The sequence below is a fragment of the Paraniabella aurantiaca genome, assembly GCF_050309965.1.
In the GTDB taxonomy this organism is placed as follows: domain Bacteria; phylum Bacteroidota; class Bacteroidia; order Chitinophagales; family Chitinophagaceae; genus Niabella.
This window is the reverse complement of record NZ_JBLOSY010000003.1, coordinates 461,370-576,712: the sequence shown is the minus strand read 5'-3', so window position 1 is coordinate 576,712 and position 115,343 is coordinate 461,370. Positions and strand designations below refer to the sequence as shown.

Sequence of the window (115,343 nt, the reverse complement as noted above, 5' to 3'; positions counted from 1 at the left end):
CATAAAACAGAAGCTGATAAAGAATTTGAAATTGAAGGCGTTTCGTGCATCATCAACAAGTCACACGAATTATACCTGGCAGGTATGGAAATTGACTGGAGCGATGGTTTGGATAACAGGGGGTTTACATTCTCTAACCCTAATGCAAGCAGCACCTGTGGCTGTGGAACCAGTTTTGCTGTATAACTTTAGTTTAGATGCCTGATATACATTATTCTTTTTGCCCGGTTTGCCAATCCGATAACTTGCAGCATGTCTTCCATGTTAAAGACTATACCGTTAGCGGTAAGGAATTTGAAATTCTTCATTGTAATGCCTGCACCGCCAGGTTTACACAGGATGTGCCCGGTTTAGACGATATAGGTCGTTATTATAAATCCGAGGATTATATTTCACACACCAATACCAGTAAAGGTCTGATCAATCAGCTGTATCAGCGGGTACGTGTGCGTACCATGAAGCAAAAAGCTGCTATCATTAAAAGGCATACAGGGCTGAAGAGTGGAAAATTGCTCGATATTGGCTGTGGTACCGGCACGTTTTTGCATACCATGCAGCAACAGGGATGGGAGGTTGCAGGATTAGAGCCTGAAGCCGATGCACGGGCCATTGGTAAAGAACAGTATGGCATCGATGCTCGCCCTTCTCACGAGCTCTTTTCATTGTCGCCACAAAGTTTTAATGCTATTACTTTATGGCATGTATTGGAACATGTACATACGCTGCATGAATATATGGCACAGATAAAGACGCTTTTGGCGCCCGGGGGTATTTTATTTGTAGCAGTGCCTAACTACACCAGTAAAGATGCGAAAGCATACGGAGCTTACTGGGCCGGCTATGACGTGCCCAGGCACTTATACCATTTTTCGCCCAGGTCCATGGAAACCCTGGCGGATCAACATGGACTGGAGATTGATGAAATGCTCCCCATGTGGTTCGATAGCTTTTATGTAGATATGCTCAGCAGTAAATATAAAAGCGGTAAGGTTAATTACGTGAGTGCAGGTTTACACGGATTAGCTTCTAATATCAATGCAATGGGTAATACCAAAGAGTGTTGCTCGGTAATTTATGTAATAAAAAACAAGGCAACGATTTAAACCGTTGCCTTACAATATTATTGGCCCAGTTGTACTTCGTACAATTCCGGCCATTTTTTTCCGGTGATGTATATCTTTTTGCTGTCTGCATCATAAGCAATTCCATTGGGAACATCTGCAAGTGGATCGATCGTTTTGATCCGGTCCCAGATCTGCGAAACATCAATGCTGCCTGCTATTTGCCCGCTGGCGGGATCTATTTTATAGATATAGGGCTGTTGCCATACGTTTGCATATACAAATCCATCGATATATTCCAGTTCGTTTAAATTATAAGCCAACTCTCCGTTATGTGTTACAGATTGCGTATGCAGGAGCTGGAAAGTAGAAGGATCGTAGAAATAGAGGTTACTGCTGCCATCACTCACAATCAGTTCTTTCCCGTTTGTTGTAATACCCCAGCCTTCAGTGTTAAAGTTAAATTCTTTTATTTTTTTGAAGCCGGGGAGAGTGTAAACGAATACCTTCTTTTCTCTCCAGGTTAATTGGTATACCGTATCATTAAGAATGGTAATGCCTTCGCCAAAATATTTTGGCTCCAGGTCGATCGAATGCTGCGCCTTACCGGTTTTTACATTAATCTTCATTAATTTAGAAAACTTACTTCCTACTACATCATATTCAGCTCCGCCCGTTCCTTCATACAACTGTCCCTTATAAACTGCTAAACCCTGCGTAAAAGAAGACGTGTCATGTGGGTATGTGTTTACTATGGATAAACTGATATTGGGAATGGAAGGGGCAGTAGTAACTGTTTCGGTTGCGGTGTTCTTATGGGTGTCATCTCCGCAACTAATTATTGTAGCTGATAATGATCCCGCTATAAATAAAGAGAAAAGTTTGTTCATTGTTTTTAAATAATTGGATACAAAAGTAGGGTAAGAAGATTTCAAAAAAATCATAAAACCGTTGGTATGCTTTGATGAAAAAAAATAGAATAATATTCGTTTATTTGTATTTTATGAGAATATTATTCGTTTTATGATATTAATTTGAGAATAATATTTAAATTTGGACTATGGTGCAAACGGAGACAGTTTTAAACGATGTAGATAAAGCAATTTTGAAATTGATGCAGGACGATGCGCGCATTACAAATGTGGCGATATCAAAAAAGCTGAAAATGGCGCCGTCTGCGGTGTTGGAACGTGTGCGGAAACTGGAAGAGCGGGGTATTATAAAAGGATACACCACCAATATTGATCCTTCTGCATTAAACAAAGAGTTGCTGGCATTCATCTTTATTAAATCTGCCGATGGTTTGGGTTGTGATACTTCGGCAAAAGCATTTGCAGCTATCCCGGAAGTGCAGGAAGTGCATAATATAGCGGGCGATGATTGTTATCTCGTTAAAGTACGTGTGGCCAATACACAGGCATTAATGGACTTGCGACGAAAGAAGTTTAGTAAGATTGCCAATATCCTCTCCATGCGCACCACCATTGTAATGGAAACTGTAAAAGAAACGCAAACTATCTCAATTACCTGATCATGACACTTAAAAAACAGCCCTCTGTAGCATTGGTAATACTGGCATTTGCCGCCGTATACCTGATTTGGGGTTCTACTTATTTTTTTATCGAAATGGCGGTGAAGCATATTCCGCCAATGGTTTTAGGAGCCGTACGTTTTATTATTGCCGGCATTATTATGATGATATGGGTGACAATTAAAGGCGAACGTATCTGGCAACGGGCAGCTATTATTCCGGCGGCAATCAGCGGCCTGCTCATGCTATTCCTCGGTAATGGAGCTGTGATATGGGCAGAACAATTTTTACCCAGTTCATTTGTTGCCATTTTTCTGGCTTCGGCCCCGCTTTGGTTTTTACTGCTTGATAAAGTGAACTGGAAGCAAAATTTCAATAATAAGTATACGATCATGGGGGTAGCCATAGGGTTGCTGGGAGTGATTGCCTTGTTTTATGAAAAAATAGTTGCTACCGGATACGGCAATAGCCTGCTGCCCTTGATTATATTATGCGTGGCCAATATCAGCTGGGCGCTGGGTTCCTTATTTTCCAAGTACAAGGTAAAAGGCACTTCGGCCTCTGTTAATTCTACCTGGCAAATGTTGGCAGCTGGCGTGGCTTTTTCTATTGCAGGCACCTTCAATAATGAATTTGTGTCAGTAGACTGGGCTGCAATACCTCCTAAAGCCTGGGCTTCCTTAGCCTATCTCGTTGTTTTTGGCTCTATAATAGGTTATAGCGCTTATGTTTTTTTGTTGAGCGTGAGAAGTGCTACGCAGGTAAGTACCTACGCTTATGTTAATCCGTTGGTAGCGGTTTTGCTGGGTGTATTGATCAATCATGATAAACTCACCCCCATGCAATTAGGGGGATTAGCCATTATTTTATGTAGTGTATTTTTTATTAACCTGGCCAAAAAAAATCAGTTAAAAGTAAAAGCCCGCTTGGAAGCGCAGACCTGATTTTTTTCAACTATTTGCCGCGTTATGCGTTTATAAAATACATAAGCGACAATAATGAGCGATAGTGTTTTCAACGGATTGAAATATTCGGTGCTGGACCTGGCTACAGTGTGCCAGGGCGATTCTTTAAAAGATACATTTGCAAGAAGCCTGCAGACTGCCCGGTTTGCAGAAGCGCAGGGATATAACCGGTACTGGTTTTCTGAGCACCATAATATGGAAAGTGTGGCCAGTGCGGCCACTTCGGTTTTAATCGGTTATGTGGCTGGCGGCACAGATACGATACGCGTTGGATCGGGCGGAATCATGTTGCCCAATCATTCTCCGTTGATTATAGCAGAGCAGTTTGGTACATTGGGTTCGTTATACCCCGACAGGATTGACCTGGGGCTGGGCCGTGCGCCGGGCACAGATGGTTTAACGGCAATGACCATCCGCAATAGCCCGCTTAACATACCCTACGATTTTCAAAAAAATATTGAACAACTACAGGTTTACTTTAGCAAAGACAATGCACATGCGAAAGTTAGGGCATTGCCCGGCGAAGGCGTAGATATTCCTATTTGGGTACTGGGTTCCAGTACGGATAGCGCTTACCTGGCTGCGCAAATGGGTTTGCCCTATGCGTTTGCTGCTCACTTTGCGCCTACCCACATGATGCAGGCCTTTTCTATCTACAAAGAATATTTCAGGCCCTCTGATGTACTGGATAAGCCTTACGCAATGGCTTGTGTAAATATTATTGCAGCAGATACCAATGAAGAGGCGGCCTTTCTGGCTACCTCCATGTACAAAATGTTCCTGGGGATTTTTACTAATTCAAGGGAACCGCTCATGCCGCCCTTTGATCCGGCCGGGTTGTCTGATTTGTGGACGCCGGAACAGGAGTATGGTGTAAAGCATATGCTGTCACATGCATTTATTGGTGACAAGCCAACTATCGCAAAAGGTCTGAAAGGTTTTATTGAAACAACCGGCATACAGGAAATTATGACTATTTCCCAGATTTTTGATCAGTCCAAAAAAGAATATTCTTTCCGGCTGTTTAAGGAAATTATGACCGGTAATATCTAGGAAATTTTCTATTTGCCACGGGTGATTTTCATCCTAAATATGCTGTCTAACAAAAGTTGGGACGCCTTCGCTATTGGTACACCTAAATTAGTATCTTCAGGCCCTAAATAAACTTTTATGGATAATGCAATTCAGCAAAAAGTAGATCAATGGTTGCAGGGCAATTATGATGCGGAAACAAAAAAAGAGATTCAGAGATTGCAGTCTGAAAATAGTAACGAGCTTGCAGATTCTTTCTATCAAAATCTTGAATTCGGTACCGGTGGTCTCCGTGGTGTAATGGGCGTTGGTACCAATCGTATGAACAAGTATACGGTAGGTATGGCTACGCAGGGCTATGCTAATTATTTAAGACAATCCTTTCCCGGCGAAGTGAGGGTGGCCATCGCTCATGACAGCCGCAATAACAGCCGCTTCTTTGCAGAAACAACAGCTAATGTTTTTGCTGCTAATGATATTAAGGTCTTTTTGTTTGAAAGTCTGCGTCCAACTCCCGAGCTTTCTTTTGCAATAAGAACACTTGGATGCCAGGGCGGGGTGGTATGTACTGCCTCTCATAATCCCAAAGAGTACAATGGGTACAAAGCTTACTGGAACGACGGTGGACAATTGGTGCCACCCCACGATAAAAATGTAATTAAGGAAGTAGAGAAGATCCAATCGGTTGATGACGTAAAATGGAGCGGAGGGGAAGCTAATATTACATTGATCGGAAAAGAACTGGATGAAAAATATATCCGGATGGTTAAGGGGCTGAGTGTATACCCGGAAGTGATCGAAAAGCAGAAGGATTTAAAGATCGTATATACACCTATACATGGTACAGGTATTATGCTGGTGCCACAGGTGCTGGAGGCATTCGGGTTTAAAAATGTACATATTGTAGAAGAGCAGAAAACGCCCGATGGTAATTTTCCTACAGTAGCATATCCAAACCCCGAAGAAAAAGAAACCATGAGTATTGGTTTGCAAAAAGCCAAAGACCTGGATGCTGATATCTTATTGGGTACTGACCCGGATGCAGACCGCGTAGGTATTGGCATCAAAAATAATAAGGGAGAATGGGTGTTAATGAACGGTAACCAAACGGCTGTGCTGGCGTTTAATTATTTATTGGAAGCCCGGAAAGAAAAAGGTATTGCGCAGGACAATGACATGATCATTACGACGATCGTAACAACAGGCATGGTTGATGATCTGGCAAGAGGTAATGGGGTAACCTGTTACAGGGTATTAACCGGTTTTAAGTGGATTGCAGAGATGATCAGGTTAAAAGAGGGTAAAGAAAATTATGTGATAGGAGGAGAGGAGAGCTTTGGACTAATGATCGGCGATAAAATAAGAGATAAGGATGCCGTAAGCGCGGTTGCACTCTTGTGCGAAATGGCAGCCTACGAAAAAGAAAAAGGAAATACCCTATTTGATAAACTCGTAGAGCTTTATATTAAGTACGGATTTTACAAAGAAGATCTGATCTCCATCACTAAAAAAGGAATGGATGGACAGCAGCAGATAGCAGCTATGATGCAGGAGTATCGTAATAATCCGCCTCAAACCATTAACGGATCGAAAGTGACAACAGTACTGGATTATGACAACGGATTAGCTACGAATGTACAAACACGTGATGTGAGTCCGATAAATCTGCCCCGGTCCAACGTACTGCAGTTTATAACAGAAGATGGTTCGCTGATCTCCGCCCGTCCCAGCGGTACCGAGCCTAAGATCAAGTTTTATTTTAGTGTGAAGGAAGAGCTGGCCGGCGCTGACCAGTTTGATGAAGTAAATGCGAAGCTGGATGACAAGATCCGGGCGATTATAAAAGATATGAAGCTCGGTTAGAAAAATGTTTTGATAAAAGGAAGCCGCCCCGGATCAGTGATTCAAGGCGGCTTTTTTATATCATAAACCAATTATTACCTTTTTACTGCCTGTATCGTTTTGCTATACTCAAAAGAGCCATCTTTATTGATCTGCTTTAACCGGATAAAAATTCTGGCATCTTTTCCATCAACGATGGTATCCTGTTTTGTACATGATATCCCGGAAACAATGGTGGCGAAGCCTGTTATCAGCAATAAGCAGGCAAGTTTATTTTTTCTTTTAATAAATAGCGCAGAGCAGGCAAGCGCTATGCTACCCCAAACGAGGGCCAGGCTGCCAGCTTCCAAATCCATTACAAATTCGTAATGCAGGCTTTCGTCAGAGTCTCCATTAAGTGCTTTCGAGTCCACAGTCCCTATTTTAATGAAGTGGTTCCCGTCAGAAGAGGCTTCTATGTCAAAGCTGCGATTACTTTTTTCTGTAACTGTAGTCCAATTTACTGAAAGCTGGTTGCCGGACAAGGTTGCGTCCAATGTTCCAAGGGTAATGGGCAATGCCGGGTTCCTGATGCCAAAATCAATGCCCGATACATCGGCAATATCATCATAAAGCGGCCTGTAAATTTGTCCCAGGTTAATAATACCTGTTTTGTTTGATGTATTGGCTGCTCCTCCAACATTTACGCCAGTATAACTATAGCCATTTAACGGATTGTCAGCAGCTGAAAGTGCCACGCCTTCGTATTTTTCGCTATTGGTAAGTATTACTTTGTAGTCGCCGGTAACTACGCTGTTACTGGCTACATAGGTAGTATAGGTGCCGTTTGCATTTACTTTTAACGAGCTTATTACTACTCCCGAAGGGCTCACCAAATTAGCCCAAAGGTCGTTGGCAATGCCATTTTCGCCTGCACCCCTGATGGCGTTGTTATTGGCATCATTCCAAACTGTTCCCTGTATTAAAACCGCCCTGGTAAAAAAGCCGCCACCGGCCATAAAATCTATTCCGTAGGCATTAGGCGTTTCTGATGTAGTGGTCGGGTAATTGGCAATATTAAGGAGCTGTGCATTGGTTAGAGCTACATCTCCTCCAAAAAAACTTACACCATATAAAGTGCCGGAAGTGAGCCCTAATTGTGCAAGGGTTACAAATACGCCCGATATGTTTTGCTGGGGAATATTTTGACTGGGTTTCAGGTTGGCATCAGTAGTCGTTCCGGTCACTCTTTGTTGCATTACTACCGATTCGAAGTTGTAAGCCGTAGAGCCCCAGTTAGCAACACCAACCGTAACGGGTGTATTTAAGGCAGTTACCGTAGTTCCGGTTAGACCTGTGATAGCAGATACTTTAAAAATATCATTGCCATTTCTTTCCATTAAAAGAAATCCCGAAGTATTAGGATTATAACGGCTCACATCAACCGGATTGGTGAGAATGAGATCAAATCGTTCGATATTATTGGTAGTATTGCCCCCGGTATTAATAAAAACATTATCAGTGCCCCTGTTAATCACATAACTATTAATGAGGTCTTCCATAGAACCGGTATAGTCGGGCGCCAGATTAACAGTAGTGCCGGTTCTGCTGCCTGTTTCAAATAGAGCTGTGACTTTTACGTCGGCTGTACTTCTTTTCACTATCACCGAGCCAAAGGGTTTAGCTCCCGCTACTGCTTTGGTAAAAGTATAAGATTCTCCCTCAACATTAAACAGCTTTACAACCCGGTTTAAACCTGTTGTTGTTGCATTTATTCTACCATAGTTCAAACTGTAAGTAGTGCCGGTAGCATAATCGTTACCAAATCCCGCGATATTATAGCTGGTTCCGGGCGTGGCAGCGGGGTAGGAACCCAATATGAAATTATTCGGTTTTTTTTGGTTGTAGGCTATCAACGGTACCATGAAAAAACACAGGGAAATCGTTGTTCTAAAGATTCTCGAAATCATAGATTTGTTTAGAATTGTTTTTTGTTAGAAGACGGCAAATGTATGCCAGAAAAAACAAATATCTAATAAATCTAACGGGTGAGCCCTGGTGTTTTTAGCTTTAACAGGAGTCTATTGGTAAATAACCGGTTCGTTCATAGTTGTTTAGGATAGATGATACATTGCGTAATAATCAAAAAATTCATTTTTGATGATGATTCTCTTTTTCCTAAACAAAAGTCTTTTTACAACAAGAATGCAGGACGTAAATATAGATCTCAGCATGTTAACAAATTTGGCTTTCATCGCGTGTAATGTATAGGTTTAAGTTTACTAATAATGTTTACAAGGCGAATGTATACTACAACAAAGAAACTAAAATAGGGTATTTTTCCCGTGTATGGGGGTGGTAATAATAAATGTGGAAAACATTCGTAAACCGGTAATCAAAATTTAAACTTCCCCGGCTATGCTTTGAACATCAATTATTTATTTTTGAGCAGGTATGCGAAGAAAGGGTCTTAAAATACGGGTAGGCTGGATAACGCTTGTAGTACTGGTTGTTATCATAAAAGTGATCTCCGCTAATTCTGAATGGGTGGAGCGTTATTTCACTTACGGTCTTTATCCTGTTATCACTACGGTGCTGAGGTTTCTGTTGGGATGGATCCCCTTTAGCATCGGCGATATACTTTATATCCTGGTAATAATAGGAGCGGTTTATAAAGTGATCAGGTTGATTAAACTGATAAGAAGAAAGCAATTTTCAAAACAATATGCCTATCGTTTTATAGGGAAGGCGGTTTTTTTGATACTACTGGTCTATGTGATTTTTTATGGCTCATGGGGACTCAACTATTCCAGGCAGGGTATTGCGAGCCAGTTACAACTTAGCGAGCAGGAATACAGTACATCCGATTTAGATACATTGGTAGGCTTGTTGAGCAACAGGTTGAACGGGCAGGCACAGTTGCTAAAGCCTGCCATGCGGGACTCCTTTAAAAGTAAGCAGAATCTTTTTTTTAATGCGTCTCTGCTATATAAAATTGCAGGTACAAAGTATCCCTTTCTTTCATACAAGGGGTACTCGGTAAAGCCCTCCTTATTTAGCTACCTGGGTAATTATATGGGCTTCCAGGGATATTATAATCCTTTTACCGGTGAAGCTCAGGTTAATACCACTGTGCCGGCATCTGTAGCGCCTTTTGTAGCATCACATGAGATTGCTCATCAGCTCGGTTATGCTAAGGAAAGTGAAGCTAATTTTGTAGGTTTTTTAGCATGCCGCTTACATCCTTCTGTCCATTTCAAATACTCTGTGTATTTTGATATGTACCATTATGCCGTTCGGGAACTGGCTTTTGCAGATTCGCTAAAAGCTAAAAGCTATGATAGTACCTTACATCCCCGCGCGAAAAAAGATATTGCCGATTATATCGAATTCTATAAAAAATACAGGAACCCCATCGAACCATATATTGATAGGATGTACAGCTATTTTCTAAAAGCGAATAACCAGCCCAAAGGCAGGCGGTCTTATAATGAGGTAGTAACCTGGCTGATTGCTTATTACAAAAAGTATGGAAAAGAGGTTATTTGAGTTTTCAGTTATTTTTTCTCAAAGCCTAACACTCGCATGTCGGTAAAAACAACGGGTTGGGTGGGGTCATACACATAGTCTACATAAAATTTAACCCTGTCGCCTCTTTTCAGATTTCGGATAAATTTCACATAATTTGACTCATAATCGATCTTATAATAGTTGCTTAAATGCAGGCTGAAAGTAGTGAGTTGCTCTCTGCCACCCTCTCCGTTAACTAAAAATGTTTGATACCTTGTAACCTCAAACCTGGCATAGTCGCCCGATGCGCCACAGGTTTTCGGACAGGCGCTGGTGAAAGCGTTGCAAAAATAAAACTCTACATTTTTCAGTGTTGCCTCGAAAATATGTGTAGACGTGTAAGGCTTTCTTTCTACCGAGGCCGGAACAGGTATTTCGGTGTCCTGTGCCGGTTCTTCAATCGATACCTTTTTGCTGCAGGAGCCCAAAATCATCAATAGTATAATCGAAAAAAATATCGGTTGTTTCATAATCCAGGTTTATGGTATAAGTGTTAACTGGCTATTGTATACAACGACATCGTGGCTTCAATCGCAACATGAAAAAGTGTTAGTTTTTTTTAATAACAGGAATATGCAGGTGCTTTTGAGCAATGGCAGCCAAAAAGAATCTCAGTTTTTCGTGCTGGAAAAACGATATATGATGTTTTTGGTTTTTATAGGTTTCCAATGTAATGGTAGTGCCATAGCTCCTTCCGCTTTTGAATGTTTTATGTCTGATCTCCATAATATCGGAGTAGGGTATGCGATCTACCGACAACAACCTGGGAATAATGATGCCTTTTTGTGACAGTACGTAGGGAGCAATGTTGGCAGATAGCCGTGGAACAGCCAGTGTATACTGCTGGTATAACTGGAGGTGCTCCGTATCTATTTCATGCAGTAGCTTAATAAACCGGTTCACCCTGTACCTCGTAAATAAGATAATAGGAAAAAATACCAAGAATAACAGCAGGAACACTCCTGACAGGGGAAAGGCGAATTCGAAAAAGCTTTTGTCCCGGATATCACGTTCAATAAAATTCATGTATACGTTATAGGCCAGGTAGGCGAATAGTCCCAACGGAACCAGTATGAAGAAACCTGTGATAGCATTTCTCAGGCGGTTCAGTCCGTTTATTTCCTTTTGTTTGAACGTATTCAGGTTACCGGTTACCGTTCCGGTTTGATTTGAAAACATCCGGGCAAATTAAAGCGGATTTGCCAAAAACAGGCAATTAATGGGCTCATATCTCATTTCGGGAAGATTTTTTGAGGATTAAGCCTTGTATAGGGTTTAAAATCAACTTCTTATAACGGTTTTAATTCCTGGTTTGGGAAAATGCGAATACCGGGAGAAATCGCGTACCTTTGCAGTCCGAATTTTAAACCCTTCGGATTTTTTATGAATTTTTATTTTAAACAATTAAACGCTGATGCACAGGAGAACGCAGGCGCTACCGAGCCGGTAGAAGAAGCTTCTGCAGCGACAACAAACGCACCTGTTGAGGCACCTGCTAAAGCTCCTGTAGCTGAAGCGGTGGAAACTGCGCATGACGATTTCGATTGGAGCGTAGACAAACGTAATGTTTCTTCTTACTCTAAAGAAGAAAAAGAAAAGTATGACAAAGTTTACGACAACACTTTCATTCAATTGAATGACGGAGAGTTAGTAAACGGTACTGTTGTAGGTCTTACTAAAACCGACGTTGTATTAAACATTGGTTTTAAAAGTGATGGCCTTATCTCTTTAAACGAGTTTCGCGATATCCAGGGCCTGAAAATTGGCGATGAGGTAGAAGTGATGATCGTTGAAAAAGAAGACAGGGACGGACACCTGAACCTGAGCCGCAAACAAGCCCGCACTACCCGTGCATGGGAGAAAATTGTTGAGGTTAACAAAACAGGTGAAGTGGTTACAGGTTTGGTTACCTCTAAAACTAAAGGTGGTTTGATCGTTGATGTATTTGGTATGGAAACCTTCCTGCCAGGTTCTCAAATTGATGTTAAGCCTGTTACAGATTACGATCAGTTTGTTGGCAAAACAATGGAATTCAAAGTGGTTAAAATCAACGAAACCATTAAGAATGCGGTTGTTTCTCATAAAGCGCTTATCGAAAGCGATATGGAAGCTCAACGTGCTGAGATCATCGGTAAACTGGAAAAAGGTCAGGTATTGGAAGGTACCGTTAAAAACATCACCGACTTTGGTGCATTTATGGACCTGGGCGGCTTAGACGGCTTACTGTATATCACAGATATTTCATGGGGACGTATTTCTCACCCGAACGAGGTGTTGAAAATGGATCAGAAACTGAACGTAGTGGTATTGGATTTCGACGACGAGAAAAAACGTATCAGCCTTGGTTTAAAACAATTAACGCCACATCCTTGGGATGTATTGCCTGCAGACATTGCTGAAGGTAACACAGTAAAAGGTAAAGTAGTTAACATCGAAGATTATGGTGCATTCTTAGAGATCTATCCTGGTGTTGAAGGTTTAGTACACGTAAGTGAAATTACATGGGCTAACACACCTATCAACGCTAAAGACTTCTTCAAATTAGGCGACGAGCATGAAGCGAAGATTGTTACTTTAGATAAAGATACCCGCAAAATGAGCCTTTCTATCAAGCAATTGACAGAAGACCCATGGAACGATATCGAAAGCAGGTTTGCTGAAGGTACTAAGCACGAAGGCGAAGTGAAAAACATCACTAACTATGGTGTATTCGTTGAGCTGGCGCAAGGTATTGGTGGTATGATCCACATCAGCGACTTAAGCTGGTTAAAACGTTTCAACCACCCAGGTGAATACACTAAAGTGGGCGAAAAAATCGACGTGATCATCTTAGGTATCGATAAAGAAAACCGCAAATTGCAGTTAGGACACAAACAGCTGGAAGAAGATCCCTGGAATACCCTTCAGGATACATTTGCTATCGGCACTGTACATGAAGGAACCATTACCCGTAAAGATGACAAAGGGGCTACCATTCAACTGCCTTACGGCTTAGAAGGTTTTGCACCTAACCGTCACCTGGCTACAAAAGATGGCAAATCTTTAGGTTTGGATGAAACTGCGGAATTTGTTGTAATCGAGTTCGATCGCAATGAAAAACGTATTGTAGTGTCTCATGCACGCGTATGGGAACAAGAGCAATATGCAGAGCGTGAAGGCGTGAAGAAAGCAGAACGTGCAGAAGCTGAAAAAACCAAGAAAGCAGTTAAAACGATCCAAAGCAAAGTTGAAAAAGCTACTTTGGGTGATTTAGGTGTATTGGCTGATCTGAAAAAGAAAATGGATCAGGAAGCGAATGCAAAACCTGCATCTGACAGCGAAGAAAAAGCATAATCGTTTTTCTTTAAATAATAATGCCTCGTTCCGATACCTGTCGGGACGAGGCATTTTTTTTGCAGGTAAGTTTTTTACTATAAACAACAGTACCATGAATAAAGTATACTTCCTGGTTCTTATTGTACTCTCGTGCTTTCAATTGAAAAGCCAATCTCAGTCACTTCGGGCGCTTGATGTAAACCTCGAAAACTATAAGTATCCTTTTGCAGTATCCTATATCAACCTGGCAACACAACAGCAGTCGTTAAAGATGGCTTATATGGATGTAAAGCCGGGTAAGGCCAATGGCAAAACAGTAGTGCTGCTTCATGGTAAAAACTTTAATGGCGCTTATTGGAGGGAAACAGCCCAAATCCTTTCTGATAAAGGTTACAGGGTAGTGATTCCTGATCAGGTGGGTTTTGGCAAGTCATCGAAGCCGCAATACTTTCAATATACTTTTCAGCAATTGGCGCAGCACACCAAAGCCATATTAGATAGTTTAGGTATTGATAAAGCAGCTATACTGGGTCATTCTATGGGCGGTATGCTGGCAACACGCTTTGCATTGATGTATCCGGAAACAACCTGGAAGCTGATATTGGAAAACCCGATAGGGCTGGAAGACTGGAAATTGAAAGTGCCCTATCAATCGGTAAATGACTGGTACAAGCGGGAGCTGGGGCAGTCTTACGACAAAATAAAAAATTACCAGCAGAAAAGCTATTACGATAACCAGTGGAAACCGGCCTACGATGAATGGGTGAACCTGCTGGCGGGCTGGACCTTAAACAAAGAGTATCCGCTAATCGCCTGGAATGCGGCACTTACTTATGATATGATCTTTACGCAGCCTGTGGTGTATGAGTTTGATAAAATAACGGTACCCACGCTGCTGATCATTGGTACCCGTGATAGAACCGCATTGGGAAAGGAGCTGGCTTCAGCAACTGATCAAAAAACAATGGGCTTGTATCATGAGTTGGGTAAGAGCACCGCAGCAAAAATCAAAGGATCTCTATTAAAGGAGTTAGATAATGTGGGTCATCTGCCTCATATCGAAAGTTTCGAAAGGTTTATCAACCCGCTTTTGGATTTTTTATCAGCTTCTGAATAAGCGTTCATCAACGCGCAATTGCCGGGTGTAAATAACCTTGATCTTTCTAAATAACGGATGTGCCGGATTAAGTAAGATATTAAATTCTTCAGGCATTACGGCAGATGGAATTTTAAGTGCCAGGTAGTTGCCGGCCTGAATAAATTGATCTCCTATATATTTGAGGTGATCCGGTGGCGGGCTGGTAAACCAGTTCTCTGGTAATTGTGTTCCTGAAAGTTCTGTTATGCTGCCGTCGGGAATTTCAAGACAAGTCATACAAAGCTCAATCTTGGGAAGTGTTGTAATGTGTACAACGCTTTCCAGCATAGCAAGTGAGGGTGAGGCCGCAGTGTATAAAATATAGGTTCCCTTATTGTGCCAGCGTCCGGGAAACCGGGAGGAGCCCGTGCCGCTCAGGTCATCTATATATTTACATTTGCTGATGCGGTAAACTTTCATGGGAGTAAGCGGTCAATGGGTTTAAGACGCAAACTTTGTTTCAAATAATTGTATTCCTGAGTTTTCTAAGCAAAAATGCCGTGTTCTATACGACCCAGCTCTTCGGTTATAAATTGGATACCCATTGAAGTGTCTAAAAAGGTTTTGGGTTTTTGATCTCCGAGAGCACCGATAGGGGAGTCCATCCATATTTTAAATTGCTCAAGATCTTCAAAAACGGCGGCACCTTTCGAATATAAGAAGGCCAGTTCAATGATGCGTTCGGTTTGTTCGGCGTTCAGTTTTTGGCCGGGTGTGTAGCGCCTTAAGGTTCTTTCTGAAGTGTGTACAATTGACGCTATTTCGGCGCCCGTGAAGCCTGCTGTTTCTGCAAGATGGTCTAATGCTTTTTTAGGCAGTCCTTTGCGTATGTAGCTGATAACAGATAACGTATTCTTTGATTCATCCCTGTCATCTGGCTCGCGCTTAATGCCCAGGATTTCGAAAGGATTAGTTTTGCTGCCCGCACCAGCAGCGGTGTAATAAGCTACAGCTGCCTCCTGCAGTATAAACGCGTTATTTTCTTCTTCGTCGTCGTATATATGTTTCCGTGATTTCATATAATTGTTATCTGTCCTAAAGTTACGGTCATTTGTCCGGTATTTAAAATTTATTTTTTCAACGCCAAAATTAAAATGCTGGTACCAGCCGGGTATTTAGCCGGTATCACCTTTTCATGTGCACATAGGTTACAGTTCCGCCTTCTTCTCAGCAAGAAGCTTGCAAGCATGATGAGTGTTCCAAAGAGCAGAATGATTTTCATAAATATGTTTTATACAGGACGTGAATATCCGGGCGAATGAAGCCTCGAAATAAAAAAAAACCGGCGCGAGGCCGGTTTTAATAAATAAAGAATAATAATATTAGAAGCTAAATCTAACACCTATTTGTCCACTCCATCTTGATGTAAAATTGTTTACATTATATGGCCTGCGTTTACCATCGATGTCGGTAAAGTTATTAAGATTAAATGTGTACGCTGGCTTATAAACAGTTGGAGTAAATGCCACGCCTTCCTTGGTAGTTGGTGTAGCAGAAGGATTGGATACAACCGGAGTAAATATTGTAGTTGATAATGGGAAGAATCCATCAGGATTGGTTCCCGTTCCGTAAGCACGCCCCCAACTATTATTAAATAAATTGCCGATATTCAATACATCAAAGAATACTTGTAGCTTATACGTCTTTACTATAAAGTCTTGTGCAATTCTAAAGTCAAAGTGATTTTCCCAGGGAGCGCGGTCTCCATTTCTTTTTGCAACCTTCCCTGCGTTTTCTTTAAAGTACTTGTTGTCGTTTATGAATTTTTCATAATCCTCCCACTGCTCGCTGGCTTTTCTTGATATTTTTCTTTCGTTATTAACTGTTGTGTATAAATCAACAAAGTTGGCTTCTTCAGCTGTCTTAGGCAAATAAACCAAAGATGTAGCACTTGCATCCGCATTTGTAATACTTCTATTGGAAACAGCAGCGTAAAGATAGGAGATGCGCTGACCAGATTGCCCGTTATAGAATAAAGTTAACGTTGTAGCGAAATTTTTAGCATACTTAAATTCTTTAGAAATAAAACCATTTAAACGAGAACCCATATCAAAATTAGACCTTGTTAATTCCAATTGGTTCAGAGAATTTACCGTAGCCGAGCCGTGGAAATTGGACAATGCCACTGAAGAAGGTAAATCGTTCAAAGAGGTCGCGAATCCATAAGTATATGCTATTGAACCCATCCAACCTTTAGTGTACATTTTCTGCACCTGGGCTGTTACACTCGCTGAAACACCTTCATTCGTGTTCTCCAATTTAATTACCTGATTAAAACGGGTATCTATAGATGTTTTCCTCCAGTAAGGGCGTGTTGTATTGCCAATTGACATAGTTGTATCTCCATTTTCGCTAACATTCAGGTTGCGGAAATAGGCATTGTTCAAATTTTTAGTAACAATTCCTTCTACAGTAGCAACAAATCCTGCCCCCAGCTTTTTATCAACAGCTAAATTTGCTCTAAAAACCTGAGGAAATTTAAAGTCCTTGTCTATTACATTAATAACTGTAGCGGCATTAGCAGGGTTTGCTGGAATAAATGCACCTAATTGTCCAGCATTGGGGTCAAACGCAAATTTAACCCCATTAGCAGTGATATTAGCTGCATTCAAATCGATGCTTCTTGTAGCAACACCAGTATTGCTAAATTGGTTAGATATCCAAACAAAAGGAATTCTTCCTGTAAATAAACCAGCTCCACCACGCAGTTGTAAGGAAGCATCGCCGTTTACGTCCCAATTAAATCCAATTCTTGGAGAAAACATAAGCCGGTTTTTTGGCATTTGCGCAGTACTTACGCCATAATTAGCAAATGCACTATCAAAGGTTGCATTCTTCATTGGATTTGAAAAAATTGCGGGAAGATCAAGACGTAAACCATATGTTAAAGTAAAATCTGGTGTTACTTTCCAGATATCCTGCGCATACAAGCCAAATTGCGCCGCTTTTAATTCAGCAACGGCCTTATCACCACGTCCAGATGTACTGTAAGTAATCTGATACCTGCTCATACCCGTATTGTTGAAGAAATTCGTAAGATTCATTGGCGAATTTCCACTGGGTGCATAGGTATATGCGCCATTAAACCCTTGCAAAAATACATTCCCGCTTTTAAAGAACTCGTTGCTTGTTCCAAAAGTCATTGTGTGATTACCCTTATAAAGAGTAAAATTATCTGTAATTGAAAATATATCCTGATCCAATGAGTTAGCCGCACTTGAGTATTCTGAACCAAAGTTGTAAGTAATATTGCCTAAAGCTCTCAATTGACCAGTAGTAGGATCCTTAATTTCCTTATTATCGAAGCTTGTAACAGAAATATTGGGAACATTTCCTGTGGTTCTAAAATCCCTAACACGGTTATAAGTAACTCTAAAAATATTAGAAGAGCTAGAGCTAAAATTGCTATTTAACTCCAATACGGTTGAGTTGGTATTGGTATTGAACCTGTAGCGAGAATTTGAAAACAGTACAGCAGTTTGAGTATTCCTGGATCCAATATCATTACTTCCTTCAACATAATTATGTCTTAGAGTTAGCTTATGTTTATCATTTATGTTCCAATCAATACGACCAAATGCTGATGTAGATTGGTTTTCGTTAGTGATAGCCGTAAATGATCCAACATCATATCCGTAGGTGTTCTGCATGAAATCTTTTATTTTTTGCAATGTATCTACGCTTACCAGTGATCCGGAGCCAGCGATTGATGGATCGAAAGGCAGGGGAGTTGACTTTGTAAATCGTTCAACGTTTGCGTAAAAGAATAACTTGTTTTTTATAATAGGACCGCCAATACTTGCTCCAAATGTCTGATTTTTGAAGTCTGGGTATTTTAGCTTCGCAATGCCTGAATTGTAAGAATTAGCTTTACCCACCAGACTTCCGTTTTGAAATTGTCCATAAACAGCTCCGTGGAACTTGTTCGTACCGCTTTTCGTAATGGCGTTAATTCCGCCACCTGTAAATCCGCCTTGAGTTACGTCATAAGGCGATAATACTATCTGCAACTCTTGAACAGCTTCCAACGAAATAGGATTAACATTAGCTGCACCTCCATTTGTTCCCGATGAAGTAAGACCAAATGCGTCACTAGCATTTGCACCATCAATAGAAAATTGGTTATAACGGTTACTTTGACCTGCAAATGAAAGGCCTGCACTAGCACCGTCGTTTCCACTGTTGCCCGCTTTAACCTGAGGTGTCAATCGTGCAAAATCTTGAACACTTCTATTCACGCTAGGTAAGCTTTGTATTTGCCTGCTGGAAACATAAGTAGAGGCTCCATTTCGTTGAGGACTAATTATGCTTCCTTTTGCCACACTCGTAACCGTAACCCCCGCTAGTTCTTTACCTTCCATACTGAGCACAGCATCGGCTACTAATGGGCTTCCTAATCCCACCTGAAGTTCAGTGAATTCTTCATTTTTAAATCCTGCATAAGAAACTGTTAGCGTATAAGGTCCACCGACTCTGAGATTCGGTAGTGTATATTGACCAGAGGAGTTAGATGTGGTGCTATACCTGGATCCGGTAGGTACATGGATAGCGGTAATGTTGGCGCCTTGTAAGTTATCACCGGATTGTGATTTTACCATACCAGTAATGCTACCGGTGGTTACCTGCGCCTGTACTATTGCAGTTGATAAAATTACCAGCGCAATAAAAAAGAAAATTTTCTTTAGCATAGAAAAAATAGTTTTAAGACGCAAAGAAAAGCAATAAATTTTAACATTTAGGAGGCTTATGTTAACAAATTGTAACCTCACTTTAACATCTTTAGATATTGAGTAACATCAAGATTAGAGGAATTTTAAGGTAGTATCGCTGAGGGGTTAACAATTATTTAATATTGCCAACAGGGTTTTATATAAAAATGAAAAAACCTGCCAAATATTTGACAGGTTGAAAAGAACTTGAGTCCTACAATTTTTTATAAATAACTCAGATTTGTTTTAGGAGTTAGTTCCAGAAGGGTTTCGTACATGAGTTTGATCGTATTTTCGATATCGTCTTTATGAATCATTTCCACCGTGGTATGCATATAACGTAAAGGCATTGATATCAAAACAGAAGGACAGCCATCATTGGCATAGGCAAAAGAATCGGTATCGGTACCTGTGCTCCGGCTTAATGCCCGCCACTGTACCGGAATTTTTTGATCCTCTGCTACTTTTTCTACAAAAGCCAGTAACTTATTATGGATGGCAGGGCCGTAAGCCAGAGAAGGTCCTTTGCTGCAGGCTACATCACCTTCAATTCTTTTATTGATCATAAAATGTCCTGTATCGTGCGTTACGTCTGTTACAATAGCCACATCCGGCTTAATACGACGGGCAATCATTTCGGCGCCACGCAGGCCGATCTCTTCCTGCACGGCATTCACCACATATAAACTGTAGGGCAATTTCTTTTTATTTTCTTTCAACAAACGCGCTACTTCGGCAATCATAAAGCCTCCGATGCGGTTGTCAAAGGCGCGACCAACATAAAAATCGTTAGCCAGTTCATCAAAGCCATCCTGGTAAGTAACTACAGCACCCACATGTATACCCAGGTCTTCCACTTCTTTTTTGCTTCTTACCCCACAATCAATACATACATTTTCTACCTTGGGCTGGGTTTCGCTTTCCTTACCGATGCGCGTATGTATGGCCGGCCAGCCAAATACGCCTTTTACGATGCCTTTTTTGCCATGTACATTTACTCTTAGCCCGGGCGCAATCTGGTGATCCACACCGCCGTTGCGCTTGAGGAAGATGAGGCCGTTGTCTGTTACGTAATTAACAAACCAGCTGATCTCATCAGCATGTGCTTCAATTACCACTTTAAAAGGCTGACCCGGATTAATAATACCTACCGCAGTTCCATAAGGATCAACAAACTGTTCGTCGATATAAGGCGCCAGGTATTTTAACCAGAGCTTTTGCCCCCAGGTTTCAAAGCCTACAGGAGAGGCATTATTAATATAGTCTTTCAAAAAGGCCATGGATGCACCGGTGGTAACCGGGCCGGCTTTCTCTTCTTTTTTCTTTGTATTCTTTGCTTTAGCCATAATAACAGTATTAGCTTCAAACGTACAAGAAATTTTTCATTCATAAAACCTCCAATCCCTGTCTCTCTTGTAAACCTTTCACTATTCAATTCTCCCGTGCAGCTTTTTTACGAAAACAATCGTCATATAAAGAAAGAGAACCAAATGAAGCGATTTTTATTATCCGTTACTTTAGTAGTTGCTTTGTTTTTAATTGATAATGTGGCGCAGGCACAACGAGGGCGTATTTATCGCAGTTACCCGGTGTACCGGAACCGGCCTATGGTTTCAGTGGGCATTGGAGGGGTATTTGGCGGATATTACGGTCCACGGGTTTGGAGGGGCTATGGCTGGGGGCCAAGAGTTGGCGTAAATGTCGGCGTGGTGATACCTCCGCCGGGATCTTCCGTTCGCGGGTTGCCTCCCGGAGCGGTGAAAAGAGAAATTAATGGCATTACCTATTATTATAGAAATGATATGTATTTCCGCGAGTTGCGGGAAGGTGGCTTTGAGGTGGTCGAAGCGCCGATAGGAGCGACACTCTATAGAATTCCCGCCGGTGCTGAGCTTAGAAAAATAGAAGGCAAATACTATTATGAAAAGAACGGTACTTTATATGCAAGAGAGACTGATAGAAACGGCCGTGTAATATATATTATAGCTGGTAAAAATGGGGCGTTAGGCAATGATACACCCTACGATGATGAAACCTACAACGAACCGGTTGAACGGGGCAATGTTTATGATGATAACCGGCAGGAAGCCCCGGTGGTGAGGAATGGCAATGCCACGCGGGAATCGGGAGATGGAGCTTATTCTGTGAGGCCGCAGGCAGGCGACCGGTTTGAACAATTACCACGCGATAGCCGGGAAGTAATAAGGGACGGTAAAAAATTATTTGTATCTCCCAACGGCGTTTATTATAAAGAAGTAAAGGAAGAAGGTGTTACCGAGTATGAAGTGGTAGAGGTAAAATAAGTGAATATCCGTTGATTGTTTTTATTGTTAATTGTAACCGCCTGACGAGGGCGGTTTTTTTAATGGCTACCTCGATAAAAATGATCTTTTATCTTAAATTCATTCTTGCGCTAACCACTACCTGCGAAGGACGAAGGGCAAAGCGGGTAATATTTGTTTGAATGGTATTGATCAACACCTGCTCATATTCTTTTGTATTGAGTATGTTCATCCATTTGAGTTCCAGGTCGATTTTACGCTTACCTACCGTATGCCTGTAAGAAGCATCCACAAATTGATTATTGAACTGTTGCTTTGATATGGTGTAGCGGTTCCAGTCTCCCGACAGATTGAAAGAGCCCTTTTCGGAAACATAGAAACTGAGCTTGGCCGCCTGAGAAAGTGTATAAGTCAGGTTGTTGGCTCCCCGGTCAACCCGCTTCGAATATCCATAGGCCACATTGTAAGCGGCAATCAGCCAGCTTAGAGAACTGTTCTCTATCCTGAGGCTGGCAGTTTGATTGTGGTTGACAGCAGTAAAGAGATTATTGTTCAGCAGGTTCATCACTTCCGAGCGGGAGTAATTGTAGCCTACTCCCAAATTGGTAGCAGCATGTTTTATGTATTTGCTGAAATTAAGAAAGAGCGCATGGGTGTTGCCGGAATTATCCTGGAGAATGGCTGTTATCACCTGTTGACCATTGTTTGCAATTTGCCGGGACAGCATAATATTCGAACTGTTATAGGCATAGTTGTATCCTGCGTTGGCATCTATATTTAATAATAGATTTTTGTATGCAATACGGCTACCGGCCCTGGTAAATGCAGCTTCTTCAATGGGCGACTGGTAGGCATTTATATTTAATGCACTGAATGCATAGCCCGGATAAATGCTGGTTAAACTGCTAAACCGGTTTACTCTTGCTGCATTGGCAGCGAAAGTGAATTTTTTAACGGATAGCTCTGCAAAAAGCGAGGGTTGAAAAAGCCACTTGTTTAAATCTCTTTGGAAACGATTTTCTTCATCCTTTATGTGAATGATATTATTGGATAAAGGAAGGTTAAGTGATAGTCGTAGTTTTTCCTTTTTTAGATTGAGACCAACAGATACCTGTGTATTAAAATTATCCAACTTCAACCTGTTGAGCCAGGGAACATCCATCGATTGCGTAATGCCAGGCGCCTGGGTGAGTTCAAGGTCGGTATTTAATAACTCATCAGCATATAAAAATTTAAAGGATGGAACGATGGTGAGATCCTTTTTACTGAAAGCCATACTAACCGTATTGGTGGTATTGAATGTACCTGAGCGTTTCAGTTGTTTGAGGGAAAGGGCCGATTGTATATGCTGATCGGAGAACTGCAAGGCTTTTAGTGAATCCACCTGGTACCATTCAGGATCATGTACATAGTTGATGTAAGACTGAAGACTGATCAGGCGTTTGGATTGCTTATCAATGGGAAATAGCGTGCTGAGAGAATTCTGTACTGAAAAACCATTCGCACGGGTGCGTTGGTAAACAGGTATACCATCCAGTTCCAGGGTTGAGCGGCTATTATTTCTGTCGATGGAAAAGATCAGATCATTTTTGAAGAAGTTGGCTTTGGCATTTCTGTTTAAAGATAAAGTGGCTTTTGCTTTTTGTGCGATATCATTCAGGTCGCTTTTCCTCGTGTAATTAAGTGTGTTTAAAACAGTGCCGTCTGCGTTAAGATTGGCGATCGATGTATTGGAAGAGCCTTTTAAATCCAGCTCATGATAAGTGTATAAAAGATTGGCTTTCACCTCCCAATCATGTTTTAAACTTTCCAGGAAATTCGTACCAATGGCATGTGATTGGTTAAACCAATACCTGCTTTGAGCAATGGACGCAGGTGGACTTACTGATGATGGTCTTAGAAAGTCGCCGGTACTATTATCCAGCGACTGCCCCATAAAGCCCGATAAGCTGATGAAATTGCCGTTTTCCGAAATGATATCTTCACCGGTGTTGTTCGATTTTATATTAAATAAAGCCTGCCGTTTTTTTGAGAATAACATCGGTGTCAGCTTCAGGTTCCATAAGAGTGGGGAAAGTCCTAATGCTAATGACCCTGATCCTGTCCAGGTTATATTTTTTTTGAGCTTGATGTTAATCCCTGCATTCTCTGAAGGTACTTTGTCCTTCAGCATTTTTATGGGCTGATTGTTTTCTATCACTTCCAGCTTACCTACATCCTGGTGGGGAATAGAGTTGGGAATGATACCGTAGCGCCCCTGCATCAGGTCTTTCCCTTCAACGGTAAACTGGTTAATATCTTTTCCCTGGTATTTAATTTTACCGCTTTCATCTATTTCAAGCCCCGGCATTCTTTTAATAACATCGGCCAGGGAGCGATCGTTTTTATTGGCAAATTGTTCCACATCGTGCACAATAGTGTCTCCTTTTCGAAACATCATTGGATCTTTAACGAAAACTTCTTCGAGAACGGTGGCTTTTTCTTTTGCAATGAAGTGTACTTCCTGTGTTTGGTTGGCGATGATTTTAATTTCGGTTTCATGATTCAGCAGATTGAGTTTAACCTGTATAGAATCAAAACCGGATTCCTGAACTATACTAAAACTACCCTTATGATCGGTCATTTTAAAGGCGATCACTTTATTGCTGCCAACAGGTGAGATGATAATACTGGCATTGACCAGTGGCGTTCCTGACTGATTTTTTACCGTGCCGCTGATAGTAACCTGTGCACATAGCATCATACTCATGCTCATGCTGATGAGCAAGGTGATCCATTTCATCATAAATGCTTAGGGTTTAATTAAGTTCCAGGCGATTGTTGTTTTTCTTTTCAGCTTCGGCTCTTTTGCGCTGCGCCTGGTCGAGTGTTATCTCGTTCCCGTTTTGATCTTTGAACACTGTTTTGGTTACAGTGCCTGCACCCGCGCCTGTTGACGCCATACCTGAAGCCATCGCGTTCATTTGAACCCTGGCGTTTTCTTCTACTTTTTTGAATTCCTTCTTCTCGACGATGTCAGCTGTTGGTATGCTGCTATTGCCATCGGTGATATTTTTTATTTCAGCCAGTTCAAATACACACTGATTTTTGTCATCCCACATTTTTACAATCAAGCCGGGAAGGCCTGAAAACTTGTATGGACCATTGTTAACAGGAACGTCGGTTGTAAACCATGCATTCCAGTTTCTTCCGCCGTAGTTTACTTTGGCTAACTGGCAATTATACTGACCGTATTTTTCCGTGTTTTCTGTCACTGTCCAGTTAAGTGTAGCCAGATCTTCTTCGTAACCGTAAGTATCCCTAAGAAATTTTTGTTGAAATCTTATTTTCCCGTTATTGAATTTGTAGATTTCGTAGGCGCCACCACCTCCCATACCTGAAAAACTGACATTAAGGCTTTTGACATTCTGGATGCCGCCCTGCGTCTCGATAGCTTTTCTCATGCTATCTATGTAGATATCTCTTTTCAGTTTGGTAAAACTTACAAACCTGCTATGATCTTTAAAAATATCGAGGGCATATTGGTCCTTGGTTTTAGAGGCAATGTCATTAGTGTCTCTCTGAAAACTAAAGTCGTAAACAATTCTTTGTCCTGGTTCGTTTTGTGCAAAGGCTACTGTACTAAAAGATGTAAATAAAGCTACGCTTAGCAGAAAGTTTTTAATTAAAGTCTTCATGAACGAAATTTTACGTACTAAAGTATCGTAAATCTATTAAATAGTCAAAAATATTTGTAAAAAAAATGGTGCAGTTACCCGCACCATTCTAAAACTCAAATATGAACATTGTTTATTGAAAAGACATCAGTATAGAACTTTCCTTGCTTTCGAGCATGGAAGACCCCATTAAATACTCGTCAACTTTCCTCGCACACTCGCGACCCTCGCTGATAGCCCAAACTACCAGGCTTTGTCCCCGACGCATGTCGCCTGCTGCGAATACTTTTGCCACATTGGTAGCATATTTGCCTTCTTCTGCTTTTACATTACCGCGGTTGTCAAATTCAACGCCCAGCTCTTCGAGCAAGCCAGCCTGTTGCGGATGTACAAACCCCATAGCTAATAGAGCCAACTCACAAGGGAGCTCTCTTTCGCTGCCAGCTACTTCAGTAAATTTAGCCGGTTGCCCCGGAGCAGGAGTTGTCCACTCCAGGTCTACTACCTTTAATGCTTTCAGGTTGCCTGCGTCATCGCCAATAAATTGTTTGGTAGCAATGCTCCAGTGTCTTTGAGCACCTTCTTCATGGCTGGTTGTTGTTTTTAACAGCATTGGGTAGGTTGGCCATGGCATGATATCAGTTCTGTCTTTAGGCGGCATGGGCAACAACTCGAACTGTGTAACCGATGCGGCTTTATGCCTGTTGCTGGTTCCCACGCAGTCACTGCCGGTATCTCCACCACCAATCACTACTACATTTTTACCGGTTGCCAGAAGCTCTTCGGATAATATATTGCTTTCGATATCAGCATTTGCCAAAAAGTCTTTACCTGCTACACGTTTGTTGTTTTGCTTTAAGAAATCCATCGCAAAATGAACGCCTTTTAATTCACGGCCGGGAACCGGCAAGTCGCGTGGTACGGTACTTCCGCCGCTTAAAACGATCGCGTCGAACTGACGCATCAGATCGCTTATTTTTACGTTCTTGCCTACATTAGAATGACATTTAAAGGTAATGCCCTCTTCCTGCATTAAAGCAATCCTTCTGTCGATTACCCATTTTTCCAGTTTGAAATCAGGGATACCATAGCGTAATAATCCGCCGGGTTGCTCATCGCGCTCGAACACCGTAACCAGGTGGCCGGCATAATTAAGCTGAGCAGCTGCGGCCAGGCCGGCAGGTCCGCTACCAATAACAGCAACTTTTTTACCCGTTCTTACATTAGGCGTTCTTTTCGTAACAAACCCTTTTTCAAAAGCTATTTCTATTATATGCTTTTCTATTTCTTCTATCGCTACCGGGGGCTGGTTGATCCCCAACACACAACTCATTTCGCAAGGTGCCGGGCAAATGCGACCGGTGAACTCAGGGAAATTATTGGTAGAGGCCAATATTTCATAAGCTTCCCGATATTCTTTACGGTAAACCGCATCGTTAAATTCGGGGATGACATTGCCTAAAGGACAGCCGCTATGGCAAAAAGGAATGCCACAATCCATACAGCGCGCAGCCTGATTATTTAGTTTTTCCTCAGGGAAAAGTTGTACGAATTCGCGATAGTGCTCCAGTCTTTCTTCCACTGGTTTTTTGGAAGGCAGTTCTCTTGTAAATTCTAAAAATCCTGTTGGTTTACCCATTTCTTATTTTAAAGTTTAGGTTCGAAGTTTAAAGTTTAAAGATTGCAAAGTATGATAACCCTGAACCTTAAACTTTAAACCTTCAACTATTTACGCAATTTGTTTTTGCTCAATTTTAGCCTGCATGATCTTTTTGTACTCGCTAGGGTAAACCTTAACGAAGTTCTTCAACTGGTTGTCGAAATCATCCAGTACAAATTTGGCTACAGTGCTATTAGTATACTGATAATGCTTTTCTATTTCCTCTTGTAAGAAGGCTGCATCAGCTGCATCTACAGGATCCAGTTCCACCATCTCCATATTACAGTTGCCTGCAAATTTTTGTCCTGCATCGTAGATGTAAGCAATACCGCCACTCATACCTGCGGCAAAATTTCTACCTGTATCTCCCAAAATAATAGCACGGCCACCGGTCATGTATTCACAACCATGGTCACCCACACCTTCAACTACCATTGAAGCTCCTGAGTTACGTACGGCAAATCTTTCGCCAGCTTTACCGCGTATATATGCGCTGCCGTTTGTTGCACCATAGAAGGCTACATTACCAATAAGGCTGTTGTCCTCAGGTACGAAACCTGCTTTTTTATCAGGATAGATAATCAATTTAGCACCACTTAAGCCTTTACCAAAATAGTCATTCGCGTCACCTTCGAGCTCAAGAGTAATACCCTTGTTACAGAATGCGCCAAAGCTTTGACCTGCAGTACCTCTTAACTGTAAATGGATCGTGTCTTCAGGCAATCCCGCGTCACGATACACTTTAGTCAACTCGTGCGATAATACAGTACCCGCTGCGCGGTCCGTATTCACAATATCGAAGGATGCTTTTACCGGTGTACCATTTTCAAGAGCAGGTTTTGCTGCTTCAATAAACTTCCAGTCGATAATCGTATCTAATCCGTGATCCTGTTCTTCGGAGTTGTAGATACCTACACTTTCATCAGCCGGTTCTTTATAAAGAATAGGAGAAAGATCAAGGCCTTTGTATTTCCAATGATCAATACCTTCTCTTATTTTCAATTCGTCTACCTGGCCTACCATTTCATTCACCGTTCTGAAGCCCAACTCAGCCATTAATTCACGCATTTCCTGAACAATGAATTTGAAAAAGTTCACCACTGCATCTGCTGTACCGGAGAAGCGTTTTCTCAGGTCCGGATCTTGTGTAGCTACCCCTACCGGGCAGGTGTTCAGGTGACATTTACGCATCATGATACAACCTTCAACCACCAGTGCTGCGGTAGCAATACCCCATTCTTCAGCACCTAATAAAGTGGCAATGACAATATCACGACCCGAACGCATCTGGCCATCGGTTTGTAAAACCACGCGGCTGCGTAATTTATTTTTAACCAGGGTTTGCTGTGCTTCAGCCAAACCTAGTTCCCATGGTAAACCTGCGTGCCGGATAGAACTTAAAGGAGAAGCTCCTGTTCCGCCATCATGACCTGCAATCAATACTACATCAGCTTTTGCTTTGGTAACACCTGCTGCAATGGTACCTACACCTGCTTTACTCACCAGTTTCACGTTAATACGTGCGTGGCGGTTGGCATGTTTCAGGTCAAATATTAATTGCGCTAAATCTTCAATGGAATAGATATCGTGGTGAGGAGGAGGAGAGATCAAACCCACACCCGGAGTGGAGTGCCTGGTACGTCCGATCCAGTCATCCACTTTATCACCCGGAAGCTGTCCGCCTTCGCCCGGTTTTGCACCCTGCGCCATTTTGATCTGTAACTCATCAGCCTCAGTAAGATACAGGCTGGTTACACCAAAACGTCCGCTGGCAACCTGTTTGATGGCGCTACGCATGCTATCACCATTCTCCATGGGTTTGTAGCGTGCCTCATCTTCACCGCCTTCGCCGGTATTACTTTTACCACCTAAGCGGTTCATAGCAACAGCCAGTGTGGTGTGTGCTTCCCAACTGATAGAGCCAAAGCTCATCGCACCGGTAGCAAATCTTTTATAGATATTTTCTGCCGGTTCTACTTCATCAATAGAAATAGAAGGGCGGGAGCGTTTGAAATCGAACAGGCTGCGGATCGTAATCGCTTTTTTCCCCTGCTCGTCAATAACTTTCGTGTATTTCTTAAATGTGTTGTAATCGCCCATTCTTGTTGAATACTGCAACAGGTGAATGGTTTGCGGGTTAAACATGTGTGCTTCCCCTTTGCGTTTCCACTGGTAAAAACCACCGGTAGGTAATTGGTCAACCGGTAATTTCTTGCGGGTAAAGCTGAACTGGTGTTTCGCCAGCGCCTCACGCGCAATTTCATCCAGTCCCATACCCTCAATACGGGAAGTGGCATTGGTGAAATAGTTATTAACTACATCTTTATTTAAACCAATAATTTCGAAGATCTGCGCACCCTGGTAAGATTGCAGGGTAGAAATGCCCATTTTAGAGAACACTTTCAACAGACCATCACTTACCGCTTTGATATAGTTTTTGTTAAGCTCCTCGATTGATTTATCGGTTGTGATTTTTCCTGTTTCCTGTAATAGCTTAATAGTGGAGAAAGCCAGGTAAGGATTAATGGCAGTAGCGCCAAAGCCTAACAGGCAGGCAAAGTGGTGGACTTCCCAAACATCACCGGCCTCAACTACAATACCTACTTTACCACGTAACCCTTTTTTGATCAGGTGGTGATGTACCGCAGAAACGGCTAACAGTGAAGGAATAGCAGCGTGATCGCCATCTATTGCTCTATCCTGTAATACCAATACCTCGAAGCCATCATTTACAGCGTCTTCTGCATACCGGCAAAGTCTTTCCAACGCACGACGCATAGACCCGGCTTTGCCATCAGCAACAAAATAGCACTGGATGGTTTTGGCCTGGAAGCTGCCCGTATCAATACTTCTTAATTTTTCTAATTCATAGTTGGTCAATACCGGGTGCTTCAACGCTACCACATGGCAATCCATTTCATCTTCAATCAATAAGCTGCCGTTGTTTCCAACAAATGTAGCTAGGGACATTACCATTCTTTCCCTGATAGGGTCGATAGGAGGGTTGGTTACCTGCGCAAATAGTTGTTTGAAGTAGTAGCTTAAGTGTTGTGGCTGGTCGCTCAAAATGGCCAATGGTGTATCAACACCCATAGAACCGATTGGCTCTTTGCCACCAGTAGCCATAGGAAGGATGATATTCTCTACATCTTCTGAGGTATAACCAAAGGCTTTTTGATATTTAAATATCTGGTCTGCGCCCAGATCGCTGAACATTACGCGAGGCTCCGGTAACTCAGTTAATTTGATTTTATACTGGTTCAACCAGTCAGCGTAAGGCCTTTGGTTGCAGATATTGCTTTTCAATTCATCATCGCTGATGATGCGGCCTTGTTCCATATCAACCAGGAACATTTTACCGGGCTGTAAGCGACCTTTTTCAATAATAGTGCTTTGATCTACTGGTAATGCACCTGTTTCGGAACCCATGATAACGCGACCGTCGGTAGTAACGCAGTAGCGTGAAGGGCGTAATCCGTTTCTGTCTAATGTAGCTCCGATCATTTTACCATCGGTAAATGAAATTGAAGCCGGACCATCCCATGGTTCCATCAGGCAGGCGTGAAACTCGTAGAATGCTTTTTTAGCCGGATCCATTTCTTCGTTGCCGTCCCATGCCTCAGGAATCAACATCATCATTACATGTGGCAGCGGGCGACCCGTTAAAGCCAGCAGTTCGATCATATTATCCAGGCAAGCCGAGTCACTCTGGTCGTTGCTCACGATTGGCACCAGCATGTCCATCTCTTCGTCAGTAAATAACGGAGATTCGAAGCTTGATTCGGCCGAGCGTAACCAGTTCAGGTTACCTTGCAAAGTATTGATCTCTCCGTTATGTGCAATAAAGCGGAAAGGTTGTGCCAGCCTCCATGAAGGGAAGGTGTTAGTAGCAAACCTGGAATGCACCAGGCCAAAAGCGCTAACAGCACGTTTATCTGAAAGGTCGTCATAATACTCACGAACCTGGTGGCTGGTAAGCTGACCTTTATATATTAAAGTACGGCAGGATAATGAAGTGATATAAAACCCGATAGGATCTTTTTTCACGGCATTGCCTGTAATATGTGTGGCATATTTTCGTAAAACAAACAGCTTTCGTTCAAATTCGATGGCTGTTTTTACATCAGAAGGACGCTCAATAAAAACCTGCTCAATGGCTGGTTCTACATTTAACGCACTTGGACCAATACCGGAATTGTTTACGGGAACCGAACGCCAATGGATGACGCGCATGCCCATTTTTTCTGCTGCCCGGTTGAAAATTTCGCGGCACTCTTCACGAACCCTTAATTCTTTCGGAAAGAAAACCATACCTACCGCATACTCTTCGATTGCAGGAAGGGTGATGCCTAAGTGTAACAATTCATCATAAAAAAACTCATGAGGAATCTGGATCATGATACCTGCACCGTCGCCGGTATTGGTTTCGCAACCGCAAGCACCTCTATGCTCCATATTTTCGAGAATGGTCAGCGCATCGGAAATGGTTTGGTGATTCTTGTTGCCTTTAATATTGGCAACGAAACCAATTCCGCATGCATCGCGCTCAAAAGATGGGTCGTAAAGACCTTTGTTTTCTGTCATAGTTCCTTATAAAAGTTTTACAAAAAATTTTGGCTTTTCAAAATGGGGAAGGCAATCGAGAGCCGTGTAAATTAATTAAAAAAGTTGGTAATTTGACAAAGCGACTGCTTGACGGGTGTAAAATTATTGTTTGTTCAAAAAATAAAATAAAGTATTAGATATTTTCTAATGAATAGCCTATTTGTTAATGGGCTGTCTATTGGTCGGATAGTTCAATGGAGGTACGGTTTTCCAGTTGCAAATTAATAATAAATGGTAGCATTGACAATTATTATTTGGATAAGATGTAATGCCTGATTAAGCCATTTTTTATGAGTATTTTATGTATAAACTCATATTTTAATTTTTCCAGGGTAAGCATGGTAACAGGCTAAATCGTCGTTTTTCCGGAGGGATTTTAAAGTATTTTTTTAACCACTCTGAAGCCCTGGTTGCTGAAGGAAGCGTGTGGATTTACCGAACCGATATCTTTTGTGTTGAAAAAGCTACAGGCGTTGACACTGCACCACCAGGAGCCGCCGCGGGCATGGGCTACTTTTCTGCCATTGTCGCGCGGCAACGAACCCGAGCAAAATTCAAACACATTACCCAACACATCATAAAGCCCCAGCGGGTTCGGTTTAAAACTGGCTACTGGAGCCGTATATAGAAAGCCATCGCTGTAGTCGGGTAGAAGATGGTCGTTTCCATGCCAGATATTGGCGTACAGGTGGACATTTCTTTGGGTTACTTTTCCGAAATATCTGGAACGGGAGCCGGCTGTTGCCGCAATTTCCCACTCTTCCAATGTGGGCAGTCGTACACCGGCCCATTTGCAATAGGTCAATGCGTCGTTATAGCTAATGCAGGTTACAGGGTGGTTCATTTTGTCTTTAATATCACCTCTTGAAACTCCATTGGGATAACGCCAGCAGGCAGAACTATCGGTTATCCATCTAAATTCCTCCAGCCCGGGCTCGAAAACAAGTGCGTCTTTATATTGCTCGGCTTCAGTAATGTATCCTGTAGCCAGTACAAATTTTTCGAACTCACCGTTAGTGACCTCACAGGTAGCAATATAAAAAGAGTTGATGGTTACTTTCCTTAGCGGATTTTGTATATTGTTTTTTTCACCTACCTGGTAGGTGCCTGCCGGGATGCCGGCCCACAGGCTATCCTGGCTCAACAGCATTTGCGGGTAAGTGATGGCACAGAGCAGAACCGGCAGGATGTACCATTTAATTCTTTTGAGCATCCGGCTTTTTTGAGTGGTAGTAGGCCTGCGCCCGCTGCAGGGTCAGTTCTTCATTAGCTTTGTTAAAGGCCATAGACGATTCGTAATTGTCTGCCACGCCGTAAAGATTTTTGTAGGATTTTGATTTAACGAAATCAGCATAGTTCCCTTTTTTCATCAGTAACATCAGCGTCGTTAAAATATCTTTATCCTTTTTATTTTCTTTGTAATAAGATACCAGGAAGGGGATCATTTCCCATGCGTTGATCTCTACGAGCGCGTCTTTGTAATTCACACCCATTCGTCTACTGCGAATAACCGATTCTTTGATGATAGCCATAACAGAATCCCTGTTTTTAGTAAGGAATTGTAGCTGCCTGTCGCTCCAGGTTTCTTCATTCATCCATGATATCAGGTAGCCGAATATTTTTTGATCTTCGTTAGTCTGAGGTACAAATATGGCGCAGTTCTGGGCGTACATCTCAGGGTGTATCATTGTATAAGTAAACTTTTCCCTGAGGGACAATGCTTCATAGTCTTTTTGCGGGAGCCGGCTAATGCCCATGTCTGAATTATCCTCGTCTGATTGAGGTTTGATTGAGGTTATCAGTGATTTTATTTTAGAGAGGCCATAAGGTGGGACTGATATTTGAGCACGAAATTCCCGATAGGCGTCCATTTGTGAATAGGCCGGCCTATTCACCAGAAAAGCAATTATCAATAACAAAATATATCTCATGACACCATATTTACACCAGGTAAGCAAACAATGCATTGTCCTTATTCAGCTCTTTATACTGAACATTGTATTGGTTCATTCTTTCCATCAGGCTATAGTAATCGATCTTTGCTTTTAGTTCTATACCTACTAATGCAGGCCCACTTTCCTTATTGGTTTTTTGCATGTATTCGAATCGGGTGATATCGTCATCAGGTCCGAGTACATTGCTAACGAAATTTTTTAAAGCACCGGGACGTTGCGCAAAGTCGATCAGGAAATAATGCTTTAATCCTTCATATTGCAGGCTACGTTCTTTTATCTCCTGCATACGATCTATATCGTTATTGCTGCCGCTGACAATGCAAACTACATTTTTGCCTTTAATGCTATCTTTCATCAGCCCAAGTGCTGCAATGGATAAAGCTCCTGCAGGCTCTACTACGATTGCATCTTTATTGTACAGCTCCAGAATGGTGGTGCATATTTTTCCTTCCGGTACCAGTACCACCTTGTTCAATATGTTCTTACACATGCTGAAGGTGAGGTCGCCTACTTTTTTAACGGCCGCTCCATCCACAAACCTGTCGATACTGGAAAGCTCTACCGGATGTCCTTCTTTTAGTGCTTCCGTCATCGAAGGTGCTCCTTCCGGTTCGGTGCCTATTATCTGCGTAGAAGGACTGGCCAGGTGCATGAAGTTGCCGACACCTGCGCATAAACCGCCGCCGCCGATGGGGAGTATTACATAGTCAATATGTTCTAATTGTTCGCTGATCTCCAGTGCCACTGTAGCCTGTCCTTCGATTACTTTCATATCATCAAACGGATGCACGAAGGTCATATTATTTTGTGCGGTAAACCTCTTGGCAGCATTAGCGCAATCGTCATAGGTGTCGCCGGTTAAAATAACTTCTATATTGTCTTCACCAAACATTTTTGTTTGGGTTATTTTTTGTTTGGGTGTAATCGAAGGCATAAAAATAGTGCCTTTAATGTTCAGGGCTTTGCAGCTGTAGGCAAAACCCTGCGCGTGGTTACCTGCGCTGGCGCATACAACACCTCCTTCCAGCTGTTCTTTTGAAAGGCTGCTCATCATGTTATAGGCGCCACGGAGTTTATAAGAGCGCACTACCTGTAAATCTTCTCTTTTTAAATAGATATTGGCATCAAACTGTTTACTTAGTGTTGCATTTAATTGTAAGGGGGTTCTGGACACCACTTGTTTTAATCTGGTTGCGGCTTCCTGTACTGACTGAATGGATAAGGTACTATGAGATGACATGTTGATTAATTCTGAATCTTCAAAATTACAAGGATTTTACGGGCTAATTTCAATAAAGCCATGATCTCTTTTTGATGGGTACCATTTCTTTATTAAGTTAGCAACATAGATACATAATTTTTCTCCATGAGCTTACGTATTAAACATACTGCATCGCCTGTAAATATATTTACTATAATGACTAACCTGGCCCGGCAGGAAAATGCTTATAATCTGTCGCAGGGGCTACCCGATTATCCCATTGCCTCTGAATTAAATGAATTATTGCAGGAGGCCGTTATAGAAGGCTTTAACCAGTATGCGCCCATGCAGGGGCTTGTGCAGTTAAGAGAAAATATAGCGAGGACTTTGAATGACCGGTATGCTACTGGTTTTTGTTCGCCAGACACTGTTACTATAACGCCCGGAGCCACTTACGGTATTTATACCGCGCTTGCGGCCATTATTGAAAAGGGAGATGAAGTTATTTATCTTGAACCTGCTTTTGATTGCTACCTGCCTGCTATAGAAATCAATGGAGGTATACCGGTGCGTGTTACGCTGGAAAGTCATAATAATTTCGCTATCGACTGGGAGAAGATCCGAGATGCGATCAGTGCTAAAACGAAGGCGATTCTCATCAATACTCCTCATAATCCAACGGGGTATGTATGGACCCAAAATGATTGGGATCAGCTGGCTGCTATTATTGATGTCCGGGATATTTATGTTGTTTCAGATGAAGTGTATGACAGTATTGTGTTTGACGGGCAGCAGCACATACCTGGATTTTTGCAAGCAGCATTCAATGACAAGATTATTTCTATCTATTCCTTTGGAAAAGCTTTTCATATTACAGGATGGAAAATAGGCTATTGTGTAGCTTCGAAGGAAATAACAGAAGTGTTCCGGTCTATACATCAGTACCTTACATTTAGTGTTAATACCCCTGCGCAATATGCGTTGGCGAAATACCTTGAGATATATGAACCGCAGGAAGCCGCCCGGATGTTGCAGGCTAAAAGAGATCTTTTAGTTAACGGTTTACAACCCTCGCCATTGAACCGGCTGGCAATCAGTATGGGAACTTATTTCCAGTTATATGACTATTCTGCTATAAGTGATTTAAATGACTTTGAGTTTGCCCAATGGTTGACCGTTGAACATAAAGTAGCAACCATACCATTAAGTGCTTTCTATAAAACACCGCAGCATGACCGGATTGTGAGATTTTGCTTCGCCAAAAAAGATGAGGTAATTGAAAAGGCGGCGAAAATCCTCCGGCATATTAGTTAAAGCTGAGCAGGGATAGTGTAAATCTTTTATCGAATTATTGTTATATTTGAGAGACTAATTACTTCAATATGAGAAATACGATTCTACTTTGCCTGCTCTGCATTAGCTTTATTTGCTGCTCTAAGAAAGAAGAAATAAACGACGGCGACATACCTCGAGACATTCCGGCATGGTTGCAGGTTAAGATTGCCGGTTTACAGAAAGAGGAACACAGTCAATTATATGTTGTAAGTGAGTACCGGATTGGCGGAGTGACTTTTTATAACATTACTAAACCTATTAATTCATGCGTGCTTTGTGAATTATATGATGTAAAAGGAATACGGGCCAATATTTCGCTGGACGCACAAACAGAAGTGAAACAGGTAAGGGTGATTTGGCCTATTACTCCATAAGCACAAGACGCACCCTTTTAAATCGCTGAAACTTTTTTACCGTTTTTTAGAATCAGTTTGTGTGTAATTGATGAGGGGAGTTGTGTTTCAAAGTGACCTACATAAATTATGGTGACTCCATTTTTGCTGATCTCATCTACCAGTTTATTGAAGTACTGTGTTTGTTGTTGATCGAGCCCCTGGCAGGGCTCATCTAAAACTAATAATTGCGGATTTTTGATAATAGTGCGCCCCAGTAGCGCCAGCCTTTGTTTGCCTAATGGTTGGGTACTTAATAGCTCGTTTTTAACGTCCTGCAGATCCAGGAACTGAAGCAGCTCCTCTAACTGTTGTTTTTGCGTATAGCGCAGTTGCCTGTACAAACCATTACTGTCAAAGAAACCGGAGGCTAAACTTTCCAGTACAGTAGCGTTGGCATCAAAATACCAGTGCAATTCAGGTGAGATCAATCCAATTCGCCTCTTAATATCCCAGATACTTTCTCCACCGCCGCGTTGCACGCCAAATAATTTAATGTCATTGGCATAGGCCTGGGGATGGTCTCCCGTTGCTAAGCTAAGCAGCGTAGATTTTCCCGATCCGTTATGGCCCTGTAACAGCCAACGTTCGCCGGCGTTTACCTGCCAGTCAATCCCAGATAATACTTCCTTATCATCGTACCTCACACGGATGTTTTTCATGGAAATGATATTGTGCGAAGTGTATTGAGGACGCTGTAGCAAGAAGGAAGGGAGGGGCTTCAGCACCTTTTCATGAAAGTTCAGTGGCGTATTGCTATTTATAAGTATTCCATCCTTCATAAAGATAGTGCGGTTAATGCAATCAGGCAGTTCAACATCATTGCTGATAAGGATCAACGTGCCTCCTTTTTCAACATAAGTATTGAGTACCTGGTTCAGGTGCGCACGCGCTTTAACATCAAGCCCGGTATAGGGCTGGTCGATGATCAGTAGCTGCGGACTTAGCCATAAAGCTTTTATTAATTGCAATTTTTTATGCTCTCCACTGGAGATTTCGAAGAGCTGTTCGTCCAACACTTTTGTATAGCTGAAAGTTGTTATCAGCTCGTTTAATAGAACACTATCCAAGGCATGCTCTTTACCGTATAGTTCCAATTCCCGGGTAATGGTAATGGTATCTCGTTTTTGCTGATGATTGTAGCGTTGCTGATAATAGAAGTTTCTGTCGCCTTCAAGATTAGTAAACCTGTACCAGCTTTCCACAAAATGCACGGTGGGTTTGAGAGCCAAAGCAGGCGAGAGGTGAATGTTTAGTTCTCCCGTATAGCTTACCAGGCCTGCAATAACCTTTCCCAGCGTGGTTTTGCCGCTTCCGCTTTCACCTCTTATTACATAATTTTCGCCGGGTTGAATGGAAAGGGAAATATTATGTAAAACGGTTTTTGCATCGTACCGGGCAGAAAGGTCTTTGATATCTACAATCATACAGTTAAAGGATAAAATGATCTGATAAGAAAAGACCCGACAGGTGATTAAGCCTGCCAGGTCTATGTAAGGTTAAATGATATTTAATTCAATAACAGGACTAAGCAGTTTTAATAGCTTTCATCGCAGTCATTGCTTTACGCAATATGGTACCTATTTGTTCTACTTCGTGAGAACGGATAGCTTCGTTTATTTCAACCAGTTCCTGGTTATCAACAGAGCCATCTTTACCTTCATTGAAATTTTTACCAACTAAATCAGTGTCCACTGTTTTCATGAAATCAGCTAATAATGGCTTGCAGGCCTGGTCGAATAAATAACAACCGTATTCTGCAGTGTCAGAAATTACACGGTTCATTTCAAACAGTTTTTTACGTGCAATAGTATTAGCGATCAAAGGCGTTTCGTGCAATGACTCATAATATGCAGACTCTGGTTTAATACCAGCTTCTACCATTGTTTCAAAGGCTAATTCCACACCTGCTTTAATAAACGCAACCATCAGTGTGTAGTTATCGAAATATTCCTGCTCACCGATTTTTACATCACCAGCCGGAGTTTTTTCGAATGCTGTTTCACCGGTTTCCGCTCTCCATTTTAAAAGGTTGGCATCACCATTAGCCCAGTCTTCCATCATAATGCGGCTAAATTCACCACTCATGATATCATCCTGGTGTTTTTGGAATAGCGGACGCATAATTGTTTTTAACTCCTCGGCAACTTTAAAGGCTTTAATTTTAGCAGGATTGCTTAAGCGATCCATCATTCCTGTAACTCCGCCTTGCTTTAAGGCTTCTGTAATAACCTCCACACCATATTGAACGAGTTTAGAGGCATAGCCTGCATCGATTCCTTTTTCTACCATTTTGTCGAAAGACAGGATAGATCCTGTTTGCAGTAAACCGCAAAGAATGGTTTGCTCGCCCATTAAGTCTGATTTTACTTCAGCAACAAAAGATGATCTTAAAACGCCGGCACGGTGTCCGCCAGTACCTACGCAATAAGCTTTGGCCCAATCCAAACCTTTTCCTTCAGGATCATTTTCAGGGTGTACCGCGATCAGGGTAGGAACGCCAAAGCCGCGCAGGTATTCTGCTCTCACCTCGCTACCAGGGCTTTTAGGAGCTACCATGATTACTGTTAAATCTTTGCGGATCTGCATGCCTTCTTCAACAATATTGAAGCCGTGTGAGTAAGATAAGGTAGCGCCCTGTTTCATCAATGGCATTACCGCAGTTATAACGCTTGTGTGTTGCTTATCGGGAGTCAGGTTAATCACCAGGTCGGCAGTTGGGATTAATTCTTCGTAAGTACCTACTTTGAAGTTATTATCGGTTGCATTTTTCCAGCTGGCTCTTTTTTCTTCGATTGCTTCTTTGCGTAATGCGTATGAAACATCCAAACCGCTATCTCTCAGGTTTAATCCCTGGTTGAGGCCTTGAGCACCACAACCCACAATTACCACTTTTTTACCTTTCAAAGCGTCAACGCCATCTAAAAATTCGTTGTTGCTCATAAATTCGCAAACACCCAGTTGGTTTAATTGCTCTCTGAGAGGTAGTGTGTTAAAGTAATTTGCCATTGTTTATTGTTGTTTTTGTTTTTTACTTTTTATGTAAGATTTGTTATTTGTTTAAACGATTTTGCTTAAAGACTTAGCAATGCCATAATGCAGGCTGTCGTGCATTGCAATAGTAGCGATAATCTCATCAATATCCGTCATGGGGATACCGTAGGTTGCTGTTGTGTAAGGTATTATCGTTGCATTATCGAACTCATTGCTGGTCATGCTTTCTTTAATCATGCTGATTGCGGTTATAGCGTAATCTTTCAACGCCTGCAATTCTTCTGCATCAATGTTTGTTTCAGGCCGGGTTCCCTTTCCATATTTTTTAAAATAGGGGATTTCTATAGCTGGTTTAACCCCCGAAGTTTTAAAAGCTAAAGCAAGAGCCGATACCGAGATATGACCAAAGTTCCAGGCGATGCTATTGTTACATCCCTGGGGTATTTTGTTGAGCTGCTCAATTGTTAACCCTTCTATAAGCTCAATAAAGCCCTTCCTGGCAGCTTCTATACAATGAATAATATATTCCTGTGTTTTTGTCATTGTCCTTTATTACATGGTGAATATTTTCTCACCTTTTTCCAGGAATTCGTTTTCAATTACTTCTTCGCCCGGTTCTTTGTATTCAAATTCTTTCAGTCTTTTATGGAAGCCTTCACTTTCTTTCATAATGGCAACTCTTGCGCCTCGTACAAATTCTACCAGGTTGTATTCGCTTAATTTTTTTACCAGCTCTTCGGTGTCTTCAGTATGACCTGAAGATTCAAAAACGGTAAAGTCTGGCCGAACACAAACTACGCGGGCTCCGTATTTCCTCAATATTCTTTCTACTACCATTTTCTCGGCTACTTCTTTGGTAGGCACTTTATAAAGGGCCAATTCCTGCCATACAATTTCGTCGTTGGTATTATAAAAAGCTCTTAGTACTTCAACCTGCTTTTCTATTTGCTTTACCAGCTTTTTTACCACTTCTTCTGTTTCATCTATGAGGATATTGAATCGGTGTATACCGTCAATCTCCGATGATGAGGTATTAAGGCTGTCAATGTTTATTTTTCTGCGGGAAAATATGATACAAATGCGCGAAAGCAAACCTATATGGTCTTCTGCGTAAACGGTGATGGTATATTGCTGTTTCATTGTTTGAATTTGTGAATTATGATTTTTGTTGTTGAATCCAAAATCATTTTTTGCTTTTAACGGCTATTATTATTCCTGTTGACCAATTCATTTTTGTCAATGTAAGGTCACTTCTTTGATCTAACATTTCAATAAAGCTTTCGACTCGTTCTGGATGTCCTTCCGGCCAGTTGGGCTGAGGAAGCATGTCGTCTATAAAATAGATACCTCCTTCGTTCAACAGTGAAAAAGCCTCTTCAAAGAGATCATACTTTCCAGGCATAGCGTCTGCAAATATGAAATCAAATGATTCACCGTTATATTCTTTTAGCCAATCGTAACCATCCGTTAGAACAAAGTTGGCTCTTGGATCAGTAAGGTGCTGCATAGCCACCTCGTGCAACAGTGCATTATTTTCAAGGGTGGTAAGATGCGCCTCCTGATCCATGCCCCGGAGTATCCAGGAGGTTGATAAGCCGCTACCGGTACCTAATTCCAATATCCTGGCTCCGGGTTTCGACGCCACCAACGTGCTTAATAATGCCCCGGTTTGCAAATCCGACGCCATATCAAAAGATAGCTTACGGGTAGCAGCTAAGATACTGTCGTATTGTGCAGGGATATTATTGAACGCCTGGTCTTGCATGAATGTTATAACTAACTTTTACTTACTGCTATTATTTAAGTCTGATCTCGCTTACACTGCACCCCTGCGGTACCATCGGAAATACATTGTTCTCTTTGCCTACCATAATTTCCAACAGGTAGCTTCCATCATGATCCAGCATTGTTTTTAAAGCTGTTTTCAAATCATCACGGTTATCTATTTTCTGACCAGATATGCCGTATGACTGAGCCAGCATAATATAGTCAGGGCTGGTGATATTTACAAATGAATAACGTCTGTCGTGGAATAATTGCTGCCATTGACGAACCATGCCCAGGAACTCATTATTTAATATCATGATTTTTACGGCTGCTCCAAATTGCATGATAGTGCCTAATTCCTGTAAAGTCATCTGGAATCCGCCATCTCCTATGATCGCTACCACGGTTCTGTCGGGAGCTCCATATTTAGCGCCGATAGCGGCAGGTAGCCCAAAGCCCATCGTACCCAATCCGCCACTGGTAACATTGCTCCGGGTTTGGTTGAATTTAGCATAGCGGCAGGCCACCATCTGGTGCTGACCTACATCCGTAACAATTACGGCATCGCCATTAGTTAATTCGTTCAAAGCATTTAATACTTCGGCCATACTCATTACATCTCCTTCCGGGTTCATCTCGGGCTGAATACATTGCTCTGTTTCTTCTTTCGCATACTCTTTAAACTTATTGATCCAGGCTGTATTGTCTTTTTCTTTTAACAAAGAAGTAAGCAGGGGAAGCGTTTCTTTACAGTCGCCCCAAACTGCAACTGTTGTTTTTACATTTTTATCTATTTCGGCGGGATCAATATCCAGGTGAATAACCGTCGCTTGTTTCGCGTATTTATCCAATCTTCCGGTAACACGATCATCAAAGCGCATGCCTACCGCAATCAAAACATCACATTCGTTGGTTAATACATTCGGGCCATAGTTGCCATGCATTCCCAACATGCCCACTCCTAAAGGATGGTCAGAAGGGATAGCGCTTTCACCCAGGATGGTCCAGGCCGCCGGCAGGTTACCCTTTTCAATAAAATTGGCAAATTCTTTTTCAGCTTCTCCCAGTATTACGCCCTGTCCGAATAGTACAAATGGCTTTTCCGCATTATTGATCAGCTCGGCTGCTTCTTCAATATATTCCTTGCGAATGATAGGCTTGGGGCGGTAGCTGCGTACATGCGTGCATTTTTCGTAACCAGGAAATTCAAATTGCTGTATTTGCGCATTTTTGGTAATATCGATCAAAACCGGGCCGGGCCGGCCACTACGTGCGATGTAGAACGCTTTGGCCAATACACTTGGAATCTCATTCGCATCGGTAACCTGGTAATTCCATTTGGTAACCGGAGTAGTGATATTAATCACATCGGTTTCCTGGAAGGCATCTGTACCTAAAAGGTGGGCGAATACCTGGCCTGTAATACAAACCAAAGGAGTAGAGTCTATTTGTGCATCTGCTAAACCCGTTACCAGGTTAGTAGCTCCCGGACCACTGGTAGCGAAAACAACGCCCACGCGGCCACTCGTACGCGCGTAGCCTTGTCCGGCATGGATACCTCCCTGCTCATGACGAACCAATATATGTTCTACTTTGTCTTTATAATCGTATAGTGCATCATAAATGGGCATGATCGCACCACCGGGGTAACCAAATATTACTTCCGTATCTTCTGCCAGCAGGCATTCAATTACGGCCTTGCTGCCCGACATGGTTTCGGTTTTTGCTGGGGTAGAGGTGTCTTCTTTTTGTATTTCAAGAGTATTCATAACTCAATGTTTATTTCTTTAAATGACTGTAACTGTTATACTTTGTTCTTTTATATAGGACTATGGAGGTTAATGATCAACGGTTCCTGTAATAGATCATTAAATCTGTAGCTTGCAGGCCTGAAAAACCAACCTGGCGAAGCATAGTGACCAATTGTCCCCTATGATAGGAGGAATGATTGACGGCATGTGCAAAAAGCTGGTACCAGGGCATTGAATAGGCTTCACCATTTAATCTCTTAAATGCTAAAGGCTCGTTCAGTTTGGCCCCATCAAATGCATCGATAAATTCTTTTAATGCTGTTGATGTTTTTTTCCAAAGAGCTAAATGTTCGTCTTTTGTTCCGTTAAACGTAGCCTGCAACCAGTCTACCTTTTCTTTTTTATGAAACCGTTGTAACCAGGCGTTTTCGGCGCTTATGATGTGCAAAACCGTTTCTCGGATACTATTAAAGCTACTGACGACATGCTGCCTCCAATCTTCATGGTTTAGCTGCTCCAGCCATCCGCAGGCAATGTTGTTGGCCCACAGATTATAATCTGCCAGTTCTTTAAAGTATTCCTTTGTCATTTTTTTGTTTTAAAACCAATTCGTTCCCTGTTCTCCCATTTTCTTTCAGCCGCCTTCTCGTCCAGTAAATTTTCAATGGCGTCATAAATCTGGCTCAACTGCATGTCATGTCCGCTAACACAGTCCTTTAATTCTTTTAGTTGCTCTTTAATGTCGCTTTGCTGTAACAGAATTTTTCTCACTTCAACAAATGCCCGCATTAATGGCCCGATCACTATTTAGAATGCCGCTTAACATGGCTACACCTTGTTCTGTGAAAGCGTAGGATAACTTTCTCGTTCCTCCCCAGTTGGAGATGTTTGTGATTTGGATTGAAGTAATATTTGTCTGACTTACAGTATTTTGTGTACTTGAAGTCACAAATTGTGATTTCAAGTTTGTCCATTCCACATTTGTAAGCTGAAACATAACGTCTTTTGGAAATCGCTTAATATTTCTTTTTACAGCCTGATTAAATATCCTGGTCTCAGTTTCATACAAGGCAGCCAGGTCAAAGTCGGGCATTACACGCTCACCTCTGATCTCGTAAATCCTGTTTTGTATGGACTGAATTACCTGCATGCTTTAATCTTCATCCGTTACACAACCCTGTGAAGCATCTTTAACCAGTTTGGCATATTTATATAATACACCATTAGTTACTTTCAATGCCGGTTGTTTCCAGTTGGCTTTTCTTTTAGCGATTTCTTCTTCAGATACTTTTAATGTCAGTTTGTTGTTAATCGCATCAATTTCTATGATATCATCATCCTGAACGAAACCTATCAAACCTCCTTCGAAGGCTTCAGGCGTTACGTGGCCTACCACGAAGCCGTGGGTGCCGCCGCTAAACCGGCCATCTGTGATCAAGGCTACTGATTTACCTAATCCCGCGCCAATAATAGCTCCTGTTGGTTTCAGCATTTCAGGCATGCCAGGCGCACCCTTAGGTCCTTCATTCTTAATTACTACTACATCTCCGGCTTTTACCCGGCCTTCCGCTAATCCGGCAATTAATTTTTTCTCACCATCAAATACTCGTGCTGTGCCTTCAAAGCGCTCGCCTTCCTTACCACTAATTTTAGCGACACTTCCTTTTTCGGCCAGGTTCCCGTATAAAATCTGTAAATGCCCCGTCTTCTTCAATGGATTCTCCAAAGGATAAATAATATCCTGTGTAGCGAAATCCAGATCAGGAACCGTTTCCAGGTTTTCTGCAATAGTTTTACCGGTCACCGTTAACTGGCTGCCATCGATCAGTCCATTCTTTAATAAGTATTTCATTACAGCAGGTACGCCGCCTTTTTCGTGCAGGTCCTGCATCAGGTATTTGCCGCTGGGTTTAAAGTCGGCCAAAACCGGAACTTTATCGCTGATCGCCTGAATGTCATCCTGCGTTAGAGAAACACCCACACTTTTGGCCATCGCCAACAAGTGCAGTACAGCATTGGTACTTCCCCCCAATACAATAATAACGGTGATCGCATTTTCAAAAGCCTTGCGTGTCATGATGTCGCGGGGCTTAATATCTTTTTCCATTAATACACGAATGTATTTTCCGGCTTCTTCACATTCTTTTCTTTTTTCTTCGCTCAAAGCAGGATTACTGCTGGAGTAGGGAAGGCTCATGCCCATAGCTTCAATAGCGGATGCCATCGTATTAGCCGTATACATCCCACCGCAGGCACCAGCTCCGGGGCAGCTGTTTTTTACAATACCCTGGAAATCGGCTTCATCCAGGTTACCAGCAATTTTTTGTCCTAATGCTTCAAAAGCAGATACGATATTAAGGTCCTGGCCTTTGTAATGACCGGGAGCAATAGTACCACCGTAAACCATTATAGCCGGACGATTCAGGCGGCCCATGGCCATTAAAGAGCCCGGCATATTTTTATCGCAACCAGGTACGGTGATCAACGCATCATAGTACTGGGCGCCACAAACTGTTTCAATGGAGTCTGCAATAACATCACGGCTTACCAAAGAATAACGCATACCATCTGTGCCGTTACTCATACCATCACTTACTCCAATTGTATTAAAGATAAAACCCACCAGGTCATTTCCCCATACACTTTTCTTTACATCTGCTGCCAGTCCGTTCAGGTGCATATTACAGGGGTTACCATCGTACCCCATGCTTACAATACCCACCTGGGCTTTCTTCAAATCATCTTCAGTTAGTCCCAATGCATATAGCTGCGCTTGTGCCGCCGGTTGCGTAGGATCTTGCGTAATAGTTTTCGAGTATTTATTTAATTCGCTCATGATATAATATAGTTGTTCGAGTTTCTTCTGTTTAAATATTCAATAATCCATGTTCAATGTTCAATAATCAGGCTCAGTAGTCAAATAAGCATTGCTTATTTATTGTTTTCTCTTGCCGTGTTAACGCTTTTTGAAAGAATGGCAATTAATTCTTCATTTTCCTTCATTACCAGATTTAATGGAGGTGTAGGTTTAATCATTTCTTTTCTGGCAATAAGTTTTAAGCACACTCTAGTTTCTTTCAGTTCCTTTATTGCTATTTTCATTTTATGAATAAAATCATTCCTTGATTCTGCACTTTGCACTTCACCATAAAGCAAAGCAGGTGCCAGTCCGCAACGAATTAGTTGCCCTGCTATATAATTCCCCGCTTTACTATTGGGCAGGCTTTCTACCGTATCAACAATTTTTGAAGCAAATTCAATCAGTCTCTCTTCTAAGTCGTAAACTCTTTCTGTAGACATCATTGAAAATTGCGTATTGATTGTTGTTTATTGATAATTAATTTACTTTCTCCGCCATTTCTTTCAAATCACTATCCTGCACTTCTTTTTTAGCATCTGCCACATTTAAGAATTGCTGGTATAGTACATCCACCTGGTTGCGGTCAAATTCATATCCCAGGTTTTTAAAACGATACGCTAATGCGCTACGGCCGCTGCGGGCAGTCAGCACAATTTTAGAAGTATCCGCACCTACTTCTTCAGGCGCAATAATTTCGTAGGTAGTGGCTTCTTTCAAGAATCCATCCTGGTGTATACCTGAAGAGTGTGAAAATGCATTATCGCCGACGACGGCTTTATTAGGTTGTACCACCATGCGCATGGTATCTGAAACCAGGCGGCTCATGGGCAATAATCTTGTTGTGTCGATATTAGTGTAAAGACCTAATTCCGGATGTTTCTTAATGATCATGGCTACTTCTTCCAGCGAAGTATTACCCGCTCTTTCGCCTATCCCATTGATAGTGCACTCAATTTGACGGGCACCTCCAATAGCGCCGGCAATGGAATTAGCAGTAGCTAGTCCCAGGTCATTATGACAATGACAAGACAGAATAGCTTGATCGATATTCGAAACATGATTGATCAGGTATTGCATTTTCTCCTGGTACTGGTGCGGAAGGCAAAAACCGGTAGTGTCCGGAACGTTAACCACCGTTGCGCCAGCTTTAATTACAGCTTCAGTAAGTTGTGCCAGGAACTGCAGATCGGCACGACCCGCATCTTCTGCATAAAACTCTACATCAGGAACCAGGTTGCGTGCCAGCTTTACAGCGGCTATAGCGCGCTCAATGATATTCTCCCTGGTGGTGTTGAATTTGTATTTGATATGATTGTCTGAAGAGCCAATACCGGTATGGATACGCGGACGAACTGCAGGTTTTAAGGCTTCAGCAGCTACTTCAATATCTTTTTGAACCGCACGGGTAAGACCTGTAACGGTAGCATTTTTGATTACTTTGGAGATCTCATTTACCGAAGCAAAATCGCCCGGACTTGATATAGGGAAACCTGCTTCGATAATATCTACGCCCAGGGTTTCCAACTCAAGAGCAAGTTTTATTTTCTCTTCTGTATTAAGCTTGCAGCCCGGAACCTGCTCGCCATCTCTTAAGGTAGTATCAAAAATAAAAACTTTGTCTTGTGCCATAATTTAATTTGAATCGTTATGATGAATTAATTTTACGGATAATAAACTGGCAAAATGGCCAGATAATATCTGTCTATAAAATTAAACATTCCTATATTGTGAATGAAACTTTATTGGCGGGAGATTTACACCATATAAATTTTAATATTTTTTCTTATTTTATTGATTATCAGTAAATAATGCTCATTTAAATTACAATGCCCAGTAGAAGTACCGATGCGCTTTTTCAATTGATCAAATCCCTCGAAAAGTCGGAAAAGAGAAATCTGAAGCTTTTTGTGAACCGGAACTCCGGTTCAGAGAACCTGAAGAGCATCCTGCTATTTGACGCATTGGATAAAATGGTTGAATACGATGAGGTGCTTTTGCTGAAAAAAGTTCCCAGTGTAAGCAAACAGCAGCTTTCCAATACCAAAGCGCTGCTATACCGTCAGATACTGAGCAGTTTACGTGTGTTGAAGGACGACCGTAACGTGGATATGCAATTGCATGAAATGATGGATAATGCCCGGTTGCTGTACAACAAAGGGTTGTATCATCAGACCTTAAAGGTTTTGGAGCGTTTAAAGGAAGTTGCCAGAACCAATCACCAATATACTTACCTGCAACAGGGCCTGTTTTTTGAAAAAAAAATCGAAGCGCTATATATTACACGGGGACTGACCAGTCGTGCAGATGAGCTGATTGCAGAAGCAAATGAAGTAAGCCAAACCATTGACAATATCAATGATCTTTCGAATCTGAATTTGAAATTATATAGCTGGTATATCCAGAACGGGCATGCACGTAATCAGAATGATATGAAAACGGTGCAGGCGTTAATGGATCATGAGCTGGTAAAAAATACAGGTGAAAGCTTTTATGAAAAAGTGTACCTGTATCAATGTTATGTTTGGTATGCTTATATCAAACTGGATTTTTTAATGTATTACCGGTACTGCCAGAAATGGGTGGATATTTTTGAGCAGTATCCTAAAATGATCGACACAGAAACAGCTATGTACGTAAAGGGCATGCATAATTTGATGTCTGCTCATTTTAATTTACTCAATCACGAGAAGCTTGCATCCTGCATCAGGAAATTCAAGCGCTTTGCGCAAACTGAATTAGTACAGGATAACGATAATAACCGCATCGTTACTTATGTGTATCTCTATACTGCAGTAATTAACCTGCATTTCCTGGAGGGAGCTTTTCATAAAGGAATTAAGATGGTACCCTTTTTAGAAGAGATGCTGGTGAAATATGGGCGTTACCTGGATCGGCACAGGGTGATGGTGTTTTACTATAAAATAGCCTGCCTTTACTTTGGAAGCGGCGATAACAGCAAGGCAATTGATTACCTCAACCGCATCATCAATCAGAAGGATGACCTGCGAACCGATTTGCAATGCTATTCGCGTCTATTACATTTGATAGCTCATTACGAGTTAGGCAATTATAATTTGCTGGAGTATCTTATTAAGTCGGTATACCGCTATATGGCCAAGATGGAAAATTTAAGTAAGGTAGAGGAAGAGATGTTCAGCTTTTTGCGCAGGGCATTTAAGTTTAATGAAAAAACGATCAAAGCTGAGTTTGAAAAACTGTTAAATAAGCTGAAAAAGTACCAGCACAACCGATTGGAAGCAAGAGCTTTTGCGTACCTGGATGTAATTAGCTGGCTGGAAAGTAAGATTTCGGGTATACATGTAGAAGATGTGATCCGCAAAAAATATTTAAGGGAACGAATGCAAAAAGTATAAATTGGGCTATATTTGTTGCTCATGAAATGTTCTGTTTCAAATACATCCTTTCGATGGTGGCGTTAACGCTACTGATTTGCTATGCCATTACAGGCATTTTGTTTTCTTATCTTTACATCCCTTATTAAATAAATTGAATTAATGCAGGCAACTTATAAAGAGCCCGATGAGTTGGGTTATTACGGCGAATTCGGCGGTGCTTATATTCCCGAAATGCTATACCCTAACGTAGAGGAACTACGTTCTAATTATCTGAAAATTATTAACAGCGAATCTTTTCAAAAGGAATACAGGTTTTTGCTAAAGGATTATGCCGGTCGTGAAACACCCTTGTATTATGCATCTCGTTTGTCGGGTAAATACAATACCAATATTTATCTGAAGCGGGAAGATTTATGCCATACCGGTGCACACAAGGTGAATAATACCATTGGGCAAATATTAGTGGCAGAACGGTTAGGTAAAAAAAGAATTATTGCTGAAACCGGTGCCGGCCAGCATGGTGTAGCTACTGCAACTGTTTGCGCGTTAAAAGGTTTACAGTGTATTGTATATATGGGGGAAAAGGATATTGAACGCCAGGCACCCAATGTAGCGCGCATGAAGATGCTGGGTGCTACAGTAGTACCGGCAACCAGCGGCAGCAAAACCCTTAAAGATGCTACCAATGAAGCTATCCGTGATTGGATCAATCACCCCCAGGATACTTTTTATATTATAGGCAGCGTGGTAGGTCCGCACCCTTATCCTGATATGGTAGCACGTTTTCAAAGTGTGATCAGTAAAGAAATACGCGCACAGTTAAAAGAAAAAATAGGTACAGAGTTGCCCAAAGCAGTGATAGCCTGTGTAGGTGGAGGAAGCAACGCTGCGGGAACTTTCTATCATTTCCTGGACGAACCGTCAGTAGATATTATCGCGGTAGAAGCCGCAGGTTGTGGTGTTCAATCGGGTATGAGCGCAGCTACCACACAGCTGGGTAAGCCTGGTATTTTACATGGCAGCAAAAGTTATGTAATGCAAACTGCAGACGGGCAGGTAGTAGAGCCACACAGTATTTCCGCCGGGTTGGATTATCCGGGAATTGGTCCTATTCACGCTAATTTATTTGCTACCGGGCGCGGACAATTTTTGTCTGCAACGGATAAAGAAGCGTTGGATGCCTCTTTCGAACTGGCGAAACTGGAAGGGATCATTCCTGCGTTGGAAAGCGCTCATGCGTTGGCGGCTTTAAAACAACTGAAGTTTGAAAAAGATGACAATGTAGTGATTTGTTTGAGCGGCCGGGGTGATAAGGATATGGAAACCTACATGCAGGAATTAAATAAAAAATAAAAGACTCAACTATCAAGTATCCAAATAATGAGCAGACTAAGTGAAGCATTTCAATCGGGGAAGAAAATTTTAAACATATATTGTACGGCAGGCTATCCTAAACTGGATAGTACATTGACAGTGATGAAAGCGCTGCAGGACAGCGGGGCTGATATTATAGAGTTAGGAATGCCCTACAGCGATCCTTTGGCCGATGGCGAGACCATTCAAAAAAGCAGCGCTGTTGCTTTGGCCAATGGAATGACCATGCATGTGTTGTTTGAGCAATTGGCCGGTATGCGCGAGGAAATTAATATCCCGGTTGTTTTGATGGGTTATATGAACCCGGTATTGCAATATGGCTTTGAACAATTTTGTGCCGACGCCGCAAAGGTGGGTGTCGATGGTTTGATTCTTCCTGATTTACCGCAACATGAATTTGAAAAAACATACAAGGCGATCATCGAAAAATACAATCTTAATTTTATTTTCCTGGTTACGCCTGAAACATCCGAGGAGCGTATTAAAAAGTTAGATGAGTTGAGCAGTGGTTTCCTTTACGCGGTTTCTTCTTCTTCGACAACCGGTGGTGAAAAGGATTTTAAGACCGTGGAACTGTACCTGAAAAGACTCCAGGGCTACGGATTGAAGAATCCTATATTAGTAGGTTTTGGTATTAAAGACAAGAAGACATTCAATGGTGCCTGTAAATATGCGCAAGGAGCCATTATTGGTTCAGCGTACATCAAGATCATACAGCATGCCCAGTCACCGGAAGCCATTACACGCAGTTTTGTACAAAGTATTCTTAATTAACAAATAGATGATGAGGGCGCCCATTATTTTTGCAACCTGCAACAAATTTTGATCATCTGTGTTAAGTTCAGAGTACCTGGCCGAGGCAGATACATATTTAATCCGTAAAGTTTATAAATGAAATTAGTTTTATCAGCAGTCCTTACGTTTTTATTGCCGGCCTGGGTAATGGCTCAAAAGCTTACGCTTAATGGCACGATAGCCGGTTTGGCAGATAATAGCACCGTAGTGTTAACCGATCTTGAAAACCCGGGTACCCCTCTTGCTGAAGGAAAGTCTACAGCAGGAAAGTTTACGCTTTCAACACAACTCGAAGCGCCGTCCTTGCTGGGATTGGGAGTAGGTGATAGTATTAAAACCGCTGTTTTCCTGGGTAATGAAACGGTTAGCGTTACCGGAGCCGTAACTCAGAAGGTGGATGACTGGAAATTTTCAGGTTCAGCTATACAAAGCAGCTTTACTGAGTTTCAGAATACTTTTGTACCGAAGTTCGGCAAGCTAAGCGCATTGATACAACAGTTACAGTCTGGTGATGGAAGTGATGCGGTAAGAACAGGTTTGGACAGTGCTACTAATGACATTCAGACTTCGTTAGACAATTTTATTGCGAAAAATCCTGCTTCTCCGGTAAGTACTTTGGCTATTTTATCAACCATCAATTTAACAGAAGATGTGGCTGTACTGGAAAAAAGGTTGAATAGTTTAAAACCAGCTGCATTAAGTAATGTTTTTGGCGGACAGTTGAAACAGGCTGTTGTGAATGCAAAGTTCAATTCGGTAGGAAGCATTGCTTTAGATTTTTCGCAGGCTGATACAACGGGTAAGCAGGTAACACTTTCTCAATTTAAGGGCAAATATGTTTTGGTGGATTTTTGGGCCAGCTGGTGCGGTCCGTGCCGGAAAGAAAACCATTTTTTGGTGAAGACATTTAATAAATACAAAGACAAAAACTTCACGGTGCTGGGCGTTTCTTTAGACGAAGAAAAAGAGGAGTGGTTGAAAGCTATTGCTAAAGATGAATTAAAATGGACACAAGTGAGTGATTTAAAAGGCTGGGAAAATGAAGTAGCCCAAAAGTATAAGATTACCTCTATTCCCCGCAATTTACTGGTTGGTCCTGATGGGAAAATTATTGCAAAGGATTTACGTGGAGATGATCTGGATGCGAAACTGGAAGAGATTTTAGGTAAATAACAGTCGGTTAACGATAAATCAAAAAGACAGCCCGCAATTTTAAACTGCGGGCTGTCTTTTTGATATTGACTAATCAATCGGTATCGTTAAAGCCTTGGGCAAATTACCGATGATGGTTAAGCTCTGTCTCTTTTACCATACCACTTTTTCTTATGTTTATTTTCAGTGGCTGTCTGCGGTCTTTGTGGCTTCCCTGGATGGCTGTTGTTGGTTCCTTTAAAACCGTTCTTGTTTTCCATGCTGCGTTTCTGACGTGGCGGGCGTTCTGCTTTTTTAGGAATTTCAAAAACTTCCATAGGATAGGGGTGATCAGTAATAACCGGGATTTGTTGCCGGGTTAACTTTTCAATATCCTTTAAAAATGCTTTTTCTTCATAATCACTAAACGATATAGCCTGCCCGTCTTTACCGGCTCTTCCGGTACGGCCAATACGGTGAACATAAGTTTCTGAAACATTGGGTAGGTCATAATTAATAACCAGCTCCATACCTTCCACATCGATGCCCCGGGCTGCAATATCAGTGGCTACCAGCACTCTTATATCCTTACTCTTGAAATTGCTAAGTGCCCGTTGACGGTTATTCTGACTTTTATTACCATGAATGGCGTCCGATTTAATTCCGTATTTACTAACATGGCGAACAATTTTATCGCAGCCGTGCTTGGTTCTGCTAAATACCAGCACTGTTTCTGCGGCGGAGCTGTTAAGTATATCTACCAGCAAATCATTTTTATTGCCTCTGTCAACAAAATACACCGATTGAGATATTTTTTCAACAGTAGAAGAAACAGGTGTTACTTCCACTTTTACCGGGTTTCTTAAAATAGCGTTTGCCAGGGTTAAGATCTCGGGCGCCATGGTAGCTGAAAAAAACAGGTTCTGGCGGTTAGACGGTAATAGTTTCAGTACTCTGTTTACATCGTGAACAAATCCCATATCCAGCATGCGATCGGCTTCATCCAGCACAAAGAAGTCTATATGGTCAAGCCTTATAAATCCCTGGCTGATGAGGTCTAATAAACGCCCGGGTGTAGCAACCAGTATATCTATACCGGCAGCCAATGCGGTTGTTTGTTTGTTTTGATTTACACCTCCAAAAATGACAGCGTTTCTTAAATGCAGGTGCCGTCCATAAGCATCCAGGCTGTCGCCTATCTGGATCGCCAGTTCACGTGTGGGAGTAAGGATCAACGATTTGATGTATCGTCTGCCTTTTTCCTGTTGCCGTTTAGAAAGTATCTGTAATATAGGAATTGAAAAAGCAGCTGTTTTCCCGGTTCCGGTTTGTGCGCACCCTAACACGTCGCGACCTTCAAGTAATAACGGAATAGCCTGTGTTTGAATGGGAGTAGCAGTTGTATAACCTTCTTCTTCAATTGCCTGTAAAATAGGGGCAATTATATTTAGTTCTTTAAAATTCATCTTGTTGTGTACCTGACCAGCCTGTAAATTATGGGGTGGGATAGGATTTGTTATTAGTTGGATTGTGGATCGAAATCCCGCAAAGATACTGTTTTATATGCGTATAATACGTTTGAAGTCGCAACGATTCCCAGGCCGCGGTTTAAACCGTGGCCTGGGAATCATTCCAGATCATAACTTTACTCATCAGCCCTTGTGTCGAGTCCATAGAGTTTCAAGAGCTCGTTATACTCGTTATCAAAGGTTTTCTTTTGATGATGAACTTTTTGATTTTGGATGTACTTAAAAACCTTGTCCAGGATTGACTCTGAAACAGAGTAGGCAGCATAACCTGTTTGCGAGGCAAATTTTTCATTAATCAGATCGTTCCGATTGATATAATGAGAGCTACCTCCTTTAACCTGTTTGATAACGTCAGCTATTGACTTTTCACGATTAAGCATAAACAGGCAATGAATATGATCGGGCATACCATTGATGATTTTTACAAAGCAGCTAATTCTCTCAACTGTTCACCCAAATAATCATGTAAAAGTGGTTCGATTTTAGGTTTGATTAATAAGGCACGTTCTTTAGTACTCCATATAGCGTGTACCCAGATTTTGGAAAATGAGTGTGACATGATTCATAAGTTTAAGCGTGTAATTAAGGTAACTAATAATTGTATAGAAACAATTTCGATAATTTCCCCAGGCCGCGGTTTAAACCGTGGCCTGGGGAAATCTAACCGGTATATCTTTTTTACAACTTCCCGTATTCAAACACAATGTTGCAGAATATTTTTACGCCGTTTTGCAACAGCGCATCTGAAACAATAAAATCCGGTGTATGATGGGGTGGGGCTTTGGCCGGATCGTTCCCTTTGGGCATACCTCCATAATATAAAAATACTGCTGGCGCTTTCGTTCCATAGTAAGCGAAGTCTTCTGCACCAGTAACCCATTTGGTTTCCTGTACATTTTCTTTACCTACTGCTTTTTCCAAAACGGGTACGATCTTCCGGGTCAGGTCGATATTGTTATAAGTAACGGGCGTGTTTTTATTAATACTCACTTCAACAGTAGCATTATTAGCGGCTGCTACATTTTCTGCAATATGTTTCAATCGCCTGTGAATGTCTTCCTGCATAGCTGTATCAAATGTTCGTATGGTGCCGGCCATCTCCAGCTCTTCCGGGATGATATTGTTGCGTACTCCTGAGTTGATCTTACCTACCGTGAGCACTACCGGGGCCTTGGTAATATCCTGTTGGCGACTTACAATTTGTTGAAGACTATTAATGATCTGGGCTCCCGTAGCAATAGGATCTACACTTGACCAGGGTTGTGCTCCATGACTTTGCTTACCTTTTACTTTAATGGTGAACCAATCACTGGCAGCCATAAATGGTCCCGGTTTATAAAACACTTTTCCTTCTTCTATCCAGCTTTCAATATGCAGGCCGAATACTGCGTCTACTTTAGGATTATCCATTACTCCTTCTTTAACCATCAACTCTGCGCCACCTTCTTCACCAGGAGGAGGGCCTTCTTCAGCAGGCTGAAAGATAAATTTAACAGTGCCCGGGATATCTTTTTTCATAGATGCCAGAACTTCTGCAGTGCCCATTAATATCGCAACATGCGCATCATGGCCGCAGGCGTGCATTACGGCCACTTCTTTTCCCAGGTATTCTCCTTTCGCTATTGATTTATAGGGTAACTCATTTCTTTCCAAAACCGGCAGGGCATCCATATCTGCTCTCAATGCAATGACAGGCCCGGGTTTACCACCTTTGAGTATGCCTACTACTCCCGTTTTAGCCAATGTATCGGTTTCGATGCCGAGCTTTTTTAGATGGGCTAATACATATTGCTGTGTTTTGAATTCCCGGTTGCTTAGTTCGGGGTTTTGATGGATATGTCTTCGCCATTCTACCAGCCTCGGTTGTACGGCCTGCGCTTTGGTAGCTATTGACTGTGTATGATTTTGCCCGATGGTTACTATAGTAAAAAAGAAAAGGGTAACGGAAAATATAGTTTTTCTCATTGCCCTAAGTTAATTTAAAATTATTGGTTTATTGCACAGTTTCCAGTCCCCAGTTATTTCCTTTATCTACAGCGGGCACACCTTCTATCAGCCATTTGGCTGGCTTGTCGCCTTTAAGCAGCCAGTCAAAAAACTGTTGCTCCCTGATTTGTATATCCTTTCTGTTCTTTCTCTGAACCAGGTTGTGTTCTTCACCATTATAATTCAGCATCCAAACCTGTTTACCCAAACGGCGCAAACCTGTAAATAATTCAATGCCCTGGTACCAGGGTACTGCGCCATCATTATCATTAGCCATGATCACCATAGGAGTATTTACTTTGGGAAGATGGAATAGCGGAGAGTTCTCTATATACAATTCTGGTTTTTCCCAGAGTGTAGCGCCAATGCGGCTTTGCGTTTTTTCATATTGAAATTGCCGGTTCATTCCTGTTTGCCAGCGTATACCACCATAAGCGCTGGTCATATTGGCTACAGGTGCACCCGACCAGGCTGCGGCAAACATATCTGTCATGGTTACTAACTGCGCTACTTGTATACCGCCCCAGCTTTGGCCTTGTATGCCCATATGTTTGCTATCTACCCAGCTGTTCTTGGCCAGCGCCTGTGCGCCGCTTACGATATAATCATAAGCGCTTTTGGCAGGATAGCCAATGGTATAAGATATGTCGGGTGTCATAACTATATAGCCACGACTTACAAAGAAAGAAATATTCAGCCGGCTGGGAGTAGGGGCCGGCGGAACATATTTATACAGGTTGTCAGAAAGCTTTTCGTAGAAGTATAATATTACCGGGTATTTTTTAGTGCTGTCAAAGTTCTCAGGTTTGTAAAGAATACCTGTGGCGGGTTTACCCGTGAAAGTTTTCCATTGGTATAGTGCCGCTGTACCCCAATTATAATTGCTTTGCTGAGGGTTAATGCCGGATAATTTTTTCTCGTTGCCAGCCTGTAGCAGGTATAAATCGGGTGATTGCGTATAGCTTTCTTTTGTATACGTATAAACAGCAGCATTTTTTGCCTTACTCACCTGGCCTGTATAGAATGGCTGTATGGTTTGTAAGGAAGTTGCTAGCTTATTGTTTTCAAGAATCGCCAGTCCGCTTTGTTTACTGGTGTTGTCAAAAACACTCAGTACATTTTTGTTAGCCGCTTTTATAAAGTCTTCTTCTTCGTCGGTTTGAATATACCTGTAAGTGATTTTGTTTTTTCTTCCGTTAACCGTAAGGTTTACCGGTGCCCTTCTTCCCGCAGGGTCAACTGCCCATATATCGTAACGATCATAGATCAGTATTTTAGAGTCCCCATCCTGCCATCCCATTACACCATAAGGTGAGGGTGCATCCGGCACATCGTTCTCTTCATCATACAGGGGCACTTTAATACCGGCCGTAACGTTAAGTGTAGTACTACCATCAAATACGTGATAATGCCGTGTAGTGTTATCATACCAAAGGACGTATTTACCGGAAGGAGATATCCATGAAGCCCTGATATCACCATCAAGATTGAGGATAACCGGAATATATTGGTTGTTCGCCACATCTACTTTATAAATATCCTTCCTGGTATTGCCGGCCCATTGAGAGGCAATGCGCCTGCCTGTATCCGTAATGGCGACATAATATCTTGCATCTGCCAGCGATCCTTCGTAGACAGCCGGAAGATTATCGCTGGCAACCGGCATCATTCGCTGTAGTTTAAAATCGTAAACAGCAACATAGCTTCTTTCCCGTTCTTTTTTTTGATTCTGCAATTGATAGGGTTGCAGATAATCATCTTTATAATTCCAGATATCGACATTTACCTTATCAATGTCCACCAGGCTGGTGTCTCTTGGGGGCCTTGCAGGACCAGTCGCAAACTGCAATCGTTCGCCCGATCTGCTAAAGCTCACTTTGCCATATTCACTGATGCGCTCACCGCGGCGGAAATGAGGCGTCAATGTATCAACTAGAACCCGGGCGCTATCCATACCCTGTTTAAAATGCCATAGTGTGTAATACTTAATTAATGATTTGGCTTTTGCACCTCTTTGCGCTACAAATGCAGCCTGGCTGCCATCGTCAGAGAGGGCAAGGCTTTTAAAATCATTGCCACCCCTTAATAAAGTGTCTGTTTTCTTTGTTAACAGGTGATAGAGAATGATACGCGAAGTTCTGGCGGTATCCTTCAGGTCAAGGGTTTGCTCCAGCAATAATTCAGTTCCCTTTTTGTTGAAGATATACTCGCTGACATTTTTGAATGTTAGCGATGTGCCGGTAGCAGTATTAAAAAGCAGGAGTTTGTTATTCCTTCCAGGGTCGGTTATACTATCCTTTCCTTCACCTTTTGCAGGCGCCAGTGTTCCGATTACGTATTGGAGGGAATCAATAATTTGTTTAAGGCTGTCTTTGGTTTTATCAGATTGATATTTTGGTTTGACGGCCGGTTCATTTCTAAAAAGCCCGGCGACCCATATATTAGGGTCTTTAGGAGTTTTAAGAGAAATCAGGTTAGGATACTTTTCAATTGTACGGGTAGCTAATGTCATCAAAGCAAAGCTGTCACGCGGCATCTCATCTGCTTTCTTTTTCTTGATTTTCGCATTGCGGGTATCTTTAAACAATGGCTTTATTTTAAATGCCAATGTCGCATTGTCGCTGGTAAAGACAGGTTCATATCCCCTGGGAATAACGGTTTTACTATTGTTAACTGTAGATTGGACCACCAGCTCATCATCACCCTCCTGAACGGTAATGGTGTAAGCAATCCACTGTCCGTTATTACTTATGATTGTTTTGCCAATCGATTGCCAGCTATCGTAAACGGAATGGTCAAGCGGCTTCTTTTGTCCAATACAGATAATGACTTCTGACAGCATTGCCAGCAGCAAAATCAATTTCTTCATTAGCTTTATTTTGGACTAAAATATCATTTATTTTTTGAAGTGGTAACGTTCTCCCAATGAATCAAAATGATCTCCCCAATTTTTAATGTAAAAAGCTCGCACTAACTAGCGGTATAATAAAAAAGAAGGCTCCAAACGAAGCCTTCTTTTCAGTTGTATTGTAGCCGCTACCACTTATTTCCATCCGCCTCCCAGTGAGCGATATAAATCTACCGCAGCACTAAGCTGTAAGCGGTGAATATTGGCCAGGTTAAGCTCTGCCTGTAATACGTTAGCCTGTGCTGATAATACTTCCAAATAGCTGGCCATACCACTTTTGAATAAAAGGCGTGCATTTTTAATAGCATGCTTTAGCGTATCCGATTGAGCTGTTGCTATCTGTTTTTGAGCTTTTAGTTTTTCAGTTGAAACGAGTGCGTCCGATACTTCACCTATAGCGCCTAAAACCGACTGCCTGAATTCGAGAACAGATTGCTCTCTTTGGATTTTGGCTATCTCAAGTTGTGTTTTTAATTGGCGTTGCTGAAACACGGGTTGTGTAACACTGCCTAATACAGTACCGAACAATGAAGCAGGTATATTGAACCAGTTATTGGCCAGGTAAGAGCTTAAGCCACCTTGCGCACTAATGGATAAGCTGGGGTACATATTTGCCTGGGCAATGCCGGCTTTTGCGTTAGCTGCCACCAGCTCTAATTCTTTAGCTCGTACATCGGGCCTACGGCTTAGTATGGCCGATGGAATACCCGGCGAGAGCCATTCGGGTATATTGGCCTGGAAAAGCCCTTTGCTGCGATCTACAGGAGCCGGAAGGCTGCCTGTTAAGATACTGAGTGCGTTTTCCTGTATGGCAATGTTCTGCTCCAGTTGAGGAATCAGCAGTTGTGTGAGTTGCTTTTGCGCTTCTACCTGCTGTACAGCTAGTGTTGTTACCTCGCCTGCATTGCGTTGTAGCCTGGTAAAAGAGAGTGTGCTGTCAACAAGCAAAAGATTTCTCTTTGCTACATCCAGCTGCTCATCCAGCATCAGCAGGTTATAATATCCCTGTGCAATATTGGCCACTACCTGGGTTTGCACTGCTTTTGAAGCTTCGTAGGTCTGCAGGTAATTAGCCATGGTTGTTTCCTGCTGACGACGGATCTTGCCCCATATATCGGCCTCCCAGGAAAGGTTGAACGCTGCATTGAAATCCTCTACATGCTGTTGGCCAATAAAACTACCAATGCTTAAACCATTTAAGCTGTTGTTGGATGGGTTGGTCGTTTGGGCTGTCACGCTGAAGCTTACCTGCGGTAACTGCAGCAGCTTTGCCTGCTTTAAGGTTTGAACAGATGCTGATACACGCTTTAAAGCGACCTGCAGATCATAGTTGTAGCTGATACCTTTGTTAACAAGCGATTGCAGGGTAGGGTCGGTAAAAAACGATTTCCATTCTACATCAGCAATGCTACTGGTGTCGGCGGTAGCCACGGCGCGAAATTCCTGTGGAAGGTTCAACTCCGGGCGTTTATAATTCTGACCTACTTTACAGGAGGATGCTATGAGGAGCGTTATAAACATGGGCGTTAAGTAATATAGCCTGCCTTTATTTTTCATTTTAAAAAAGTTCATTTATTATCCATTTATGGTTTACAGTAATGCCTCGTTTGGTTTTGACGAACGGAAGCATTGTTACTATTTTCTCTGAAGCGGTACAACTGTTATACTATTCAAGCTCCCAGTTTTCTTCACTTGCTTTTTTCGATACTACTTTCTCCTGCAGATACTGGAAAATAATATATAGTACAGGAATGAGGAATACACCCAGCAACACGCCGGTAAGCATGCCTCCCACGGTACTGTAACCAATTGAGTGGTTACCGATAGCCGAAGCACCTTTTGCGAATATCAACGGTAACATACCAACAATAAAGGCAAAGGATGTCATTAGTATCGGGCGTAGCCTGAGTCTTGAGGCTTCCAGCGCAGAGGCTACCAAACTCATTCCTCTCTTCCGCCGTTGAACTGCATATTCTACGATAAGGATGGCATTCTTGGCTAATAGCCCGATCAGCATGATCAGCCCAATTTGAACATAAATATTGTTTTCAAGCCCGGCAAAGCCGATAAACATAAACACGCCTAATATACCGGCAGGTACTGTAAGAATAACTGCCAGGGGCAGGATATAACTTTCATATTGCGCGGCCAGCAGGAAGTATACAAAGATGATGCTGAGCAGGAAGATATATATCTGCTGACTACCGGCGCTTCTTTCCTCTCTCGTAATACCCGTCCATTCGTAAGAGTAGCCCCTTGGTAAGGCGGTTTTTGCAGTTTCCTCAATGGCACGGATTGCATCACCGGTGCTAAAGCCTGGTTTGGGAACACCATTAATGGTAACGGCATTAAAGAGGTTGTTGCGGGTTACGGTTTCCGGTCCAAATACACGTTTAAGGGTAACCAGGGTTTTAACCGGTACCATTTCACCGAGATTATTCTTTACAAAAATACCATCCAGGGAAGCAGCGTCTTTCCGGTAAGGAATATCTGCCTGAGCCATTACGCGGTAATATTTACCAAAGCGATTAAAGTCAGATACAAAGCTACTACCGAAATAGATCTGCATGGTCTGCATCAATTCGCTTACGGACACGCCCAATTGCTTGGCTTTGATAAAATCCGTCTCAATGGTATATTGTGGATTGCCTGCAGCAAACGTAGTGAAGGCATAAGCTATTTCTTTACGCTGCATCAGGGCGCCGATAAAAGCACCTGCAGTATTGCCTAGTTTATCCAATGGTCCGTTAGTACGGTCCTGCAGCATAAATTCAAATCCGCTTACATTACCAAAGCCCTGTACTGTCGGGAAATTGAAAAAGAAGGTATTAGCATCTTTTACCGAAGTTACCTTGCCGGTTAATGCTGCTGCAATCTCATCAGGGTTTTTCAGATCGCCGCGTTCATTCACATCTTTCAGCCTTATGAAACCTGCCGCGTAGGGCGATGCGCTGGCATTGCTGATAAAGTTCAAACCATCTGCTACCCAAAGGTTATTAACGGAGGGTTCTTTTTTGATAATTTGATCGATGGCTTCTGTTGCCTTATGGGTACGGTGCAAAGAACTTCCGGGAGGCGTATTTACGGCGTATAATACAAAGCCCTGGTCTTCGGTGGGAATAAACCCGGTTGGCGTTGTTTTGATGAGCCAGTAGCTGGTACCTGAAATAAGTACGAGCGCTCCAATGGCTACCCATTTTCTGCGGATCAGGAACCGGAGACTGGTTACGTATCGGTTGGTTAAAGAACGGAAGCCTGCGTTGAACGCAGCGAAGAAGCGCGCCAGGAAACCTTTTTTCTCGTGTGGATGACCTTTTTCACCGGGTTTGTGCGGGTTCTTAAGAAACAGCGCACAAAGGGCAGGGCTCAATGTTAATGCATTCACCGCAGAAATAAGAATAGCGATGGCCAGGGTAAAAGCAAATTGCCTGTAGAATACGCCAGCCGGACCTTGCATGAAACCAACAGGTACAAATACTGCTGCCATTACCAGGGTGATTGAAATGATGGCCCCGGAAATTTCATTCATAGACTGCACAGTGGCCTTGCGCACCGGCATGTCTTTATGTTCCATTTTTGCGTGCACTGCTTCAACTACAACTATGGCATCGTCCACCACAATACCAATGGCCAGTACGAGTGCAAACAATGTAAGGAGGTTGATCGTGAAACCAAACAACTGCAGGAAAAAGAAAGTTCCTACAATGGCCACTGGCACTGCAATAGCAGGTATCAGTGTTGAGCGGAAATCCTGCAGGAAAATAAATACAACAATGAACACCAGTATAAATGCGATGATCAATGTTTCACGCACCTGGAAAATGGACGCATCCAAAAACTCCTTGGAATTGTACATCGTAACAGGTTTAATACCCTTGGGCATCGTGGTATATAATTCTTCCAGTTGCTTTTCTACCTCGGTAAGAATTTCATTGGCGTTGGAGCCTGCCGTTTGTAGTATTGCAAAACCTGCAACAGGTTTTCCGTTTAAGCGGTTATTGGCATTATAGGTAAAAGCGCCAAACTCCACACGGGCCAGGTCTTTCAGTTTGAGTACGGAGCCATTGGCATTTGCTTTGATCACTATATTCTCATAATCTTCATGCTGGTTCAACTTGCCTTTGTACTTCAAAACATATTCAAATATTTCCTCGCTGTTCTGACCCAGGCGGCCCGGTGCGGCTTCCAGGCTTTGGTCCCTGATAGCACCCAATACATCCTGGGGAGAAAGATTATTAGCTGCCAGGCGGTCGGGTTTCAGCCATATACGCATAGAGTAATCTTTGGCGCCAAACACCTGGGCCTGTGCTACTCCGGGAATGCGCTGTATTTGCGGAATGACATTGATCTTAAGAAAATTTTCGAGGAATAATTCATCATATTGGGTGCTATCCTCACTGTAAAGCCCGGTAAACATGATAAAGCTGTTCTGTACTTTTTGAGTAGCAATACCCGATTGCACTACTTCCTGCGGAATTTGGTTTACCGCTTTGGATACCCTGTTTTGTACGTTCACCGATGCGATATCGGGATCAGTGCCCTGCTTGAAAAATACGGTCAGGGTCATGGTACCGTCGTTGCTGGAGTTGGAGGTCATATAGGTCATATTCTCCACACCATTAATGGCCTCTTCAAGAGGAGTAGCTACCGAACGGGCAACCACTTCACCGTTGGCTCCCGGGTAAGTTGCAGTTACCTGTACGCTTGGAGGAGCAATATCAGGGAATAATGTAACAGGAAGCGCAAAGAGAGACAGTATGCCTAATAAAAGCAGGATGATAGAAATTACTGTCGATAATACAGGACGTTGTATAAATTTTTGTAGCATGATATGTAGTTGTAGGGTGCTTGCTTAAAATAACCGGGATAAGAATTCCCTGAAGTGACCATCTTGTCACTTTCATACTGCTCTTTTATAGCGGTATGCTGGTTCTGATTAATGAAGCTTTGTTATATAGGATTGACCTTTAATAAACTGTCTGCCGACACCCATTGGGGTTGAATTTGAGTACCTTCTTTTAGATTGCCTGTGCCCGAAAGCACAATCTTTTCACCAGGAGAAAGCCCTTTGTTTACGAAATAATAATAAGAATTTTTACCGGAAAGACCAATAGGTTTACTGGCTACCTTGTTGTTATTGTCCACCGTAAATACAAATACTTTATCCTGTATTTCGAATGTGGCTTCCTGCGGTACCACCAACACCTGGTTAAAAAGCTGTGGCAACCTGATCTTTCCTGTATTACCACTTCTTAATACTTTGTTGGGATTTGGAAATGCAGCGCGAAAAGTAATAGCACCAATGGTTTTATCGAATTGTCCCTGTACCAGTTCTATTGTTCCCTGCTGTGGGTAAACCGTATTGTCAGCCAGGAGTAATTCAACTGAGGGAACGTTTTTCAGCTTCTGTTCAATGGTTTCACCGGTGTACTTGTTTTTAAAAGCAATAAAGTCTGGTTCACTCATAGAGAAGTAAGCATACATTGTATTCACCTCGCTCACCACGGTAAGAGGCTGTGCTTCGCCCCGGCCCACAAGGCTCCCGGTTTTGAAAGGAATGCTACCAATATAACCGCTAACCGGTGCTTTAATTGTTGTGTAGCCCACATTGATCTGCGCATTACCCACCATGGCTCTGGCCTGTGCGAGTGCTGCGGTAGCTGCGTTGTAATTGGCTTTCGCTGTCTTCAATTGCACATCAGATATAACGGCATTGTCCACCAACGGCTGAAGTCTGTCAAGGTCTACCTGTGCCTTTTGAACATTGGCTTGTGCAGCAAGTACATTTGCTCTTGCGTTGTTCAGTACTTCATTATATAACTGGCCATTAATTTTAAATAAAGGCTGACCTGCTGTGACATAAGCACCTTCGTCTACGTAGATTTTTTCCAGGTAGCCATCTACCTGCGGGCGTATTTCCACGTTCACTTTTCCTTCAAGCGAAGCAGAAAATTCCTGGTAAACAGTTACAGGTGATATAGGAACGCCCATTACGGGCAGTGCCGGTGGCTGGTTTTGAGGCCCAGGATTTGCCGATCCGCTGGTGCAGCTTTGCAGTAATGTTGACAATCCAATAAGCGTGAGCGCCAACAGGCTCATGAGGGGTGTATGTGTTCTTGTTTTCATTTGTAGATTTGATTTTTTAGTCAAAAAGATCCATTCTCCGGGGGTTACCTGCCAACGGAGTGATGCGTAGCCTGATGATACGGGAGTACAGTGATCCTGTTAGGGCAATTCAATCCCTGTGTACGGAGCGATAACTCCATAACCCGTCATCATTCTTTGCGGGAATGTGTTTAAGAAATTGTTATTGTCTGGATGATTGTCTTTTTTGGAACTTAAAGGTTTTCTATAATGTTCACTACCATTTGATCAAGTACCGATACGTTCATCGTTTGAGGAACATCGGCACTTCTTGTAATCATGATCGAAGTAAAACCATGTATTGCCGACCAAAAAGCATGTGTTTTATAACACGCAGATTCTATATTGGTTTTCTTCTCAACAATTATTTTTTTTATGATCTCGTAAATAAGATCCTGCAGGGCTTCAAACTCTGTCTTCATTTTGCCTTCTCCACAACAAGGCATACCTATGCCAAACATGAGTTTGAAGTAGCTCCCGTTTTTAAGCGCAAATTTCCAATAGCAGTCTACCAGCGCTTTCAACTCGTCCTGCGGGGACTTCTCTTTAGAAATGGCTTTGTGAATGTTTGCCAACAAGAGCTTAAAGCCTTCCTGAGATATTTCAAAAAGAATTGCTTCTTTATTAACAAAATGGTCATAGATAACCGGCGCGCTGTATTCTATGGCATCCGCTATTTTACGTATAGACAGCGATTCCCATCCTTCATTCTTCACCAGGTGCAATGCTGCATCAATGATCTTTTTACGGGTCATTTCCCTGTCTCTTAATTTGCGCTCGGATACACTCATAAATTATTCCGTTTTCCTAACAGTGTTAGCAAAGTTAACGGTGTTATTCGTTAAGTTCCAATTTTTTTTTCTGATAATTAAAAATTAACCTTCTCCAGGGAGATTTTGGGGTAGGGTGGATCAGTTACTGCATGAAGGCGAAAATGAAAAAAGCTACACCTAATATAGTCTATTAAGCGTAGCTTTTGTAAGTTAAATACCTGATATAAGTTGATGATTTAACGGACTTACCAATGGGTGATCCGCTTAGCTAACACCTGCCACTTCAACTGTTTTGTCGATTTTTTGTACCAGTCCCTGCAAAACCTTTCCAGGTCCGGCTTCTGTAAACTTAGAAGCTCCATTCGCAATCATCGCCTGCACGCTTTGGGTCCATCTAACGGCGCCGGTAAGTTGAGCAATCAGGTTCTCTTTGATCTCATCCTTGTCTCTTACCGGTTTTGCCACCACATTCTGGTAAACCGGGCAAACAGGAGTATGGAAGGTTATTTTTTCAATAGCATCCTGTAATTCTTTTTTAGCTGGCTCCATAAGCGGCGAATGAAATGCACCACTAACGGGCAATACCAATGCTCTTTTAGCTCCGGCCGCTTTCATTTTTTCACAGGCCACTTCAATCCCTTTCAGGCTACCGCTTATAACGAGCTGGCCCGGGCAATTATAGTTAGCCGGCACCACAATTTCCCCGGTTTCTGTTTGTGTTTCGGCACAAAGCTCTTCCACCTTTTCGTCAGAAAGATTGATAATTGCGGCCATAGTTGACGGCTGGATCTCACAGGCTTTTTGCATGGCGCCTGCCCGTATGGATACCAGCTGCAGCGCGTCCTCGAAGCTTAAAGTTCCATTGGCTACCAATGAAGAAAATTCTCCTAAAGAATGACCCGCAACCATATCTGGTTTAGCATCTTCAATAGTTCTGTACGCAATGATGGAGTGCAGGAAAACAGCAGGCTGCGTAACACGGGTTTGTTTCAGATCTTCTTCAGTTCCTTCGAACATGATATCTGAAATGCGAAACCCAAGCACTTCATTAGCTTGCTCAAATAATTTCTTTGCAAATACACTGAGTTCGTAATGGTTTTTTCCCATGCCAACAAACTGAGAGCCCTGGCCTGGAAATATAATAGCATGTTTCATTTTGATAAATTTCTTTGTTTTCGGAGTAATAAAATTCAAAAGCAGCTGTGCTCTCTTTAGTGCAGGTCGGCAGTGATCAATTTCAGGAATTCGCTTCTGGTAGAATTTTTTTGAAACTCACCGTCAAAAGCTGAAGTAGTAGTTACCGAGTTTTGTTTTTGAACACCGCGCATCATCATGCATAAATGTTTCGCTTCAATAACCACTGCCACGCCCAATGGGTTAAGCGTTTCTTTAATGGCATTCATTATTTGTACTGTCAGCCTCTCCTGTACCTGCAGGCGGCGACTAAATACATCAACCACCCGGGCAATCTTGCTCAGACCTGTAATCCAACCATTAGGGATATAGGCTACGTGGGCCTTTCCAAAGAATGGAAGTACATGATGCTCGCACATACTGTATAATTCTATATCTTTTACTACAATCATCTCGCTTACGTCTTCATGAAACTTGGCCGAATTAATAATAGCATGGGCATCCAGCTGATACCCTTGCGTCAGATATTGCATGGCTTTGGCCTGGCGCTCGGGCGTCTTCAGTAATCCTTCCCGCTCATGATCTTCACCTAAAAGCTGTAAAACTTCTTTGTAGTTTTTAATGAGGCCTTCCGTAGTAGCTTCATCGTATGTCTCAATCTTCTTGTAGGACATGGGTATTAGTTAAGTATGTCAATATAATTATGATATATTAAAATTATCCATTTGCCGGATAATCTACAAAATTTCTGGGTGTTTCATAAAGACGAACCTGCAAGTCTAAAGACGGTTCTATATGAGGTCTTAAAAGATTATAAATAACAATCGCAATATTTTCGGCAGTTGGATTAAGCGTTTTGAACTCTTCTGTATCCAGGTTTAAGTTTTTATGATCAAACTTTGACAACACTTCTTTTTTGATAATATCGCTCAGCTCTTTCATATCCATGACAAAGCCCGTTTGAGGGTCAGGGTCTCCAGTTACCTTTATTACCAGGTCGTAATTATGACCATGATAATTAGGGTAGGCGCATTTGCCAAACACAGCAGCATTCTTCGACTCATCCCAATCTGTATTGTAGAGTCTGTGCGCTGCATTGAAATGTTCCTGTCTGTATACGGATACTTTCATGGTGATGATTGATGAATAATGATTGAAGTAATAACCCCGCCGGAGGATTTTGATGATGACTATTCCCCAAAATACTCCACATAAATACGCGGAGTTTCGTATAGCTTAATACAATGTAAATGTATGCCCGGAGGAATATGAGGTTCCAGTTGTTTCCAAATTTCAATGGCAAGGTTTTCTGTGCTGCACATTTTCCCCCTCATAAAATCAACATCTTCATTCAGGTTTTTATGATCGAGCTTTTCAGTAACATGCTCGCGGATGATCGTGCTCAATTTTTTTACATCAAAAACAAAACCTGTATCGTAGTTGGGTTTTGCTTTAACTGTCACTAGTAAGTCGTAATTATGTCCGTGCCAATTAGGATTCGCACATTTGCCAAACACTTCTTCATTTTTTGCATTGTCCCAGGCCGGATTGTAAAGGCGGTGCGCTGCATTAAAATGTTCCTGTCTCGTAAGATATACCATAGAAAATCAAAATTATCGATTTTTTAAAAAATAAAACGGCTTTATATTTAAATGGGTTCGGTGAAAACCCTGCTATGTTCCATAAAATAACCTGCCGCCAGGCATCTCAGTATCCGGTATATTAGCGTATTTCCTGTATTTTTACGGGCTTCAAAAAACATTTTGTGCCTATCCTTTTTTTAACCGGGATCATTATTACCTTCTTTTTGTCCTCTCTTTTGATCACCAAAAGAGGTAAAACCAAAGCCGATTATATTTTAACAACATGGCTTTTCGTTCTGGGTATACATCTTAGTCTATTCTATATAGTACAAACGCAACAATATCAGGATTGGCCTTATTTACTTGGTATCGAAATTCCCTTACCGCTGGTTCATGGCCCGTTCCTGTTTTTGTATACAGCAGCATTGACGAATCAATTTCCGGCCAGGTATTACTGGGCTGGTCATTTTGTTCCCGTGTTGATCGTGTATCTTTCGCTGTCAGGATTTTTTCTGAGACCGCCTGCAGAAAAGATATGGGTATATCAAAACAACGGGAAAGGTTATGAGGAGCCGGCCTTGTATATATTCGTGACCATTATTCTGTCAGGAATAAGTTATATAGGTCTTTCATTATATTACTTAAAAAAACACCGGAGAAATATTCTCAACTTATTTTCAGACACAGAAAAGATCAATTTAAACTGGCTATACTATCTTATAATAGGTATCAGCATCATCTGGCTCATTGTTATCTGGGGTGATGACCGGTTGATCTATACGTTTGTTGTATTTTTCATTTTGTTTATCGGGTATTTTGGAATCAAGCAGGTGGGGATATTGAACAGCGACATGCTTGTTAAGCAGGCGCCGATGCCATATCAAGAAGAGCTTCCCCGGGAAGCGGCCGTTTCAAATTTGCCTCCTGACGTTCCTAAATATCAAAAGTCGGGTGTAACCAAAGCGACTATTGAGAAAATACACGCGGATATGCTTAAGCTGATGCAAACGGAATCTCTTTTCAGAGACGCTGAATTGACACTGGGCAAACTGAGTGACCGGTTAGCAGTGCATCCCAATACACTATCGCAGGCGATCAATTCGATAGAAGGTAAGACCTTTTACGATTATATTAATGCGCTTCGGATAGAAGCATTTTTGAAAGCTCTAAATAATCCGGAGAGCCAAAAGTATACACTTCTTTCCCTGGCCTTCGAATGTGGTTTCAATTCCAAAGCATCCTTTAACCGGAATTTTAAAAAGCATACAGGCTTCAGTCCTACCGAACACATGAAAAACACGGCACCTGCTAATCAATAGCGTCTCATGCTTCATTAATCAGTCTCGTTCTTCATAACTTTCTTGTAATCAATTGTTTGATTATTTTCAAAAAGAGGTCTCATATTGTAAGTTGAGCCGCTTTATTTTTTTGTTTTACCCAGTTTTGCGTTGAACTAAAAATGCAAATATGATTGTAAAACAAACGGGGTTGATAGTGGCCCTTTTAGCCGTATTGGTTTACGGATGCTCAACAAAAGATAAATACATTGATGAGCCGGGTAATCTTGTTCCAAAAACGGCGGATGAAGATCCTGGCATCCCATCGATCCGTGTGAACGGCTCACTGCTACATTCGGAGGCCTTCGGACCGGAAAATGCTCCCCTGGTTGTGGCGATTCATGGAGGCCCGGGAGGAGATTACCGGTATCTCCTGAATTGCAAAGATCTGGCCGGTCAAGGCTATCGTGTTGCCTTCTATGATCAAAGAGGGAGCGGGCTCTCACAAAGATTCCCGCGCAGGTCTTTTATTTCCCTGGGAGAGGCAGCCGTGGATTTAATGTATGATGAACTAGGTGCTGTAATTGCCCATTATAAAAAAAGCCCCCGGCAAAAAGTGATTCTTTTGGGGCATTCCTGGGGAGGAATGTTGGCTTCGGGGTATGCCGGGCGAAACCCTGAATTGGTGGATGGGTTGATCGTGTGTGAACCTGGTGGCCTGAAATGGGCTGATGTTGCGGACTATGTAAAAAGGTCCAGATCCTTTAATATATGGGGTGAAGCCCTGAATAATGTTACTTATCTCGATCAGTTTATCACATCCAAAGAAGATCAGCATGCTATTCTGGATTATAAGATGGCCATGCTTTCGTCAAGGAATGAAATTACCGGTGAAGCCGATTTTGATCCCAGCTTTTCCTGGCGTGATGGCGCCGTTATATCTGAAGCGCTTTATGAAGCAGGTGATAAGTATAAAACAGATTTCTCAAAAGGGATCAATCGTTTCAATAAACCCGTTCTTTTTTTCTACAGCGAAAGAAACAAAGCTTACCCCGATAGCTGGGCCGCCCGAATAACAACAGCCTACAATACGGTAGAAAAAATAAAAATAGCCGGTGTAGGCCACGATGGAATTATAACCAATAAGAGTGCATGGCAACAAATAACACTGCCCGCAATACTTAATTACCTGAAAAAATTTTAATCCAAACTTATCTTAATGAAATCAATAATTTCATGCATCATATATGTATGCATCTGCCTGTTTATGCAACCTGCATCAGCCCAAACTATTAACTGGGCCAACTCCGGGCGAGCTCATATTGTAAACGCTCATATTGGAGCGGACTATGGGGTGGTATATGGAGTAGGCTATGCATACAAAACGGGTACCAGCTTTCCGTTGGTGGCTAAACTCGGTTTCTCTGTTCCCTCGGGCAATCAACCTCTTGATGACTTTGCTACGCAGTATGGTATCGAAATGCAGGTGCTTCAATGGAGAGGTTTGCGCGCAACTGCGGAAGTGCAGGGTATCTACAGGCGGTTCCAAAACGACCTGGTTACGGCCAAAAACTTCGGCGCAAAAATGTCAATATCGCTGGGGCTGTACAAATCCCGTTGGTTTGCAGCAGCCGAAGCCGGATTTGATAAAGCCATCGTAACACATTTTCAACATTCCGCCAGCTATGAACAAGAGTTTCCACTGGTAAAGAACGGCTGGTACCATCCGCCCACCGGCGGCAACTTTAGCTATGGTTTAAGAACCGGTCTTTCTTTTAATAGAAATGTACTGGCGCTTCGGTTGGGGAGCATAGTAGCCGAAGACTTTAAATCAAGACCTATGTTGCCCTTTTATGTGCAATTAGGTTATAACTACCAGATACCGATCCGTGCGAAACACTAATTATCTCCGCTGATTATTACTCATAAAGTAAGAACTTTGCTGCTTATGCAGGACAAGAACCGTATATTAATAGTGGCTGCCACAAAGATGGAGATCGCTCCATCTTTGCCGGTATTGAAAAAAAAAGGTATACCTGTTGCCATTACAGGCATAGGTGCTGCGCCTTCTGTATATAATATGCTAAAAGCAATTGTACAATACCAGCCTTCAATGCTCATACAGGCGGGTATAGCGGGCTGTTTTGACCGTAAATACCCGTTGGGAGAAGTACTTGTTGTAAAAGAAGAACGTTTTGCTGATCTGGGGGTAGAAGAGCATAAACAGTGGAAGTCTGTATTTGATATGGGATTTATTGCTCCGGGGCAAAAACCTTTCACTAACGGCAGTTTAAGAAATCCACATAAAAAGATACAGGGTATAGCTGGTATGGAAGCTGTGGTTGGTGTAACCGTAAATGAAGTTACTACGAACAAAAACAGGATCCGGTTGTTGAAATCACAGGGTGCTGTAGTGGAATCAATGGAGGGCGCGGCATTGCATTATGTAGCGTTGATGGAAAAAGTCCCATTCCTGCAAATCAGGTCAATATCTAATTATGTGGGAGAGCGGGACAAAGGCAAATGGAACTTTAAAGATGCCATTGGCAATTTAAACAAAGAGCTGGTTAGGATAGCTGAGCAAATAGGCAGCAGCTCCCTCTTGTAGATTTAACGGCCCGATACTTTTTAAATTTTATATTTTCAATCGATATGGTTTTGACAATTGGTTTTTCTCCCTGTCCTAATGATACATTTATTTTTGATGCCCTTGTGAACGGTGGTATTGATACCGGTGATATTACTTTCGACCCGGTATTGGAAGATGTGGAAACTTTAAACCGCTGGGCGCTGGAGGGGAAGCTGGATATTACCAAATTAAGTTTTCCTGCTTACTTTAAAACCGCAGATACTTACCGGTTATTGAATGCAGGAAGCGCTTTAGGAAAAGGAGTGGGGCCATTATTGATTGCTCATGCCGATCAAAAGTTCTCAAATGATGATGTCAATAAAGCTTCGATCGTTTTGCCCGGTGTAAATACAACAGCCAACCTGCTCTTTAGCTTTGCTTTCCCGGATGCCGTTAATAAAGCGTTCCGGGTGTTTCATGAAATTGAAGATGCGGTAGTAAACAAAGAAGCCGATCTCGGTGTGATCATTCATGAAAACAGGTTTACGTACCAGCAAAAAGGATTGCATAAAGTGCTGGACTTAGGGCAGCATTGGGAAGAAAAGATGGGGGTGCCCATTCCCCTGGGTGGAATTGTCATCAAAAAGTCTTTGGGTAATGATATATATGAGCAGGTTAATCAACTAATCAATCAAAGTTTGCAGCAATCATTTAATACTTATCCCAAGGTTTCAAATTATGTGAAAGAGCATGCGCAGGCGATGAGCGAGGATGTAATGCGCCAGCATATTGAGCTCTATGTAAATAATTACAGCCTCGACCTCGGTGTGGATGGTAAAAAAGCCATCGATGTATTGCAAACGGTGTTTGAAAAAAGCAGTAAGTAATAAATCAAAGCTTACTTTTTCAAGGCTTTTGAATATACCTCCAGGCAGCGTTTACGTGCAAAATCGTGTTCTACAATCGGGGCAGGATAATCCTGATGCTCAAATTCAGGGACCCATTTCCTGATATATTTGAGATCGCCGTCAAATTTTTTTGTTTGTATATAGGGATTGAATACCCTGAAGTAAGGTGCGGCATCGCAACCACTACCTGCTGCCCATTGCCACCCACCGTTATTGGAAGCCAGGTCATAATCCAGCAACTTTTTTGCAAAGTAGGCCTCACCCCAGCGCCAGTCAATTAACAGGTGCTTGGTTAAGAAAGAAGCTGTGATCATACGCACCCGGTTATGCATAAAGCCGGTTGCATTCAGCTCCCGCATACCTGCGTCAACAATGGGATAGCCTGTTTGACCGTTACACCATGCTTCAAATTCCTTTTCATTATTTCTCCACTGTATTTTATCATACTCTTTTTTAAAGGAAGTATCTACCACATCAGGAAAATGAAATAAGATCATTTGGTAAAACTCGCGCCAGATCAGCTCTTTCAGGTAGGTTTGATTCAGTTTGCCGGCCCTGGTTACCAGCTTACGAATACTAATCGTACCAAATCGCAAATGTACACTCACTCTTGTAGTTCCTTTAATGCCCGGTATATCGCGCGTTTTGTCGTAATCTTTTATAAGACCGGAATCGGGGTTGCCTGATGGAAACGTAGTGCGGATATTTTTAAATCCCAGTTTTTCCAGCGAAGGGAAGGGTATTTCAGGGCGCTTATAGAAATTAATCCAGTATTTCTTAGTAGGGTAGGGCTTAAGAAAAAAGGGGGTAACAAGAGATAGCCATTTGTTAGAATAAGGAGTGTAAACCGTATAAGGCTTACCATCATTTTTCAGCACTTCATTTTTTTCAAATATCACCTGGTCTTTAAAACCTTTTACCGCAATTCCCTTTTCTTTAAAATAGCTGTAAATTGTATTGTCGCGTTGCCTTGCATAAGGCTCGTAATCCTGGTTCAGGAAAATACTTTGAATATCGTAGTCTTTTTCCAGGGTTTTAAAAACAGTTTCCGGTGTACCGTAACGTATATCTAATGTGGCGTTCAATTGTATAAGCTGCTCCTGAATCTGTTGCAACGCTTCGTAAATAAATGTAACGCGTTGATCGGTCTTATCTTCCAGCTCATTTAAAATATGCGTGTCAAATATGAAAACAGGTTGTACCGGGTTACCGCTTTTTAAAGCATGGTACAATGCTGCATTATCTTCAAGACGAAGATCTCTCCTGAACCAAAATATACTTACGGCTTCTCTTTTCAAAGTGATTGATTTGATGGCTAAAGTATAGCAAAAAACGAACCTTTTTTAAAAAAGTGATTTGATATGTTGTTCATGCAATTTCCTGGAAATGCTTCCCTTGTAATTGGCGTCTTCAATGCTTCGTACCCATCGTATACCGCGGATAGCATTTGTTAAAAACACTTCGTCTGCCTGCAAAAGATCTGCTGTATGGCAGGGCGTCTCGGTTACGGTGCCGATCTGGTCAATAAGATAAGATCGCATTACACCTTCTACGCAGCCTTCAGTTAATGCGGGTGTAAATATGCGATCGTCTTTTATCCAGAATAAGTTGGCTATAATGGTTTCGCAAATGTTTTCGCGTTGATTTAAAATAATGCAATCATTCCATTTTTGCTGTTGGCTGTAATTGGCTGCCACCGCATAAAGCAGGGCAGAAGCAGACTTAATATTTGCGTAACTATCACAACTTTTCTTTATTTCGGGAAAGAAGCCGGTAACCAGTCCATTTTCGTTAAAATCATTATTAGCAGGTTCCAAAGGCCATGCTTCGATGATATATTGAAGTTGATCATCTCCGTCGAAAAGGCCGCCATTACCGTTGGAAAAGGAAAGCCTTACACGGGCCGCATGGGCGCATCCATTTTTTTCGCAGAGTTGTACAGCCTGGTTGAAGACATGCTTAATGTTAAAATGAGCGGGCAGGGTGTATTGTAATAGACGAAGGCTCTTCTCAATTCTTTTTTGATGGTATTCGTCTAAAACAAGGGCGCCTTTCCAAACTTTGATGGTTTCAAAGAACCCATAGCCATAACGGTAGCTTTTATTGCCCGCCTGTAATACCGGGTCTGTTTCATTGTGATAGATGCCGTTATAACAAATTTTTCGGGCGGTCAAATGCTGAGGGTTTGATTGTTGTGATTAAATAGCCGGCGCGCCATCCTTGTTCAATACTGGTGCAGCAGTAGAACCGGTATCCTTTCCTAATGCTCTTTTTTGCCGGCTTACAACGGTATCGATTATAGTCTTTAGTTCGTCCGGTCTTTTCTCGTAGTAATCCAGCGTTTTATTAAACTGCTCTTTTGTAACGTTGTGAATTTTAAATACTCTTTGAAGCATGGCGTCATTCAACGCTGCCCGGTTTTGTTCGGGGTATTTATAGTAAACATACCCGTTTAGCAATTCACTGCTTTGAGCTACATCCCACATTATTTTTTCCATTTTTTCTTTGGGAAGTGTATCAGCAGAGCCGCTGCAGGATGTAAGGGCCAGCAGTAAACCTAAAATATATAAATATCTGTGCATGTTAAATGCTTAAAGTTTTTGTATGATCCAGTATGGTATTTACTATGTCTGAAGCTACTTCCGTTTTGCTTTTAGAATCGAATTGTATTTCTGCGCCCGACCTGGTAAATATGGTGATTTTATTAACGTCGCTACCAAACGTTGCCCCGTCGTTTAGCGAATTCAATACAATAAAGTCTGCATTTTTTTTATTCAATTTTTCCAAAGCATTGGCTCTTTCATTATTGGTTTCCAATGCAAATCCTAACAATACCTGGCGATCATTTTTAATAGCGCCCAGGCTTTTGAGGATATCCTTTGTTTTGACCAGTTTTAATTCAGGAGTAGCATCGCCTGCTTTCTTTATCTTTTGCTCACTAACAACCTCCGGTTTATAGTCTGCCACGGCCGCTGCCATTAACGCTATATCAACCTTTTTGAAATGATCGTGGCAGGCATTATACATTTCGTCTGAAGAAGTTACTTTAATAACTGTAATGCCTGCATACTCAGCAGGTAGGGCCACCGGGCCTAAAACCAATACTACTTCAGCCCCTCTGTCTCTGCATTCTTTTGCTAGTGCAATACCCATTTTACCAGAAGAATGATTGCCAATAAAGCGAACAGGATCTATAGCTTCATGGGTTGGACCGGCAGTAACCAGTACTTTTTTACCTGCCAGCCTGCCTTTATTCTTGTTGAAATAATTGCTGAGGTAGGTGATAATGTTTTCAGGCTCCTCCATACGCCCATCACCAAACAAACCGCTGGCTAGTTCGCCATGGCCCGGTTGAATAATCATAACACCATCCTTTTTAAGAAGCTCGAGATTGCGATGTGTAGAGGGGTGGTGCCACATATCTTCATCCATTGCCGGAGCCACTATAACAGGGCAGGTGGCCGACAGGTAAACGGACAGTAACAGGTTATCGCAATGGCCGTTGGCCATTTTGGCCAGGGTGTTACAACTCAAAGGAGCAATCAACATTACATCGGCCCATCTGCCCAGTTGTACATGATTGGCCCAGGTATTTTCAGCAAAGATGTCCGCGAGCACTTCATTCTTCGAAAGTGTGGATAACACTAAAGGAGACACGAAATCTTTAGCGGCGCTGGTCATAATCACTTTAACCTCTACGCCCTGCTTTACCAGCAGGCGAACAAGTGAAATGATTTTATAGGCCGCAATGCTGCCCGAAATACCGATCAATATTTTTTTGCCTTCTAACAAAGTAGATGAGTTTTAATTATTGTTTACAGACCCTGAAACGTAGCCACCAGACGCGATGCATGGGCAAGCTATAGTTTACACATGCATCCCATTGAAGACGCAATATAAACAATCAAACTACCAGCCTGACTACAAAAATATTTAAAACAGAAAAACCACAGCCATTTAAAATGTTACTGTGGTTCTAATTTTTTATGCTAAAATATACTAGCTAAACAGTTCGTCTTCTGCTTTTCTAAAGTATACTTTATCGTCTAAAAACTCGTAAGTAGCCAATAAAGCTGGGTTCGGCATTCTTTCGTATGCTCTGGAAATTTCGATCTGCTCTTTATTTTCATGAATCTCTTCCAAAGAGTCTGTGTGGCTGGCAAATTCATCCAACTTATTGTGCAACTCTTCTTTAATAGAAATGTTCACCTGGTTTGCTCTTTTAGCAATAATGGCGATCGATTCATAAAGATTACCGGTTTTGCGTTTAATGCTTCCCAGGTCTTTTGTTTCCACGTTGCTGGGGATGCCGGCGCTAAGTTGTCGTCTTAACTTGCTCATTATTTGTAAATTTTTGTATTTCTGTATTTGATAAAGAGATGTAATTTTCTACATCTTTACGGTATTTGCTTTCAGGAAAACGCTCAATAAACTCATTTCCTTCATTGATCACGTCTCTGTAACGTTCTGTTTTTTTTATGGCAGTTGTAAGTTCTGCAGTACGAAAGAAAGACTTCACCACCATGTATTTATACTCATCGGCTATCAGAGATTCCGGGTGATTATCCAGCAAAGTAGAAAAAGTAACCCCTGCAGCCCTGAACTCACCAATGTTATAATATAGCATCGCCGATTTATAATCTTTTATTTCCAGTTTCTTTCTTAATTCATCAATATAGCGATTGGCCTCTGTAATACGAACTGATTGTGGGTGCGTATTGACAAAGGTTTGAAGATTGCTGATCGCTTTGTAGGTATTTGTTTGATCCAATTCTGCTTTGGGTGACTGCAGGTAAAAGATATACGCCCGCATATACTCCATTTCCTCGGCCCTGGGGCTGTTAGGAAAACTTTCGAGGAAGGTTTTAAAAAGGTTTTCTGCATTTGCATAGTCCTTTTGGTTGAAAGTGGTATAGGCGTACTTGTAATAAATATCCTGAAACTGGGGCGTTGTTTTGTAATAGGGGATTACATCTTCATAAATAGTGTAAGCCTTCATCCATTTTTTCTTTGCATAGAACTGATCTGCCATTTTAAGCTTAAATGCAGGATCCTTGCTCTTTAATATCTTGTTCATGCCCGGTCCGCAGGATACTAAAGAAGCTACCAAAAAAACAGCGATTACAAATCTCATAAAGTCTGCAAAGTTAACCATAATGGGGCAAATGTTGCTAAAAAATGTCACCCGCCTAACTAAGTGATAGTTAAGGTTTTGGTAAAGAATAGACGCTGGCTAACTTATAACGATAAGGCCGGTATTCGCCCCTTGATTATCAATTACTTTTTGTTGGAGTCTGCCAGGAAGTGGTCCAGCGCTGTGATCATGCTGGGGGTTTTAGGCTTGGGTGCTATAATTTCCGGGTTAAGTCCCAGCTTAACAGCTTCCGCCCTGGTGTTATCACCAAAAGTACCCACAACCATCCCGTTTTGCTTAAACTTGGGGAAATTGTCGAACCAGCTTTTTATGCCTGAAGGAGTAAAAAAACAAACTACGTCAAAGTCTTTCTCGCCAACTGCTTTCTTAATATCATTGCTTTGCGATCGATACATAAAAGCCAGCTCAAAGTCGCAGTTGTTGTTTTTCAGCCAGTTTACAATATCACTATCCTGCTGATTTTCTGAGCATACATAAAGAAAGCTTAGGTTTTCTTTATGTTTGTTCATAACGTCAAACAGGCTTTTATTAGTGCCGTCGGCCCCGTAAAAAACTTTACGTTTTCTGTACAGGATAAATTTTTGCAGGTACAAGGCTACTGCTTCTGTAATGCAGAAATATTTAGTGTCCTGGGAAACAGTGATCTTATTCTCCTCGCAGGTACGAAAAAAATGATCAATAGCATTACGGCTTGTAAATATGACACCGGTAAAGCGAACAATGTTTATTTTTTGTTGCCTGAAGTCTTTACCGGAAATGGGGACTATGCTTATCAGCGGCTCAAAGTCGAGCTTTACGCCATACTTTTTTTCAAGATCGAAAAAGGGAGACTTTTCGCTCGAAGGTTTTGGCTGTGTAATGAGTATACGCTCAATCTTGTCTGCCGAAGACTTGGTACCGGATTTTTTCACTTCATTTACCATTAGCGATTCCTAAAATTGGATGCAAAAGTACACTATTATTTTAAAATGGATAATATTCCTTTGTACAGTATTACAGTAGGCAGAATTTCAAATGCACCTACATATAGAATAAAGTGAAAGAAACTAATGCTGTTATCCTTTCGAACAATACCAATAGCTGATATATAACGATATAGTATAAACCCTGCAATCAGCAACCAGCTGAGTGTCCAGGCGATGGTGCTAATGGGTTTTACAGATAATGCAATTACAATAATCAGGGGTAGTATGAGTATGGTCAGTACTTTGTTTACCAGGAAGATCAGGAAAATATAGTTATCTGTCAACTTGCTGATTCTGAAAACCCAGCCAATAAATTTGAGTATAAAGTACTTGCCCAGGTAGATAATGCCAATGGCTGCGGTTGTATAAATAAATAATTGCCATAGCGGAAGCTCTAATTGAGCCCCGTCTATATTCTTCTGTATAGCCATTGCGCCGTAGAACCCTGCGGTTATAATAAAAAGCACATTGAATAAAAGGGAAGGCAGTGAGTTTTGAACTACCTGTTGTTTTAACTGGCGTTGTTTAAGGCTGCGCCGGAAAAAAAGATTGATGAGGTCAGTAAAATATTTGTCAAAGCTTGCCTTAAAAATTGCGAACATCAAAAATAGTCCGGCACCTATGTAAAAATAATGGTCTTTGCCTGGTGTAACGGTTTTGACCGTATAGGGCGGATACCCGGCTTTTTCAGAAAAGTTAAAGTAGGGGTGGCGGCTAAGGATTTTCCTTGATAGATCCATGCTTTTACGCAAAACAGCATTTTTCGCAGCGGTGATACTATCTGCGGAATTCACAGCAAGGCTATCTGTTCCCTGAGCTGTTGTGTCAGACATCCACATCCATCCCACGCAAAAAAATAATACTAAAAAAATCCTGGCCAATAAAAGAGTTTTGCTGCAAAAATAGACCTGCGGGATTAAAAGTAATTAACGAATCCGAAATGAATTTTCGACTGCCGTAGATTGAACTGTGTGTCATTTCTTTTTCCAACAGCCCAGGCCAGGTTAAACAGTCCTACTTTGGTTTCAAAAGTCATTCCCAATCCTCCCGACAGATAAGTATAGTTTATGTTAGTTCCCCTGCCGGCATTCTTTCCCCAGCCACCGTCTGCAAAAACGTTAAAATACGAGTTTTCACCAATCAGGTAACGATACTCCAGTGTTCCGATGCCGTATTGTGAGAGAAACTGGCTTTGCTCATCAAATCCCCTGAGCAACCGGTAGCCACCAATCTGAAAGAGTTCATTTCTAAATATATTGGAGCCGGAAATGTAACCACCGTTAATGGCTGTCTTAATGGTGCTTCTTGCGGCCTTGCCTATGGGGAAATATTTTGCAACCGCCAGCACGGATCTTACCTGGTAAGATTTCGTTTTTACGGTGTCGTATAAGCTTGCAAAATCGAAATCGGGATCATCCGGGTCTTCCAGGTCTACGATCTGGTTGTTAGGTTTAATATACTTGTTACCTACAGAAGTGTTGAACAGTAATTCCAACCCGCTTACGGGGTTAAAAATATAATTGGTACTATTTAGTACGTATTCAACACCCAGGTTGGTAATTTTTACATCTGCTTCCGCCGGTAATTTCCTGGTAACTATAACTGCTGATTCATTAATATAGTTTAAAATACTACTGAACCGCTGCACATATAATTTTACGCGTTGCTGCCGGTTCAACGCCAGTTGAGCGCCCAGCCTTATATCGAAGTTTAAAAATGCGGAATCTCTTTTGAGCATATTAAAACCAAAGTCAACACCCAATGATGACTTAAACAGGTAAGGCTGATCATAGTTGATGCTAAGCCGTTGAGAAGCAGCCTGGAGCCGTTGCCAGGTAAGGCCGATCGTTTCTCCGGCGCCAAAGGCATTTTTTAAGTTGAGCAGCCCCTCGCCGGTTATCAGCATTTTACGGTTGGCCGAGGCATCGCTATTGGGCAGGAAGCCAATGATTATATTTACCTGGCTGCTTTTTTTCTGTTGCAAAAACACTTCTATGGTTCCCCCTGTGCTTCCCCATATGAGCTGAGGAGGAAATTCTTCTGTTACATAATTAAGCTTCTTGAGTTCTGCACTGATTTGCTGTAATTTCTCTTTGCTGTAGACAGAGCCGTTCTTAATACCTAAAAACTGCTGAAGATACTCGTTGCTTATTTTTGCATTGCCGGTAATTTTTATGCTGTCGATATGGTAAAGAGGTCCCGGCTGAACGTTTATTCTTCCAGAAACATCCCGGCCGTTTATTTGCAAGCTGTCCAGGAAAACCCGGGCAAAGGGATAACCATTGTTTTCCATGTATACCAGCATGCGCTGTTGAAGCGTAACAATTTTATCTGGATCGTACTGTTGCCGGGTGAATTTATCGGGCGTCCAGCCAACCTGGCTCAACCAGTTCCGGGATGTCTCGTCGGCGTGCACTAAAGCCCATTGATAAATTTCTCCAAAGAAGAGATGAATACTGCTATGCAGGGAATCGGATTGTACAGAGTCAATCGACGCTGTAATATAGCCTTTTGCCTGCAGGGTAGGTATCAGCTCTTTAATATAGCCCGTACATTCATCCCGGTTAATAAATTCTTTTTTAGGTTGGATAACTGCCTCTACAAATGCGCTATCGCGGTCAACAGGAATCACAGATAAGGTATACCTGCTTTGCCCTTTTGTTAGCAAAAAATGTAAAAGCAGCAATGCTGTAAACAGGTATCGTATCTTTGCGGGTTTCAACGGGAGTAAAAGTAAGTTGAAAAGTTGAAAGGTATAAGAGTTCACAAGGTATAAACACTAGATCCTTGTTAACCTGTAAACTTGTTAACTTATCAACCTAAACATCACATGAGCGGCATTTATATCCATATACCTTTTTGCAGGCAGGCCTGCAACTATTGCAATTTTCATTTTGCCACTTCTTTATTAAAGAAAGAAGCTATGCTAGCTGCCATTAATAAAGAAATTGAATTAACCGCAGCCGGCAATACATGGCCGGTGAATACCATCTACTTCGGGGGAGGAACGCCCAGCCTTTTAGAAGTAGAAGAGGTTTCGGCTGTTTTAAGGGCTATTCGATCTGCGTATCAGGTGGCCGGAGGTGCTGAGATCACATTGGAAGCCAACCCGGATGATCTGACAGAAGAGAAACTAAGAGGGTGGAAGGAAGCCGGTATTAACCGGTTAAGTATTGGCGTTCAGTCTTTTTTTGAGGAAGACCTGCAGTGGATGAACCGTGCTCATAACGCTGTTCAGGCAAAAGAAGGGCTACAATTGGCGTTGCAATATTTTGATAATATTACAATGGACCTCATTTATGGAACCCCCGGGCTTACTAATGATAAATGGCAGCAGAATGTAGAAACAGCCCTGTCTTTGAAAATCCCTCATTTGTCCTGTTATGCATTAACGGTTGAACCCCGTACACCGCTGGATAAGCTGATCAGGCAGCATAAAAAAGATGATGTAAATCCCGATATCCAGTCAGAACAATTTTTGTTATTGATGGGATGGCTGAGGGCGGCAGGATACGAACATTATGAAATATCCAATTTTGCCAGGCCCGGTTTCCGAAGCCGGCATAATTCATCGTACTGGCAGGGTAAATCTTATGTGGGTATCGGTCCTTCTGCCCATTCATTTAACGGAGCAGAGCGGAGATGGAATATTGCCAATAACCAGCAATATATTGAGTCGATTGAAAAAGGAATACTGCCCATGGAAAAGGAATTGCTGACAGCTGTACAACGGCAGAATGAATCGATCATGATCTCACTTCGCACGATTGAAGGGATCAGTTTAAATAGCTTTTCTGAAGAAGCTGCTCAACAGTTGTTGAAGGCCGCCCGGAAATATATCAACCAGGGACTTGTTATTTATGAACCCGGTTGTTTGCGGCTTACTGATGAAGGCAAGCTCTATGCAGACGGTATCGCGGCAGATCTTTTCTTCGACGTCCAGGCAACGGTTTAAACTGTGGGTTAAAAAGTTATATCAACACCTTTTCAATGGCTTCAAAGCCTTTGGCAGGTGTAAGCTTATCCCATAATATTTTGTAGATGTTTGCAGCAATGGGCATTTCAGCCTTAATTTTTTTATTGATATTGTAAATACATTTGGCGGCATTATAGCCTTCGGCTACCATGTTTAGTTCCAATTGGGCCGCCTTTACAGAATAACCTTTGCCGATCATATTACCAAATGTGCGGTTGCGACTGTATAATGAGTAACAGGTAACAAGCAGGTCGCCCAAATAAACTGAAGCAGCGTAGTTGGCCGATTTTGCTCCGGTAACAAGGTTAGCCTCGTGTTCACCTACCACTATATGCTCAGCCCCAAAAGTTCTTAAAAAAGCAGCCATTTCATCAGCACAGTTAGCAATGTATACACTTTGGAAATTATCGCCATAGTCCAGGCCATGAGCAATACCTGCGCCCAGCGCATATATGTTTTTAAGAACAGCTGCGTATTGCACCCCTAAAATATCATCGTTTACCACCGTATTAATGGCAGGTGAGGTAAAATAGGCCGCAATTTTTTTGGTCATTTCAATATCGGCACCCGAGAAGGTTAGATAGGAGAGTTTTTCTGCTGCCACTTCCTCGGCATGGCAAGGTCCCAACACGGCAAAATAGTTTTGCAGGGGTACATTAAATTCATTGGCGAGGTACTCATTCAGTAATATATTTTCTTTGGGCAGCATGCCTTTTACAGCCGATAATACCTTTTTATTTTTAAGATCGCCGGGCTCCAGTTCAGACAACACCTCGGTAGTGTACGCCGACGGTACAGCTATGATAAGCACATTAGCGGCCGCTACTACTTTGCTCAGATCGGTCTCGATTTTTAAAAGCTTTGTTTTTAAAACTGCCGAAGTGAGATAATGGGGGTTGTGCGCCCTTTTTTTTATATACGAAGCCGATGCGTCATTTCTCACCCACCAATTTACCTTATTACCATTATCTGTAATGATCTTTACCAGCGCAGTAGCCCAGCTGCCACTTCCTATAACACCAAATTTTATCCCCATAGTGTGTGATGTGGGACCAAGTCTGAAAACAAAAACTAATCTTACGGCTTTCCGACTAAGGTCAATTTAATTTTCTATTTCTTAAATGTATAAAAACTATTGGCCTGTTGCGTACAGGTTACTACCAGGTCGTTAATACAAACATGGGCTGGCAATCCGGCGCAGTAAAAGATGATATCTGCTACATCCTGCGCCACTAATGGCTCAATACCTTCATACACTTTAGCGGCTTTATCATCATCGCCTTTGAAACGGACATTTGAGAATTCTGTATCTGCAGCTCCGGGGTGTATCGCAGTAACTTTAATATTAAACTTTAATAGCTCTATTCGCATGGCCTGGCTCAATGCATTTACTGCATGCTTTGTAGCACAATACATATTTCCCTGGGCATACACTTCCTTGCCCGAAATAGACCCCAGGTTGAAAATGTGACCGCTTCCTGAATCAATCATAAAAGGCAAAACCGCCTTGGTCATATAAGCCAGGCCTTTTAAATTGGTATCCACCATGATGTCCCAATCATCAATACTTGCTTCATCAAAATTATCTCTGCCCACAGCCAACCCCGCATTATTGATAAGTATGTCAATTTTTTTCCATTCGGCCGGGAGGCTGTTAACTGCTGCCAGTACGTCTGCTCTGCTTCTTATATCAAAAGATAAAGGCAAGGCTTTTACACTGTATTCTTTCTGTAATTTTTCGCTAAGTAATTCCAGCCTTTCTTTGCGGCGACCGGTAATAATTACATCGTAGTTGTTAGAAGCAAATTTCAAGGCGCAGGCTTCACCGAATCCTGATGTAGCGCCTGTAATTAAAACTATTTTATTCATTCGTAAATGCTTATCGATTTTAGCCGAATACCTTTGATGATTTAAAGTTTTCATTACTGTCCAAAGGTTCAAAGAACTCGCTTGGAGACTTCTTCAGAGTGTAATGAAAAATGAAATTTTAATCACGTTGGGTTCCTGTATCGCTCATTAATCAGGCGCTAAATATCGGATAAAAAATCTTCAATTGCTTTATTGGCCTCTTCCGGCTCCTCCAGCATACCTAAGTGCCCCGATTTTTTTAAAATATTGACAGAGGAAATGGACGGAATCGAGGCCTGCTCAATTGTTTTATCCAGCGGTATGATTTCATCCTGCTTTCCATAAATAAAGAGGACGGGAACCTTTATTTTTATCAGTATTTCTATGCGATCGGGTCTTTGCATCATAGCTTCATAATACCTTATTACTGCTTCCTTGCTCATATCGGGCAGTTGGCTCATAAAGCGTTCATAGAGTTCTTTGTTGCCGGTTTTGGTGTTAGCTGCAAACATTTTAGGTGCAGTGGTTTCAAGAAAAGGCCCTGCGCCATGTTTGTCTGTAAATTCTATACCTTTTTGCCTGTTGGCTTTTTTTTCATCGTTGTCCGCGGCAGCAGTGGAATGAAACAACCCTAGTCCCGATAGCAGCTCGGGATATTTTTCTGCAAATGCCAGAGCTATATATCCCCCCAGGCTATGACCTATTATTGCTGCCTGTTCTATCTCTTCAGCTTCCAGTATTTCCTTTATAATTGCAGCCACCCCTTCCATACTTACATCGCTGGTGAGGTCAGAAACACCAATTCCCGGAAGGTCGGGAGCGATAACGCGATAGTTTTTTTTAAGGTAATTAATTTGTTCAGACCACGAAGAACTGTCTACGCCAAATCCGTGTAACAGTACAACGGCATTGCCTTCACCTCCGGCCATGTAACTGATCAGTTTGCCTTCAACGGTTATTGATTTTCTATGCATATTTCCATTTTATAGTGTTAAGCAAATCAATTTATCTAACTGGTGCCCCCGAATTTTCTTTTAAAACTTCAGACCTGGTATCGAACAGGCCATAGTTATACTAAGTGTTGGAAAGCTTGCGGGTCTTTATTTTCCTGATTATTGTGAGCAACAATAATGCCGCAGCCAGGCCACTCAGGATCTTCGATAAAAGGTCTCCGTGCCTGGTATAAAACGTGTCGGTTATGTAAGCCGGTACTGTTTGCTTTAAGGCGCCGTCCACGTTCCAGCCCAGTTGTTGAATTATGTTCCCAAACGGATCAATAAAGCCGCTAATACCTGTATTGGCGCTGCGGGCTACCCATTTGCGACTTTCAATAGCGCGCAGCCGGGCGTAGTTCATATGCTGTTTATAGCCCTGCGTATCACCCCACCAGCCGTCGTTTGTAATAATGCAAACGAGGTTGGCTCCTTTACGGTTAAATGATGCCAGGTAATCACCATAAATGCTTTCATAGCAAATGGCTGGTGTAACATTATAGCTATTGTTACTGGTTGTAAACACATGGGTATTGGTGTCTTTAGCATAACCGCCGCCGGTACCTCCGAATTTTTCAAAAGCAGGAGCCATAAAGGCTAAAAAACCGGGTAAGACTTCCACACCGGGTACCAGCCTGGATTTATGGTAGATCTGGGCTTTGGTACTATCCAGCATCAATGCTGTATTATACATTTCGTAGTAGCCTCCACCGCCTCTGAAAGGCTTGGCAAAACGGCTGACTTTAGAGGGAAATTCTCTATACCCCTCCAGTCCTGTAAGCAAATTAACCTGTGGGTTTTCTTTCAGGAAAGTCCATAGTGGTGATAAGAAAAAATCATCTCTCAACTGGTCTTCGCTTGTTTGCTTGGGTATAGCTGTTTCAGGCCATACCACCAATGCTGTATTTGCATCTATTTCTTTCTTTGATAAATTGATGAGCTTTTGCAATTGTTCCTGTTCTGATCCCGTACCAAACTTTTCATAGGGATCTATATTGGGCTGCACTACTACCACATTATATTTATTATGTAGTAGTGTCAGGTTATTTTTTATAAAAGAGGAGAAGATAATAGGCACAATCAATAAAAGCAGCCATGTCGCTATATTCCTGAAATAGCGTAAGGTTCTTCCTTCCTGGTTATATAATTTCAGGAGATGGAATATAAGCATATTGCTTAGCAAAATCCATAAACTTCCACCAGAGGTACCTGTGTATTCATACCACTGTATCCATCCGGGATGTGTAGCAAAAGCATTGCCCAGTGTAAGCCAGGGCCAGCTCAGGTCCCAATTGTGGTGCAGGTACTCAAAAGCCATCCAGTAAGCTATTATGGACAAGCTGCCCAGAAATCCCTTAACATATTTTGTGGTAAAATAGTAGAGCAGCCAGGGTACACACATGATCAGGCTATTGGCGAAAAAAGCACTAACGCCTCCTATCACGCTGGCTTTGGCTACCCACCAGGTGGTGAGCACATTCCACAGTACCATGTGGATATAAGTATACCCCAAATAGTGCCTCCAGCTAACACTGCGATCCGATAAAAAAAGCAGGGGAAGCCAGGCTACAAAAATCAGCAGGGTAAGTGGTGAGGTGGGCCATGCCGCCCAAAGCAGCAAGGCTCCCAATATAGAAGTCAGTAAGTTTTTTACCGGTAATTGCATGGCGTAAAGCTAAGGCAATTACGTCTGAAATTAATTTTAATAAAGGGTTAATGTTGTTTAGGCCACCGGTGCTTTTGGTGTTCTTCTTTCTCCGATTTGCTGTCTCCACATGGCATAGTATAGCCCCTTTCTTTCTATCAACTCTTCATGACTTCCGGTTTCAGCTACCTCGCCACGCTCCAGCACATAAATGCGATCGGCATGCATAATGGTGCTGAGCCTGTGGGCAATCAACACGGTGATCTGGCTGCCCTTGGACGATACTTCCCTTATGGTTTCGGTTATTTGTTCCTCGGTAATCGAATCTAATGCCGAAGTGGCTTCGTCAAAAATCAGCAGGTGTGGATCTCTTAATAAAGCCCGGGCAATTGCGATACGCTGTTTCTCTCCACCACTGAGCTTTAAACCGCTTTCACCAATAACAGTATCTACGCCGTTACCTGCACGTTCCAGTAAAGCCGTACAACTGGCTTTTCGTAAGGCGGTTTGTAATTGCTCTTCAGTGGCTCCAGGGTTTACAAACAACAGGTTTTCACGTATGGTTCCTGCAAAAAGCTGTGTGTCCTGTGTTACAAAACCGATCTGCCTTCTCAGTTCATCAAAATCAATATCATCGCCGCTAATACCATCATAATAAATGGTGCCTTCTTTAGGGCGGTATAAACCTACCAGCAGTTTAACCAAAGTACTTTTGCCCGACCCGCTGGGGCCTACAAAGGCAATGGTTTCTCCTTTTTTAACGTCAAAAGAAATGTTATCAAGCGCTTTAAATTGCGCCGTCTGATGCTGAAAGGTCACATTTTTAAACTCCAGCTCCTCCAGCACACCCAGCTGCCGGGGATGTACAGGCTTGGGTTCGCTCTTCTTTAACATCAGGTTGTGGAAATTTTGCAAAGAAGCTTCTGCTTCCCGGTAAGAAAGTATGACATTACCTATTTCCTGCATGGGGCCAAAAAGAAAGAACCCATAGAACATTAAAGACAGGTATTCTCCCGGCGTAATCGATCCCTTATAGATCAGCCAGAGCAGGGTGAATGCAATTACCTGCTGTAAAAAATTCACCAGTGTGCCCTGTATAAAGCTTAACGAACGAATGCTTTTTACTTTCTTTAATTCGAGTTTGAGGATCTTAAAGGTATTATTATTCAGGCGTGTTACTTCCTGCCCCGTAAGGCCAAGGCTTTTTACAATTTCTATGTTACGCAGGCTTTCAGTAGTGGTGCCTGCGAGGGCGGTGGTTTCCTTTACAATATTTTTCTGGATGAACTTTATCTTTTTGCTAAGCAAACTGGTTACAAGAGCGATAAAAAATATGCCCAATGCATAAACCGGCATAATGGTCCAATGAAGCCTGAATGCGTATATCGAAACAAACACGATACTTACAATGATCACGAAAAAAACGTTCACAAAACTGCTGATAAACTTCTCGGTATCTGTACGAACCTTGGTTAATATAGATAAGGTTTCACCGCTTCGCTGATCTTCAAAGTCCTGGTAAGGCAAGCGCATGGAATGCTTCAGGCCATCGGTAAAAATGGTAGCACCAAATTTTTGTATCACCACATTTACAAAATAATCCTGGAAGGCTTTGGCAATACGGCTTACCATCGCGGTTCCAATCAATAAAAACAAATAAAAGAATACGCCGTGATAGCCGCTGCCTCCCCATAAGTAATTGCTTTCAGTGCGTGGCAATGTTTGTGCCTTATCATAATGATGGGGATGATTGGCAAACATATCCAGCAGGTTTCCGCTGATCATGGGTGCAAATAAGGAGAAGATCTGGTTCACAGCTGCTAAAAACAATGCAAAAGCAACCAGCCATTTATAAGGTTTCAGATAGTGGAGTAGTATACGCATAATAAAATCAGTTCCGTTTGGTCAACGGCCATGGTGTAAGGAACAAATATTTTTTGACTTTGTTTAACAATATGCCGTGTCTGGGTATGCCTGTCAAAAATATTTATTAAGGTGCTATTGGCCTAAAAAAATCAAACAACGGGTAAGATGCCTGGTATAAATAGCGCTCTTCATATTTTAAGACATAAAACTTTGTAAGTATTTCTTTCGAAAATATTAATTAAATGGTTGGCCTTCAACTTGTTTTACATGTCAGTCGATGCCTAGTTCCTGCAACATTTTGGCAGGATCGTTCAGGAATGCCTTGTGAACGATAAATGGTTCTGTATCTGAAAACCTGGTGGTTTTGTAGCCGGAGTCCGATAATTCAATAATTTTTGAATGGGGGTAAGATAAAAGGAGCGGGGAATGTGTGGCAATTATAAATTGGCTTTTCATATTTACCAGTTCATGAAGCCGCACCAGAAAAGCAAGCTGCCGTTGTGCAGAAAGAGCCGCTTCAGGTTCGTCAAATATATAAAGGCCGTTCCCACCCAGCCGATTCATAAAAAGTGAGAAAAAGGATTCCCCATGAGATTGTTGGTGAAGCGATTTGTTACCATAAGATCGTAACGCTCTTCCATCTTCCTTTTGAAGCTGATCAAGATAGGAGGCCACATTATAAAAAGATTCGGCTCTTAAAAAGAAACCATCTTTAGGGGTAATCAGGCCTCTACCTATTCTGATGCTTCCAGACAGCGGCGAGTCCGTTCGCTGGGTGGAAAAAGAGAAGTTCTTAGAGCCTCCCTCAGCATTAAAACCATATTGTACAGCAAGGGCCTCAAGTAAGGTTGACTTCCCTGTTCCGTTTTCGCCAATAATAAAAGTTACATTGGGATGCAGGTCAATTTTTGTAATGTTTCGTAAAGCCGGTATATTAAAAGGATAGCTGTTATTGTCAGCTATTTTCTCCCTGAGGATCTCAAAATGATTGATGTATTGTTTTTCGATCATTTTATATGTTGGAATAGTTTGATTTGAAGTAGCGGTTGGGCTTTAAATAAACCGTCTGTCTTGAAGCATCAATAATAATGCGGAATCTTTTCAAAATGTCACCTCCCATAACACTTATTTTCTGCCGGCCGACAGTGCCGGTAAAGAAGCCGACATTGGCGTTATGTAACTGTAGCTTGCCCAGTTGTAAAACTGGCAACACTCCCTTTTGAGTAGTTAATACATTGCCATAGGCATCTTTTAATTTTTTCTCGCTGGTGATCTTGATTTTCTCATCGATCTTATTGTTTTGAACAAAAGCGTCGTTAAGCAAAATATCACCTCCATAACCTGAGTGTAAAAGTAATTCAGTGCCTAACGACTCGCCACCTATTTCCAGTTCACCTTTTATAAAAAGGTTGGCTCCCTTTGATACCAGTTGCAACTTTTCATATTGCTTCAAACGGTGTGGAAGGGTGGGGCCAACAGTGAGTTGCAGCTTTTCAAAATCAAAATCAAGCACCTGCCCGTTGAAAAAATTTAAACCGATCTTCCCATTCGATTCCTGCCCGGAGTTTTGGTCATCCCATATTTCTACATTATCCCAGTGCAGGCCGGCGATGTTTAAAGTATTGCCTTTGCTGTAACGCGAACTATTGCCGCCCCCGCCCCAGCTTTGTACATCATTAACTGCGCCGGTAAAATGTATAGTTGCCAGTTTCCTGGTAGCTTCTTCAGTGAGCGTTATATCGCTGGATGCGGTATGCAGCATCAGGTTGACCGTGTCTTTTTCATTGATGGATGCTTTAAGAATGATATTATTATAGGCAGTAAGGCGAAACGGAATGATACAGGCATCTTTCCCATCGCGTTTCTGTAATACGGGTTGTGCTTGCAGATTAAAAGTAAAAGAGGCAAAGCATATGAATAAAGTAATGAAACGGAGCATAACGAAGTAATATTTTTATTGTTTGGGTTTATTGAAAATAAATTACCCGGCCCATCCCTCACGATCCAGGCTGCGGTATTGGATCGCCTCAGCCAGGTATTCGGGTTTGATTTTTTCTGAGCCTTCCAAGTCGGCAATAGTACGCGATACTTTTAAAATACGGTCATAAGCTCGGGCAGAAAGGTTTAGTTTTTCCATGGCTGCTTTTAGCAGCATTTGTCCTACATGATCGATAACGCAGATCTCCGCCAGCATTTTGCTGGTTATTTGCGCGTTGGCATAAATGCCCGGATGTTTTTTATAACGTTCCGCCTGTAACTCTCTTGCTTTAATCACTTTGTCCCTGATGCTTTCCGAATTTTGTTCTTTCCTGATGTTGGATAATTCGCTAAAAGGAACAGGTGTTACTTCTACATGAAGATCTATCCGATCTAAAAGCGGTCCTGAAATTTTGTTCAGGTATTTTTGAACGGCGCCGGGCGGGCAGGTGCAGGTTCTTTCCGGATGATTATAAAAACCGCAAGGACAGGGGTTCATGGAGGCGATCAGCATAAAGCTGGCAGGGAAATCCAGCGCCAGTTTAGCCCGTGAAATAGTTACCCGGCGTTCTTCCATTGGCTGGCGCATGACTTCCAATACCGTTCTTTTAAATTCAGGCAACTCGTCGAGGAACAAAACTCCATTATGTGCCAGGGATATTTCTCCTGGTTGGGGATTACCACCACCGCCCACTAATGCTACGTCTGAAATGGTATGGTGTGGCGAACGAAAGGGACGCCTTGAAATTAACGTTGCATTTTCAGGTAACTTACCTGCTACAGAATGGATCTTGGTGGTTTCCAGTGCTTCCTGCAAGGTAAGGGGCGGAAGGATGGTAGGCAGTCGTTTGGCTAACATAGTTTTACCCGCACCGGGAGGGCCAATAAGTATGGCATTATGTCCACCTGCTGCCGCAATTTCCAGCGCCCGCTTAATGTTTTCCTGTCCTTTCACATCAGCAAAGTCCAAATCAAAATCATACTGCGAATGAAAAAACTCTTCTCTTGTATTTACTTCCAGTGCATCCAGCCCGGTTTCTCCCTTATCAAAAAAATCGATGACTTCTTTTATATGGGTAACACCATATACTTTAAGGCTATTCACCATCGCGGCCTCGCGTGCATTAGCTTTGGGAACTATTAAGCCTTTAAACTCCTGTTTGCGGGCTTGTATGGCTATAGGCAACGCTCCCTTAATAGGCCGGATCTCTCCGTCAAGACTCAACTCACCCATAATCACATATTGGGATAAAGCTTCAATATTTTCTATTTGTTCCGATGCGGATAAAATACCCATGGCAATAGGGAGATCGAATGCCGTACCGCTTTTTTTAATGTCGGCAGGTGCCAGGTTGACAACCAATTTGGTGCGGGGCATATCGTAGCCGTTGGTTTTGATAGTGCTTTCAACCCTTTGCATGCTTTCTTTCACAGCGCTATCGGGTAGCCCTACAAGGGTCGAATCTTTTCCGCTGGCCATCCAGTTAACTTCGATGGTGATAGGTATAGCTTCAACGCCGTATACAGCGCTGCCATTGATCTTCACTAACATAGATTGAAGATACTGATTAAAAACGATAATAATTCCGGCAGGAAACAGACCTAATCTAAATTAAACACATCGTCAAGTGCCATAGTGAAACCTGGCAATACAGGAGTTGTAACTACATCACCAAAAGTCAGCAGGCGGGATGGTTGGTAATGACCGCTTGCGTCCAATGTGTATTTCATAAAGGTTTTTTCATCCGGGTGTATAATCCAGTATTCTTTAACGCCACTTTCTTCGTAAACCTCGTATTTGTTCTGCAACTCTTTACGGTTATTTCCCGGCGAGAGAATTTCGACTACAATATCCGGAGCTCCAATGCATCCCCTGTCGTCTAATTTGGAGCGGTCGCATATTACACAAATGTCAGGCTGCAAAACAGTGACGATTTCTTTATCTTCTTTTGATTTACGGGGAATGCGAACATCGAAAGGAGCACTATAAACATCACACTGTTTGTCCTTTAAATGGTCGAAGAGATTGTAAAAGATAATCGCACTTGCTTTTTGATGGATACGCCTGGGGGCAGGACTCATTTTGAAAATGCGTCCTTTAATAAGCTCCAGTCTCTCCTCGAACTGCCATTTTAAGTAATCAGCATAAGTATATGTCTTTGATAAGTCGAGGTCCGAAAATCTCATAGCCAACCTTTTTAACAAAGTTAGTTCAAATTTAGAGATTAACCGCGGAGGAGGAGAGAAGCGGAGACAACGCAGAGTAGTTCAGATTATGTACTCTTAGCCCAACTTTGCAAGAGTTGAGCTATACCTCTGCGTATCCTTTGCGTCCTCATTTCTCTGCAGTTAGCGTATTAACCGCGGAGATCGGGAGAAGCGGAGATAACGCAGAGCAGTTTGAATTATATACTCTTAGTTTAACTTTACCAGAGCTGGTCTAAGCCTCCGCGTATGCTTTGCGTTCTCACTTCTCTGCGGTTAGAGATAAGATCTGAGCATAGCGATAACGCATCGTAGTGACATATTTAATTATTTCTTTCCAACAACATCCAGGCTTACTTTCACATTGTCGCCCATGGTCATGCTATTACCCCCAACGCCATATTCTTTCCTGTCCACACTGAATTCTGCCTTAAACTGGTAACCACCTTGTACCGGTGTTGCAATAAAATCGAATTGAATGTTCTTAGACACCCCATGCATGGTTAGCACCGCTTTAGCATAATACACATTGTTGCCTTTGGCCTGTATGCTGGTTGTTTTAATACCGATAACGGGATATTTTTCAGCATCGAAGAAATCGTCCTTTTTTAAATGATCGTCTCTGCGTTTATTATCTGTATTGATTGTGTTCACATCAACGGTGACGTCAAACTGGCTGGACGAGAGTTTTTTGGGGTCAAAGCTCATCTTCCCTTTAAGACCTTTTAAAGAGCCGTCTACATTTACACCCATGTTTTTTATAACAAAAGAAATTTTGCTATCTGCATCAGAGGGCGTAAGATTTTGGGCAAAACTATTTATAGATAATAATGCCACTAATAAGATTAAAAAGGTCTTTTTATACATAAAAATTTAATTTAAGTAAAAATGGATATTTTGAGTAAAATTATACAAATTCGAACAATGGTTAAACATTGATTTTTAAATGCCCCAAAAGTCTACTATACAACATTTGCGGTTTGGGTTTTCACTGTTCCTCATGCCTGTATTTTGGTTTGCTTTGAGCCAGGCTCCGGTAATCGATTGGGCTAATGCCAGCCTGATCTTCATCATACTTCATTTATTGGTATATCCATCCAGTAATGGATATAATTCGTATATGGATAAAGATACAGGTAGTATCGGGGGAATAGAAAAGCCGTTACCGGTTCACAAAGAACTATTTTATGTAAGTGTGGCAATGGATATGCTTGCATTGTTGCTGTCCTCTCTGCTGGGATGGGCGATTTTGGTGGGGGTTGGTGTATATATTATTGCTTCGAGGTTATATAGCTACCGCGGTGTGAGACTAAAACAATACCCGGTTGCAGGTTACCTGACGGTGATCATTTGCCAGGGAGCGTTGGTGTACTTTATTGTGAGCAATAGTGTGAGTGATGTATTGGTGTGGAAAGAAGAGTGGTTACCCGCTATTGTTACTTCCCTCCTCATCGGGGGTACTTATCCTTTAACCCAGGTATATCAACATCGACAGGACCTGGAGGACGGAGTAATTACGCTGAGCTATAAACTGGGAGTAAGAGGCACTTTTATTTTTTGTGGTATCATTCTTTTTGTAGCATTATTATTGCTAACTCTTTACTTTATAAGAGTGAACCAGTGGTGGTCTCTGGTGGCTTACGGATTAGCGATGTTACCGGTTGCCTTTTATTTTACCAGCTGGTTTTTAAAAGTGGAAAGGGACCCGGGCAGTGCCAATTTCAAAAACCTGATGAAGATGAATTATTTGGCTTCGGTTTGCAGCAGTATTGCTTTCATTGGCATATTAATTATCAACAGAACAGGATAAACGATAGTGGTGTTTGAGGAGTGTAGTGATTGTAGTTTTAACAACTATTTACTCTTCACTCATTACCTGGGAAATTAAACATGAGTAAAATTACGTCTATTGCAACAGCAGTGCCGGTATACCAGCAAAGCCAGATGCAGATATATGATGCCGTACGTGCCGTGCATGCCGGCACTGAGGAGGAAGCAAGAGTATTGCGGTTTATGTATAAATCTAGCGGTATAGAAACCCGTTACGCGGCGGTTCCGGATTTTAACCTGGAGAATGGCCGCAACGAAATTCTACATATTGACGGTGCAGATATTAATACAAGTGGACTTGAAGACCGGCTAAAAATATATGATAAAGCAGCGCTTGATCTTTCCATTGATGTGATCAGGAAATGTTTGCACGAGTATATGAACCCTTCGGACATTACCCACCTGATTACAGTTAGCTGTACCGGTATGCAGGCGCCCGGACTGGATCTTTCTATTGTAAAGGAGCTGAAACTGTGTCCCAATATTTATAGAACCTCAGTAAATTTTATGGGCTGTTATGCGGCCATTCATGGATTAAAGCATGCCCATTATATCGCAGAGAAGGAGCCGGATGCCAAAGTATTGGTGGTTTGTGTGGAGTTGTGCACTTTGCATTTCCAAAAAGACAGATCCATCGACAACATAACCAGCACCGTCATATTTGGTGATGGTGCCGCAGCTGTATTGGTAGAAAATTCAGGGAGTAAAAGAGCCGGCTGGGAGTTGAAAAAATTTTACAGTGAGATCAACTTCGAAGGCATCGATGATATGGCCTGGAAGATCTCGAAAGATGGCTTCTTGATGACACTTACCAACAAAGTGCCTGAGATTCTTGAAAAGAAATGCAAAGACATTATGGACCATGCGCTGCAATATTATGGTATCACATCTGAAGCTGTAGATAGCTGGTGCGTTCACCCGGGCGGTAAAAAAATATTGGAAGCAGTAGAGCGGGGATCTTCCGTTACCCGCGAGCAATTGCAGGAGAGTTATGCTGTTTTGAAGGAATACGGCAATATGAGCAGCCCTACCGTATTGTTTGTGCTGGAAAAGATTTTAAGAAGGGCTGAACAAAATGGCTCCGTTAAAAATATAGTAGGAATGGCTTTTGGTCCGGGGCTTACATTAGAAACATTTCATTTAGCCAATGCCTGATTTTTCAACAAGAAGTAGTGAAAAGGAACTGCTGGATGATCCCCTGATTCCTTTTAAAGATATCAGGCAAAATATGCAGGAGCTGAATACTATTAATACCTTATTAGGGGGACATGCTATTACTAAAAGAGGGTTTAGAAAGATACTGGGCACCCGCCAGGAAGTCAGTATTTGTGAAATAGGCTGTGGCGGTGGCGACAATTTATTTGCGATTGATCAGTGGTGTAAAAGAGCGGGGGTGAAAGCAAAGCTTACAGGCATCGACATTAATGCACATTGTGTTGAATTTGCCAAAGACCGATATAGAGATATTGGGATTGAATTTATTTGCAGCGATTATAAAGCCAGCGCTGTTTACCCGGATGTAATATTCAGCTCTTTATTTTGTCACCACTTTACCAATGAAGAACTTGTTTCGATGTTGCAATGGATGCAGCAACATAGTAAGGCCGGCTTCTTTATTAATGATCTTCATCGTCACCCCCTGGCCTGGTGGAGTATTACGGGATTAACTAAAGTTTTTTCGCGTTCTTACCTGGTTAAGAATGATGCGCCTTTATCCGTACTAAGGGGCTTTAAAAAAAAGGAATGGCGGCAGTTATTGCGAAAGGCCGGGGTTGAAGCAGATATTAATTGGCAATGGGCATTCAGGTATTTGATCGTGTATAAAAAATGAACGGTTATGACTACGATATAGGAATTGTAGGAGGTGGCTTAGCCGGGTTGACAGCAGCTATCCAGCTAAGAAAAAAGGGCTATACCGTTTCGTTATGGGAAAAAAATAAGTATCCTTTTCACCGGGTTTGCGGAGAGTATATCAGTAAGGAAAGTTGGGACTATTTGCAGCGTTGCGGCATTGATTTGCCGGCTTTGCAATTACCGGAGATCAATAAACTGGAGGTGAGTTCGCCCGGAGGTTCTGTGTTAAAAGCAAAACTAGACCTGGGTGGTTTTGGCATCAGCCGGTATTGGCTAGACTATTTGTTGTACGAAGAGGCGAGAAAGCTGGGAGTGGCTGTATTTGACGGATGTAAGGTGGAACAGCTGTTCCACAGGCACGACAGCTTTGAAATACTTGCCGGGAATCACTCCTTTAAAGTAAAGCTGGCACTGGGGAGCTTTGGAAAACGAAGCAATATAGATGTGAAATGGCAGCGGAAGTTTGTGGTACAAAAACCTAATACGCTCAATAATTATATCGGTGTAAAGTATCATATTAAAGCCGATCTTCCCGATGACACTATTGCGCTTCATAATTTTAAGGGCGGATATTGTGGTGTGTCGAAAGTGGAAGCAGATCAATATTGTCTTTGTTATCTTACTACTGCTTCTAATTTGCAGGCGGCAAGAGGTATTAAAGAAATGGAAGAGCGTATTTTGTTTCGTAATTTTTATTTGCGAAAAATATTCGAACAAAGCGCGTTTGTTTTTTCAGACCCTGTTACCATTTCGCAAATTTCTTTTAATAGAAAGGAGCTTGTATACAACAATATTCCCCTGGTGGGTGATGCCTGCGGGATGATCACACCTTTATGCGGCAATGGCATGAGCATGGCTATGCATAGCGGAAAAATTTTTACGGACCTGGCTAATGATTTTTTGCAACAGCGAATTTCTTTCGACGGCATGTTAGGCCGATACGAACGGATATGGAACAACCAATTTTCAGCACGCTTGCGCGTAGGCCGTATGGTTCAGGCTAATTTTGGCAAAGAATGGCAAACCAATTTATTTGTTAATACGCTTAAACGTTTGCCGGGGCTAACGAATCGGATCATCAAAGCAACACATGGACAGCCTTTTTAGAAGTATTGAGAGACGGCGTCAGTATATTGTATTCACCCGTGAGCGAAGCCTATTGCAATAGCATCCACTATTTTACTGATCACTCATTGCTTGTTAGTCACCCCTAATATTGTCCTGTGCTCAGCATCACCAGTGTGCAGGCTTCTATTGTTTGTATGCCCTGCTGTTCAGCTTTATGTGCTAATGTATAGTTTTCGGCTCCCGGGTTAAAGATGATTCTTTTAGGCTTGAGTGACAAAATATAATCTTCATATTCTTTTTGATTGTACTCATTCATGTACATGGTTACCGTATCGATATCTTCTTCTTCAGGTTTTGCTTTATGAATGACCACATCGCCTACCTGTCCTTCGCGGCGACCGATAGCCACCACATCATAACCACTGGCACGTAACCTTCTCAGGGCCATATTGCCATAGCGTGAAGTATTTTCCGATGCGCCCAGAACCAATGTTTTTTTATTTGCCATATATAGAATATTAATGGTTGAATACTGTGCTCGTGTTTATTGTTACAATATTAATGCCATTGGGCATTACTTATTTAAAACAAAAAAGCCACAATGTAATAACACTGTGGCTTATATAAAGTTTCAGATCCTGTTAAACCAGCATACGCAATGGCTCTTCCAGGAAGCTCTTTAATGTTTGAAGGAAAGCTGCTCCTACTGCACCATCTGCCACGCGGTGGTCACAGGTAAGTGTTACTTTCATGATATTCCCGATAGTAATCTGTCCGTTTCTAACCACAGGCACCTGACTAATAGCACCTACAGCGAGAATGCAGGAAGCAGGAGGGTTGATAATAGCAGTGAATTCTTCAATGCCAAACATACCCAGGTTGGAGATAGTGAAGGTATTGCCTTCCCACTCTGCCGGTGCCAGTTTCTTTGATTTGGCACGCCCTGCAAGGTCTTTAACCTCGCCGGCAATCTGCGACAAAGATTTAGTATCGGCAAAGCGAACTACCGGTACCAATAAGCCCTGGTCTACTGCTACTGCAACACCAATATCTACATGATGGTTAACACGGATGGTATCACCCTGCCAGCTGCTGTTAATATCCGGGTGTTGTTTTAAAGCAAGCGCTGCAGCTTTAATTACCAGGTCATTAAACGATATTTTATTAGGAGATACTTCGTTGATCTGCGCGCGGCTGGCAACTGCCTTGTCCATGTTGATTTCCATGGTCAGGTAAATTTCTGGAGCCGAGAACTTCACTTCAGAAAGACGTCTGGCGATTGTTTTTCTCATTTGAGAAACAGGAACATCTTCAAAAGAAACCTGGCCGGTAATTGCAGAACCTGAAGACGCCGGTGCCTGGGTTGCAGGTGTTTCCTGCGCTGCTGGCTTAGCCGCCGATGGTTTATAGTTGTCTATATCTGATTTGGTAATTCTTCCACCATCTCCCGAGCCTTGCACACTTCCCAGGTTGATACCTTTTTCAGCAGCCAGCTTTTTGGCGAGTGGAGAAGCTTTGATACGACCATTTTCACCGGTAGCAGCCGGAGGCGCTGCTGACGCTTCAGGAGCAGCCTCTTTCGTTTCAGCAACGGCTTCTTCTTTTGCCTCAGCTTTAGGAGCAGGAGCTGCGCCACCACCTTTTACAGCTGCAACAATTTCGTCTACATTTACTTTTCCTTCTTCACCGATAATGCAAAGCAGCTCGTTAACCTGTATTTTATCGCCGGCTTTCGCACCCTGATATAATAATTTGCCGTTTTTATAGCTTTCCAGCTCCATAGTGGCTTTATCAGTCTCTATTTCGGCCAGCAAATCACCTTTTTTTACATCATCGCCAATATTTTTGGCCCAGCTGGCAATTACACCTTCTGTCATGGTATCACTCAGGCGGGGCATTAATACTACCTCCTCCAGCTTCGATACATCTATCGTTGATCCTGAAGGAGCTGCTTCCGTTTTTTCTTCAACTTTAGCTGCTTCTTTAGCAGGTTCTTCTTTTGTTTCTTCTTTAGGTTGAGCGCTTCCGCCAGATTTTCCGTTCACCAGCCCCGAAATATCCTCACCTGCATCACCCACAATTACCATTAGGTCATCTACCTGCAGCTTTCCGCCGGTATCCGCACCCAGGTACAAAATGGTTCCATCTTTATAGCTTTCTAACTCCATTGTGGCTTTATCGGTTTCAATTTCAGCCAGCAAATCTCCTTTTTTTACACTATCGCCTACTTTTTTATGCCAGGCAGCAATCACCCCTTCAGTCATTGTATCACTCAATCGGGGCATTAAAATTTTATCAGCCATGTATATAAAATATTTCGCCCGAAATTAGTGAATTATAGTGAATGGGCAATAGTGAAATGTCTGCCGCTGCAGATTCTACCATTTATAAATAGAATAGTAAAAAAACACAGGAAAGCGGCAAAAAATTACCGGTTCCTGTGTTCCTTATCAGCAAAATATGCCTTTATATCGATATTGATTCAAAAGTCACTGACTTGGAGCGCTAGCGACCCAACTCCAGCTTGAGCTTATCCTTTAATTGTTGAACTAAAGGATATTTAGCGATCATTTTCTGGTATTGTTCCACTACAGATAGTGGACGCTCTATCACTTCCTGCTGTACCGGCTGGCGGTTCGCATCAATGAGGTTAAAAAGCTGTAACTGGGTATTCTGCAATTCTGTCTTTAAAAACTCAGCCGCTTCATTTTTAGTGATTTCTACAAACCGGTTTTCCAGCGGGTTGGAAGTATACACATTAAAAGAATTGGCATCCAGGATTTCAACGGTAGCCAATGAAAAACTCTGCGCGGCAGGGTTGCGGTTGTCTCTTAATAGTTGTGTAAATTTCTGCCATGCTGCTATAAGCGTAGCTTCTTGCAGCGGCTGATCTTCTTTTTCCGGTTCGATTTGCTTGAATTGCTGCCTGAGCTTTTCCAGGCTGCTCAATTTTTTCCCGGCTGTAGGCGTTGGAGAAGACTGGCTGACCGCTGCTGCCTGCGAGGGCTCGGTTATCTTCGTTACCGGTTGCTGCGTTACCACAGGCGGTTCATTAGCGATCGTCAATTTGGCCGCTGCCGGAGCCACCTGCTGAGCTTTAGCGGGTTTTTCTCTTAAAAGTATGGGCTGAATCTGCCTGAAAGCCAACGCACCTTTTGACTCAACTAGTTTTTTTTTTGATACTGAATTTTCATCCAGTGAAAGTTGCATGGCTTGTTGCAGGTAACATAGTTTAATTAGCGTAAGCTCTACATGCAATCTTTTATTACGTGCCGAACGATAATTGATCTCCGACTCGTTTAAAATATTTAAAGCGCTAATTAATAGCGGCGTAGGCACTTGTTGGGCTATATTAAGATACTTTTCTCTGAAACTTTCAACGGTATCCAGTAAAGCCACCACCTTCTCGTCCTTGCTTACCAGCAGGTTACGAATAAAAGCCGCCATCCCGTTCAATACCAGGTCGCCCTCAAAACCTTTGCGGTTAATATCATCAAACAAAAGCATGGCGCTGGCCAGATCCTGCTGCTGCATATAGTCCATTAACCGGAAATAATAATCCTCATCCAGTATATTCAGGTGTTCCAGTGTGCTGTTGTAGCTTATTTCGCCATTACTGAAGCTTACAATTTTATCCATGATGCTCAATGCATCGCGCATACAGCCTTCGCTTTTTTGTGCAATTAATTGTAAAGAAGCTTTATCTGCGTTAACACCTTCCTTTGTGCAAATGCCTTCCAGGTGTTCAACGGTATCATTGGTAGTAATGCGTTTGAAGTCGAATATTTGACAACGGCTTAATATAGTAGGAAGAATTTTATGTTTTTCGGTGGTAGCCAATATAAAAATGGCGTAGGAGGGGGGTTCTTCCAGCGTTTTAAGAAAAGCGTTGAAGGCCGCCGAGCTCAGCATGTGTACCTCATCTATAATGTATACTTTGTATTTACCGGCCTGCGGGGCAAAACGCACCTGGTCTACCAATGTGCGGATATCATCCACCGAGTTATTGCTGGCAGCATCCAATTCATGGATGTTCAATGAACTGCCATGATTAAACGATACACAGGACGTACACTCGTTACAGGCTTCTCCATCGGGAGTCGCATTTTCGCAGTTGATGGTTTTTGCCAGTATACGGGCACAGGTAGTTTTACCTACTCCCCTGGGACCACAAAACAGGAAAGCATGCGCCAGCTGGTTTTGCTTTATCGCATTCTTTAATGTAGTGGTGATATGCCCCTGGCCTACAACGGTATCGAAGTTCTGGGGCCTGTACTTGCGTGCCGAAACAATAAATTTATCCATGATTACTCCTCGTGACAAAAGTAACGTATTGCGGCCTGATTTGTTGGGGATGTGGTAGCTATGTGGAAAATTGGTGATTGCGGGTACCTTAAAAAAAAATTAAAAATCTGGAGTTTATAAATAACTAGTTTCAAATTGGTTGGATTATGAACCTTTGGGCTTTAACAAAAAGAACAGCCGTATTGGTACGGGGTTTGTTTAAACAAGTGTGAATTTATTTTTTTAATCAAATCCCAATCTTATGAAATCAATTTTGAAAATGCTTGGTGTGGTGCTTTTTGCATCCTTTGTGTTAACAGCTTGTAGTAAGGACGATGATCCGGCCGACAACCGCTTTTTTGTAGGTACTTATAATGGAAAAGTTACTTATAAGGGCGCTGGTGATGACGTTTCCAATACGAATGGTTCGGTTACGGTAGTAAAAGGAGGATCTGCAACTACCTATAATTTTAAGTTTTCTGATGGTATACCCGATATTAATAATGTCGAATTCAGGCAGAGCGGTGATAATACCTGGGTTAGTACAGGTGAATTAGCAGGCTTGATCAATGTTACCAATAACAGGTTAGTTATTGGTGTTACCAAAAATGGTAATACATGGACAGCCGATTGTAACAGGTAGAAACTTTAATATTTTAAAAAGCCCGTGACTTTTAAATCACGGGCTTTTGCTATAACTACAATCCTACTTATTCGTCCATAGGGTCCATTTTTTATCAAACTTGTACCATTTACCATCACTACCTTCCCATTTCCATTCAGGTACTTCACTCCATTTGGTTCCGTCAGTGCTCCACACCAACTTGCCTTCATGTATTTTTAACCATTTGCCGTCTTTATCCGTCCAGCTTTGACTCTCTACTTCCGCCCATTTAGTTCCATCTGTACTCCACCATAGTTTGGCAGATTTATCCAGTTTATACCAATAGGTTTTACCTTCAATAGAACCTGCCCATGTTTGGGTTTTTGATTTTACCCAATCTGCTTTTACCTCGTAAGAAACAGGGCTTGTGTAAACGTCAGCTGCCTGCGCGCTAGCAGCCCAGCCGCTGCAAATAGTGAATGCTAAAAGTATTTTTTTCATTATGTGATTTTTAAAAGCTTAATGATGTATTTTTTATTATAACCTGAAAGCAGGTTTAAGAAACAGGTTGGCAATAGTAACTACATTGGCTGTTGCCAGTGGCTCGTCGAAGCTCTCCGCTGCTGCAGCTTGTGTAACCCCAGCAGCTATATTGGTAATAGGCACGTTGGCCTGCGTCGTATTTTGTTCGCCTGCATAAACCGCATCAGCAGGTGCAACGCCTGTATCATTGCCATTAGCGGTGTAAGTGATCCATGGCTTGATGGTTAAACCGGCTCCTGCCGCCATCTGGCGTAAATGAGAGGCGTGGCGGGCTTCTACTGCATGTATCTGAAGCGCTGCTGTTAATACTACCTGGTTTCCTTTCAGAAATCCTGCCTGACCTTTATAAGCGCGCACTCCTGTGTCTTCAAATGCTGTGGCAACTTTAAGGAAGGTAGCATAGTTGGTATACACATCTGCAAAGGTTCCGCCAGAGTTGTAGCTGTTATCTGCATTATAAGTACCTCCTGCTCTGAAGTCGAAGTTGGTATAGGCGAGTTCAGGGCGTGCGGCACTACCTAATACTGCTTTTAAAAAATCGACATGGGCTTTTTCATGATCGCGAATAGTAGTGATGGCCTGTAGCGCCGCAGTACTGGGGAAATTAAAAGTAACATCCTTTACCGACGAAGCAGGATCTTTACCCACAACGGTATGGTTGTAAAAATGGTACTCCAGGTATTCCAATGTCAGTGCAAAGTTTAGTACATCGTTTACGCTTCTGGTACCAGATTGCCCATAAGCTTTTGTGAACATAGAGCTTAATGCAAGCGGCAGCGCTGCCATGGAAATTTTTCGGCCGACATTATAAAAGTCTTTCATAACGCGTCTGCGGGGGCTCAGCCTGTCGTAGATATCTTCATCTACTTTTTCAATTTCGTTTAATATATTGAGGATATTCATGATTATAATGTTTTAGGGTTAGAATACGTTTTTAACATCGATCTTGGTTTTGATAAAAGTGGCCGCAATAGGAAGCACTTTGCTGGGAGGTAGTGCTGCGTCAAGACCCTTTGAGTTGTCTGCGCCCAAAGCACTTAAACTACTAAGGTCAGAGAAAGAACCATTCGATATCTGGTCTCTGATCCATGCTGCATGCCTTGCCTCAACAGAAACGATCTGGCCTGCGATTACCAGGTAAGCTTCCGTCATAATTTTATAGCCTGCGCCGTTATAAGCTGCCACTCCCAGGTCCTCAAATGCTTTGGCAGTAGCTAACACGCTGTCTTTGCTGGTGAAGTTTATTGACGAAAAATCTACCTCCAGGTTTCCGATAGCATTACTGCCTAATGCCTTTTTAAAGAATTCACGGTGTGCAATTTCATGGAGCTTGATATCATTAAAAAAAGCATTTTGAGAGGCGCTGAATACGGACGATGATTTCGCTACTACTTCGGTATAGAAGGCAGCCTCCAGCTGTTCCAGTGCATAGGCATAGTTTAAAATCCCAACATCATCTTTAAAGTCAAGCGTTTCTGCCCCGCTATTATTATTGTTATTCCTGAATTGGTCGTACCAGTCGTTGTGACCACAGGAGCTAAGTACGGCTGCACCTGCAGTTCCCATTCCTAATGCAGAAAGGAATTTTCTTCTGTTATATCCTTCTTTGACGGCGCTCGTGCCAGAAGTAGAAAGGTTTTCTTGTTCTGATTTCATAATATTTGATTTTTGATTGGAGATTGGTTTGGGTACTTACAGGTGCCCTTTCATAATTAAATACGAGATGCGATGAAAAGCGGATTCTCTTTTTTAAGAAATATTTGAGAAGGATGGTGAACAGGGAGCAGGAGTGATAAAGTTGGGCTGGCAGGAAGTGGCAAGTAAAAGAAAAATATGAGCCGGCGTTAGGTATTGGTGTACCGGCCTTGTAAGAAAATAAAAAGGGGCTGCCCAAACCTGCAGCCCCAATACTGATATGTCACTCTTACCATGACAATATTATCTACGGAAAATAAAAGGAGACGGATTCGGGAAAATTAAATTTTGCCCATCACATATAACTGTTCCAGGTTAGGAGTGGGGCTTCCTCCTTCATTTTCGAGTGTAATGGCGAATGCCTGGGCGTTTTGAATATTTTTCAGTTTACAAACAGTATTGCAATTTCCCAGTACGCCGGCATCTATAGGCTTGCCATCCATTAAAGCCCACAGTTGATATTGCTTACCTTTGGGGGCCTGTGGCAGGGCTTTGGCAACCAGGTAAACATCTTTGTTGTTCTTGTTCCAATATACCACTGCCTGGCTGGATTCTTTGCCCGCTACACCGCTCAAGGCCACCTTTATCATATCGGGGCCTGTGATGAGTTGCATATTTTTGTCCAGCTCAGTCAGCCTGGTTTGAATGGTATTATTATTAGCGTAGAGCTGGTCACGCTGCAAAGCTAACTGGCGATTTTCGGCTTCGAGATTTTTATATTTGTTATAAGTGTAAATATTAAATACGGCGCTGATCACAAAAAGGATTACAGAGGCAGCGGCCAGGTATTTAATAAACGGCGTTTTACCACCGCTTTCAAGTTGTACGATTTTTGGATCCTCGGTTATCTGTACATTATTTACATCCTGCTTCAAGCCCAGCTGATCAAATAAATTAGCCTTTATATCAGGAGTCACAGGTACTGCATTGTTTGTAGCAGATCTTTCCAGCTCCTGCTCGAACGCACTTATCGCTTGTTCTATCTCAGGGTGCTGCATACGAAGTTGTTCCAGCTCGGCAATTTCCTCTGTATCTGCCAGGCCTAACACATAACTTTCGATTATGCCACTTTGTATGTACTCCTTTATGTTCATGTATTACTGATCCTGCTTCTTAATTCAATTAAAGCTTTACGCAACCTTGTTTTTACCGTTCCTAAAGGTATACCGGTTGTTTCGGCAATATCATTTTGGGTAAACCCGTCGAAGTAGCACATTTCCACCACCGTTTTATATTCGTCCCTCAGGCTGTTCACCACCTTTCGCAGACCAATAGCGTCAATATTTAAGATATTGTCCGCAACTATATCGTTATTCCTGTCGGTAAGCTCCACATTCTGCCTTGAGTTTTTCCAGTCCTTACTTCTCAGGGTATCTATAGCGGTGTTGCGAACTATAGACGACATCCAGGTAAACAGCCGGCCACGTATGCTATCAAAAGTACTGGCCTGGTTCCATATTTTTACGAAACTGTCCTGCAAAACACTGTTGGCTAACTGCTCATCGGGTATAAAGCTACGCACAATGCTATTCAATGCAGCGGCATAGTTATCGTACAGATAACTGAAAGCATTAGCATCACGTTGTTTTAATAACGCAACCAACTCCTGTTCCGTATATTTTTGTATGGCTTTCAATAGAGGAATTTCACATCAGTTCCATAGATACGAAAATTATACCAATAGGGTTTTACTTTTTTAAATATTTTTTTTGAAAGCACTGCTAATTTAAAATGGGGTGGGCTTTGAACTCCTTTTCCCTGTCGAACTGGTATCTGTAAGTGGTAAGCACCCGGCTTCTGTGGGTACCCAGGGATTCGGCCACATTAATCATCTTAGGGTTGAACTCACCAATCCACTGCATCTCGAAATTTTCGTAAATAGGCTTGCCCAGCTCATACTTCCCATTTTCAATTTTTAAATTTTGGATCAGGCGGCATCCTTCAATGATCATGTAAGCGTCAACACCTTTTCCCTGGAACTCCGGTACAATCCCAAAAACAAGGCCTACAAATTTGTCACAGGGCTTTGTTTTCTTGTACCATAAAAATTTCAGCTTATCTAATAACCCAAATTTACCGTTCAGGTATTTGAACCATTGGTTTAAATCGGGAAGGTTCACCCAAATGCCGATGGGCTCATTTTTATAGTAAATAATCCAGTTTACCCGCTCATCCATAACTGCCTTCATCGATTGAAACATTTTTAACACATTTCTTTCATCGAGTTGTTTCAATCCGCCATGCCCCGCCCAGGCTTTATTATAGGCTATGGTAAAGTCTTTGGCATACTTAGGCAGGTTATTGATTTTAATATTGTCAGAGGTGTAATTGGGGTCTTTATCCAAAGCTGCGTGTCGCTCATAAAATTTCTCCTGTATACGGCGACCTACATTAAGACTAAAGCATATCTGGTTAAAAAATGGCTGAAAGCCATAACCTTCCAGCAGGTCTTTATAATATGCGGGGTTGTAATTCATGCGATACAAAGGCGGCTCAAATCCTTTTACCAGTAAGCCCCACCAGGTGTCACGTTCTCCAAAATTAATCGGTCCATCCATCGCTGTCATGCCTTTTTCAGTGAGCCAGTTTTTTGCAGCATCCAGCAACAGGTTGGCTGCAGCCTGGTCGTTGATACAGTCGAAAAATCCCATACCGCCAACAGGCCCGTCGTCGCCTTTCGATTTATATTTCTTGTTAACAAAAGCAGCAATACGGCCAATAAGTTGTCCCTGTTTATTTCTTAATACCCAGCGGATAGCTTCCCCAGACCGGAAAGTTTTATTTTTCTCTTTGTCAAAAACCTCGTTAACATCTTTATCCAACGGACGTATATAATTCGGATCGCTTTGATTGATCAAAACATTTACGTTAATAAAGTCCCTGGCAAGCGCGGGGGTATTGACTTCAATAAGATTCATGCTACAAAAATAGGCGGCGGCGCTTTATTATATACCGGATGTTTTCTTCTTCCGGGCTGCGGCAATGCTATCCTGCCTTCTCTTCAGTTCTATTGCCTCATTTTTGCGGGCTATAGAATCCTTTTTCTTTTGTTCTTTCAGTTTTGCAAGGTCTTTTACTTTTTGAATACTGTCTTTGATGGCTTTTTGCCTGCTATAGCTGGTACCTACGCTATTCAGGAACATTTTTTTAGCGATAATGGCATCATGTCCGTAAATATCTTCCCTGAAGTTTAAAACGCTGCTGTCATTTACCCATGAAGTGAAATAAGTGATTAGTACCGGGATAGGCTTTTTAACCCGCACATATTTTTCTTTATAGGTATGCATCAGGCTGTCCACCTTTTTAGCACTATACCTTGCTGTGTCGTTTAAGATATATTCAGCCAGCTTTGCGGGTTCTTTCAGGCGGATACAGCCATGGCTATAGCTACGCTTATCCCTGTTAAACAGGCTTTTAGCCGGTGAGTCATGAAAGTAGATATTATAGCTGTTCGGGAATAGGAACTTAACCAGGCCAAGGGAGTTCCAGGGGCCCGGCTTCTGCCTTACACGTCCTTTAATAACCTCCATGTGGTTGCGCGCCAGGTAGGCAGCGCTGGGTGCTCCGTTCATTTCATTTTTAACAATGCTGGTAGGTACATTCCAATAAGGGCTGAAAACAATATTGCTCAAACGCCCTGTAAACACCGTAGTATTGTTGCCTTCTTTTCCAACCACAACATCCATGTCCCAGGCCGGCTGACCATATTCATACACATGTAACTTAAATTCGGGAATATTAACCATTATCGATCGTCCGCTGTCTTTGGTAGTGCCGGGCAGCCAGCGCATACGTTCCATATTAATTAATATCTGCTGTATGCGTTCTTCCACCGAAATATTAACGTCCCTTAAAAAGGTTTTTCCTGCAGTGCCATCGGGCTTATATCCGTAGGTTCTCTTTAGCTCGTTTACCGCGTCAGCCAGTTCGCTGTCATACTCATTGGTAAAAGTGCTGTCCTCTCCCAATAAGAAACCTTCTGCCTTTAATCTTTTTTTCAGGACTTTTACGGCAGCATCGGCATAGCCCTTCTTCATAATTTCCACCTTACTGTTCACCGTAGGCCATCCCCCGGCATCTTTGATCTGCTTGTATTTGGAGAGCTGATCTTTTAACTTCAGGTATTGAGGGTTTTGGGGTGCAAATTCATCTGCGTACTGCCCATGACTGGTTAAAACAGAGTCAAGCATAGCCTCCAATGTCAGTTTCTTCTTAGGTATATACCATTCCAATGACTTAATGCTGAAGTCAGGGTCTGCGGAAAAAGAATGGTCTGCGTAAGTATAAAAATACCGTGTCAGCAATATTTCCAGGTTCTGGTAAAGGGAATCATTTTTGGGGCGGATTTTTTCCAGCCGGATCAGGGTTTCCATTTTGTCTGTCAGCCATTTATTGTAAACGGTTGAGTCTTTGGAGTAATTGAGGTAGTTTTTCAGCAGGTTCCAGAAGGAAACAGTATGCTCAGGCAAGCCTTCCTTCGAAAACCAGGCATATTGGTAATTCCGGCTATTATAAAAGCTGGTCAGGCGATTTGTTAAGGTATCGCTGAGCTGATTAGCTTCTAAAATGCTCCTTACTTCGGAAGTATCAATAAAAAGGGAATTAAAAGAGTTGCTGGTATCGATGGTGATATCCACCCTGGTAATAACCTTTTCCCGCTCTTGTTTTTCCTCTTCCTTGGTTTTTTCAAAGAAATTGCAGGACGATAGCAAAAGCGTAAAAAAAGCCGCTGTAAGCAGAGATAGTCTAAAATTCATAGATAGGTTACAAATAAGGTATAAGATTTAGTACAAAATTAGATGGAAAAAAGAAGAAAAGCCGGGGTTAAAGTAATATATTATAGTATTTTTTAGTATGAACCCGGTTCGTGGCTGTTTGTGGTGGGTTTTGGGGAAAGCCGAAATGTGAATAATTTGTAAAGCCGTTGTACCATAATACGCAGAGAAGCCTTACTTTTGCAGCCACAAAAATAACCACACCTCAATAATATGGCAACAGTTGGTAAAATTAAACAAGTTATTGGAGCGGTAATCGACGTTCAGTTCGGTGACACCCTCCCGGAAATTTATAACGCGTTAGAGCTGACAAAAGAGAATGGCGAGAAGCTAATACTTGAAGTTCAGCAGCATTTGGGAGAAGATAGTGTTCGTACCATTGCGATGGACGGTACTGAAGGGCTTGTAAGGGGTACAGAAGTACGCGATACAGGAAAAGCAATTGCTATGCCAGTAGGTGATGCAATAAAAGGACGTCTTTTTAATGTAACAGGAGATCCGATCGATGGCTTACCTGCTGTTTCCAAAGAAAATGGACGCCCCATTCACGCAATGCCTCCGGCTTTTGAAAACCTGAGCACTGCTTCTGAAGTATTATTTACAGGTATTAAGGTAATTGACCTGATTGAACCCTATGCAAAGGGTGGTAAAATTGGTTTGTTTGGTGGTGCCGGTGTGGGTAAAACAGTATTGATCCAGGAGTTAATTAATAATATTGCTAAAGGCCACGGTGGTCTATCGGTGTTTGCTGGTGTAGGTGAGCGTACCCGTGAGGGTAATGACCTGATGCGTGAGATGATTGAAGCAGGCATCATGAAATACGGAGAGAATTTTAAACATAGCATGGAAGAAGGTGGATGGGATTTGAGCCAGGTAGATCCAGCTGAATTGGCAGAGTCTAAAGCAACCTTCGTATTCGGACAAATGAACGAACCTCCGGGAGCTCGTGCACGTGTGGCTTTAAGTGGTTTAACTATCGCTGAATATTTCCGTGATGGCGAAGGTGAAGGAAAGGGTAAGGATATCCTGTTCTTCGTTGACAATATCTTCCGTTTCACCCAAGCGGGTTCTGAGGTATCAGCCCTGTTAGGTCGTATGCCTTCAGCCGTGGGTTACCAGCCTACGCTGGCTACTGAAATGGGATTGATGCAGGAGCGTATCACTTCTACCAAAAATGGTTCTATTACCTCTGTACAGGCGGTATATGTACCTGCGGATGACTTGACGGATCCGGCTCCGGCAACAACATTTGCTCACTTAGATGCAACAACCGTATTAAGCCGTAAAATTGCGGATTTAGGTATTTATCCGGCGGTGGATCCGTTGGATTCTACTTCACGTATCCTAATGCCTTCTGTTGTGGGTGATGCACATTACAATTGTGCAAACAGGGTTAAATTAATTTTACAACGCTATAAAGAGCTACAGGATATTATCGCAATTCTTGGTATGGACGAGTTGAGCGATGAAGATAAAATGACGGTATCCCGTGCACGTAAAGTACAGCGTTTCCTTTCTCAGCCTTTCCACGTAGCAGAAGCCTTTACTGGTTTAAAAGGTGTGTTAGTACCCATCGACGAAACAATCCGCGGCTTTAACATGATCATGGATGGTGAGGTTGATGAGTATCCTGAAGCAGCCTTCAACCTGGTAGGTAATATTGAAGATGCAATTGAAAAAGGTAAAAAACTGTTAGCATAGTTGTACAATTAGCTAATAAGCCAATGTGCTGATGTGCTAATGTAAAAGGATTTGTTTTAGCTGTCGTATTGGCCAATTGGCTCATTATCATATTATCCCATTATACAAATGAAATTAGATATTTTAACTCCCGAGGGCAGTATTTTTAGCGGCGAAGCTTACGGCGTTCAAATGCCAGGCGTAACCGGATCTTTTGAGGTGCTGAACAGGCATGCTCCAATGATTGCTGCACTGGGAGAAGGTAAATTGAAAGTATTACAAAGCAGTCTTACAGGCCCTGCTACTTTCTATACTATTCAGGGTGGATTTGTGGAAGTGCTGAATAACAACGTGACCGTATTGGTTGAAGATGCTAAGAAAGTTTAATATTTTATTTTTATTGATAGAATCCCGGGGCTTATCGCTTCGGGATTTTTTTATTTGTGAAAAATCCTGTTTTTAGGGGACTGGTAACGCCGCTGATCGGCTCTATTTTTATGGCGCAGCAAAACGCTGCATTATAAAAACAATAAACCAGTCAATCATGAAAGCCCCATATCTATTTTCAGCGCTGTTAGTTTTACTTCTATTTACACAGTGCCGGAAAAGATCGATAGTGGAACTTGAAGCAGGTTCCCAAATTACTGACCCATTGCGGTCGTCAACGAAAAATGCATATAACCTGGAAAAGACCGAAGCGGTATCCGCCCCGGGTTCCATACTCCCATCCGATTTTAAAGAAACGATTGCTAAAATTGTGGCACCGGCGCGCGAGGCCTTGCTGCAGGCGATGGAGAATGATGGAACAGGCACTTATATTGCCTTTAAAGAAGATGTGGAGCAGTTGAAGACATTGAAAAGTGATGATGATAAACAAGAGCAGCTATCCCGAATCCGTAAATATTATTACAATTTTGTTCATGAAGCCTGGGAAAAAGCGGGCATTGACGAAGAACCCTATAAAAACGCCATTTTAAGAGCTTTGCCTGATACCCTTCGGGAGCGCATTGCATTTGATGCGGAGTTTTTAAATTTCAGGATTGAGTACAGCAATCGTAAAGATCCCTTGCCTTCTGAAAAGCCCGACCCGTCTCCGGCGCCGCTGCCTGCTCCTGAATTGCAATGCTACAATGCAACAAAGGCGATCGCGGGTGGATCTAATAAAGTAATAACATTGGCTGCCGGTGCTACAGCTAATTTATTCAGGTACACGGGGCAGCCATCCTCCTATTATTACCTGTTTGCCAATGGGGTGGCTTTTCCTTTATATGGTATAGGGCGCGGAACTTGTTGGGCGAATAGCAATATTACTATTCCGGGAACTTTTATGGCCGATGATAAACTGATCCGGATCAGGAAGAATTTTACCTGGGATGCTACCATTACGGCTTTTGCCGGCGGGCTGGTTTCCTGTGCGAATGGTTACTACTGGTCGGGTACTGTGTTCAAACATATTGAGGTGTGGGCCCCGGTAATTTGGTTTAGCGAGCTGAAAAGGAATGAAGCTATTTTTGAAGAAGAGCAGGCAGATAAGAGTCAATTGCAAGTCATAAGACGGGGCGCAGAGATATCCAATTTTGCTTTTACAGAAGGATTAGGATATGCCAACTCCACAGGTTCGCTTACAATCAATAATTGGACTTTATGCGAGGAACTTAAGAAATAATCTACATGATTAAAAGACAAACCCGGCTACTGATCAAGCCGAAGTTTTCCGCTTCGGTTTTTTATTGAATACAGGTTGACGGCTGCTAGTCGGAGCTCTGCAAAAATATCCGGGTACGTGCTATGCCAAACTTATGGCCGGTAAGATGTAGTTGCCGGTTGGTTAATCTGGCGTCGCATGCCACCCAGCCGTAAGTCGGTGTATAAGCCTGGCCGTTTTTAAAATAGCCACCTTCAAACACAAGGTTCTTTAAAACCAGTTGCCCCTTTTTGAGTTTAGGCTCAGGCTCTCCGATCCAGTGCATAATACCATAAAATTTTCCGTTGTTTTCGAAAATGCGAATGGAACGCGTCTTCTCCGGGTTGAGCCATATACCGGTAATATCATTGATTGAAGGAGTAGAAAAATATAAAAACAAGGTAAAGAAAAGAATAGTCATTCGTAAAATAGTTATGTTGGTTTATAAAATGCAAAGCAGGTCAAAGCGTTCACTCAACAACAACAATATTTTACGTGTACAGGCATAACTTGTTAGTCTACTATAAAAGTAGACTAATTTGTTTGAAGTGCGAAATTTTTCTCACAGGAAAGAATACAAACTTAACTTCAAAGGTTAAGAATCGTAATGTTTTTTTTAAAACCTGAGCAGAAGTCAAAAGTAGGGCCGGCGTTATACGCTATCTGAATATTATTACTATCGGGTAAAATAAAGCCCCGCTATAAAGCGAGGCCTGAATAAATTTAATGATAGTTTTATTTCCCTTTTACCACCAGCGTGCCTGCCAGTTTATCGTGAAGAGTTTGTTTCTTATCATCCCATAACATCATAAAATATCCTATAAGTAAGATAATTGCTGACAATAAAGTGGCAAAATAACGCCCCGTAGCGTTTAAGAAAGATATACGTTCGCCGTTTAAATTGGTAACCTTGATGCCTAAAGCTCTTTTTCCCAAAGTAGCCTGCCAGGGGCCGGAGATCATCAGGGCGGAGTACAGCCATCCAAGGATTAAATTAAGTGAGTTCGACGTATTAAAATAAGAAGCAGACATAGCGCTTGAAAAACCCTCGTTTTGAGCAAGAGCTACAATTTCCTCCTGGCTGGGTGTACCAACGATCAGCCCAATAAAGTAGCCGGCTATAGCTAAGATGATCCCATCAATAAAAACAGCGGCAAATCTTTCCCAGAATCCCGCATAGACCACAGTGGGCTGCGTGTTGAATAGATTAGATTCTCCCTGGTAAGAGGAGAAATTACTTGTTGGTTCGGTCATAGTTGTAGAGTTTGTAGTTAATATTTATTCTAAACTAGAATAAGTTTTTTAAATCAGCAACATAATTATGTAAAAATAATGGCATCCCACCAAAGAACGCCATTAACGACTTATATATGATCTAAACTTCCTGGAAACTAATTCGTTGTTGGGCGATTCCCGGCCTGCAGGTCGGCATAGCCAAAAACCCGCTGTAATAAAGGGGTGGTGCGAGCCGAAAGATTTGACCGGATATCAGCTTCCTTATTCGCTACATATAAAAACATCGCATCCACCGCCCTGGCAGCAATAAACTCATTAAGGCTGGGCTCCAGTTTTTTGCTGATCAACGGAATAGAATTGTATGCTTTAGCCAAAGTGTTGTATTCATTTCCGG

General features: G+C 42.2%; 100 protein-coding genes and 1 pseudogene (2 of these 101 cut by a window edge). 30 read left to right on the top strand and 71 right to left on the bottom strand.

Annotated elements, in window-relative coordinates:
* Both ACLOAU_RS25765 and ACLOAU_RS25760 read left to right on the top strand, forming a co-directional pair.
* On the top strand, nucleotides 1–186 hold the 3' portion of the coding sequence (locus ACLOAU_RS25765) for a HesB/IscA family protein (RefSeq protein WP_427864790.1). 162 nt of this gene lie to the left of the window's left edge; the window shows 186 of its 348 coding nt (coding positions 163–348); its start codon lies beyond the left edge, outside the window; the stop codon is at nucleotides 184–186.
* 11 nt (nucleotides 187–197) lie between these two features.
* The gene (locus tag ACLOAU_RS25760; RefSeq protein WP_427864789.1) at nucleotides 198–1,103 is read left to right on the top strand and encodes a class I SAM-dependent methyltransferase; all 906 of its coding nucleotides are present in this window, start codon (nucleotides 198–200) and stop codon (nucleotides 1,101–1,103) included.
* Nucleotides 1,104–1,120: 17 nt separating this feature from the next.
* On the opposite strand, the gene ACLOAU_RS25755 is transcribed toward ACLOAU_RS25760, so the two are convergent.
* Nucleotides 1,121–1,951 carry a glutaminyl-peptide cyclotransferase gene (locus ACLOAU_RS25755; RefSeq protein WP_427864788.1) on the bottom strand — a complete coding sequence of 277 codons (831 nt, stop codon included), beginning with the start codon at nucleotides 1,949–1,951 and terminating at the stop codon, nucleotides 1,121–1,123.
* A 170-nt stretch (nucleotides 1,952–2,121) separates the two neighbouring features.
* On the opposite strand from ACLOAU_RS25755, the gene ACLOAU_RS25750 reads away from it, so the two are divergent.
* The 4 genes from ACLOAU_RS25750 (at nucleotide 2,122) to ACLOAU_RS25735 (ending at nucleotide 6,452) form a co-directional block, all read left to right on the top strand.
* Nucleotides 2,122–2,592 carry an Lrp/AsnC family transcriptional regulator gene (locus ACLOAU_RS25750; protein ID WP_427864787.1) on the top strand — a complete coding sequence of 157 codons (471 nt, stop codon included), beginning with the start codon at nucleotides 2,122–2,124 and terminating at the stop codon, nucleotides 2,590–2,592.
* A gap of 2 nt (nucleotides 2,593–2,594) precedes the next feature.
* Complete coding sequence (locus ACLOAU_RS25745; RefSeq protein ID WP_427864786.1) at nucleotides 2,595–3,536, top strand: EamA family transporter; 942 nt, start codon at nucleotides 2,595–2,597, stop codon at nucleotides 3,534–3,536.
* 54 nt (nucleotides 3,537–3,590) lie between these two features.
* Nucleotides 3,591–4,610: an LLM class flavin-dependent oxidoreductase gene (locus tag ACLOAU_RS25740; protein ID WP_427864785.1), complete on the top strand. Its 1,020-nt coding sequence runs from the start codon at nucleotides 3,591–3,593 to the stop codon at nucleotides 4,608–4,610.
* 117 nt (nucleotides 4,611–4,727) lie between these two features.
* A complete protein-coding gene (locus ACLOAU_RS25735) occupies nucleotides 4,728–6,452 on the top strand; it encodes a phospho-sugar mutase (protein ID WP_427864784.1) in 1,725 nt (574 codons plus the stop codon).
* A 74-nt stretch (nucleotides 6,453–6,526) separates the two neighbouring features.
* Here the strand turns inward: ACLOAU_RS25735 and ACLOAU_RS25730 are convergent, their stop codons facing one another.
* On the bottom strand, nucleotides 6,527–8,380 hold the full coding sequence (locus tag ACLOAU_RS25730) for a hypothetical protein (protein ID WP_427864783.1): 1,854 nt from the start codon (nucleotides 8,378–8,380) through the stop codon (nucleotides 6,527–6,529).
* Nucleotides 8,381–8,864: 484 nt separating this feature from the next.
* On the opposite strand from ACLOAU_RS25730, the gene ACLOAU_RS25725 reads away from it, so the two are divergent.
* Nucleotides 8,865–9,959, top strand: coding sequence for a DUF3810 domain-containing protein (locus tag ACLOAU_RS25725; protein WP_427864782.1), 1,095 nt, complete (start codon nucleotides 8,865–8,867; stop codon nucleotides 9,957–9,959).
* Between the two features lie 8 nt (nucleotides 9,960–9,967).
* Here the strand turns inward: ACLOAU_RS25725 and ACLOAU_RS25720 are convergent, their stop codons facing one another.
* Both ACLOAU_RS25720 and ACLOAU_RS25715 read right to left on the bottom strand, forming a co-directional pair.
* Nucleotides 9,968–10,450 carry a hypothetical protein gene (locus ACLOAU_RS25720; protein ID WP_427864781.1) on the bottom strand — a complete coding sequence of 161 codons (483 nt, stop codon included), beginning with the start codon at nucleotides 10,448–10,450 and terminating at the stop codon, nucleotides 9,968–9,970.
* A 79-nt stretch (nucleotides 10,451–10,529) separates the two neighbouring features.
* Complete coding sequence (locus tag ACLOAU_RS25715; RefSeq protein WP_427864780.1) at nucleotides 10,530–11,159, bottom strand: hypothetical protein; 630 nt, start codon at nucleotides 11,157–11,159, stop codon at nucleotides 10,530–10,532.
* A 204-nt stretch (nucleotides 11,160–11,363) separates the two neighbouring features.
* On the opposite strand from ACLOAU_RS25715, the gene rpsA reads away from it, so the two are divergent.
* Both rpsA and ACLOAU_RS25705 read left to right on the top strand, forming a co-directional pair.
* Nucleotides 11,364–13,313, top strand: a complete 1,950-nt coding sequence (rpsA, locus tag ACLOAU_RS25710) for a 30S ribosomal protein S1 (protein ID WP_427864779.1) — start codon at nucleotides 11,364–11,366, stop codon at nucleotides 13,311–13,313.
* A complete protein-coding gene (locus ACLOAU_RS25705) occupies nucleotides 13,276–14,412 on the top strand; it encodes an alpha/beta fold hydrolase (protein ID WP_427864778.1) in 1,137 nt (378 codons plus the stop codon). Before rpsA ends, ACLOAU_RS25705 begins: the two co-directional genes overlap by 38 nt.
* Here ACLOAU_RS25705 and ACLOAU_RS25700 read toward each other — a convergent pair.
* The 4 genes from ACLOAU_RS25700 to ACLOAU_RS25685 all read right to left on the bottom strand — a co-directional run bounded on the left by ACLOAU_RS25700 (nucleotide 14,398) and on the right by ACLOAU_RS25685 (nucleotide 20,488).
* Nucleotides 14,398–14,853, bottom strand: coding sequence for an RES family NAD+ phosphorylase (locus ACLOAU_RS25700; protein WP_427864777.1), 456 nt, complete (start codon nucleotides 14,851–14,853; stop codon nucleotides 14,398–14,400). The genes ACLOAU_RS25705 and ACLOAU_RS25700 overlap by 15 nt on opposite strands.
* A gap of 65 nt (nucleotides 14,854–14,918) precedes the next feature.
* On the bottom strand, nucleotides 14,919–15,452 hold the full coding sequence (locus ACLOAU_RS25695; RefSeq protein ID WP_427864776.1) for an Xre family toxin-antitoxin system antitoxin: 534 nt from the start codon (nucleotides 15,450–15,452) through the stop codon (nucleotides 14,919–14,921).
* Nucleotides 15,453–15,755: 303 nt separating this feature from the next.
* On the bottom strand, nucleotides 15,756–19,121 hold the full coding sequence (locus ACLOAU_RS25690) for a TonB-dependent receptor (protein WP_427864775.1): 3,366 nt from the start codon (nucleotides 19,119–19,121) through the stop codon (nucleotides 15,756–15,758).
* 245 nt (nucleotides 19,122–19,366) lie between these two features.
* Nucleotides 19,367–20,488 (bottom strand): M42 family metallopeptidase, encoded by a 1,122-nt coding sequence (locus ACLOAU_RS25685; protein ID WP_427864774.1) that lies wholly within the window; start codon nucleotides 20,486–20,488, stop codon nucleotides 19,367–19,369.
* Between the two features lie 144 nt (nucleotides 20,489–20,632).
* On the opposite strand from ACLOAU_RS25685, the gene ACLOAU_RS25680 reads away from it, so the two are divergent.
* Nucleotides 20,633–21,445 (top strand): DUF6515 family protein, encoded by an 813-nt coding sequence (locus tag ACLOAU_RS25680; RefSeq protein WP_427864773.1) that lies wholly within the window; start codon nucleotides 20,633–20,635, stop codon nucleotides 21,443–21,445.
* Nucleotides 21,446–21,533: 88 nt separating this feature from the next.
* On the opposite strand, the gene ACLOAU_RS25675 is transcribed toward ACLOAU_RS25680, so the two are convergent.
* From ACLOAU_RS25675 to ilvA, 7 genes are all read right to left on the bottom strand, one after another.
* Complete coding sequence (locus ACLOAU_RS25675; protein WP_427864772.1) at nucleotides 21,534–24,209, bottom strand: carboxypeptidase-like regulatory domain-containing protein; 2,676 nt, start codon at nucleotides 24,207–24,209, stop codon at nucleotides 21,534–21,536.
* Nucleotides 24,210–24,222: 13 nt separating this feature from the next.
* Complete coding sequence (locus ACLOAU_RS25670; protein ID WP_427864771.1) at nucleotides 24,223–25,101, bottom strand: GLPGLI family protein; 879 nt, start codon at nucleotides 25,099–25,101, stop codon at nucleotides 24,223–24,225.
* Nucleotides 25,102–25,213: 112 nt separating this feature from the next.
* On the bottom strand, nucleotides 25,214–26,719 hold the full coding sequence (locus tag ACLOAU_RS25665) for a glutamate synthase subunit beta (RefSeq protein WP_427864770.1): 1,506 nt from the start codon (nucleotides 26,717–26,719) through the stop codon (nucleotides 25,214–25,216).
* A 90-nt stretch (nucleotides 26,720–26,809) separates the two neighbouring features.
* Nucleotides 26,810–31,324: a glutamate synthase large subunit gene (gltB, locus tag ACLOAU_RS25660; RefSeq protein ID WP_427864769.1), complete on the bottom strand. Its 4,515-nt coding sequence runs from the start codon at nucleotides 31,322–31,324 to the stop codon at nucleotides 26,810–26,812.
* Nucleotides 31,325–31,721: 397 nt separating this feature from the next.
* Nucleotides 31,722–32,558 (bottom strand): SUMF1/EgtB/PvdO family nonheme iron enzyme, encoded by an 837-nt coding sequence (locus ACLOAU_RS25655; RefSeq protein WP_427864768.1) that lies wholly within the window; start codon nucleotides 32,556–32,558, stop codon nucleotides 31,722–31,724.
* A complete protein-coding gene (locus ACLOAU_RS25650) occupies nucleotides 32,542–33,276 on the bottom strand; it encodes a hypothetical protein (RefSeq protein ID WP_427864767.1) in 735 nt (244 codons plus the stop codon). The genes ACLOAU_RS25655 and ACLOAU_RS25650 overlap by 17 nt, the downstream gene beginning before the upstream one ends.
* A 10-nt stretch (nucleotides 33,277–33,286) precedes the next feature.
* The gene (ilvA, locus tag ACLOAU_RS25645) at nucleotides 33,287–34,540 is read right to left on the bottom strand and encodes a threonine ammonia-lyase IlvA (RefSeq protein WP_427864766.1); all 1,254 of its coding nucleotides are present in this window, start codon (nucleotides 34,538–34,540) and stop codon (nucleotides 33,287–33,289) included.
* A 126-nt stretch (nucleotides 34,541–34,666) separates the two neighbouring features.
* Between ilvA and ACLOAU_RS25640 the strand changes: the two genes are divergently transcribed.
* Entirely contained in the window at nucleotides 34,667–35,815 is a 1,149-nt protein-coding gene (locus tag ACLOAU_RS25640; RefSeq protein WP_427864765.1) for a methionine aminotransferase, read from the top strand.
* 68 nt (nucleotides 35,816–35,883) lie between these two features.
* Nucleotides 35,884–36,210, top strand: coding sequence for a hypothetical protein (locus tag ACLOAU_RS25635; RefSeq protein ID WP_427864764.1), 327 nt, complete (start codon nucleotides 35,884–35,886; stop codon nucleotides 36,208–36,210).
* 17 nt (nucleotides 36,211–36,227) lie between these two features.
* Here ACLOAU_RS25635 and ACLOAU_RS25630 read toward each other — a convergent pair whose 3' ends face one another.
* The 11 genes and pseudogenes from ACLOAU_RS25630 to ACLOAU_RS25580 form a co-directional block, all read right to left on the bottom strand.
* Nucleotides 36,228–37,655, bottom strand: a complete 1,428-nt coding sequence (locus tag ACLOAU_RS25630) for an ATP-binding cassette domain-containing protein (RefSeq protein WP_427864763.1) — start codon at nucleotides 37,653–37,655, stop codon at nucleotides 36,228–36,230.
* Between the two features lie 100 nt (nucleotides 37,656–37,755).
* On the bottom strand, nucleotides 37,756–39,237 hold the full coding sequence (gene ilvC / locus ACLOAU_RS25625; protein WP_427864762.1) for a ketol-acid reductoisomerase: 1,482 nt from the start codon (nucleotides 39,235–39,237) through the stop codon (nucleotides 37,756–37,758).
* 51 nt (nucleotides 39,238–39,288) lie between these two features.
* Nucleotides 39,289–39,765 carry a DinB family protein gene (locus ACLOAU_RS25620; RefSeq protein WP_427864761.1) on the bottom strand — a complete coding sequence of 159 codons (477 nt, stop codon included), beginning with the start codon at nucleotides 39,763–39,765 and terminating at the stop codon, nucleotides 39,289–39,291.
* A gap of 9 nt (nucleotides 39,766–39,774) precedes the next feature.
* Nucleotides 39,775–40,362 (bottom strand): acetolactate synthase small subunit, encoded by a 588-nt coding sequence (ilvN, locus tag ACLOAU_RS25615; RefSeq protein ID WP_114791612.1) that lies wholly within the window; start codon nucleotides 40,360–40,362, stop codon nucleotides 39,775–39,777.
* A gap of 43 nt (nucleotides 40,363–40,405) precedes the next feature.
* Nucleotides 40,406–40,987, bottom strand: coding sequence for an O-methyltransferase (locus ACLOAU_RS25610; protein WP_427864760.1), 582 nt, complete (start codon nucleotides 40,985–40,987; stop codon nucleotides 40,406–40,408).
* Between the two features lie 31 nt (nucleotides 40,988–41,018).
* On the bottom strand, nucleotides 41,019–42,758 hold the full coding sequence (gene ilvB, locus ACLOAU_RS25605; RefSeq protein ID WP_427864759.1) for a biosynthetic-type acetolactate synthase large subunit: 1,740 nt from the start codon (nucleotides 42,756–42,758) through the stop codon (nucleotides 41,019–41,021).
* A 76-nt stretch (nucleotides 42,759–42,834) separates the two neighbouring features.
* On the bottom strand, nucleotides 42,835–43,329 hold the full coding sequence (locus ACLOAU_RS25600; RefSeq protein ID WP_427864758.1) for a DinB family protein: 495 nt from the start codon (nucleotides 43,327–43,329) through the stop codon (nucleotides 42,835–42,837).
* Nucleotides 43,326–43,890, bottom strand: a pseudogene (locus ACLOAU_RS25595) (ORF6N domain-containing protein). Before ACLOAU_RS25595 ends, ACLOAU_RS25600 begins: the two are co-directional and overlap by 4 nt.
* Nucleotides 43,891–43,893: 3 nt before the next feature.
* Nucleotides 43,894–45,576, bottom strand: coding sequence for a dihydroxy-acid dehydratase (gene ilvD / locus ACLOAU_RS25590; RefSeq protein WP_427864757.1), 1,683 nt, complete (start codon nucleotides 45,574–45,576; stop codon nucleotides 43,894–43,896).
* A 95-nt stretch (nucleotides 45,577–45,671) separates the two neighbouring features.
* Nucleotides 45,672–46,043, bottom strand: coding sequence for a four helix bundle protein (locus ACLOAU_RS25585; protein ID WP_427864756.1), 372 nt, complete (start codon nucleotides 46,041–46,043; stop codon nucleotides 45,672–45,674).
* 34 nt (nucleotides 46,044–46,077) lie between these two features.
* Nucleotides 46,078–47,229 (bottom strand): 2-isopropylmalate synthase, encoded by a 1,152-nt coding sequence (locus ACLOAU_RS25580; RefSeq protein ID WP_427864755.1) that lies wholly within the window; start codon nucleotides 47,227–47,229, stop codon nucleotides 46,078–46,080.
* Between the two features lie 197 nt (nucleotides 47,230–47,426).
* On the opposite strand from ACLOAU_RS25580, the gene ACLOAU_RS25575 reads away from it, so the two are divergent.
* The 4 genes from ACLOAU_RS25575 to ACLOAU_RS25560 all read left to right on the top strand — a co-directional run bounded on the left by ACLOAU_RS25575 (nucleotide 47,427) and on the right by ACLOAU_RS25560 (nucleotide 52,298).
* Complete coding sequence (locus ACLOAU_RS25575) at nucleotides 47,427–48,974, top strand: hypothetical protein (protein ID WP_427864754.1); 1,548 nt, start codon at nucleotides 47,427–47,429, stop codon at nucleotides 48,972–48,974.
* Between the two features lie 141 nt (nucleotides 48,975–49,115).
* A complete protein-coding gene (gene trpB / locus ACLOAU_RS25570) occupies nucleotides 49,116–50,309 on the top strand; it encodes a tryptophan synthase subunit beta (RefSeq protein WP_427864753.1) in 1,194 nt (397 codons plus the stop codon).
* 27 nt (nucleotides 50,310–50,336) lie between these two features.
* Complete coding sequence (gene trpA / locus ACLOAU_RS25565; protein WP_427864752.1) at nucleotides 50,337–51,104, top strand: tryptophan synthase subunit alpha; 768 nt, start codon at nucleotides 50,337–50,339, stop codon at nucleotides 51,102–51,104.
* A gap of 117 nt (nucleotides 51,105–51,221) precedes the next feature.
* A complete protein-coding gene (locus ACLOAU_RS25560) occupies nucleotides 51,222–52,298 on the top strand; it encodes a peroxiredoxin family protein (RefSeq protein ID WP_427864751.1) in 1,077 nt (358 codons plus the stop codon).
* Nucleotides 52,299–52,414: 116 nt separating this feature from the next.
* On the opposite strand, the gene ACLOAU_RS25555 is transcribed toward ACLOAU_RS25560, so the two are convergent.
* The 13 genes from ACLOAU_RS25555 to ACLOAU_RS25495 form a co-directional block, all read right to left on the bottom strand.
* Nucleotides 52,415–53,722, bottom strand: coding sequence for a DEAD/DEAH box helicase (locus ACLOAU_RS25555; protein ID WP_427864750.1), 1,308 nt, complete (start codon nucleotides 53,720–53,722; stop codon nucleotides 52,415–52,417).
* Between the two features lie 179 nt (nucleotides 53,723–53,901).
* Nucleotides 53,902–54,192: a transposase gene (locus ACLOAU_RS25550; protein ID WP_427864749.1), complete on the bottom strand. Its 291-nt coding sequence runs from the start codon at nucleotides 54,190–54,192 to the stop codon at nucleotides 53,902–53,904.
* A gap of 14 nt (nucleotides 54,193–54,206) precedes the next feature.
* The gene (locus ACLOAU_RS25545) at nucleotides 54,207–54,344 is read right to left on the bottom strand and encodes a hypothetical protein (protein WP_427864748.1); all 138 of its coding nucleotides are present in this window, start codon (nucleotides 54,342–54,344) and stop codon (nucleotides 54,207–54,209) included.
* A gap of 119 nt (nucleotides 54,345–54,463) precedes the next feature.
* Nucleotides 54,464–55,750, bottom strand: coding sequence for an amidohydrolase (locus tag ACLOAU_RS25540; RefSeq protein WP_427864747.1), 1,287 nt, complete (start codon nucleotides 55,748–55,750; stop codon nucleotides 54,464–54,466).
* A 28-nt stretch (nucleotides 55,751–55,778) separates the two neighbouring features.
* Nucleotides 55,779–58,640, bottom strand: coding sequence for a S9 family peptidase (locus tag ACLOAU_RS25535; protein WP_427864746.1), 2,862 nt, complete (start codon nucleotides 58,638–58,640; stop codon nucleotides 55,779–55,781).
* A gap of 174 nt (nucleotides 58,641–58,814) precedes the next feature.
* Entirely contained in the window at nucleotides 58,815–60,251 is a 1,437-nt protein-coding gene (locus ACLOAU_RS25530) for an efflux transporter outer membrane subunit (protein WP_427864745.1), read from the bottom strand.
* Between the two features lie 94 nt (nucleotides 60,252–60,345).
* Nucleotides 60,346–63,507 carry an efflux RND transporter permease subunit gene (locus tag ACLOAU_RS25525; protein ID WP_427864744.1) on the bottom strand — a complete coding sequence of 1,054 codons (3,162 nt, stop codon included), beginning with the start codon at nucleotides 63,505–63,507 and terminating at the stop codon, nucleotides 60,346–60,348.
* A gap of 122 nt (nucleotides 63,508–63,629) precedes the next feature.
* Nucleotides 63,630–64,805, bottom strand: a complete 1,176-nt coding sequence (locus ACLOAU_RS25520; protein WP_427864743.1) for an efflux RND transporter periplasmic adaptor subunit — start codon at nucleotides 64,803–64,805, stop codon at nucleotides 63,630–63,632.
* Nucleotides 64,806–65,017: 212 nt separating this feature from the next.
* Nucleotides 65,018–65,614, bottom strand: coding sequence for a TetR/AcrR family transcriptional regulator (locus ACLOAU_RS25515; protein WP_427864742.1), 597 nt, complete (start codon nucleotides 65,612–65,614; stop codon nucleotides 65,018–65,020).
* Nucleotides 65,615–65,860: 246 nt separating this feature from the next.
* A complete protein-coding gene (fabD, locus tag ACLOAU_RS25510) occupies nucleotides 65,861–66,751 on the bottom strand; it encodes an ACP S-malonyltransferase (RefSeq protein WP_427864741.1) in 891 nt (296 codons plus the stop codon).
* A gap of 56 nt (nucleotides 66,752–66,807) precedes the next feature.
* Nucleotides 66,808–67,404 carry a GTP cyclohydrolase I FolE gene (gene folE, locus ACLOAU_RS25505; RefSeq protein WP_427864740.1) on the bottom strand — a complete coding sequence of 199 codons (597 nt, stop codon included), beginning with the start codon at nucleotides 67,402–67,404 and terminating at the stop codon, nucleotides 66,808–66,810.
* Nucleotides 67,405–67,447: 43 nt separating this feature from the next.
* On the bottom strand, nucleotides 67,448–67,861 hold the full coding sequence (locus ACLOAU_RS25500; protein WP_427864739.1) for a 6-pyruvoyl trahydropterin synthase family protein: 414 nt from the start codon (nucleotides 67,859–67,861) through the stop codon (nucleotides 67,448–67,450).
* Nucleotides 67,862–67,920: 59 nt separating this feature from the next.
* Nucleotides 67,921–68,331: a 6-pyruvoyl trahydropterin synthase family protein gene (locus ACLOAU_RS25495; protein WP_427864738.1), complete on the bottom strand. Its 411-nt coding sequence runs from the start codon at nucleotides 68,329–68,331 to the stop codon at nucleotides 67,921–67,923.
* Nucleotides 68,332–68,495: 164 nt separating this feature from the next.
* On the opposite strand from ACLOAU_RS25495, the gene ACLOAU_RS25490 reads away from it, so the two are divergent.
* The 5 genes from ACLOAU_RS25490 (at nucleotide 68,496) to ACLOAU_RS25470 (ending at nucleotide 73,046) form a co-directional block, all read left to right on the top strand.
* The gene (locus tag ACLOAU_RS25490; protein ID WP_427864737.1) at nucleotides 68,496–69,632 is read left to right on the top strand and encodes a helix-turn-helix domain-containing protein; all 1,137 of its coding nucleotides are present in this window, start codon (nucleotides 68,496–68,498) and stop codon (nucleotides 69,630–69,632) included.
* 148 nt (nucleotides 69,633–69,780) lie between these two features.
* Nucleotides 69,781–70,794 (top strand): alpha/beta fold hydrolase, encoded by a 1,014-nt coding sequence (locus ACLOAU_RS25485; RefSeq protein ID WP_427864736.1) that lies wholly within the window; start codon nucleotides 69,781–69,783, stop codon nucleotides 70,792–70,794.
* A gap of 15 nt (nucleotides 70,795–70,809) precedes the next feature.
* Nucleotides 70,810–71,493, top strand: a complete 684-nt coding sequence (locus tag ACLOAU_RS25480; RefSeq protein ID WP_427864735.1) for a hypothetical protein — start codon at nucleotides 70,810–70,812, stop codon at nucleotides 71,491–71,493.
* A gap of 45 nt (nucleotides 71,494–71,538) precedes the next feature.
* Nucleotides 71,539–72,198: a futalosine hydrolase gene (gene mqnB, locus ACLOAU_RS25475; protein WP_427864734.1), complete on the top strand. Its 660-nt coding sequence runs from the start codon at nucleotides 71,539–71,541 to the stop codon at nucleotides 72,196–72,198.
* A gap of 44 nt (nucleotides 72,199–72,242) precedes the next feature.
* Entirely contained in the window at nucleotides 72,243–73,046 is an 804-nt protein-coding gene (locus ACLOAU_RS25470; protein WP_427864733.1) for a 1,4-dihydroxy-6-naphtoate synthase, read from the top strand.
* 11 nt (nucleotides 73,047–73,057) lie between these two features.
* On the opposite strand, the gene ACLOAU_RS25465 is transcribed toward ACLOAU_RS25470, so the two are convergent.
* The 9 genes from ACLOAU_RS25465 to ACLOAU_RS25425 all read right to left on the bottom strand — a co-directional run bounded on the left by ACLOAU_RS25465 (nucleotide 73,058) and on the right by ACLOAU_RS25425 (nucleotide 81,909).
* On the bottom strand, nucleotides 73,058–74,365 hold the full coding sequence (locus ACLOAU_RS25465) for a cryptochrome/photolyase family protein (protein ID WP_427864732.1): 1,308 nt from the start codon (nucleotides 74,363–74,365) through the stop codon (nucleotides 73,058–73,060).
* Nucleotides 74,366–74,410: 45 nt separating this feature from the next.
* Nucleotides 74,411–75,241, bottom strand: a complete 831-nt coding sequence (locus ACLOAU_RS25460; protein ID WP_427864731.1) for an aminotransferase class IV — start codon at nucleotides 75,239–75,241, stop codon at nucleotides 74,411–74,413.
* A 24-nt stretch (nucleotides 75,242–75,265) separates the two neighbouring features.
* A complete protein-coding gene (locus ACLOAU_RS25455) occupies nucleotides 75,266–75,649 on the bottom strand; it encodes a DUF4296 domain-containing protein (RefSeq protein ID WP_427864730.1) in 384 nt (127 codons plus the stop codon).
* A 1-nt stretch (nucleotide 75,650) separates the two neighbouring features.
* On the bottom strand, nucleotides 75,651–76,859 hold the full coding sequence (coaBC, locus tag ACLOAU_RS25450; RefSeq protein WP_427864729.1) for a bifunctional phosphopantothenoylcysteine decarboxylase/phosphopantothenate--cysteine ligase CoaBC: 1,209 nt from the start codon (nucleotides 76,857–76,859) through the stop codon (nucleotides 75,651–75,653).
* 207 nt (nucleotides 76,860–77,066) lie between these two features.
* On the bottom strand, nucleotides 77,067–77,408 hold the full coding sequence (locus ACLOAU_RS25445) for a DNA-directed RNA polymerase subunit omega (protein ID WP_427864728.1): 342 nt from the start codon (nucleotides 77,406–77,408) through the stop codon (nucleotides 77,067–77,069).
* Nucleotides 77,383–78,201, bottom strand: coding sequence for an outer membrane protein assembly factor BamD (locus tag ACLOAU_RS25440; RefSeq protein ID WP_427864727.1), 819 nt, complete (start codon nucleotides 78,199–78,201; stop codon nucleotides 77,383–77,385). Before ACLOAU_RS25440 ends, ACLOAU_RS25445 begins: the two co-directional genes overlap by 26 nt.
* Nucleotides 78,202–78,344: 143 nt before the next feature.
* The gene (locus ACLOAU_RS25435) at nucleotides 78,345–79,145 is read right to left on the bottom strand and encodes a uroporphyrinogen-III synthase (protein ID WP_427864726.1); all 801 of its coding nucleotides are present in this window, start codon (nucleotides 79,143–79,145) and stop codon (nucleotides 78,345–78,347) included.
* A 35-nt stretch (nucleotides 79,146–79,180) separates the two neighbouring features.
* Nucleotides 79,181–80,068 carry a DUF4271 domain-containing protein gene (locus tag ACLOAU_RS25430; protein ID WP_427864725.1) on the bottom strand — a complete coding sequence of 296 codons (888 nt, stop codon included), beginning with the start codon at nucleotides 80,066–80,068 and terminating at the stop codon, nucleotides 79,181–79,183.
* Between the two features lie 35 nt (nucleotides 80,069–80,103).
* A complete protein-coding gene (locus ACLOAU_RS25425; protein ID WP_427864724.1) occupies nucleotides 80,104–81,909 on the bottom strand; it encodes a POTRA domain-containing protein in 1,806 nt (601 codons plus the stop codon).
* Nucleotides 81,910–82,017: 108 nt separating this feature from the next.
* Between ACLOAU_RS25425 and hemW the strand changes: the two genes are divergently transcribed.
* Nucleotides 82,018–83,142: a radical SAM family heme chaperone HemW gene (gene hemW / locus ACLOAU_RS25420; protein ID WP_427864723.1), complete on the top strand. Its 1,125-nt coding sequence runs from the start codon at nucleotides 82,018–82,020 to the stop codon at nucleotides 83,140–83,142.
* Between the two features lie 16 nt (nucleotides 83,143–83,158).
* Here the strand turns inward: hemW and ACLOAU_RS25415 are convergent, their stop codons facing one another.
* The 10 genes from ACLOAU_RS25415 to ACLOAU_RS25370 form a co-directional block, all read right to left on the bottom strand.
* Nucleotides 83,159–84,199, bottom strand: coding sequence for an NAD(P)H-dependent glycerol-3-phosphate dehydrogenase (locus tag ACLOAU_RS25415; protein WP_427864722.1), 1,041 nt, complete (start codon nucleotides 84,197–84,199; stop codon nucleotides 83,159–83,161).
* Between the two features lie 74 nt (nucleotides 84,200–84,273).
* The gene (locus tag ACLOAU_RS25410) at nucleotides 84,274–85,032 is read right to left on the bottom strand and encodes an SDR family NAD(P)-dependent oxidoreductase (protein ID WP_427864721.1); all 759 of its coding nucleotides are present in this window, start codon (nucleotides 85,030–85,032) and stop codon (nucleotides 84,274–84,276) included.
* Nucleotides 85,033–85,190: 158 nt separating this feature from the next.
* A complete protein-coding gene (locus ACLOAU_RS25405) occupies nucleotides 85,191–85,985 on the bottom strand; it encodes an alpha/beta fold hydrolase (RefSeq protein ID WP_427864720.1) in 795 nt (264 codons plus the stop codon).
* 100 nt (nucleotides 85,986–86,085) lie between these two features.
* Entirely contained in the window at nucleotides 86,086–87,669 is a 1,584-nt protein-coding gene (gene lnt / locus ACLOAU_RS25400) for an apolipoprotein N-acyltransferase (protein ID WP_427864719.1), read from the bottom strand.
* Between the two features lie 57 nt (nucleotides 87,670–87,726).
* Nucleotides 87,727–89,532, bottom strand: coding sequence for an ABC transporter ATP-binding protein (locus ACLOAU_RS25395; protein ID WP_427864718.1), 1,806 nt, complete (start codon nucleotides 89,530–89,532; stop codon nucleotides 87,727–87,729).
* A gap of 252 nt (nucleotides 89,533–89,784) precedes the next feature.
* Nucleotides 89,785–90,525 carry an AAA family ATPase gene (locus tag ACLOAU_RS25390; RefSeq protein ID WP_427864717.1) on the bottom strand — a complete coding sequence of 247 codons (741 nt, stop codon included), beginning with the start codon at nucleotides 90,523–90,525 and terminating at the stop codon, nucleotides 89,785–89,787.
* 1 nt (nucleotide 90,526) lies between these two features.
* Complete coding sequence (locus ACLOAU_RS25385) at nucleotides 90,527–91,453, bottom strand: pepsin/retropepsin-like aspartic protease family protein (RefSeq protein ID WP_427864716.1); 927 nt, start codon at nucleotides 91,451–91,453, stop codon at nucleotides 90,527–90,529.
* 42 nt (nucleotides 91,454–91,495) lie between these two features.
* On the bottom strand, nucleotides 91,496–93,043 hold the full coding sequence (locus ACLOAU_RS25380; protein WP_427864715.1) for a YifB family Mg chelatase-like AAA ATPase: 1,548 nt from the start codon (nucleotides 93,041–93,043) through the stop codon (nucleotides 91,496–91,498).
* 50 nt (nucleotides 93,044–93,093) lie between these two features.
* Entirely contained in the window at nucleotides 93,094–93,678 is a 585-nt protein-coding gene (locus ACLOAU_RS25375; protein ID WP_427864714.1) for a Uma2 family endonuclease, read from the bottom strand.
* A 345-nt stretch (nucleotides 93,679–94,023) separates the two neighbouring features.
* Nucleotides 94,024–94,563, bottom strand: a complete 540-nt coding sequence (locus tag ACLOAU_RS25370) for a YceI family protein (protein WP_427864713.1) — start codon at nucleotides 94,561–94,563, stop codon at nucleotides 94,024–94,026.
* A 133-nt stretch (nucleotides 94,564–94,696) separates the two neighbouring features.
* On the opposite strand from ACLOAU_RS25370, the gene ACLOAU_RS25365 reads away from it, so the two are divergent.
* From ACLOAU_RS25365 to ACLOAU_RS25350, 4 genes are all read left to right on the top strand, one after another.
* Complete coding sequence (locus ACLOAU_RS25365) at nucleotides 94,697–95,506, top strand: UbiA family prenyltransferase (RefSeq protein WP_427864712.1); 810 nt, start codon at nucleotides 94,697–94,699, stop codon at nucleotides 95,504–95,506.
* An 80-nt stretch (nucleotides 95,507–95,586) separates the two neighbouring features.
* Complete coding sequence (locus ACLOAU_RS25360; protein ID WP_427864711.1) at nucleotides 95,587–96,681, top strand: type III polyketide synthase; 1,095 nt, start codon at nucleotides 95,587–95,589, stop codon at nucleotides 96,679–96,681.
* On the top strand, nucleotides 96,674–97,357 hold the full coding sequence (locus tag ACLOAU_RS25355) for a methyltransferase domain-containing protein (protein WP_427864710.1): 684 nt from the start codon (nucleotides 96,674–96,676) through the stop codon (nucleotides 97,355–97,357). The genes ACLOAU_RS25360 and ACLOAU_RS25355 overlap by 8 nt, the downstream gene beginning before the upstream one ends.
* Complete coding sequence (locus ACLOAU_RS25350; protein ID WP_427864709.1) at nucleotides 97,354–98,487, top strand: NAD(P)/FAD-dependent oxidoreductase; 1,134 nt, start codon at nucleotides 97,354–97,356, stop codon at nucleotides 98,485–98,487. Before ACLOAU_RS25355 ends, ACLOAU_RS25350 begins: the two co-directional genes overlap by 4 nt.
* 103 nt (nucleotides 98,488–98,590) lie before the next feature.
* On the opposite strand, the gene ACLOAU_RS25345 is transcribed toward ACLOAU_RS25350, so the two are convergent.
* The 3 genes from ACLOAU_RS25345 to ACLOAU_RS25335 all read right to left on the bottom strand — a co-directional run bounded on the left by ACLOAU_RS25345 (nucleotide 98,591) and on the right by ACLOAU_RS25335 (nucleotide 102,753).
* Complete coding sequence (locus ACLOAU_RS25345; protein ID WP_427864708.1) at nucleotides 98,591–98,956, bottom strand: CoA-binding protein; 366 nt, start codon at nucleotides 98,954–98,956, stop codon at nucleotides 98,591–98,593.
* Nucleotides 98,957–99,089: 133 nt separating this feature from the next.
* Nucleotides 99,090–100,751 carry a pyruvate dehydrogenase complex dihydrolipoamide acetyltransferase gene (locus tag ACLOAU_RS25340; RefSeq protein WP_427864707.1) on the bottom strand — a complete coding sequence of 554 codons (1,662 nt, stop codon included), beginning with the start codon at nucleotides 100,749–100,751 and terminating at the stop codon, nucleotides 99,090–99,092.
* A gap of 202 nt (nucleotides 100,752–100,953) precedes the next feature.
* Nucleotides 100,954–102,753: a DNA polymerase III subunit gamma/tau gene (locus ACLOAU_RS25335; protein ID WP_427864706.1), complete on the bottom strand. Its 1,800-nt coding sequence runs from the start codon at nucleotides 102,751–102,753 to the stop codon at nucleotides 100,954–100,956.
* A 241-nt stretch (nucleotides 102,754–102,994) separates the two neighbouring features.
* On the opposite strand from ACLOAU_RS25335, the gene ACLOAU_RS25330 reads away from it, so the two are divergent.
* Complete coding sequence (locus ACLOAU_RS25330; RefSeq protein ID WP_427864705.1) at nucleotides 102,995–103,375, top strand: hypothetical protein; 381 nt, start codon at nucleotides 102,995–102,997, stop codon at nucleotides 103,373–103,375.
* Between the two features lie 63 nt (nucleotides 103,376–103,438).
* On the opposite strand, the gene ACLOAU_RS25325 is transcribed toward ACLOAU_RS25330, so the two are convergent.
* The 7 genes from ACLOAU_RS25325 to ACLOAU_RS25295 form a co-directional block, all read right to left on the bottom strand.
* A complete protein-coding gene (locus tag ACLOAU_RS25325; protein WP_427864704.1) occupies nucleotides 103,439–103,837 on the bottom strand; it encodes a hypothetical protein in 399 nt (132 codons plus the stop codon).
* A gap of 36 nt (nucleotides 103,838–103,873) precedes the next feature.
* A complete protein-coding gene (locus ACLOAU_RS25320) occupies nucleotides 103,874–104,782 on the bottom strand; it encodes a ferritin-like domain-containing protein (protein ID WP_427864703.1) in 909 nt (302 codons plus the stop codon).
* A gap of 18 nt (nucleotides 104,783–104,800) precedes the next feature.
* Nucleotides 104,801–105,535: a ferritin-like domain-containing protein gene (locus ACLOAU_RS25315; protein ID WP_427864702.1), complete on the bottom strand. Its 735-nt coding sequence runs from the start codon at nucleotides 105,533–105,535 to the stop codon at nucleotides 104,801–104,803.
* Nucleotides 105,536–105,855: 320 nt separating this feature from the next.
* Nucleotides 105,856–106,668 carry an anti-sigma factor gene (locus tag ACLOAU_RS25310; protein ID WP_427864701.1) on the bottom strand — a complete coding sequence of 271 codons (813 nt, stop codon included), beginning with the start codon at nucleotides 106,666–106,668 and terminating at the stop codon, nucleotides 105,856–105,858.
* Complete coding sequence (locus ACLOAU_RS25305; protein ID WP_427864700.1) at nucleotides 106,665–107,210, bottom strand: RNA polymerase sigma factor; 546 nt, start codon at nucleotides 107,208–107,210, stop codon at nucleotides 106,665–106,667. Before ACLOAU_RS25305 ends, ACLOAU_RS25310 begins: the two co-directional genes overlap by 4 nt.
* An 85-nt stretch (nucleotides 107,211–107,295) precedes the next feature.
* Nucleotides 107,296–108,492, bottom strand: a complete 1,197-nt coding sequence (locus ACLOAU_RS25300) for a hypothetical protein (protein WP_427864699.1) — start codon at nucleotides 108,490–108,492, stop codon at nucleotides 107,296–107,298.
* Between the two features lie 27 nt (nucleotides 108,493–108,519).
* Entirely contained in the window at nucleotides 108,520–110,331 is a 1,812-nt protein-coding gene (locus ACLOAU_RS25295; protein WP_427864698.1) for a L,D-transpeptidase family protein, read from the bottom strand.
* Between the two features lie 231 nt (nucleotides 110,332–110,562).
* Here ACLOAU_RS25295 and atpD point away from each other — a divergent pair, with 231 nt between their 5' ends.
* The 3 genes from atpD (at nucleotide 110,563) to ACLOAU_RS25280 (ending at nucleotide 113,695) form a co-directional block, all read left to right on the top strand.
* A complete protein-coding gene (gene atpD / locus ACLOAU_RS25290; protein ID WP_427864697.1) occupies nucleotides 110,563–112,050 on the top strand; it encodes a F0F1 ATP synthase subunit beta in 1,488 nt (495 codons plus the stop codon).
* Nucleotides 112,051–112,158: 108 nt separating this feature from the next.
* A complete protein-coding gene (gene atpC, locus ACLOAU_RS25285) occupies nucleotides 112,159–112,416 on the top strand; it encodes an ATP synthase F1 subunit epsilon (RefSeq protein ID WP_427864696.1) in 258 nt (85 codons plus the stop codon).
* A 229-nt stretch (nucleotides 112,417–112,645) separates the two neighbouring features.
* Nucleotides 112,646–113,695, top strand: coding sequence for a hypothetical protein (locus ACLOAU_RS25280; protein WP_427864695.1), 1,050 nt, complete (start codon nucleotides 112,646–112,648; stop codon nucleotides 113,693–113,695).
* Between the two features lie 85 nt (nucleotides 113,696–113,780).
* Here the strand turns inward: ACLOAU_RS25280 and ACLOAU_RS25275 are convergent, their stop codons facing one another.
* The 3 genes from ACLOAU_RS25275 to ACLOAU_RS25265 all read right to left on the bottom strand — a co-directional run.
* A complete protein-coding gene (locus tag ACLOAU_RS25275) occupies nucleotides 113,781–114,134 on the bottom strand; it encodes a DUF2147 domain-containing protein (protein WP_427864694.1) in 354 nt (117 codons plus the stop codon).
* Nucleotides 114,135–114,448: 314 nt separating this feature from the next.
* Nucleotides 114,449–114,967: an RDD family protein gene (locus tag ACLOAU_RS25270; protein WP_427864693.1), complete on the bottom strand. Its 519-nt coding sequence runs from the start codon at nucleotides 114,965–114,967 to the stop codon at nucleotides 114,449–114,451.
* A 137-nt stretch (nucleotides 114,968–115,104) separates the two neighbouring features.
* Nucleotides 115,105–115,343, bottom strand: the final stretch of a protein-coding gene (locus ACLOAU_RS25265) for a DUF4197 domain-containing protein (protein ID WP_427864692.1). 484 nt of this gene lie beyond the right edge of the window; the window shows 239 of its 723 coding nt (coding positions 485–723); the start codon falls outside the window, past its right edge; its stop codon occupies nucleotides 115,105–115,107.

Excerpts from the sequence above, each read along its gene's own strand:
- ACLOAU_RS25585 (WP_427864756.1), bottom strand. The coding sequence starts at position 46,043 with ATGATGTCTACAGAAAGAGTTTACGACTTAGAAGAGAGACTGATTGAA.
- atpC (WP_427864696.1), top strand. The coding sequence starts at position 112,159 with ATGAAATTAGATATTTTAACTCCCGAGGGCAGTATTTTTAGCGGCGAA.
- ACLOAU_RS25755 (WP_427864788.1), bottom strand. The coding sequence starts at position 1,951 with ATGAACAAACTTTTCTCTTTATTTATAGCGGGATCATTATCAGCTACA.
- ACLOAU_RS25360 (WP_427864711.1), top strand. The coding sequence starts at position 95,587 with ATGAGTAAAATTACGTCTATTGCAACAGCAGTGCCGGTATACCAGCAA.
- ACLOAU_RS25335 (WP_427864706.1), bottom strand. The coding sequence starts at position 102,753 with ATGGATAAATTTATTGTTTCGGCACGCAAGTACAGGCCCCAGAACTTC.
- ilvN (WP_114791612.1), bottom strand. The coding sequence starts at position 40,362 with ATGAAACAGCAATATACCATCACCGTTTACGCAGAAGACCATATAGGT.
- ilvD (WP_427864757.1), bottom strand. The coding sequence starts at position 45,576 with ATGAGCGAATTAAATAAATACTCGAAAACTATTACGCAAGATCCTACG.
- ACLOAU_RS25380 (WP_427864715.1), bottom strand. The coding sequence starts at position 93,043 with ATGTTAGTGAAGATCAATGGCAGCGCTGTATACGGCGTTGAAGCTATA.
- ACLOAU_RS25350 (WP_427864709.1), top strand. The coding sequence starts at position 97,354 with ATGAACGGTTATGACTACGATATAGGAATTGTAGGAGGTGGCTTAGCC.
- ACLOAU_RS25685 (WP_427864774.1), bottom strand. The coding sequence starts at position 20,488 with ATGGCTAAAGCAAAGAATACAAAGAAAAAAGAAGAGAAAGCCGGCCCG.
- ACLOAU_RS25480 (WP_427864735.1), top strand. The coding sequence starts at position 70,810 with ATGAAATCAATAATTTCATGCATCATATATGTATGCATCTGCCTGTTT.
- ACLOAU_RS25320 (WP_427864703.1), bottom strand. The coding sequence starts at position 104,782 with ATGAATATCCTCAATATATTAAACGAAATTGAAAAAGTAGATGAAGAT.
- ACLOAU_RS25295 (WP_427864698.1), bottom strand. The coding sequence starts at position 110,331 with ATGAATTTTAGACTATCTCTGCTTACAGCGGCTTTTTTTACGCTTTTG.
- ACLOAU_RS25580 (WP_427864755.1), bottom strand. The coding sequence starts at position 47,229 with ATGGCACAAGACAAAGTTTTTATTTTTGATACTACCTTAAGAGATGGC.
- ACLOAU_RS25740 (WP_427864785.1), top strand. The coding sequence starts at position 3,591 with ATGAGCGATAGTGTTTTCAACGGATTGAAATATTCGGTGCTGGACCTG.
- ACLOAU_RS25330 (WP_427864705.1), top strand. The coding sequence starts at position 102,995 with ATGAAATCAATTTTGAAAATGCTTGGTGTGGTGCTTTTTGCATCCTTT.
- ACLOAU_RS25575 (WP_427864754.1), top strand. The coding sequence starts at position 47,427 with ATGCCCAGTAGAAGTACCGATGCGCTTTTTCAATTGATCAAATCCCTC.
- ACLOAU_RS25620 (WP_427864761.1), bottom strand. The coding sequence starts at position 39,765 with ATGACAAAAACACAGGAATATATTATTCATTGTATAGAAGCTGCCAGG.
- ACLOAU_RS25405 (WP_427864720.1), bottom strand. The coding sequence starts at position 85,985 with ATGCATAGAAAATCAATAACCGTTGAAGGCAAACTGATCAGTTACATG.
- ACLOAU_RS25680 (WP_427864773.1), top strand. The coding sequence starts at position 20,633 with ATGAAGCGATTTTTATTATCCGTTACTTTAGTAGTTGCTTTGTTTTTA.
- ACLOAU_RS25435 (WP_427864726.1), bottom strand. The coding sequence starts at position 79,145 with ATGGTAAATGAAGTGAAAAAATCCGGTACCAAGTCTTCGGCAGACAAG.
- ACLOAU_RS25545 (WP_427864748.1), bottom strand. The coding sequence starts at position 54,344 with ATGTCACACTCATTTTCCAAAATCTGGGTACACGCTATATGGAGTACT.
- ACLOAU_RS25560 (WP_427864751.1), top strand. The coding sequence starts at position 51,222 with ATGAAATTAGTTTTATCAGCAGTCCTTACGTTTTTATTGCCGGCCTGG.
- fabD (WP_427864741.1), bottom strand. The coding sequence starts at position 66,751 with ATGAAACATGCTATTATATTTCCAGGCCAGGGCTCTCAGTTTGTTGGC.
- ACLOAU_RS25550 (WP_427864749.1), bottom strand. The coding sequence starts at position 54,192 with ATGCCCGATCATATTCATTGCCTGTTTATGCTTAATCGTGAAAAGTCA.
- ACLOAU_RS25340 (WP_427864707.1), bottom strand. The coding sequence starts at position 100,751 with ATGGCTGATAAAATTTTAATGCCCCGATTGAGTGATACAATGACTGAA.
- lnt (WP_427864719.1), bottom strand. The coding sequence starts at position 87,669 with ATGCAATTACCGGTAAAAAACTTACTGACTTCTATATTGGGAGCCTTG.
- ACLOAU_RS25630 (WP_427864763.1), bottom strand. The coding sequence starts at position 37,655 with ATGATTGTAGATATCAAAGACCTTTCTGCCCGGTACGATGCAAAAACC.
- ACLOAU_RS25640 (WP_427864765.1), top strand. The coding sequence starts at position 34,667 with ATGAGCTTACGTATTAAACATACTGCATCGCCTGTAAATATATTTACT.
- ACLOAU_RS25715 (WP_427864780.1), bottom strand. The coding sequence starts at position 11,159 with ATGTTTTCAAATCAAACCGGAACGGTAACCGGTAACCTGAATACGTTC.
- folE (WP_427864740.1), bottom strand. The coding sequence starts at position 67,404 with ATGTCCTACAAGAAGATTGAGACATACGATGAAGCTACTACGGAAGGC.
- ACLOAU_RS25675 (WP_427864772.1), bottom strand. The coding sequence starts at position 24,209 with ATGATGAAATGGATCACCTTGCTCATCAGCATGAGCATGAGTATGATG.
- ACLOAU_RS25750 (WP_427864787.1), top strand. The coding sequence starts at position 2,122 with ATGGTGCAAACGGAGACAGTTTTAAACGATGTAGATAAAGCAATTTTG.
- ACLOAU_RS25745 (WP_427864786.1), top strand. The coding sequence starts at position 2,595 with ATGACACTTAAAAAACAGCCCTCTGTAGCATTGGTAATACTGGCATTT.
- ACLOAU_RS25300 (WP_427864699.1), bottom strand. The coding sequence starts at position 108,492 with ATGAATCTTATTGAAGTCAATACCCCCGCGCTTGCCAGGGACTTTATT.
- ACLOAU_RS25445 (WP_427864728.1), bottom strand. The coding sequence starts at position 77,408 with ATGAGCAAGTTAAGACGACAACTTAGCGCCGGCATCCCCAGCAACGTG.
- ACLOAU_RS25515 (WP_427864742.1), bottom strand. The coding sequence starts at position 65,614 with ATGAGTGTATCCGAGCGCAAATTAAGAGACAGGGAAATGACCCGTAAA.
- ACLOAU_RS25415 (WP_427864722.1), bottom strand. The coding sequence starts at position 84,199 with ATGGGGATAAAATTTGGTGTTATAGGAAGTGGCAGCTGGGCTACTGCG.
- ACLOAU_RS25275 (WP_427864694.1), bottom strand. The coding sequence starts at position 114,134 with ATGACTATTCTTTTCTTTACCTTGTTTTTATATTTTTCTACTCCTTCA.
- ACLOAU_RS25610 (WP_427864760.1), bottom strand. The coding sequence starts at position 40,987 with ATGCAAGACCAGGCGTTCAATAATATCCCTGCACAATACGACAGTATC.
- ACLOAU_RS25500 (WP_427864739.1), bottom strand. The coding sequence starts at position 67,861 with ATGAAAGTATCCGTATACAGACAGGAACATTTCAATGCAGCGCACAGA.
- ACLOAU_RS25700 (WP_427864777.1), bottom strand. The coding sequence starts at position 14,853 with ATGAAAGTTTACCGCATCAGCAAATGTAAATATATAGATGACCTGAGC.
- ACLOAU_RS25310 (WP_427864701.1), bottom strand. The coding sequence starts at position 106,668 with ATGAACATAAAGGAGTACATACAAAGTGGCATAATCGAAAGTTATGTG.
- ACLOAU_RS25725 (WP_427864782.1), top strand. The coding sequence starts at position 8,865 with ATGCGAAGAAAGGGTCTTAAAATACGGGTAGGCTGGATAACGCTTGTA.
- ACLOAU_RS25315 (WP_427864702.1), bottom strand. The coding sequence starts at position 105,535 with ATGAAATCAGAACAAGAAAACCTTTCTACTTCTGGCACGAGCGCCGTC.
- ACLOAU_RS25485 (WP_427864736.1), top strand. The coding sequence starts at position 69,781 with ATGATTGTAAAACAAACGGGGTTGATAGTGGCCCTTTTAGCCGTATTG.
- ACLOAU_RS25355 (WP_427864710.1), top strand. The coding sequence starts at position 96,674 with ATGCCTGATTTTTCAACAAGAAGTAGTGAAAAGGAACTGCTGGATGAT.
- ACLOAU_RS25385 (WP_427864716.1), bottom strand. The coding sequence starts at position 91,453 with ATGCTCCGTTTCATTACTTTATTCATATGCTTTGCCTCTTTTACTTTT.
- ilvA (WP_427864766.1), bottom strand. The coding sequence starts at position 34,540 with ATGTCATCTCATAGTACCTTATCCATTCAGTCAGTACAGGAAGCCGCA.
- ACLOAU_RS25455 (WP_427864730.1), bottom strand. The coding sequence starts at position 75,649 with ATGCACAGATATTTATATATTTTAGGTTTACTGCTGGCCCTTACATCC.
- ACLOAU_RS25760 (WP_427864789.1), top strand. The coding sequence starts at position 198 with ATGCCTGATATACATTATTCTTTTTGCCCGGTTTGCCAATCCGATAAC.
- atpD (WP_427864697.1), top strand. The coding sequence starts at position 110,563 with ATGGCAACAGTTGGTAAAATTAAACAAGTTATTGGAGCGGTAATCGAC.
- ilvB (WP_427864759.1), bottom strand. The coding sequence starts at position 42,758 with ATGAATACTCTTGAAATACAAAAAGAAGACACCTCTACCCCAGCAAAA.
- ACLOAU_RS25735 (WP_427864784.1), top strand. The coding sequence starts at position 4,728 with ATGGATAATGCAATTCAGCAAAAAGTAGATCAATGGTTGCAGGGCAAT.
- ACLOAU_RS25730 (WP_427864783.1), bottom strand. The coding sequence starts at position 8,380 with ATGATTTCGAGAATCTTTAGAACAACGATTTCCCTGTGTTTTTTCATG.
- ACLOAU_RS25395 (WP_427864718.1), bottom strand. The coding sequence starts at position 89,532 with ATGCGTATACTACTCCACTATCTGAAACCTTATAAATGGCTGGTTGCT.
- ACLOAU_RS25370 (WP_427864713.1), bottom strand. The coding sequence starts at position 94,563 with ATGTATAAAAAGACCTTTTTAATCTTATTAGTGGCATTATTATCTATA.
- ACLOAU_RS25720 (WP_427864781.1), bottom strand. The coding sequence starts at position 10,450 with ATGAAACAACCGATATTTTTTTCGATTATACTATTGATGATTTTGGGC.
- ACLOAU_RS25655 (WP_427864768.1), bottom strand. The coding sequence starts at position 32,558 with ATGCTCAAAAGAATTAAATGGTACATCCTGCCGGTTCTGCTCTGTGCC.
- ACLOAU_RS25690 (WP_427864775.1), bottom strand. The coding sequence starts at position 19,121 with ATGCTAAAGAAAATTTTCTTTTTTATTGCGCTGGTAATTTTATCAACT.
- ACLOAU_RS25345 (WP_427864708.1), bottom strand. The coding sequence starts at position 98,956 with ATGGCAAATAAAAAAACATTGGTTCTGGGCGCATCGGAAAATACTTCA.
- ACLOAU_RS25535 (WP_427864746.1), bottom strand. The coding sequence starts at position 58,640 with ATGAAGAAATTGATTTTGCTGCTGGCAATGCTGTCAGAAGTCATTATC.
- trpA (WP_427864752.1), top strand. The coding sequence starts at position 50,337 with ATGAGCAGACTAAGTGAAGCATTTCAATCGGGGAAGAAAATTTTAAAC.
- ACLOAU_RS25665 (WP_427864770.1), bottom strand. The coding sequence starts at position 26,719 with ATGGGTAAACCAACAGGATTTTTAGAATTTACAAGAGAACTGCCTTCC.
- ACLOAU_RS25470 (WP_427864733.1), top strand. The coding sequence starts at position 72,243 with ATGGTTTTGACAATTGGTTTTTCTCCCTGTCCTAATGATACATTTATT.
- ACLOAU_RS25410 (WP_427864721.1), bottom strand. The coding sequence starts at position 85,032 with ATGAATAAAATAGTTTTAATTACAGGCGCTACATCAGGATTCGGTGAA.
- ACLOAU_RS25540 (WP_427864747.1), bottom strand. The coding sequence starts at position 55,750 with ATGAGAAAAACTATATTTTCCGTTACCCTTTTCTTTTTTACTATAGTA.
- trpB (WP_427864753.1), top strand. The coding sequence starts at position 49,116 with ATGCAGGCAACTTATAAAGAGCCCGATGAGTTGGGTTATTACGGCGAA.
- ACLOAU_RS25520 (WP_427864743.1), bottom strand. The coding sequence starts at position 64,805 with ATGAAAACAAGAACACATACACCCCTCATGAGCCTGTTGGCGCTCACG.
- ACLOAU_RS25325 (WP_427864704.1), bottom strand. The coding sequence starts at position 103,837 with ATGAAAAAAATACTTTTAGCATTCACTATTTGCAGCGGCTGGGCTGCT.
- gltB (WP_427864769.1), bottom strand. The coding sequence starts at position 31,324 with ATGACAGAAAACAAAGGTCTTTACGACCCATCTTTTGAGCGCGATGCA.
- ACLOAU_RS25670 (WP_427864771.1), bottom strand. The coding sequence starts at position 25,101 with ATGAAGACTTTAATTAAAAACTTTCTGCTAAGCGTAGCTTTATTTACA.
- ACLOAU_RS25555 (WP_427864750.1), bottom strand. The coding sequence starts at position 53,722 with ATGAATTTTAAAGAACTAAATATAATTGCCCCTATTTTACAGGCAATT.
- ACLOAU_RS25365 (WP_427864712.1), top strand. The coding sequence starts at position 94,697 with ATGCCTGTATTTTGGTTTGCTTTGAGCCAGGCTCCGGTAATCGATTGG.
- ACLOAU_RS25530 (WP_427864745.1), bottom strand. The coding sequence starts at position 60,251 with ATGAACTTTTTTAAAATGAAAAATAAAGGCAGGCTATATTACTTAACG.
- ACLOAU_RS25440 (WP_427864727.1), bottom strand. The coding sequence starts at position 78,201 with ATGAGATTTGTAATCGCTGTTTTTTTGGTAGCTTCTTTAGTATCCTGC.
- ACLOAU_RS25650 (WP_427864767.1), bottom strand. The coding sequence starts at position 33,276 with ATGAGATATATTTTGTTATTGATAATTGCTTTTCTGGTGAATAGGCCG.
- ACLOAU_RS25635 (WP_427864764.1), top strand. The coding sequence starts at position 35,884 with ATGAGAAATACGATTCTACTTTGCCTGCTCTGCATTAGCTTTATTTGC.
- ACLOAU_RS25600 (WP_427864758.1), bottom strand. The coding sequence starts at position 43,329 with ATGACAAAGGAATACTTTAAAGAACTGGCAGATTATAATCTGTGGGCC.
- hemW (WP_427864723.1), top strand. The coding sequence starts at position 82,018 with ATGAGCGGCATTTATATCCATATACCTTTTTGCAGGCAGGCCTGCAAC.
- ACLOAU_RS25705 (WP_427864778.1), top strand. The coding sequence starts at position 13,276 with ATGCAAAACCTGCATCTGACAGCGAAGAAAAAGCATAATCGTTTTTCT.
- ACLOAU_RS25375 (WP_427864714.1), bottom strand. The coding sequence starts at position 93,678 with ATGAGATTTTCGGACCTCGACTTATCAAAGACATATACTTATGCTGAT.
- ilvC (WP_427864762.1), bottom strand. The coding sequence starts at position 39,237 with ATGGCAAATTACTTTAACACACTACCTCTCAGAGAGCAATTAAACCAA.
- ACLOAU_RS25495 (WP_427864738.1), bottom strand. The coding sequence starts at position 68,331 with ATGGTATATCTTACGAGACAGGAACATTTTAATGCAGCGCACCGCCTT.
- rpsA (WP_427864779.1), top strand. The coding sequence starts at position 11,364 with ATGAATTTTTATTTTAAACAATTAAACGCTGATGCACAGGAGAACGCA.
- ACLOAU_RS25390 (WP_427864717.1), bottom strand. The coding sequence starts at position 90,525 with ATGATCGAAAAACAATACATCAATCATTTTGAGATCCTCAGGGAGAAA.
- ACLOAU_RS25270 (WP_427864693.1), bottom strand. The coding sequence starts at position 114,967 with ATGACCGAACCAACAAGTAATTTCTCCTCTTACCAGGGAGAATCTAAT.
- ACLOAU_RS25525 (WP_427864744.1), bottom strand. The coding sequence starts at position 63,507 with ATGCTACAAAAATTTATACAACGTCCTGTATTATCGACAGTAATTTCT.
- ACLOAU_RS25695 (WP_427864776.1), bottom strand. The coding sequence starts at position 15,452 with ATGAAATCACGGAAACATATATACGACGACGAAGAAGAAAATAACGCG.
- mqnB (WP_427864734.1), top strand. The coding sequence starts at position 71,539 with ATGCAGGACAAGAACCGTATATTAATAGTGGCTGCCACAAAGATGGAG.